The following is a 115343-nucleotide window of genomic DNA, read 5'->3' on the forward strand; positions in this document are numbered from 1 at the left end:
CTTCTAATCTTGACTCATCTAATCTGGCAATTACGCTCTTCGTATATGTTCGTAATGAATTAACTTTGAGTTTTTTTTGCTGATTAAATGATAATTTTTATAGTTAAATATCTTTCCCAAAAGAAAAGATATGCAACTTTATTTTTAGCATTCGATCTTAGCAAAAATCCACACAAGTTGTTCTTTAGTTTTGCTTTTAAATAATGCCCTATACTGTCGTCCAGTATTAGGTTACTTACTCTATCGAGTAAGACTAAATAGTGCTAAACCTATATGGTTTATCCTATTTAGCGAGCCGACTATCATATCACAATGAATAGGTTTGTCAAGCTTTTTATCTAATTTGTTTCAACAAGTTAAGAAGTTGATTTGACTAAGTTTGTTAGTCTTTATCTCGTCCTATCCCTTAATGAGGTGCGTATTATAGACGCTTTATTTGGTAAGTCAAGAATTAATTTAAGATGTTTTAAACTAATTTGTCAGGCTCGGTTTTTAGTCAGTAGTGTTCTACTTGTAAATACCCTTCCCTTTCGACTGGGTGGCATTATACGCGCTTTAAGTTGGGGGTCAAGGGGGATCTAAAAAATAATTAATAATTTCTTTATATTTAGCTTATTACACTCATTATATTCTTTTAACCAATTGTTATGACTCACTATTTATATTTACCGTTATACTGCTATGAACAAAGAAGGAGTCTACCTTTTGGTAAACCCCTTTTATTATGAGAAAGTTAACTGTTTTAACTGCTGGCTTTTGCCCTAATCGTAGTAATGATACCTGACAACGCATATATAATACCAATCGCTAAAATACCAACTGGTATATCATATAGCACGATGCTCATAACCAATACACCAACAATAAGAACTACAAATGGGACTTTCTTTTTGTCAAACTCTTTAAAGCTATAGTATTTGATATTACTGACCATCAGCAGGCCACAGATGACCACCCACGCGGCAAACAAGAACATAATAGCAGCATCATATTGTCCAACCCATTCATTATGATCGACAGCAACCATAACAGCAGAGGTTACTAGTATAGCGGCAAGCGGACTTGCTAAACCAACAAAGTACTTCTTATCGACTTCGCCAATCTGTACGTTAAACCGTGCCAAACGAAAGGCACCACAGGCAGTAAAGACAAAAGCACAACCTAGACCAAAGCGTCCTAAAGGCTCCAAGGCAAAGCTATAAATTAAGATAGCTGGGGCAATACCAAAGGCGAGCATATCGGCGAGCGAGTCGTACTGCTCGCCAAAGGGGCTTTGTGCATTAAGCATACGTGCGACTCGGCCATCAGCCCCATCAAGAATGGCCGATAAAAAGATTGCTAAGGATGCTTTGTAAAATTCACCTTGGGTACTGGCTAAAATCGAATAAAAACCAGATAACAGTGACAATGTGGTGATCAGATTGGGCGCTAAATAGACACCGCGGCTGACCACAGGCTTACCTTCTGCAACTTCTGTCTCAATCACCTCAAAAGTTAAGCCATCGTAATTATCATTATCCGCTAAGCGAACATTGAATTCATGTTCATCAATAAAAGGCGGCTGAGTCGCTGCGCTGTCGTTTAGGCTATTGTGAGGTGGCTGCTCGGTCGTCATAATGGTATCCTTATTCGCCAACTAGCCAGCGTACATTGGTTGCACTATCAGGCGTTAAGTTTGGCGCATCAGCTACTTTTAAAGCAGGCTGTAAAAACCGTAATATCTCGCGTGCATGATTGTCAAACTGCCATGGCGGATTAATAACCAGTAGCCCCGTCCCATTGAGGCCGACAGCAACATCGTTTGGATAAATATTTAGCTCACAGACCAGTTGGCGTCTCATTTCAGTACGCTTAAGCTTTTTGTAAAACAGCTCTACCGCTTCGATGTTTTTGATTGGGAACCATAATGCATAAGTGCCTTGTGGCCATTTGTTATAAGCAGCAACCAATAGATTGATAAGGCGCGTAAAGTCCTTGTGTTCTTGCTCGTAAGGAGGGTCCAGAAAAATTAGACCGCGTTTTTCTTTTGGTGGTACAACAGCAGTAATGCCCTCAAATGCATCACGATGATGAATACCGATTGGCAGCTTATGCAATTGATAATTAAGCGCATCGTATTCACTAGCTTTAGCTTCAAAGGCTTCCCCACGAACGCCCGTATCTGGGTTTTTTTCAATATGATGAGCAATCCACCATGGCGAACCAGGGTAGACTTTATTATCATAAGTAGATTTGGCTTGCTTGATGCCTTCCATATAGTCTTTGACAGCTGCTGGTGCTTGTGTCATTTCAGCATCATCAAGCTTTAACAACGCTTTGATGCCGCCTTCAGCTTCTCCAGTTTTGCGCGCTTCTTCACTACTTAGTGAGTACAGACCGCGACCACCGTAAGCATCGAGCGCATAAAAAGGTTTGTTTTTTTGGCTCAACTGATTAAGCAGTTGTACCAATAAAATGTGTTTCACCACATCAGCAAAGTTACCAGCATGGTAGGCGTGTTTATAGTTCATAATCTCAAAAGTTTAAATAAGAAAAATTGCATCTATGGTAGCATAGGAAGCATAAAAGATAATGTGGTTTTGGTAAGCGCTTTTAATAAAAGGGTTTTGAATGCCAGCTAATTGACAATAACGAGGTGAAATGACGAATATTATTAGCAACCTAGATGTGACTGATCTGGTGGTCAAGTATCCGATAGGTCCTGATAATCCGCCATTACTTGCGCCGTCCACTGATATGGCGAGCAACCAGAAGAGCGACAAGTCGCCAACTCAACACGTGCTGCAAATGTCAGATTTTGATGTGCGCTGGGACGATAAGCTGACCGATACGCAGCTCGATAAGTTCGTGGATGATGGTTGGATAGTTATTGATGGCGTATTTGAGCATACAGCATTATTAGCCTTGCAGGCGGAAAGTGGTTTTATCGAGTATCGTGATGCAGAGCTGACTGCGGGTATGCGTATCAGTGATATACGCGGTGATCGCATCCGCTGGATTACTGAGAATTTCTTTGCCGGCTATTTTTATTTGCAAAGCATCAATGCGCTTGGCGTGCTTTTCAATCGTAGTTTGTTCGCTGGTATTCGCCATAGTGAAGCACATTACGCCTGCTATCCAGTGGGCTTTGGCTATCAGTGGCACAGCGACAATCCCGCTGGTCGTGATGAGCGCGTTATCTCGGCGGTGTTTTATCTCAATGATGAATGGGCAGCCAGCGATGGCGGCGCATTAGAAATCATTGATAAACATGATGTCCATCATAATATAATGCCTGTCGCCAACCGACTGGTCATATTTGACAGTGACTTGCAGCATCAAGTGCAAGTCGCCCATCGACAACGTTACTCTATCGCGACGTGGATGCGCCGAGATGGTCTAATACCTTTTGTTAGAGACAATATTTAAAACCTATTAGCAAGTAAAAAAGCGACTGTTTCTATTTTGGCTGCTACTCTTAAAAACTTATCATCTTAATTTGTAATAAAAAGGTTCATTCATGTCTGACTCTACCCATCAACCAAAAACCCACCAGCAACAAACCTTAGACTTAAGCATTGCACTTCTTGAGCGTCCTTCGGTCACTCCAGATGATGATGGCTGCCAAGACATATTGTCAGAGCGTTTATCACAAGCTGGCTTTGATTGCGAGTTTATGTATTTTGGCGATAGAGATAAGACTGGCGAGCACGCGGAAGTCAAAAACCTTTGGGCACGCCGTGGTACAGCCGACCCTGTGATATGTTTTGCTGGTCATACCGATGTCGTACCGACGGGCGACGAGAAAAACTGGACCTATCCGCCATTTACCCCAACCATCGAAAATGGCTATCTCTGGGCGCGTGGTGCCGCTGATATGAAAACCGGAATAGCCGCTTTTACTATCGCTGCTGAGCGTTTCGTTGCCAACCATCCTGAGCATAATGGCTCTATCGCCTTTTTAATTACCTCAGATGAGGAAGGCCCCTCTATCAATGGCACCGTTAAGGTCATAGAAACTCTAGAAGCACGTAATGAAAAAATTACCTATTGTCTCGTTGGTGAGCCATCAAGTACTGATACATTAGGCGATATTATCAAGAACGGACGCCGCGGCTCGTTGGGTGCCGTGCTTACTGTCACCGGCAAGCAAGGTCACGTCGCCTATCCACACCTTGCGTCTAATCCTATTCATGCCGCGACCTCAGCTTTGGCTGAATTAACGGCTACGACATGGGATGCTGGTAACGATTACTTCCCCGCCACCTCTCTACAAATCTCAAATATTAATAGTGGCACGGGCGCAACCAATGTCATCCCTGAAACGCTTGAAGTTATCTTTAATTTCCGCTTTTCAACAGAAACGACTGAAGATGAACTAAAAGCAAAAACCCATGCTATCTTTGATAAGCATTTTGCTGATAGCAAGGCCAGTTATGATATTCATTGGAAATTATCTGGTCAGCCGTTTTTGACCCCTGAAGGTAAACTCGTCTCTGCCTGCCAGCAAGCCATTAAGTCGGTAACGGGTACGCAGGCAACTTTATCGACTTCAGGCGGTACCTCTGACGGACGCTTTATCGCGCCAACGGGTGCACAAGTCGTTGAGCTTGGCGTACGCAATGCCACGATTCATCAGGTTGATGAAAAGGTTGAGGTGGATGATTTGGGAAGATTGGCGCAGATTTATGAGGGGATATTGGAGGAGTTGTTGTTGGGTTGAAAGTTTTTATTAAATATTTGAGGATATGTTGTAATGATACAATTTAACCCTATGACGCTATCCTTTACTGTTGTCATGATTACACTATTAAACGGCTGTAACGCCACATCATACGAACCAGTAAAATCTGAACCTACAGGTACGGTAGTTGGGCAAAAAAAGATTTATATTGATTGGACAAAAATTGATACTAAATCTGATGTTTCTATCGACAATACACCACGAGATGTTGACTACCCAGACCATATTTTTAGGTTAGCAGATGCCGTTAATAGACCTGTTGCCGATATTTATCGTCATGAAATGGTATATGGTTCAACAGAGGTACAACAGTTTGTGAATCAAGTAAAAGCACAACTTGGTGATAGCTATGTTGACATTTATGGTAATGCCGATGGCATGCCGAAATACTTTATCGTCACGCGACAAAATGTAGTCGCTGACAGTTACGAATATGTCATTAAAGAAGGCGAATTGCGTGGCTTTAGCCTACTTATCGAGATATTACCAATAGCGGATAGAAGTCGAGCAGCTATGCTAGATGTTTATGATAGCGCAGAAGATATAGAAAAAATTGATAAAATCATCAAAAAGTACGGTGGCGAGATGCAAGGTATAGGCTTTACGCCTATGGGGTTTAAAATTGTTATCGATACTTATTTTCAGAAACCTCTAACGACTACGCACCATACACAAATAGAAAGTGAATTAAAACAGTTAACAGGTGTGAATGTAGAAGTTAGACAAACGGGCAGGTTGATGTTCTAAATTTATTTATAAAATTATTAGATTGGTGGATTACAATTTAGCTAATCCACCTTTATATTTAAATAATCTACTCAATACCAATATAGAGATCTACTTGCCCATACTCTAAATTGCCACCGATATAGTGCTCGAAATCCACATCAAAAGTACGCGTATGCGCGCAATCTGGGTTATGAAAATATTCCCAAGCGCGCTCCCACGCATTCATGACCGTATTTGGCATTCTACCTTTTTCAGTAAACACCATATATTTGCCAGCAGGAATAATGGCTGTTACGACATCGCTGGCATGAGCTGAGCTAAGGATATTGTCAGCACTAAGAACGTTGCTGTCTTCGTCACTATCCTGCCCTTCTACTGGCTCGCTTTTTACTTTCCAACTGGCCACCACATCAAAAGCGCCGATCAAATCTTCGCTCTCATAGTTACGATAAACGCCGTATATATCCTCACCTTCAGAGAGATGCTCCATATGGTTTTGATAAAAATTTTGCCATAGCCGGCCAAGTTTGGCGGTGTCATGGCTGATTTCTGCGTTATTCGTGGTGCGAGTGCTAATACCTTTGCAAACGATTGCATCAGCTAACTCTGTTACTTGTGAAGTCATATTGTTTCCTAATGAATGAAAAAGATCATAAAAGCATGTCACATAAAGAAATGTTTAATCTGCTTCATCTATCCAATTCATCTGAATCGCTTCCAAGATACCTTCGTTTGACTTTTGTGGATCATCATCAAAGCCTTCAAGCTCAGTCACCCAGCGATGCAAATCAGTAAAGCGTATGTACTGCGGGTCAGTCTCTGGAAATTTTTCATATAGCTCGATGGCGATATCTAAGCTGTCGGTCCATTTTAGTTTTTGTGGGGTCATAATTGTGCCTCTTTATTATTGATGAGTAGGATTAATCTTTATGCAAGCTATAAGCCCTATCCTAACAAACTTCAGCATCTACTGTATAGATAGGCTTGGCTTTAACGACTCTCAGACTTAACTGCCACTTGATGCTTATTCCAACTGGTAATCACCTCGCCCAATTGCTCATCCGCCATATCTAACACCTCAGGCGTACACTTATTGCCGTGTTTATCTTTTAGTAAAAACTTAGTCATACCAACGCCCATTAGCTGACTTTTTACAAAGAAGCGAGTTTCAAAGTAAATATACTTTTTATCCCAGCCGACAAGCACGCTACTCACTGTCATCTTATCTAAGAATTTAATCTCTTTTAGGTAGACCATCTCTTGCATAGCGATAACCCAATTTAAGGGCTTGATAGCTTTTTGATGAACACAAATCATTAGCCAACGGGTGATATTTAGCTCAATAAAGGATAAATAGCGATAATTTGGCAGATGATCGCGAAAGCCCATGTCATGCGGTAATACTCTATAATGACGGACAATTGGGGCTGTCAATATCTCCACACTAAGACGCTCGCTGACTGACTGCTTTTTGAGTTGCTGTTTTAGCAAACTGGCCATAATAAAAAAACGTATCAACATGTTCATAATTGATTCTCTTAACTCTTATTTTGTATAAATAGCAATTGAATATAAATATTGTCTACCTTAACGCAAAAAAGCCACCTCAGTGACTTTTTTATTTACAAACTATATTTAATAATTATGTTTAAAAAACGATTTTAGAGGTTAATGACCTGCGCCGTTAATACTACGTACCATCTCTTCGACCATTTTCTTAGCATCACCAAAGATCATCATGGTTTTATCCATATAGAAGAGACTGTTATCAAGACCTGCATAACCGGTGCTCATTGAACGCTTGATGACCATGACCGTTTGCGCTTTGGTTACTTCCAAAATTGGCATACCAAAGATAGGCGAAGATGGGTCTTCTTTTGCTGATGGGTTTACCACGTCGTTAGCACCAATGACCAAGACCACATCGGTACTGGCAAAGTCGGAGTTAATTTCATCCATCTCTAGGATATCGTCATAAGGCACATCCGCTTCCGCCAATAGTACGTTCATGTGTCCTGGCATACGACCTGCCACTGGATGAATAGCAAAGCGAACATTGACGCCTTCTTCTTTCAATAGCTCGTATAACTCTTTGACCGCATTCTGTGCACGACCTTGCGCCATACCATAACCGGGTACAATCACAACGTTACTGGCATTGGACATGAGGAATCCTGCATCTTCTGCTGAGCCTGACTTGTAGTTCTTTGGTGCGCCGTCATCAGCGCCACTTGCTACTGCTGCAGTGCCTATACCGCCAAATAAGACGTTGATTAATGAGCGATTCATCGCCTTACACATAATGTAAGATAGAATTGCACCCGATGAGCCAACAAGCGAGCCTGCGATAATCAGCATCGAGTTGCCAAGGGTAAAACCAATACCTGCTGCCGCCCAACCTGAAAATGAGTTCAGTAGCGACACAACCACTGGCATGTCACCGCCACCGATAGGTGCAATCCACATCCAGCCAAAGATCACTGCAATCACTGCCATCGCATAAAACGCGGGCAAGGAATCCGTGACAAAATACACCCCACCAAACCCGATCATCGCCATAAATAGCAAGGCTTGGACAGGTTTTACCCAGCCACCAGTGACTGTTTTTGCCCAGCTTTTTGCCGCAAGCTTACCAAAAGCAAAGACCGACGCTGAAAAGGTAATCGCACCGATGAAACAACCGATGAATAACTCTGCACGGGCAACCGCGCCATGTTGCTGCTCAGTATGCAGTACTGTTGCTAAAGCAATCGCGACTGCTGCCAAACCGACAAATGAGTGCATCAAAGCAACCGTTTCTGGCATTTGCGTCATCGCGACTGTTTTTGCTTTCCACATGCCGACGAGTGCACCCAATATCATCGCACCGATAATCAACCACAGCACTGGGCCTTCCGCTAAGAAGAACGTCGTCACAACAGCAATGGCCATCGCTGCCATACCAAAGCGGTTACCGCGAATGGCCGTCTTTGGGCTAGATAAACCTCGAAGGGTTAAAACGAAAAGAATGGCACCGATTAGATAGAACCAATCTGCATTTGCCGCAATCATTGTTGAAAAATCATTCATGCATCGCCTCCATTTTCAGATGTTACCACTGGCGCTTTTTTTGCTTTAGGTTTAAACATCGCGAGCATACGCTCAGTCACGGCAAAACCACCAAAGATATTAATACTGGCTAAAAATACGGCAAAAGCACCAAGCAAACTGGTTGGCGTAAACATCGAGCCGTCGATATGGACGGTCTGTAGCATCGCACCAACGATCACGATACTCGATAAGGCGTTGGTCACCGCCATCAATGGCGTATGTAGCGCTGGGGTCACGCCCCAAACGACGTAATATCCAACAAAGATAGCGAGTACAAATACAGTGAAAATCGCGACAAATGGTGTGCTACTCATGGCTGCACCGGCAGGCGCTGCCGCTAAAATGGTGGCAATCATCTTATCCTCCTAAAAATTTATTCGTGTCTGGCAAATGTATGGCGACCAGCAAGGGCTAGCGTTTGGCCAAGCGCACTTGGTTGTCGTGGGTCATTGCCAGTGCACCCTGAATCTCATCTTCCATATCTAAGTTCAGTGCCAGTTTGTTTGCTGACGCGTCATCTGTAGCAGCTGGTGCAATTAAGGTGGTGATAAAGTTGACAAGGTTATTGGCATACAAGTCTGATGACTGCGCTGCTAGCATCGACGGGATATTGGCCGCGCCAACGATACGTACGCCATTGGCAGTGGTAATGGTTTCATCTGGCAAACTGCCTTCGACGTTGCCCCCTGTTCCAGCAGCCATATCAATCAGCACTGAGCCGGCTTTCATTTTGGCAAGTGTTGCTTGATGTACCAAGCGCGGTGCTTGACGACCCGGAATTTGCGCAGTGGTAATGACGATATCGGCATTACTTAAGGCTTTGTCGACGACTGCGGCTTGGTCTTTGATATACTGCTCTGAAGGTGTCCATGCATAACCACCTGTGGACTTAGCTGTCTCAGCTTCCTCTGCACTCATTGGTACATCCAGCCATTTACCACCGAGTGACTCTACTTGCTCACGAGCGGTCGGACGTAGATCACTGGCTTCAACGACTGCCCCTAAGCGCTTGGCCGTCGCAATCGCTTGTAACCCTGCAACGCCGACGCCCAAGATCACAACTTTGGCGGGCTTGACTGTCCCCGCTGAGGTCATAAACATCGGAAACGGACGTGAATACTCATTGGCGGCTAGCAATACAGCTTTATAACCGGCAAGGTTAGCTTGTGATGACAAGACATCCATATTTTGGGCGCGTGATAAGGTGCGTGGCAATAGCTCCATTGCAAAGGCCGTAACGCCTTTAGCAGCATAAACATCCAGCTGAGTATTACGATAAGGATCGAGCATACCAATGACAATCTGACCAGATTTTAAGCTGTCAGTAGTTATAGAAGGTAAGTCATTGACTGTGGTAATAATTTGAGACTGGGCAATCACCTCGGTGCTGCTGCTGGCAATGTCGGCACCCGCAGCTTGATACAGCTCATCAGCATAGTAGGCTGCCTGCCCTGCACCTGACTGGATGACGACCTCAAACCCAAGCTTACGCAGTTTTTTGACCGCGTCTGGGGTTAGCGCGACACGGCTCTCGCTTGCGATATCTGCACTGATTACACCGATTTTCATACCGTCTCCTTACTCACGTCTAATGACTTTATTTACGTCTTAATGACTGTCCTTAATACCCTTGACGCTCATTTAACAAGCACAGAGGAAAAAAAACAATTGGTCGTTGTTGGTTCAAATTTTTTACTAAATACTATCAATTTAATAAATGATAACTACGTCACCATCATTACTTTTTATTATAGAGACATCATCCGATAACTTTCATTGCCTAATGATGACCCACAAGTAAAATTAAAAGTTAACTATTTATACCATCTAGATAACTTTTATTGTTATATTAAAAATTTTTATTTTTCTATGAAAGCTAACCCCTTGTCAAATATAGCCTGCTGGTCATCTTAACCACTTTTTAAATGTTTACTTTTTTGTCGATAAAGCAGCAAGATCCCTCCAACCATGACGTCAAATCACGTTAAAATTGTATATAAGGTATAATCAGAGCACTTGACACCACGATAGACAGGTCATTGACTTCACACAATAAGGATTAGCCATGTATTTTTTACTCTCTCCCGCCAAGTCTTTAAATGAGACAGACGACATTCCTGTCAACCTAGGCAACTACTATAGCCAGCCTGAGCTGATTGAACACGCGCAGGCGCTGATGAAAATACTAAAGACAAAGGAGCCGGTTGATTTGCAAGCGCTGATGAGTATCTCGGATGATCTGGCGCAGCTCAATGCGGCGCGCAACCAGCAGTGGAGTTGGAGTAAAAATCAGCCGTTTGATGATCGGAATGCCAAACCCGCCGCTTATCTATTTGATGGCGATGTTTATACAGGTCTTGATATGTATGGTATGGACAAGGACACTGCCATCTACGTCAATGAGCATTTGGGTATTTTGTCAGGTCTCTATGGCGTGCTAAAGCCGCTGGATTTAATCCAGCCGTATCGTCTAGAGATGGGCACCAAGCTAAAAAATGAGCGCGGTGATAACCTATATGAGTTTTGGGGCGAGGAAGTCACTAAGGTAATCAATGCGCGACTGGCAGATAGTGAAGACAAAGTATTGATTAACTTAGCGTCTAATGAGTATTTTAAATCGGTAAAAAAGAAGGCATTAAATGCTGAGGTTATCACGCCACGATTTGAAGATGAAAAAAACGGTCGATATAAGATTATTAGCTTTTATGCCAAAAAAGCCCGTGGATTGATGGTGAAATACGCGGCTGATAATAAACTGACCAAGGCTGAACAATTAAAGGAGTTTGACTTAGCGGGATATTATTATGTCGATGAGCTGTCTGATGATAAGACATGGACATTTAGACGAGATGAGGCAAATGCGTAATCATTAGCTAAAATAGAATAAACCTGTATATAAAAACCCCGATAAGCTCTCGCCTATCGGGGTTTTATTTGGGAAACTGGAATAAAAACTTTCATTAAAAAAGCCCTGCTATCTTGCGATAACAGAGCTCTTAATAGTCAAACAGACTTTATGACGTCAATCATACTTCTAGCGAAAAGCGATTTGTCGAGGAAGACGAGCGAAAATAGTACCTATTGTACATTGAGCGCGTCTGACAAAGAGAAATCGCTTTGTAGCAGAAGTAAAATTACATCATGCCGCCCATTCCACCCATACCGCCCATTCCACCAGCACCGCCCATCGCAGCCATGCCGTCATCACTTTGTGGCAGGTCAGTAATCATGACTTCAGTAGTCAACATCAAGCCTGCAACAGAAGCCGCATTCTCTAGCGCTGAGCGTGATACTTTGGCAGGGTCAAGGATACCCATCTCTAGCATATCGCCATACTCGCCACTAGCAGCGTTATAACCATAGTTACCGCTACCGCCTTTCACTTCGTTGACGACCACTGACGCTTCTTCGCCTGAGTTGGTCACGATTTGACGAAGTGGTGCTTCCATCGCGCGACGTAAGATATTGATACCTGCGTTTTGATCGTCGTTGTCGCCAGTTAAGTCAGACAAGGCATTCATCGCACGTACTAATGCAACACCGCCACCAGGGACGACGCCTTCTTCAACCGCAGCGCGAGTGGCATGTAGCGCATCGTCAACGCGGTCTTTTTTCTCTTTCATTTCAGTTTCAGTTGCCGCGCCAACTTTGATAACTGCTACGCCGCCTGCCAGTTTGGCCACACGCTCTTGTAGCTTTTCTTTATCGTAGTCAGAGGTAGACTCTGCGATTTGACGGTTGATAGACTCAACGCGATTATCGATGTCGGCTTTGTTACCAGCGCCATCAACGATCACGGTGTTTTCTTTACCAACAGTGACCTTTTTAGCAGTACCCAATTGCTCTAGGGTTGCTGTCTCAAGGCTCAAGCCAATCTCTTCAGAGATGACTGTACCGCCAGTAAGCGTTGCGATATCCTCTAGCATGGCTTTACGACGATCGCCGAAACCTGGTGCTTTAACGGCACAAGTTTTTAGGCCGCCGCGCATGTTGTTTACAACCAAGGTAGCCAACGCTTCGTTTTCTACGTCTTCAGCGATGATAAGCAATGGTTTGCTTTGCTGCATCACTTGCTCAAGTAGTGGCACGATTTCACGGATGTTGCTGATTTTTTTGTCAACCAATAAGATATATGGGTTTTCAAATTCAGCAGTTAGGCTGTCTTGCTTATTAGCAAAGTATGGGCTGATATAACCACGGTCAAACTGCATACCTTCGACCACTTCTAAGGTATCTTCAAAGCTTGAGCCTTCTTCAACCGTGATAACGCCTTGCTTACCGACTTTTTCCATCGCTTGCGAGATCAGCTCACCGATTTTGGTGTCTGAGTTGGCAGAGATAGAACCTACTTGGGCGATAGCCTTGTGATCGTCAGCTGGCGTAGATAGGTTGTGAATCTCTTTAACTGCTTCGCGTACCGCTTTGTCGATACCGCGCTTTAGATCCATTGGGTTCATGCCAGCAGCGACAGATTTCATGCCTTCTTGCAAGATTGACTGAGCAAGTACGGTCGCAGTCGTCGTACCATCCCCAGCGACATCATTGGTGCGGCTCGCGACTTCACGAACCAACTGTGCGCCCATGTTTTCGAATTTGTTTTCAAGCTCAATCTCTTTGGCAACCGAAACACCATCTTTAGTGATGGTTGGTGCGCCAAATGACTTGTCTATAACCACGTTGCGACCTTTAGGGCCTAGCGTGACTTTTACAGCGTTTGCTAGAACGTTAACACCGTCCATCATTTGCTTACGAGCATCAATGCCGAATTTTACATCTTTTGCCATGTTAATTTACTCCATTATTATAAGTATAAAAATACGAACGAATAAGTCGATATAGTAATGTGCTGAGTGCTTAATATTACCTAAAAGAATTAACCTTCTAGCACACCCAATACATCAGACTCTTTCATAATAAGTAGTTCTTCGCCGTCAACTTTTACCGTTTGACCAGCATATTGACCGAACAAAACTTTGTCGCCAGCTTTTACATCTAATGCGCGAGTTTCGCCGTTGTCACGAACCTGACCATTACCAGTTGCTAGCACTTCACCTTGTGAAGGTTTTTCTTGTGCTGAACCAGGTAACAAAATACCACCAGCAGTTTTTGTTTCTTCTTCTATACGGCGGACGACGATACGGTCATGTAAAGGACGAATGTTCATCGATATGACTCCAAAAGTTGGTTGTTTACGTTAAAGGGTTTATTTGAATGAATGGTCTCAAGACCAGTATCTATAAGAAATGTGACCAAAAAGTGACGTCTTATAGATAAGCGTTGAGCTTGTATCAAAAAGTGGGGGCAATAGAAGGTGGCTTCAAGTGTAAATTCGAAAAATTTACAAGAATGTGAAAGCAGAAATTTTATAAGTTCATGGTGGCGAGTAACCTTACTCACAAAGCGTTACTTGTGACGTCAGCTTAAGGAGTTTTGGCAACATAGGCTATAAGAGCTGAACACTGCTATATATTGATGCCCTTGAAAATGTAACAACATATGACCATTATAAGCGTTGAGAACATAATAATAGTTATAAAAAAGATGACACATCTATCTTCTATCTATTAAGGAAAATCCATGAGTATTTTATCAACAAATAAAAAGTTAGCCGTAACTGATAATCAAAATCTTAGACATAGCAAATCGAAGTTTCTCACCGCCCTAAACACAGGCGCTAGTATCGCTATTATTGGAGCTTTAAGCATGACCGCCCCTACTCTTGCCAACGCAAAAACCATTCAACCATCAAGCGCTGACTATAGCTTTACGGTTGAAGATAAATATAAAGGCACTGCAAATCGCACGTTGAGCAAGTCTGGCAATACTTGGAAGTACAATGTGAAGGCTCGTGTTGCTGGTGTCGCTAGTGCCGCGCAAAATAGTGCGTTCACGATTAATGGTAACAACGTCACCCCAACACAAGCCAGTACCACTTATAAGTTGTTAGGTCTTGGACGTACCCATAAGCTGGATTTTAATCCAAGTAGCAAAAAGGTAACTAGTAACTATAAAGGTAAGACCACGACCATGAATATGGCGCAACAAGCCTTCGATGACCTGAGCTTAGAAGTACAAATTCGCCAAGATTTATTAAATGGTAAGTTCTCTGGTAATTACTACATGGCAAAAAAAGATAAAGTTGAAAAGACGCCATTCAAAAAATCTGGGAATACTAAAATTACCGTACCAGCAGGCACTTTCGATACCGTCAGAGTTGATCGTGTCCATGACGATAATGATCGCTCTACCAGCTTTTGGCTAGCGCCAAGCTTAGATTACTTACCAGTAAAAGTGAGCCAAATTAATGATGGTAAGAAAATGGACTTAGAATTGACTAAGGTTAATTAAGTTCTAGCTTATAGCTTACTTGACGTCAAAAACGTCTCGAAAAAAAAGCGGTACTCTGAATGAGAGTGCTGCTTTTTTATGGCTTTGAATTTATTTGGAAATGTAAAGCTGGCTGCGTAGCTAGCGAGGTTGCTTGACTACATTGTTCATCGAGGGCAGACGTTTCAACAAAATAAATAACCAGACATTGATGGTTAGCAGTAATAGAAAATCGATTAAATAAACGGCTATTTCAGCTGAGCTGCTACCGTAAGCACGAGTAAATAGCACTACGCCACTCGCACCTAAATAAACCAAAGTAAACATACTACCTACCAATAGTGCATAGGGTGAACGACCACGCATTACCCATGGCGTTAAGATGAACGCTGGCACCAGCCACAATGCTTGCCATGCAATACCACCAATAATATCAGGACTGCTTGGATTAAGAGCACTGATAAAAATAGGCAGCCCAAGCAGTCTATACACCAACCAAACAAGCCACGTCAGCATCAAACGCTGACGAATGGGCGCAATAGGTTTGACAGGTTTACTGGCTTTTTTCGCTGCTGGTTTTGCCTGAGTGTTATTATCGGGGCGTTTAGTAGCCATTAGATGCGTCTGCTTCCTAATTCAATAGCATTATGCTGCACTATACAACAGCAGCTTAGCGGGTCCAATTGGCCTGTGCCAATGCGCGGGCACTAATCGCCAAACGCCGACCTTGAGCGATACCTAACTCGCGCTCATCATCAGAGACTGGCTGATCATGCAATGCACCGCTCACGTGACTGGCTCCATAAGGCGTGCCGCCGCGATGAGTACGATTCAGCGCAGGCTCTGCATAAGGTACTCCGACAATCATCATGCCGTGATGCATCAGTGGTAACATCATTGTCAGTAGAGTGGTCTCTTGGCCACCATGCATCGAACCTGTTGCAGTGAATACTGAAGCAGGTTTGTTTTGCAGATTACCTGCCAGCCACAGGGTGACGGTATTGTCCCAAAAGTACTTCATGGGCGCGGCCATATTACCAAAGTGAGTTGGACTACCAAGTGCTAGGCCGCTGCAGTCTTTAAGGTCATCCATTGTACAGTATAAGTCACCCTCATCAGGTATCGCAGGCTTGCTGGATGTGGTCTCAGGCGCGACGGTCGGTACTGTACGGATACGAGCTGTCATGCCAGCGTCTTCAATACCCTGAGCGATCGCATACGCCAATGTCTTAGTTGTACCGTGGCTAGAATAATATAGTACCAAAACATAGGGGTTGGCTTGACTCATGAGCAACACTTCCTTTTAAAATTATTAATGTTATGAGATGCAATAGCTTGTGTCATATAAGCCTTGTGTGTCATATAAGCTTTGCATCAAAAGATTAATATCACTGATAGATGTGCACATTATGCCCGACTCATTCACTGACATGCAAATAAAGACTGCTGTACCTTATAGTTATAGCCATATAACGGGTGCTGTTATGTATTTTGACACAATTAATTGGCAGATGCTGATAGCACATTTTTGTTACACTACTGTCACTCTTATCTTTGCTAAATGGTCAATATGGAAAACTTACTGAAAAAAGTCCCGTTTACCCATCAACGCTGGTTTCAGTTTTCGCGATTTTTGACGCGGCACTTTTTTGAAGACAACTGTCAACAAAAAGCAGCTTCACTTACTTACACTACTATGCTATCGATTGTGCCTATGTTGACCGTATTACTGATGATTTTATCGTCAGTTCCAGCGCTCGCTTCAGTCAGAGCGCAGATTTATGAGGTGATATATAGCAACTTGCTACCGCAATCGAGCATGCAGGTCAGTGAGTATATCAATAGCTTCGCTGAAAAATCGTCTAACTTGACGGCCATAGGGGCAATGATCTTATTTGTCACAACCATTATTACTTTGACGACTATTGAACGAGCTTTTAATCAGATTTGGCGAGTAGACGATCGTTCTGGCGGTATCAAAAGTATGCTGCGCTATTGGACCATTATTACTATGGGACCGTTAGTATTGGGAACCGCATTTATTGCCTCTAGTACGGTACAGAGTTTGAGCTTTTTGAACCGTCAAATAGGTGGTTATGGCATCGACTGGTCGTTTTGGGTACAGATAGTTTCCATCGGAGTAATGGTTGCAGGCTTTATCGGTATGTATTGGTTCATTCCCAAAGCCCGCGTACCTGTAAAAAACGCGGCCATAGCTGGTATATTTGTTGCAATAGCATTTGAGTTACTAAAGCATATCTTTGGTATGGTCATGAGTAACTTTACCAGTTATGAAGCCATATACGGTGCGTTTGCCGCCTTACCTATCTTCTTATTATGGATTTATTTGTCATGGAACTTAATCTTATTAGGCGTTGAGATTAGCTATACTTTAACTATTTTTGAGACTGAGGAAGTCTATCCACGTCATCCGCTGTTGAGCTTGCTTGATATGTTAAACCTAGTCTATATCAATCACCTAAAAGGCGATACCGTGAGCGAGCAGGAGCTACGTAACGTATTAGGTCGTAAGGAGCTGCCTAAATGGTATACCTACATTAATTACTTAAAAGACAGCAAACTCATTACCGTGACTGAAGATGACGAATACGTACTCAAAAAAGATCTTAGCAAACTGACATTATGGGACTTCTACCGCACCCTGCCTTACCCGTTACCTATAAAGGATGAGCTTGATGAGATAAAGAGTGACAGCCAACAGCCCTGGCTTAGTCTACTGATACGTCGCTTTATCAACACTGAAGCCTTTGCACAAGAGCAACTTAACTTACCGTTGTCTGCTATTTTTTCTCATAGTCAGCCGCGCAAAAAAACCTCTGCAAGCAATGAAAAAGAGTCTTTTGGCAAATACGGTAAGCGCAATACACAGCACAATAAACATAGGCGCGAGCAAGACACACCGCATTTTGAAGCAGCAGCCTATGATAAAGACAGTGACGTCATATGTGATAACAATCGCAATGAGATTTTGATTCCAAATGACCCGATTGAAGACGATAAAGACGCAAACAACGACAGTAATAATCACAAAGGCAATATCATTACTGAAGCGGATAATCCAAAAGTAAACAGGTAAATGCTATAACCTTAACTTTAACCTTATCAGACGATATTATAAAATAACCTTCGCTAGAAGATATGAGTCAAATTATATTCCCAACCCTTTGGAGCTTATGGCAGTGACCGAAAACAATAAAAATAACCTGCCCACACGCCTACTGACGACCAGTCTTCACGCACTAAAAAAATTTGCACAGTTATGGTCATTACAGACCTTAACTGACTTACCTGATCGATTAAGGAATCTATGGCAGCAGCTTATTGGTTCTTACTGGTTTATCCCAACCGCTTGCGTATTGACGGGCATACTTTTAGCCCCTTTATTCATCGCTATCGACCAGCAGTTTGATCGTGCAACTGTTAGAGATATTCGGTTTGCCTTTACTGGTGATGACTCTTCTGCAAGAGCTATTATGACGACGATTGCAGGAGCAGTGTTAGGTGTGGCTGGTACTACTTTTTCGATTACTATTGCCGTTCTTTCTATGGCCTCATCACAATTTGGCCCACGTCTCTTACGTAACTTTCTTACAGACACCTCAAACCAGTTTGTACTTGGCGCTTTTATCGGTACATTCAGCTATAGCTTGCTGGTCTTAAAGGCCATTCACAAGCATGACGTCGATTTTGGTGTGCCGCAGCTATCTGTTACTTTTGCTATCGTAATGGCTGTTGTCTGTGCCTTACTTTTGGTCTATTTTGTACAACATATGGTCCATGCTATTCAAGCCTCACGCGTCATTCAAGGGGCAAGTGACGATGCTATTAAAAACATTGATTACTGGTATAGCGACAACTGCAATATTGAGCATCAGCATAACGTCATAAATAGTGACGATATTGAACAATATCATTCTTGGTGTGCCACGCCTATTTACGCACCAACCTCAGGCTATTTACAACAAATCTACTTTGAATCGCTTATTACATTGGCACAAGATTATGGCGGTGTGGTGCAATTACATACCAATCTTGGTGACTTTGTCACTGATAGAAACATCATAGGGCATTTTTATCAGCGCCCAACAGCGCATATTAGCAACCTAAAAAAGACCAAAACCTCTCGGCTTGTAGTATCTCCGCGTGCCCCTGATGGAATTTTTTGGCAGCGCTTTGCTGCCTGCTTGCATTTTGGACGTCAATCCGCGTACACCAACGATATAGCATCAAGCCTAGGACAAGTCACTGAAATCGCGGTGCGGGCACTATCGCCTGGAATTAATGACCCCAAGACAGCTGTCAATTGCGTACAGTCTTTAACCATTTGCTTAAGCCTAATGTTACGTCGACAGCCACCTAGCCCTTATCATTTTTATACGCCACCAAAAGACAAAGATGAGTCTGATATTACGGTTAATCAGCCGCGTATAGCAATACTGGCGCTTATTACCAGAACACCAAAGATATCTGACTTTATCGAAACCTCATTAGGTGAGATACGTCGATACGCTATTGCTGACCTAATGGTATTAAAGGCGCTTTGTCAGGCAGTGACTGACTTAAACTATGCTCGAGTCAATACCGCGCAGCGTCAGACTTTATTACGCGAGCTGACTTTGATTGAACATGCAGGTCAAGCAAATCTAAGTTATGCAGAGCTTGTAGAGGACCTGCTAGCCATGTGTCAACAAGCACGGCAATTTATTCATGATGATGATGCGCAACATCGACACTTCGAGTATATCAGTGAGTTTGATGCCCATATTTATAAGGCCTTACAGACGCAATCAAGGTAAATAAGTAAGCCATAGCTGAATATACACGCATAGATTTTAGGCAATACTAGTACTGTCTATCGGCTCAATACCTGTTATTCTTTCAACAACTTTTATGTTCATTGAGACTGCTTTTATGGCATCTGCAACCAGCCTGACTATACTTGAAATTAGTGCTATCTTTTTGTCAATGACTGCGATATTGGCTTATATCAATCATCGCTTTATTGGTCTACCAACTACGATTGGGGTTATGGTTATCTCCATTGTGTTATCCATGGTAGCGATCTTTTTGGGGTTTTTGGGGTTTGATCAGCTCATTGACTATGAAGTTAGCTTATTAGATCAGTTGGACTTCACCGAAGTCTTGCTAGATGGCATGCTATCTATGCTCTTGTTCGCTGGTGCTTTGCACGTCAATATTGGCGATTTAAAGCGTTATAAGCTTCCCATTGGTGTTCTTGCATGTATTGGCACGCTAGTATCAGCCGTACTGATCGCTACTGCCCTTTACTTTATGCTACCACTCCTTGGTTTTGGACTGCCTTTTATTTGGTGCTTACTATTCGGTGCTTTAATATCGCCTACAGATCCTATTGCAGTTATGGGAATATTAGCATCAGCGGGGGCGCCAAAGAGTATCGAGACTGTCATCGCTGGCGAGTCATTATTCAATGATGGCATCGGTGTCGTCATATTTGTTCTATTGCTCGGCATCTTATCTAGTGGTGATATACCAACGGTTAATTATGTGGCACATACTCTAGCTGTTGAAGCTGGTGGTGGCATTATTTTTGGCTTGGTACTTGGTGCCATTTTGTACTACTTACTCAAAAGTATTGACAGTTACCAAGAAGAAGTACTGTTGACTCTGGCAGGTGTGATAGGCGGTTATGCGTTGGCCAGCCATTGGCATTTGTCCGGGCCACTTGCCATGGTGATGATGGGGCTAATGGTCGGTAACCGTGGTCGCGAGCTTGCGATGAGTGACAAGACTCGTCATTATATTGATCTGTTTTGGGAGCTGATAGATGAGATTTTAAACGCGATTTTATTTGTGCTAATCGGTCTTGAGGTTGTCATCATTGCCTACTCAGGCAACCTATTTATTGCAGGAGGCTTAAGTATCATTATTGCCTTACTTGCCCGTCTTATCGTCGTAGGTATGACTACCAAAACCTTAAGCAGACAGTTACAATTACCTGAGGGTGCATGGAAAGTATTGACTTGGGGCGGATTACGGGGCGGTATTTCAGTGGCCTTGGTCCTACAGCTGCCGACAGGGATGGAGCGCGATATTCTACTAGCCCTCACCTATGCTGTCGTTGTCTTCTCTATATTGGTACAAGGATTGAGCATCGGTAAAGTCGCCAAAATGATTCAGCCTATTGCGCACAAATAGCGATGCATTTAAATAACAAACCTATCAAAACCATACAATTAACGTTATAAAATTATAAAAGTAGTCGACGAGTCATAGTAAATTTGCAACTTTATATCTTACTGCTCGCCTCTTATACCAATCTCTCAACAGCACAGCTGCTCTATAACAAGGTTTGATATCAGACGTTATATCAAACCTTTACGTTTCATATTACGATAGACTACGACGACAATAATAATGTTTAGCAGTAAAATTCCCAGTTTAAACCAATCAAATGGACTCACTATTAGATAGTAAATCTCAATGGGAATAAATATCCCATAACCGATGACACTAAACCAATATGCCCATGTTTTATCTTGCCATAATCCGTAAGCCTCAATAAAACGCAGACTGACGTAAGCAAAAATAAATAGCAAAAAAAGTGGCCAATTTTTATTTGCTTGCTGAGCAATTTGGACGATACTCTCTATTTGCGTGGACAGTAGGTTACCAAAGTGTTGTTGCCATGAATCCGATGCTTGGGCCAGCCAGCGCTCAAGATTGGCATGCCAGAGCCACAATGCAAAAGCCCCTGTCAGCGCGCCCGCCCCTTTGACAATCTCGTATACTGCAACCGCTTTGATCGATTCGCTAGATTCGCTGTTTTTGGTCCCTTTGTTCGACAGACTATCGTCATCATCCAATAACTGATGACTTTCACTTGCTATAGAGGGTCGTGAATTGTCATTATGCTGGGACGAATTAACCAAAGAAAGTCTCCACGACTCGGCCTTGTAGATGCTGATTAAAAAACGGGGTGTTCTTGCCATTCGATAACATAGTGTCTACTGTCACCTGCCATTCAAGATTAGGATCGACCAAGATTGCGCCGCCCAAGCTTTCATATTTGGTACTGATTCCTGCAATTTGCGCCGGGTTAATGCAAATCTTATCTACCAGTTGCTCTACTGTTAGCACCTCATTTCGTACTAATTGACAAGCTAGAGCCATAAAGGTATCGAAATTAGAGATACCAGGTGTACTCTCAGCAAAAGGTGCTTTTTTGGCCGTAGAGTTTAAGGGTTCATGATGACTACAGATAGCATCGATAGTCCCATCTTTGAGGCCACGCAGTAGTGCTTGTTGATCAGTATTACTACGTAATGGCGGTAACACATAAGCTTGGGCGTTAAAACCTTCTAGATTGTCATCTGTCAAATACAGCTGATGCATCGCCACATCACAGGTTACGGGCAGTCCTTTGTCTTTCGCCCAGCGCATCAGCTCTACTGAAGACTTACAGGACAACTGACTAAAATGGGCGGAGATACCCGTCTCTTCTACCATCAATAACTGGGTAGACAGGGCGACGGTCTCAGCGATCCAAGGAATACCTTGCAGACCATGATAAGAAGCAATGTAGCCTTCATGTGCAACCCCATTACCAGACAAATCTGGCTCATCGGGATAAAAAAATACTTTCATACCAAAGGTTGCTGCATACTCTAATGTCCGTAACAATACCAAATCATTATCAAAAGTCCTACGCGCATTAGAAACAGCTATACACCCCCCCTTTTTAAGGCCTGCAATGTTAGATGGACGTATCCCTTCTAGACCTGCTGTTAATGCGCCAAGAATATGCAAATAAATACCACCATCTTCGAGTGCACGCTCACGCAGACCTTTGAGTAGCGAGCCATTCTCCAAGATAGGGTTGGTATCAGGTGGAATCACTACATGCAAAAAACCATTGCCACGGGCAGCTCGACCTTCAGAGGATAATGTCCCATGTTGCTGCTGTCCAGGTTCGCGTAGACGTGCGCACAAGTCTACCAATGGTGGTAGCAACCAAGTCTCACGACCAGTCTCAAGGTTTGTAAGTTTATCAATCGCTTCACTCGATAAAGACTTTTTAAATACGTTAGGAAGTAAATTTATTATCTGCGCATCAGTAGTAATAGGGTCAGTCATGAGCTTGTTACCATATCAGTAATTAAATAAATAGAATCGAATAATCAAACGCCTAAAGCGTACACCACAAAGTATCAGTTGCTAACGTCATTGGTTATGCGTTTTGTGTGTGTCTTGCCGCTTGATGAGCGCGTTGGCCTTCCATGGCGAGTGATAATACTGCCATACGAATCGCTACACCATTACTTACTTGCTCTAAAATAACAGACTGCGGGCCATCAGCCACACTTGAGGCAATTTCAATACCTCGGTTCATCGGACCTGGATGCATGATTAGAGCATCAGGTTTCGCGAGCGCTACCCGTTCAGGCGTAATACCGTAATGTTTGTAATACTCACTTGATGATGCCAGTAGCGGCGAGCCAATACGCTCATTTTGTATTCTTAATCCCATGATGACATCACAGTCTGTGACGCACTCATTCATGTTTTCATAAACATTCACACCGTAGCGCTCAATTCCCTTAGGCAATAGCGTACGTGGCGCGCAGACGCGAATATCTTTGACACCTAAAGTTTGCAGCGCACTAATGTCAGAGCGTGCGACTCTTGAATGCTTGATATCACCGATGATAGCAACTGATAACGCCTCAAAAGGACGCGGTGCGGCGCGATGAATGGTCAGCATATCTAGCATCCCCTGGGTTGGATGCGCATGCCAGCCATCACCGCCATTGATAATAGCGATATCTGGCGTCACCTCAGTCGCCATAAAATGCGCAGCCCCTGACGCAGAATGCCTTACTACAAAGATATCAGCTGTCATTGCCTGCAAATTCCAGAGTGTATCACGTAGACTTTCGCCTTTTTTTGTACTAGAGCGGGCAATGTCAATGTTCAATACATTGGCCCCAAGGCGCTTTTCTGCCACCTCAAAAGTAGTGCGGGTACGGGTCGAAGGCTCGAAAAACAGATTCATGACTGTGCAGCCTTCAAGCTCAGGCCGATTGATCAGCTGACCATTTTCATCAAAGAAAGTTTCAGCTTTAGCAATAATTGCTTGTAGTTGTGATTTATTTAACCCTTCTACACCCAAAAAGTGACGCAAACTTCCATCTTGGTTTAACTGTGGACGACTAAGGGAAGTGTTGAGTCTTTGATGGACAGTATCATGGTCAAATGTGGCGTATTTGGATGGTGATACAGTATTTGTAGATGTATTTTTTTTGGAAGTTGGCATAATGGCAAGTCTTTATTATGGGTTTATATCAAGTCAATCATAACGATTTTTTCGTTCATGACTATGACCATGTGTACAGACACGGGGACATTTTGACACTTATTTGCTACACTTTATCGCAGTAGCCTATGTCATCTTACTCGCTTTCATAAATAACCCACTATCTACGATAATAAGCAGCAAGTCTGACCAAATTATCAATAATAATAGACATAGTGTAGCTGATTTTGCATTCAGGACAAAGATAACGTGCCTGCTATTTGCATATTTACTCATTCAACCAAAGTTTTAGCTGAACACATTCTAAGTCATAAGCTTAATCTAGTGTGTTTCTAAACCTTATGATTTTTTATCTTAGACGACTTCTTCCATTTATTAGGAACTACTATGACGACCTTAGCCCAATATTTAAAAGCACAAAAAACTGACTCTGCCGTAAGCGATGTCATCACCACTGTCACAGAAGTTGGTAAAACTATTTCGCAATTGCTCAGAAAAGGAGCGTTAGCAGATATTTTGGGAGAAGCAGGCAATCAGAACGTCCAAGGTGAAGAACAAAAAAAGCTAGATGTATTGGCCAATGATTTATTATTAGATGCTTTGGCACAAAACAAACACTGTGCAGGCGTGGCGTCAGAAGAGCTAGATGATGCAACGCCTGCCAATGCGGATGGCAACTTACTCGTATTGTTTGATCCGCTTGATGGCTCATCAAACATCGATATCAATATGGCGGTAGGCACGATTTTCTCTATTTTGCCCTACCAACGTCAGGGCCAAACAAGTGAAAATAGCGACTTTTTACAAGCGGGCAACGCACAGCTGGCGGCAGGTTACCTGCTATATGGTACATCAACCATGCTGGCACTGACGGTAGCTGACAACGTAGTGATGTTTAGCTTAGATCCAGATAGTAACGACTACATACTAGTAGAAGACAACGTACAAATCGATGCAGATACCAGTGAGTATGCCATTAATAGCTCAAACTATCGCTATTGGCGTGCTCCTATGCAGCAGTATATTGATGAGCTAGTCGCTGGCGATACAGGGGTACGTGGTCGTAATTTTAATATGCGCTGGGTGGCAGCTATGGTGGGTGACGTGCATCGTATCTTACGCCGCGGTGGGTTATTCACTTATCCTTTTGACACCAAGTATCCAAACAAAGCTGGTAAGTTACGTCTAATGTACGAAGCCAATCCTATGAGCTTACTCATCGAACGCGCAGGCGGCAGTGCGACTGATGCCACCCATCGTATCTTAGATATAGCTCCAACCGACATTCATCAACGCGTCCCTGTCGTCCTTGGTAGTAAAAACGAAGTCGATTATGTCAAAGACTTACACCTCAAACATGACAATAAATAGTACGCTTTATCATTACTTATTTATAATGTAATACTACACACTAAGCATGACCAGTCCAATATTAAAAAGTATTTTGGACTGGGGTGTTTTTGATGTCATTCATTTTACCTTTTTTTAAGCAGTCAATTATGTCAATAGACTCCACCGAGCTGATAACTTCAGATAAAAATCCTTCAGTAAAACTCGTAAAAGCGCTATTATCTCAAGCCCGTCAACGTAAAAAACAAGGACAGACCGTACTTGAAGGTGTGCATCTTATAGATGCTGCTCTACGTAGTGATTATTCATTTGTTCAAATACTCCTAGCACAATCAGCTCACCAGCATCCTGAGGTTCAGCAGGTATTAATGCGCCTACCGACTTACACCAGTGTTTTGACGCTATCAGATACACTTTATGAGAGCATTCGAAGTCTCGGTACAGGTATCGACATCATGGCGGTCATAAACGTACCTGTGCCAAGCTTGACGGTGATAGGCTACGACTGCTTGATTTTAAATGATGTACAAGATAGTGGTAATGTTGGCACGCTACTACGTACCGCCGCCGCAGTTGGTATCGAAACAGTACTCTGTACTAGTGGCACGGCCCAGGCTTGGTCACCCAAGACACTACGAGCAGGAATGGGCGCTCAGTTTGCGCTCACTATTTATGAAGGCTTGAGTGCTCAAGATATTCTAGACTGTGTAAAAGTCCCTTTACTAGCAACCAGCTCACATACTGATACTTTGATTTATGAGCATGATCTTACCGCTCCTACTGCGTGGATCATGGGCCATGAAGGTCAAGGCGTGTGTGATGAGCTGATGCAATGTGCAACTCCTATCGCCTTACCGCAGCCCAATGGTCAAGAGAGCCTCAACGTTGCGATTGCAGGTTCGCTTTGTCTTTATGAGACGCTACGTCAGCGCCGTTATAGTTAAATTTGTATATAGTCAAAATAGAATAGTTATATTAGCTTGGCGTTTAAACATAAAAAATCCCGCTATCAATGATAGCGGGATTTTTTATGGGGTGTCTGTCAAACTTAAACCTTGCTAGTTAGCTCAGGAATTGCTTCAAATAGATCAGCTTCTAAGAAGTAATCAGCAACGCTTGCGATTGGAGATTCTGGGTCATTGTTGATGGCAACAATAACTTTTGAGTCTTTCATACCTGCCAGATGCTGAATAGCACCTGAGATGCCAGCCGCGATATATAAGTCTGGCGCGACAATTTTACCTGTTTGGCCGACCTGCATGTCGTTGGGAACATAACCTGCATCAACCGCAGCACGTGATGCACCAACCGCAGCGCCTAGTTTATCCGCCAGTGGTTCGATGTATTTAGTAAAGTTCTCACCATTTGCTAAGGCGCGACCACCAGACACAACGATTGAGGCTGATGTCAATTCAGGACGATCAGAAGCTGCCATCTCTTCATTAACAAAGCTTGCTTTGCCAGCGTCTTGTACATTGTCGATTGTCTCAACAGTAGCAGAACCGCCTTCGGCAGCTATTGGATCAAAAGCCGTCGTACGTACGGTCAATACTACTTTATCTTCTGTTGTCTTAACAGTAGCAGTCGCATTACCAGCATAGATTGGGCGCTCGAAAGTCTGGGCATCTATGACAGCAGAAACCTCTGACAACATGCTGACATCTAGTAAAGCTGCCGTACGCGGCATAAAGTTTTTACCAGTGGTCGTTGCTGGCGCAACAATATGGCTATAGTCTGCAGCAATATCTGCAACCAATAACGATATGTTTTCTGCCATTTGATGTTCGTAAGCTGCGTTATCTGCTAACAGTACTTTGCTTACGCCTTCAGCTTTTGCTGCTTCATCCGCCGCTGCCTGATTACCACTACCAGCAACCAATACATGAATGTCATCACCGATCTGCTTAGCAGCTGCAATAGTACTTAAAGTTGCCTTTTTTAGACTGGCATTGTCGTGTTCAGCATATACCAAAATTGCCATTTTTTTGTCCTTTATTTATTTGTTCATGTCGTCAGATAGCTTTTCAAATACGGCATTTACAGCACTAACACTCTATAAACGCCTTAGCAAATTCTTAGATTACTTTCGCTTCATTCTTTAGCTTATCGACCAATTCATCAACTGAGGCTACCGTAATACCAGCCTTACGTTCAGCAGGTGGCGTAACTTTAACGATTTCTTGCTTAGACGTCATATCAACACCGAAGTCTGCTGGCGTTTTTTCATCAAGAGGCTTTTTCTTAGCTTTCATGATGTTCGGCAGTTTTGCATAACGTGGTTCGTTTAAACGTAAATCAGTTGTGATCACTGCAGGTAGCGATAACGCAACTGTCTGTAAGCCACCGTCAACTTCACGGGTCACATTTACTTTATCACCTTCGACTTTTACTTCTGAAGCAAATGTACCTTGACCAATACCCATCAAAGCTGCAAGCATCTGACCTGTCTGGTTATTGTCATCATCAATCGCTTGCTTACCCAATAGAATAATATCCGTGCTTTCTTGTTCAGCAATGTTTTTTAGAATTTTAGCGACTTGTAGCGGATACGGTTTGGCATCAGTTTGAACCAAGACACCACGATCAGCACCCAATGCTAACGCTGCACGAATCTGTTCTTGTGACTCTTTTGGTCCGATAGAAGCGACAATAATCTCGTCAATAACGCCAGCTTCTTTTAGGCGCACTGCTTCTTCAACTGCAATCTCATCAAACGGGTTGATAGACATTTTAGTGTTCGATAAATCCACACCAGAATTATCAGCTTTTACACGAACTTTTACGTTGTAATCAATGACACGCTTGACCGCGACTAATGCTTTCATACGTTCCTCGTTTATTAATGTTATGAATTAAAAAATATAAATCAAAAACTATTGATTTATTTGATGCAAAATATTACTTAAATAGTATAACTAAGTTTGTCAACGATTATTCATCGGGCTTGACTTATTGGACCTAACTATCTTGCGTGAGCATCTCGTCAAGGTCAAGACAACGCCGTGAATAATGCGTCATAAATTTGTCACTATTTATATAAAATATGACATATTGCATGATATGTACATGATTTCTTCATTTAAAACTGAATCATTCTTTTTTTGTCGCACTATTAAGCTTTTTCGCTTAAAATTTATTATTACACACTTAACTAAGCATTGTTCAAAGTTTCTTTTTTTACTGACGTTTTAGTAGCGTCAATCAGCAGCTCGCTGTCACGTACATCATTGAACAACGACCAATCTGGTGTCACATTGTTATTTTTAATGACGCTCATATCGCCAGTAGTCTCCATAATTACTACAAAAACCTCTGATTTTGACTTGATGCTATTTCTACGTAGTACTTGTTGGACATCACTGGTACTTAAGTTAGCCTCTTTTAGGTTATCCCAAAAGTATTCACCATGCGCCATTAAAATTATAGGTTGATTATCTATCAGCGCTTTTAAAGGTTTGATTTTTCGTCTTATCATTGAGACAAGACCTTGAATAACGAACAGTGCACCAACTGCACACAGGCCTTGAAGTAGCGAGGGCGTATCAGACAATACTGTTGATGCCAAAATACTACCAATAGCTACAGTCATAGCAAAATCATGACTCGATAGCTTAGAGAAGCTTCGTAGTCCCATAAGACGGGTGAACGTCATCAAGCCAATATAAAACCCTACTGCAGATAAAGAAATACCAAGCACTTGCTGCCAATCGATCGAAAACCAGCTTTCCCATTTCATATTATCACCTTATTACGTATTCTCATTTATGGTTGATCGTCTATTGCTTTTCACTAAGTAGATTAGGTTATTTATAAGACCAATTTTTCAATAAAAAAAGCAACCTGATAAGAGGTTGCTTTTTTTATAAAGTCTAAACAATATTTTTGTTGTTATACAACAAACTAATCTTAGCTTTTATATAATCTTTTAAAATGAAAAGTATTGATCAGACGATCAAACTTGACAGAGATAAGATTAAAGTGCTTCGATTTGCTCAGCTTGTGGTCCTTTCTTACCATCACCTAAGATGAAAGACACTTTTTGACCTTCAGCTAGAGTTTTGAAACCGTTACCTTGGATAGCGCTGTAGTGAGCAAATACGTCTTGTCCACCGTTGTCTTGAGCGATAAAACCAAAACCTTTAGCTTCATTAAACCACTTTACAGTGCCTTCAACTTTATCTGACATAAATTTTCCTAACTCTTTAACTGTTGATGAGACTTGTGTCATCACCGATTAATTGACAAATACTCAGTCGAATTTTAAGCAAATGCTAAGACTAAAACCAGTGTTATATCTTGAAGATATATGACTATTTCCGTCTACAACTCCCTAAGTACAAGTTTAGTATACCAGCTTTTATTGTGATCAGGATGTTAAATTGCGAGTTTTTGTAAAGGTATAGTTATTCATTTAGTAAACTTGTGTAACCGAATATAGCACTTTTAATAATATATTTATGAATCAAATATAGGCAACCAAGGAAGTGCTAAGACAAATAAACATAATCCAAAGAATATTAAAGCAAATGACTGGCTATAAGCGATATATTTAGAAGGTATTACCAAATCCTCAGGAGAGTCTGGAATACCACGAAGTTTAAGCAAGCGTGTTCCATAAACCCAACCAAAAACCGTATAAAGACCATAGGCTGCTGGTACAGTTGTCGCTAATGGCGATAAATCAATCACATATATCATGACTATAGAAACGAAAAACCATGAAGTGTCTAATAGTGAGCTGAATTGAAAAAATAAAGATTTAGGCAGCTTACCATTGCTACGCTTGAGCATCTCGCCTTCTATCCAAATCAGAACGGCAACGACAGCACTGAAAGTAATATATGCGAATTGCGGCGTTAGCCAGTCTGGAAAAGATATTTGCACAGCATATAACCTATAATATAAATAAAAAAAATAAAGAAAAACGATTAAATACCATTATGTCTAAGCTTATTATTTTGTAAGAATTAACTTTTGCATAAGTGGTATATCGGTTGTTTACATTGGGTGATAATTGTAAGTTTTCAAGCGCTATTCTTATTACTTTTAAATTTAATGGGGTATTTCATTATTTTAATACCAGTACCTTTTGTTTACACTCATCAAAATTAGTTATACTAACGATTATATGGCATTAAAAAACCCATGTTATCTCACAATAACATGGGTCTTAATAATAGCTTAGTAGATAATTATTTAGTTTTTGTCTTTATCAATAATTTTATTACCACCAATCCAAGGCATCATACCGCGTAGCTTCGCACCTGTCTTCTCAATCTCATGTTCAGCGTTGTTACGCCGACGGGCTGTCATAGATGGATAGTTTGTAGCACCCTCACTGATAAACATTTTAGCGTATTCACCAGACTGGATACGCTTTAGTGCGTTACGCATGGCTTCGCGTGATTGCTCGTTGATGACCTCTGTACCAGTCACATACTCGCCATATTCTGCATTATTACTGATTGAATAGTTCATATCAGCGATACCGCCCTCATACATGAGGTCGACGATGAGCTTAAGCTCATGTAAGCATTCGAAGTATGCCATTTCTGGCGCGTAACCAGCTTCTGTCAGGGTTTCAAAGCCCATTTTGACCAGTTCAACAGCACCGCCACATAGTACTGCTTGCTCACCGAACAAGTCAGTTTCAGTCTCGTCTTTAAAGGTTGTTTCGATAATACCTGAACGACCGCCACCAACACCAGCAGCATAAGACAATGCCAACTGCTTAGCTTGACCTGACGCATCTTGATAAATAGCGATAAGGTCTGGGATGCCGCCACCTTTAACAAACTCAGAACGTACCGTATGTCCTGGTGCTTTTGGTGCTACCATGATGACATCTAGATCACTGCGCGGCACTACTTGGTTATAATGAATAGCAAAACCATGAGCAAAAGCGAGCGTCGCGCCCTCTTTGATATTTGGCTCAATCACATCATTATAAAGCTGCTTTTGAAACTCATCTGGTGTCAAAATCATAACGACGTCAGCGGCTTTTACTGCCTCTTCTACTTCAGACACTTTTAGGCCCGCGTTTTCAGCTTTTCTCCACGAACCAGAGTTAGCACGGAGACCAACTGTTACATCCACACCAGATTCTTGTAAGTTCAAGGCATGAGCATGCCCTTGTGAGCCATAACCAATAATAGCCACTTTTTTGCCTTGGATGATGGATAGATCACAATCTTTATCATAAAAAACGTTCATAGGTAGAGTCCTTTTCCTCAATTATGGGAAGCCATGGGTAGTAAATACTTATATCGTGTTTATTTTTTAAAATAGTAAACAATATAAACCTAGTAATAAATTTATTTAAAAAAAAATAATATTAAACGCTCAGGGTCTTCTCGCCGCGAGCAATACCAATTACGCCTGAACGTACCACTTCTAGCACACGCTCACGACCGATAGTATCAATAAAGCCATCAAGCTTAGCAGTATCACCAACGATTTGGATAGTATATAGATTAGCATTTACATCGACGATTTGAGCACGGAATATATCAGCACTACGTTTAATTTCTTCACGCACACTGCCAGTGGCGCGAACTTTAATCAACATAAGCTCACGTTCGACGTGTACATTTTCAGATAGATTCAATACTTTAATCACTTCAATCAGTTTATGCAACTGCTTGGTAATTTGCTCAATTTTTTCTGGTGAAGTAATCGTTGTTACTGTCAAGCGTGAAATAGAGGGATCTTCCGTTGGCGCGACGTTTAAGGTCTCAATATTGTAACCACGTTGAGAAAACAAGCCAACCAACCGCGACAACGATCCCGCTTCGTTTTCTATTAATACCGAAATCAGATGTTGTTGCATTAGGTACGCTCCCCTTTTGATAACCACATATCACGCATCGTTTGACCTGCGACTTGCATCGGATATACATGCTCATTACGATCAACGTAGACATCGATGAACACAAGCTTGTCTTTCATTGCCATTGCCTCAGCTAACTGTTCTTCCATTTTTTCAGGGTCAGTGATTTTGATACCAACATGACCATAACTTTCAGCCAACTTAACGAAGTCAGGCAATGAATTCATATACGAATGAGCATGGCGACCCTCATATAGCATATCTTGCCACTGCTTAACCATACCCAACTGAGCGTTATTGAGGTTCAAAATCTTAACTGGTAAATCATACTGCAGACACGTTGACAGCTCTTGAATATTCATCTGAATTGAGCCTTCACCTGTAATACAGACGACATCACGCTCTGGTCTTACAAGCTTCGCTGCCATAGCGTACGGCAAGCCGACACCCATGGTACCAAGGCCACCTGAGTTAAGCCATTGACGCGGCTCGTTATAAGTATAATAAAGTGCAGCAAACATTTGATGCTGACCGACATCACTCGTAATAATTGCATTACCTTCGGTGATTTTGCACAAGGCCTGTACCACGTTTTGCGGCTTGATACCATTTTCAGTATCAGTGTCATAACGTAGCCCATGACGCTTGCGCCACTCGTTAATCTGAGACCACCAATCTAACAATGCATGTTGCTCTAACTCTTTATCTTCCCCAATAATAGATAGCATATCGCTCAGTACAGACTTTACATCACCAACGATAGGAATATGCGCAAAGATAGTTTTTGAGATAGAAGCTGGATCAATATCTATATGGATGATTGTCGCATTTGGACAAAACTTTTTGACATTATTGGTTACGCGATCATCAAAACGTGCCCCAACTGCTAAAATGACATCTGCATGATGCATAGTCATGTTAGCTTCATAAGTACCATGCATGCCAAGCATTCCTAAGAACTGACGATCAGAACCAGGAAAGGTACCAAGACCCATCAAAGTATTAGTAACTGGCAAGTTCAAACGATGAGCAATATCTTTTAACTCTTCATGAGCCTTACTCCAAATAACGCCGCCACCTGCATAAACAACGGGACGCTTCGCTGCTAGTAAAGTCTCAACAGCTCTTTTTATCTGACCGCTATGACCCTTAACAGATGGCTGATAAGATCTTACAAACACATCTTTTGGATATTCGTAGGCATATTTTTCGCTGGGTGCAGTCATGTCTTTAGGCACATCAATGACGACAGGGCCTGGACGACCAGACTGAGCGATGTAGAAAGCTTTTTTGATGATTGAAGGGATTTCGCTGGCATGACGAACTTGAAAGCTATGTTTGACAATCGGACGTGACACCCCGACCATATCAGTTTCTTGAAACGCATCTTCCCCGATCAAACTACTTGGCACCTGACCTGCAATAACAACCATCGGTACTGAGTCCATAAACGCTGTCGCAATAGCAGTCACTGTATTCGTAGCGCCAGGCCCTGATGTCGCCAATACAACACCTGTATTACCAGTTGTTCGCGAATAAGCATCAGCCATGTGTCCTGCTGCTTGCTCATGACGGACTAAGATATGTTCAATATTATCTTGTTGGAACAGTGCATCATATATGTGTAAAACCGCGCCACCTGGATAGCCGAAAATATACTCGACCCCTTCATCAGTTAGCGATTGCACCAACATCTCTGCACCAGATAGCATCACAGGCTGGGTGCTATCCTCAGCAATACGTTGTTGTTTCTCATCGAAATGCTTGGCGGCATTACCCGTTTGAGTATGGCCGGTCATGTTCGGACTTTGCGTGGTTTGCGTCACTGTCATCACCTTATCAATAATATGTGATCACCATGTCGGAGCATAACTGTACGATAAGACAGCAAATTACTCAAACATAGCAATTTATATGGTCAGTTTTTGATAGGAGTTTATCGATGTACATGACAAGATGCTAGTTAAAGCACTTTTAATAGAAGCTTATTATTCATAGGACATGTAGGAATATTAAAACAATCAGATATCCATACTAACGACAATATAGATTGCCTAAATACAAGCGACATACCGATAAGACGGTTACACTCTGTATTACATATAACAGGGTGAATACGCAGTATTTGATTTTTAATATTCAAAAATAATAAGTTTATCTTAGTCATTGTAGACCGATGAGTCCGGAGACAGTAAGTACAGTTAAGAATGAAGACTGTGGCAGTCATTATTCATACTACGCTATGCTACTGTCACAAAGAGCATAAAACTGTAGAGACTGCTGATAAGCAGTAACCAGTAATTATCCTCAAGTGCTACGGCAATATCATAAAAGCCGCTCACTGACCAATCAACTGTTCTTATATTCGGTGGTTTAAGCCCTATTGTCAAGAAAAACTTGTGAAACCTATCCTTAACTATTAGTTATTAAATAATGTACATTTAACATTACTTTTTGTTAGAATCGACATATATTGTATACTCATTGTAATTTATACAATGATACGTTTACGCTTACATATGGATATTTTTATTCATTAAAAGGATTGCTAGCATGGCATACTCATCCATGATTCATACTGTCAATAAACTGTTAGTTGGCATTATTACCACTTGTATATTTGTTCTACCTATGAGTGCAAGTCATGCTATTCAAGTTTACAAATCCATTGGCACGCATGGTGAGGTCAAATATAGTCAACATGCACCGCAAAATGCACGGAATATCGAGGTAATTGAGTTCCGTAGTGATGGTAGAGAAACGAATGCAGGACAAATGGCCGGAAAAACAGAAGCCAACCAGAACAGCAATACCCTAAGCGCTGAAGAACAACGAGTTGCGCAACTTGAGGCGCGTATTAAAGATCAAGAAGCACAGGCAAATGCTCAGCGCTGCCAATCGTTACGTAACAACTTAACCAATTTAAATGTCGGTGGCCGTATCTATGAGATGGATGCAAACGGTAAACGCCAGTATTTAGATGGACGAGAGATTGAACTTAAGCGAGAGCGTGTACAACAAGCGATTGGACAGTATTGTCAAGGTACAGAGACTTAAGTACAGCTAACTTTAGTAATGAGCATATCTCATTACCAAAGCTGTCTTTAACGAAGTTTATATTACTTAGTAAGTTATTTTTTGCATGATATGACGTATGGCTGCTGGCATATCTTGAGCTTGCAAGCCGCGTTGTCCAACCAATAACTGCTCTTTACTTACATGCTTATATGTCGCAGCATCATATGAATTTTGATGAACCAACATATCGCCTGCTAATGCGTGAATCATCACTGCTTGACGCAAGTTACTCTGCTCACTATCTAAGTCTTCTTGCGCCAATAATCCTGCAACTACTCCAGATAATATATCTCCCATACCAGCTGTTGCCATCCCAGCATTACCAGCACCGCAAACATATATGTTCTCTTGCTCTAAAATAAGCGAGCCTGCGCCTTTTAATACCCAATTGCCACCATACCAATTAGCGCATTGTTGTATAGCTGACAATCTGTCGTTTTCTATCTCACTAATCTCTTTATTTAATAATTTGGCTGCTTCACCACTATGTGGCGTTAAACAAACCTTGTACGTCTTACTGTACTCTCGCAGTTCAGTAACAATGTCGTGTTTCTCTATGTGTAGCGCTGCTAAATGATATAGACCGTCGGCATCGATGACTAACGTACTCTTATGCGTCATTACCGCGTGCACGTAACGGATAAATAGTATTTTTGCTTTTTCATCGCGACCAAGCCCTATACCGATCGTAACGACGCTTGCACTTTCAATTAAACGCTCAACGCCCTCTTGATCGTGTAGGTCAATTGTCATCGCATCAGGTAACGAAGTCAATAACGCGCTGTGAAAGGCTTGATGACAGGCAACGGTTATTTTACCAGTCCCAGTTGCCATCGCACTAGAAGCAGTCAGAATTGCGGCACCACCCATACCTTGAGAGCCATCAATACGATTGCCTCCAATCACTAAGACATGACCATAGCTACCTTTATAACTGTTATGACAACGCGGCGTCAGATGCTGGGCATCTTTAAGCAATACTGCAACAGGTTCAATAGATGCATAAGGTAACAACGGTATATCAATTATTTCTCCACTATAATCCATACCATCTTTGGTATGCAGACCAAACTTACGCGCAATCAAACATAAAGTAATATCCGCTTGTATGGCTAATTTCTCAAATACTTGTCCAGTAGAAGCGATTAGACCACTTGGAATATCAACGGCAATGGTTAAAGCGTCAATCTGCTGAGCCGCATTATTAAATGTTACAATTGCTTGTTCATACAAACCTTTTGGCGCACGATCTAAACCAATACCAAATAGTGCATCGATATAGATATCAGCCTGCAAGGCCATATCCAATTGATCATTTTCATTTTGATAACCTTGCATGTCTTCAAAGCGTTGGTAAGGACAGTTCATGCCTAAAGCCTTATGCTGAGCCTTTGTTGCATCATTGACTGTTTCTTGGCTCTTTTGATTGTTATCTGCCCGATTATCCACTTCTACGCCGACTGTTATCACTTGTACTTGCCAGCCCGCTTGCTGTAGATAATGAGCAATCAACCAACCATCTCCGCCATTATTACCTTGCCCTACCCAAATACACACGCTAGGCTGACGAGCCATATAATAATGATGTCTGGCGTAGCGCTTCGTTTGCGCCTTGACTCGTTCATAAAGCGGTATAATACATTGTGCCATTTGCCAAGCAGCTTGTTGCATCAAACCAAAGCTATCATATCCTTGTGCAAACCATGCTTGCTCCATGGTATAAACTTGGTCGCTAGCGTATAAAGCGATAGGCAATGACGAGTACGGGCACTGTGCTGCGGATTGTGTTGATGACTGCATAATATTCCTTTTTCTTATTTTATGAATATATAAACTGCTAGGATATAAATATAACAAAAACATATCTAGTTTTATGTATTAATACTAACAACCCAATATTTCATTTTTATGGTTGCATAGGCAGTAATCTGGCCTATCATAGCTGCTATAACATCATTATTGATGTATAAACTCACAAACTAGTACCCTCTAATATGAACAATAAATCATCAACCAAACAGCATACAATGCATTCCTCTAGTCAGCAAACGAGCGTTAATATTGAAGTTACCAATACTCCTGTATTTGCTACTGCAGTAGAGGTGAAACAATGGATTAAGTCTGAGGCACAAGCTTTAGGATTCGCTGACTGTGGGTTCTTATCCGTCCATCATCCTTTATTTGCTCAGCAGATTGAGCAGCTACAACAGTGGTTAGACAAAGGATATGAAGGGCAATTGCAGTTTATGCACAATAATCATGATTTAAGAGCACATCCTGCTAAGCTCGTTGCAGGCGCACAAACCATCATCAGCGTACGTATGGACTATCTAACCCAGACACCAGTGCCACGCACTGTCACCGATAACGATTACCCTAATCAGGGTATCATTGCACGTTATGCACGAGGCCGAGACTATCATAAGACGATGCGTAGCCGTTTAAAGCAATTGGCACTTAAGATTGAAAACAAGCTCCCTGAATGGCAGCATTTAAACATTGGCGCCGAGTCAGATTTTGTTTTTCGTCCGTTTAGTGATTCTGCTCCTATTTTTGAGCGACCAATAGCAGATGCAGTTGGTCTTGGTTGGACAGGCAAGCATACTTTACTTCTGAATAAATCGGCGGGCTCTTTCTTTGTATTAGGCGAGTTATTTGTCAGCCTTAACTTGCCTGATGACAAGACAGTCAATGCACATTGTGGCAGTTGTAGCGCTTGTATCGACATTTGTCCCACGCAGGCGATCGTCGCTCCTTATAAGCTTAATGCAGCTGCATGCATCTCATACTTGACCATTGAGCACGAAGGGGCAATAGATATAAAGTACCGGCGCGCCATAGGTAATCGAGTATTTGGCTGTGATGACTGTCAGCTTATTTGTCCTTGGAACCGTTACGCCAATCTGACATCGGTAGATGACTTCGCCCCTAGACATAATTTTGATAATATTGGCTTAATTGAGCTGTGGCAGTGGCAAGAGTCTGACTTTTTAGAATATACCAAAGGCAGTCCAATTAGGCGGACAGGATACGTTAATTTTTTGCGAAACATTGCTATCGGATTGGGTAACGCTAATCCTAGTTTAGATGTGATTAACCAATTACAGTCCAAACTAGGATACAACAAAATGCTTGATGAACATATTAATTGGGCAATTACAGAACAGATAGAAAAACTTAGTAATGGTAATAAATAGCATGTTTTATACTATCGAAAAAAGCGTAATAAGATACACATAAGAATCGGACAATAAAAAACGCCTCTTGTGCTAAAAGGCGTTTTATTTGGACCAACTATATTATAATGAGTTCATATATTCTAAGTTATTGTAGTTATAAAAATTATTCTAATTTGTCTCAACTATGGCTTAGGAATGCGTAATACTTGCCCTGGATATATCTTATTTGGATCAGATAACATAGGCTTATTGGCTTCAAATATCTTCATATAGTCACCAGATGAACCATACACCTCTTCGGCAATTTTAGACAAGCTATCGCCAGACTTTACAGTATACATCGTGGACTCAGGCGCATCTTCTTCGATGTCGATATTATCAATAACCTTTGCTACATTCTGCACATTACCAATCGCGATGATGGCTTTTTCACGATCTGCTTGAGTCTTAGCATTACCGCTAATTTCAGCTGTATCGGTTGAACCATTGTATTTAACTTTTAAGTTATCGAGATTAAGATTCTGTTGTTGAATACGGCGCAATAAAATATTGGCAACCGATTGAGCAGAAGGTTCTGTGGTCTTTACTGGTGTATTAGCATCTGCTTTAGTTTCTGATTTTGCATCGTGTTTGTCATCATCACGATTAAAAATCTTATCTCCAATATCTTTTGCAAAACTGAACATACCCATATATATACTCCTTCAAGTCTTATTTGTTAGTTATTTTTTATATTTTAAAATTATGATCGGTGACAGACCAATTTTAGCTGCTACCATCACAATAAGTATAACAAAGTGAAAAAAGTAAAAAAGCTTTAGATAGTAAAAGTATGTTGGATAATGTTACTTCCACATAGATTGTGTTAATGTTAGTGCTATTATAGATTGGACGACATAAATTCTAGCAATGTAAGAAAAAATTTTCATATTATAAACAAACTATGGCATTTAGACCTTCTTCAAAACATAAAAAAACCGCTTATCAATAAAGATAAACGGTTTAGCAAAACTTGCTGTAGTCATATTATAAATAGACTATAAAGCAACAGTGGCTTATAGTTGAGCTTGAACGTAATCGATTGCTTTTTGTACCGTAGTCAATTCTGCTGAATCTTCATCAGGAATAGTAATGCCAAAATCACTTTCAAACGACATAACAAGCTCAACTAAGTCCAGTGAATCCGCACCTAGATCTTCCATGAAAGAAGCGTCATTGCTGATGTCTTCAACATTCATACCCAACTGCTCTGCTACTGCTGATTTTACTCTTAACTCAGTATCATTACTCATATAAACTGCTCCTTTATCTATTAATTTTAAAAACTATCATCTAGCTATTTTTTGAGCTGATAATGTCTGGTCAAATACGGTATTTTATCTCAGAGATAAGACTTTAACACAGTTTGACCCATTTCGATTTATTCAATGTTTTATGAAACCCTTTATAACGCAGGTCTGAAACATAAAAATATGCGTCATTATAACACCATTAAATACAGTTTACACTCGTTCACGCAAGTTTTTATTATACGAGTGTAAACGATATTTTTATCCTACTTATAGCACTACATGTACATGCCACCGTTGACAGGTATAACGGCTCCAGTAATATAACTCGCTTCATCACTAGCCAAGAATAGTGTTGCTGCTGCAATATCTTCTGGCTGCCCCAAACGTCCGATAGGTACAGCATCCAACATAGAATTTAGTAAGCGTTCGTCCAGCTCATCTGTCATATCAGTCTCAATCAGTCCTGGTGCTACACAGTTGATAGTTACTTGACGAGAGCCAATCTCACGTGCCAAAGTACGACTAAATCCTTCTACGCCTGCTTTTGTAGCAGCATAGTTAGACTGTCCAGCATTGCCCATTTTTGCAACCACTGAACTGATATTAATAATACGGCCACGACGAGCTTTCATCATGCCGCGTACTGCCCGTTTACTCATGCGATAAACTGAGGTTAGGTTGGTGTCAACCACACTGTCCCAGTCTTCATCTTTCATACGCATTAATAACCCATCTTGGGTAATACCTGCGTTGTTTACTAATACTTGTACGGCACCATATACACTTTCAATCTCTTCAAACAACTTATCAATTTGTGCCGCATCACGAACATCCAAAACTCGGCCAATACCCCCTGAATCATGCAAATAATCGTCGATAAGAGCAGCACCCTTCTCTGTGGTCGCTGTTCCAATGACAAAATGCCCTTCTTTCGCAAAACGTTTAGCAACTGCCTTACCGATACCGCGACTTGCACCACTAACTAATACAATCGTACGACTCATGATAACACCTCCATCAATTTTTCCATGCGAGCAGGCTTGTCTACTGGATAACTTGTAATTGGCTGCGTTTGTCGCTTAGCGAGATTACTCAGCACGTTACCACTACCGCACTCAATTAATATATTTATTTGTTTGTCTGCCAGCTCTTGCATGGTCTTTGACCACAATACAGGTTCACTAAGCTGTTCTGTTAATGCTTGTTTGATACTTTGGACACTAGTCTCAATACGAGCATGACGGTTTTGGATAACAGGAATGTTGGCTTGATCAAATTTAATAGCAGCCAATTCTTCTGCCAGTGCTTGGCTTGCTGGTGCCATTAATGCACAGTGTGAAGGAACGCTCACTTTTAAAGGAATCGCCTTTTTGCCAGTATTTTGCACCTTATCAATAACAGCCGTTACCCCAGCAGCATTACCAGATATGACAACTTGACCTGGGCTGTTAAAATTAGCAGCACCCACAACAGCGCCATCAACATGTTCAGTCGCTTGCTCACATAACGTTTCAACGCGACTGTCTTCGAGTCCTAATACTGCTGCCATTGCAGTATCAATATCGGCTACTGCCTCTTGCATCAGCTGGCCACGCTTATGTACCAGTTGCACAGCATCGGTTAATGATATAACACCAGCAGCACAAAGTGCACTATATTCACCTAACGAATGGCCTGCTAAATAAAGGGGCTCCTTATCTAGTTTATCTTGCAGGATACGCCATATAGCAATACTGGCTGTTAATAACGCAGGCTGAGTATATTGAGTCTGGTTTAGCTGTTCTTCATCTTGACATATTGCCCATAAGTCTTCACCTAAAGCCTTGCTGGCTTCAGCAAAAGTGTCGTGTACTTGTGGGTATATTTCTGCAAGCTCAGCAGTCATATTGACCGCCTGAGCTCCTTGTCCAGGAAAGATTACTGCAATACGATGGGGTGAGGTTATTACTGTATCAGGTGCAGATGCCATAGCCAATATTCCTTAAGTAATTGAAGATATTCTTAAAATAGACTGAGGATGATTATAAAACAAAATTCTAATGTGTCGCTTATTACAGCGAATTATTACAAACTATACACTGCTCTGCATAATTATTATAGCAAGTCATGAAATCACAGTAATACAAACTGAATAAATCACCAAAAATACTATTGATAAAACCTTGTGACTATTAACCATCGTTATAAGCGCTTGTTAACAGTTATAGACTCATAAATGACACATAATAAAAAACCAAGCTATCTAGCTATCTTACATGCGATAGCGAAATAACTTGGTTTTCATAAGCTCAATATATATTGTTTAATAAAGAATATATTGGATGGCAGTAAATAAATAAAAATACTACCATCACTGTATATCAACTATCAAACAGACAATAATTTAAGCTTCTTGACTAACCTTAAACAGTTGACGACCACGATAAAAACCATCTTTGGTCATATGATGACGACGATGTTTTTCACCAGTAGTCGCATCTACGCTTAGCTCAGCCACGCTCATGTGGTGGTGTGAACGGCGCATGTCACGACGAGAACGGCTTTTACGACTTTTTTGAACAGCCATGATATAGCTCCTATACTTAAAGGGATAAGCTTAAAATTCAGCTTTAATCGATACTGACAGAGGCTATATAATCACAACAACCTAAGTCTTACGCATCATCAAATATTTTACGATATACATCAAACACTAACTAATTATAAAATCTATAGATAATTTGGTTAATCTTTAACTGCATATAGTATGTTGCCAGAATGCAATAAACCGGACATTATACGCATGTTTGGACGAATAATAAAGCATTGACTGCCATTCTTATGTACAAAAAAGATAAAAAACCATTGTCAATAAGAAAACCACCCATACAACTTCATTGTTATGATCAATGTTTTAGACTACTCGCTGTCTTTATATAGCCATTACTATAATTTACCTTTTAACGCTGCTAATGCTGCAAAAGGATTTTCACTCTCTTCTTCTTCAGGTATTTCACCGAACTGCTCAACCACCATTTCACAATCATCATGTTTTGGTGCCAACGGTGTCTTTAATAAGATTTCATCTTCTATTAGTTTTTTGAAAGGCAGCAAACGCTCTGGGGATTGTTCAGTGATGATCTCCTCAAGCAATAGATAATCCTGGTCATCATCAACCAAGCTGGCCTGACTATCATCCTCAAGTAAGGCGATATCATAGTCGTCAGACAAGTCTACCGCAACTGGACGTAGGCAGCGCTGACAAGTTAACCACACCTCTCCAGTTAGGGTAAATCTCAAATGCAAAACATTATTACGACGGTACAATTCAGCGTCAAGCTGTGTCATTGCCTGCTCGTGTTCTGTATTTAATGTACTGACCAGACGATCAAAGATACGTGGATCAACACTTCCTGACCATTCAAAACCAGTGTCAGCCCATTTATCTAAAGAAATATGCTCAGGTATGCTGTTAGATGCAGTTGCTTTGTTGTCAGCGTGAAGTACTGAAGGTTTACTTTCTGGAGTGCATGACATACGCGGCCTCATTCATAAAAACGGTGTATAATATTGTTTGCCATACTAACGGAAAGTGCCCTACTGTGCTAGCGCTAGTATGTTAAGATTTTTTGGTGAATTATCTGTCTGCGATTGTTTTATTTCTCACTTTTTATTCTAAGTCTTATAACTTTTATTCTTTATTGAGCCTATATTTTATTTATGAATTTGCCGAACAATGACTTTCAATTTTCAACCCTACTTTCTCCTATCAAATCAGATGCATTGCGACAACATCTTGAGCAATTATCTGTTTATACCAATGATATATCTACTGATGCATCAATCACGATAAAACAAAACCTGTCTCTATGGAAACAACAGTGGTTTATGTTATCTACAGAACGCGATGAATTTGTAGCTGACGATAACAATGAGGGTTTGGCGCTCTTAGAAGATAGTGAAAAGACCAGTACCAATTGGCTCATAAGGCTGTTTAATACGCTGTTTTCTGACAAGCACGTCATCCTAGCGCGTAGTAATGGAGAACCAGAGTATTTTCCTGCAGTCGGACATGAGCCAGCTAGAATCGAATTTGCGCATGGTTATTTTGCCAGCGCCTTACATGAGATTAGCCATTGGTGCGTGGCTGGTGACGCTCGTAGAGAGTTGCCAGACTTTGGCTACTGGTATGCACCCGATGGTCGATCTGCCGCCCAGCAGCAGGCATTTGAACGTGTAGAAATCAAACCACAAGCATTAGAGTGTCTCTTTACCTTAGCCTGCGGTCGCCATTTTAGAGTATCGCAAGACAATTTGTCTGCCGACTTCGATACCAGCGGCAGTACCTTTGCCCTTGATGTTTATAACCAAGTCGAGAATTACATAGCCAAACCCCATACTCTGCCTCGTGATGCAAAAACGTTATTGCATACTTTGCTCAGCGTTTGTGTAACGGGCTAGACTGCCTTGGCTGACATAAATTTAGGCTTACGACTTACCTATCCTTCGTTAACGATTCTCAACGCTTGGTAACGCCTTGCCACTAAACTTATATCTACCCTAAGCTATACTGATAGGTAAAGCAGCGTATTTATCTATATGTTTATGATTTTAATACTACTGCTTCATTGTTGTTTAGTTCATTAAATATAAAATCTTGATCCAATCAATATTCATATGCATAAAACCAATAACTATAAATAAGGAGTCATCATGCAAGTATTTTATGTTCATCCAGAAAATCCGCAGCCACGTCTCATAGAACAAGCTGCTGAACTACTACGCAAAGATCAACTGATGATCTACCCAACAGATACCAGTTATGCTTTTGGCTGTCGTTTGGGCGCAAAAGACGCACTAGAAAAGCTAAAAATGATACGCGAACTTGATGATAAGCACCAATTTACCCTACTTTGCCGTGACTTAAGCGAAATCGCTAACTATGCTACGGTAGACAATGTTCAATTTAAACAGCTTAAAGCCCATACCCCAGCGCCAATTACTTTTATCTTGAACGCTACCAAAGATGTGCCCAAAAAACTGGCTCATGCTAAGAAAAAAACCATCGGTATTCGAGTGCCCAGTAACCCAATTGCCCAAGCACTTTTAGAAGCAATGGATGAGCCTATTTTAACCAGTTCATTAATACTGCCCAACCGTGATGATATACTTGATGATCCTTTTGAGATTGAAGAATTACTAGGTAATCAAATCGACGGTCTAATTAATGCAGGTGTAAAGACTACTAAGCTGACTACTATTATAGATATGACCAGCAGCCAGCCTGAGATTGTCAGACAGGGTGCTGCCAATGTCGATTCGCTGTTATTGTGATTAGCAAAGAACGTAATATACAAAAAAAGGCTCCAATTTAATTGGAGCCTTTTTTATAAATTATATCGTCAATACAAAATTAGTCGCGATCAACCAATTCTACATAAGCCATTGGCGCGTTGTCACCGTCACGATGACCGCATTTTACAATACGCAAATAACCACCTGGACGAGTTTGGTAACGAGGACCTAACGTGCCAAATAGTTTGCCTACCATAGCTTTGCTACGCATACGGCTAAATGCTAAACGACGATTTGCAACGCTGTCTTCTTTAGCCATAGTGATTAATGGCTCTGCAACGCGACGTAGTTCTTTAGCTTTTGGTAATGTTGTTTTGATCAGTTCATGCTCAAATAATGAGTTGGTCATGTTCTGAAACATTGCCTTACGATGACTGCCGGTACGACCCAGCTTGACTCCACTCTTACGATGGCGCATAGTCAAATATCCTTAAAGTTTAACGGCTACGATAAGAAAAGCGATCATCAACACGTAAATCAGCTGGTGGCCAGTTGTCTAGACGCATCCCAAGCTCTAAATCTTTAGACGCTAGTACGTCTTTGATTTCGGTCAATGATTTCTTACCAAGATTTGGGGTTTTTAATAGTTCAGTCTCTGAACGTTGTACCAAATCACCGATATAGTAAATGTTTTCAGCTTTCAAGCAGTTTGCTGAGCGAACCGTTAGTTCAAGATCATCCACAGGGCGTAAAAGCACTGGATCAACCTCTTCTTTTTCTTTCACAGGCTCAGGCGCTTCTTCAGCTTCTAGGTCAACAAAGATAGAAATCTGTTGTTGTAAAATAGTGGCTGCTTTACGAATTGCTTCTTCTGGATCTATAGTGCCATTGGTTTCAAGCTCAACGATAAGACGATCAAGATCAGTACGCTGCTCAACGCGAGCGTTTTCGACCTGATAAGCAACACGTAGCACAGGACTAAAGCTTGCATCAAGCTTTAAGCGTCCAATTGCTTTAGTATCACCATCTTCACGGCGCTGGTTTGCTGGCTCATATCCACGACCCATTACTACGCGCAAACGCATCTTAAGATGACCACGCTCACTTAATGTACCCAACACCAACTCTGGATTGATGATATCGACATTATGCGGTAACGCGATGTCTGCAGCAGTAATAGTGCCTGGACCTTGTTTATCCAAGGTCAAGAATACTTCATTTTGGTCATGAAGCGTAATTGCTAAGCCTTTTAAGTTCAAAAGCAAGTCAAGCACGTCTTCTTGTAGTCCTTCAAGCGTTGAGTATTCATGGTCAACACCATCAATCTCGGCTTCAATGACTGCAGCACCAGGTAATGAAGATAATAAGATGCGACGTAGAGCATTACCTAAGGTATGCCCAAAGCCGCGTTCTAACGGTTCGAGCGTGACTTTCGCAATCGTTTCATTAACCGTATCCACATTAATGGCGTTCGGCGTTAGAAACTCAGTTGCATTTAGCATCATGATGTCACCTCGATTTATTAAACTGGTTTAATTAACGTTAATTGCCCAACGCCATGATTATGACATTGAGCGATACGTCATTTACTTAGAGTATAGCTCAACGATCAAGCTTTCATTGATTTCAGCAGGTAGATCAATACGATCAGGCGCTTGTTTAAACGTACCCTGTAATTTGCTGTGATCAACATCTAGCCATTCTGGAATACCACGTTGTGACGCCAGTTCAATAGCGTTTTTAATACGTAGTTGTTCGCGAGATTTCTCTTGGATAGCGATGACATCACCATCTTGAAGCTGAATTGATGGAATGTTCACACGAACAAATTCATCACGACCAGCCTTTTTTACCATAACAGTACGGTGACTAACTAGCTGACGTGCTTCAGCGCGAGTTGAGCCAAAGCCCATGCGGTAAACCACATTATCTAGACGGCTCTCAAGCATTGCTAGTAGGTTTTCACCAGTAGCACCACGCTTACGAGCGGCTTCTTTATAGTAATTAGCGAACTGACGCTCTAATACACCATAAATACGTTTAACTTTCTGCTTTTCACGCAGCTGTAAAGCATATTCTGAAGTCTTGTTACGGCTAACACCGTGTTGACCTGGTGGACGTCCAGCTTTCTTTGTTTTTACGTCATATGGTTTAACACCAGACTTAAGGCCTAAGTCTGTACCTTCACGACGTGATAATTTGAGTTTTGGTCCAATATAGCGGGCCATTGTTATGTCTCCTATAAGCTCTTATAATAAAAAGCTTCGTCTTTAATATTAGACGCGGCGCTTTTTCGGCGCACGGCAACCATTGTGTGGGATTGGGGTTACATCAGAGATGCTGTTAACTTTATAACCCAATGCACCTAGTGCTCTTACCGCAGACTCACGACCCGGTCCTGGTCCTTTGACCAAAACATCGATATTCTTAACACCATATTCTTGAGCTGCTTTACCAGCAACTTCAGCTGCAACCTGCGCTGCAAATGGTGTAGATTTACGTGAACCACGGAAGCCTTGTCCACCTGAAGTGGCCCAAGCCAATGCATTACCTTGACGATCGGTAATCGTAACAATGGTGTTATTAAAAGACGCATGGATATGGGCTACGCCCTCCGATACTGAACGACGAGTCACTTTTTTGCGACTACGAGTGTCTTTAGCCATCTTTTAGCTTCCTAAGTTAATTATCTTTTGAGAGGGCGTGTCGGACCCTTACGAGTACGAGCGTTGTTTTTGGTATTCTGACCTCTAACTGGTAAGTTACGACGATGACGAATGCCACGGTAACAACCAAGATCTACCAAACGCTTGATATTCATTGACACTTCACGACGAAGATCACCCTCAGTCGTGTAATTTGCAACTTGTGCACGGATAGCATCCAACTGTGTATCATCTAACTGACTGACTTTAGTAGTAGGGGCAATGCCAACTGCTTCTAGGATTTTCTGAGCAGTGGTACGACCTACACCAAAGATGTAAGTTAGTGAAATAACAGCATGCTTATTATCCGGAATGTTTACGCCGGCAATACGAGCCATTGATTTCTCTCCATTGAAGAAAAATAAGCGTTATTTATCATAAGGCATTATTTTTCAGATTTGTTGCTGTCAATACGAAAGCTTTTATAATTATTATTACTGCTTTGACTTTATACTAAGCCTATTCATTAACGACATTATAAAAGTTTTGCATAAACTACGGCAAGTGGCGGATGATATCGCATCCGCCGTTATAATTCAAGTATTAATTTCGTTTATAGTAAAGCTATATTCACCTAAACTACTACTTATTAACCTTGACGCTGCTTGTGGCGTGGTTCTGCTGTGCAAATAACATGTACACGACCTTTACGGCGCACAACTTTACAGCTACCACAAATCTTTTTAACTGATGCTTGAACTTTCATAGCATACTCCTTGAAATATCACACTACTCTCTAAGATTGAGTAGGCGACTGAATTAACGTCTGATCATGATATTGATGGGTCATCAAATGCGCTTGAATTTGCGATATGAAATCCATTACCACAACCACCATAATCAGTAACGATGTACCGCCAAGATTGAATGGTACTCCAAATGATGATTGGATAACCATTGGCATTAAACAAATAACCGTCATGTATATTGCACCAATAAAAGTCAATCGGTTTAATACATGATCGAGGTAACGCTGAGTTTGCTGTCCTGGGCGAATACCTGGAATATACGCACCACTACGCTTAAGGTTTTCTGCAACTTCACGCGGACTAAATACCAATGCCGTATAGAAATAACAGAAGAAAATAATCATCGCACCAAATAATACAAGATACAGTGGCTGCCCAGGAGACAACACCAACGCCATATTTTGTAGTATTTTCTGAGTAAAAGTAGGATCTGTCGAATGACCGACCCACTGTCCTAAACTTGCTGGAAACAACAATAACGAGCTAGCAAAAATAGCAGGGATAACCCCTGCCATGTTCAGCTTGAGCGGCAAATGTGACTGCTGCTGAGCATAAATTTTACGACCTTGCTGTTGTTTTTGAGCATAGTTCACTGGCACACGGCGCTGAGCTCGCTCAATATAGACAATACCAGCTGTTACCGCGACTCCCAAGACTACAAAAATAAATAGCACAATCAAGTTCATTTGACCTTGATTGACCTGTTCAATAGATTGCGAAATCATACCTGGCGTACCAGCCACAATACTTGCAAAAATCAACATCGAAATACCGTTACCAACACCGCGTTCTGTAATTTGCTCACCTAGCCACATTAAGAACATAGCTCCTGCTACTAACGAAGTAACAGCAGGAATATAAAAGGTAAGGCCAGTAGATAATGTTAAGTTTTGACTGATTAAGCCAGCACACATTCCTAACGACTGTACTAAGGCCAAAGCAAGTGTTCCTTGGCGGGTATACTTGTTTAGCTTGCGTCGTCCTGCTTCACCTTCTTTTTTGAGAGCTTCAAGCGATGGTACTACCGCAGACATCATCTGTACAATAATTGATGCTGAGATATATGGCATAATACCAAGTGCCATGATAGACATACGCTCTAATGCACCGCCTGAAAACATGTTAAACATGCTCAATATGGTATTTTCGTTACGCGAAAACAGATCAGCTAAGTTGACAGGATTAATACCTGGTACTGGAATATGCGACCCTAAACGATAAACAATCAATGCGCCGATTAAAAATAATAAACGTGTCCAAAGCTCATCATATTTACGTATGAAAGCAAATGGATTAAGTGGTATACCAGACGATGACATTGATTGTTTTGACACGTTACTACTCCTCGATGCTACCACCAGCAGCTTCGATTGCTTGCTTAGCGCCTTTAGTTACTTTAATACCTTTAAAAGTATAAGCTTTAGTAACTTCGCCTGATAACATAACACGGGCACGCTTCATATCATGACGGATAAGGTTAGCCGCTTTAAGCGTTTCTAGACTAACTACATCACCTTCAATTTTATTCAATTCAGACAGACGAACTTCAGCAGTCGTCATTGCCATTTTACTGGTAAAACCAAATTTCGGTAGACGACGATATAAAGGCATTTGACCACCTTCAAATCCTGAGCGAATGCTAGAACCTGAACGCGATTTTTGACCTTTTACACCGCGACCGCCAGTCTTACCAAGACCTGAACCGATACCACGACCACGACGTTGGGCAGTTTTCTTTGCGCCAACACCTGGTGATAATTCATTTAATCTAAGTCCCATTACGCTTCCTCCACTTTTACCATGTAGTTGACGCGATTGACCATACCACGGGTTGAAGGAGTATCTTCAACTACCACACTATGATTAATACGGCGTAAACCCAATCCTTTCAAGCTCGCTTTGTGGCTCTTTAGGCGATGGGCACCCGATTTAAATTGAGTGACTTTCATTTTTTTCATCGTAACTCACCTAGTTTAAGTTAACCCAAGATTTCGTCTACAGATTTACCACGTTTCGCTGCCATCTTCTCTGGAGTTGACATATCACGTAAACCGTTAAACGTTGCACGAACAACATTAGCAGTATTGGTAGAACCATAACATTTGGTTAAAACATCTTTGACACCCGCAACTTCTAATACTGCACGCATTGCGCCACCAGCGATTACGCCAGTACCTTCAGATGCAGGCTGCATAAAGACTTTACTTGCACCGTGACGTGCTTTGATCGGATGATATAAAGTTGCCTCATCAAGCTCAACAGTAATCATATTGCGTTTAGCAGCTTCTAGTGCTTTTTGAATAGCGGCTGGCACTTCACGTGCTTTACCACGACCAAAACCAACACGACCATTACCATCACCAACTACAGTTAGTGCAGTGAATGAGAAGATACGACCACCCTTGACTACTTTTGCAACGCGATCAACAGTTACTAAACGTTCTACTAGACCATCGGTCTGTTCATTTTTATCATTTCTCGCCATGATTAAAACTCCAATCCATTTTCGCGAGCTGCTTCAGCTAAAGCTTTCACTCGACCATGATATTTAAAACCACTACGGTCAAAGGCAACTTTAGTAATACCAGCTGCTTTTGCGCGTTCTGCGATCAATTGGCCTACAGACGTCGCTGCATCAGCGTTACCAGTTGCACCTGAGCGCAAGCTGCCATCCAAGGTAGATGCCTGAGCAATCACTTCACCACCGTTAGGAGAGATAATCTGGGCATATATGTGCTTCGGCGTGCGGTTAACCGTTAGACGATGAACGCCCAAAAAACGGATATGCGCGCGGGTTTTTTTAGCTCGACGCAGACGAGCTGCTTTTTTATCAAACATTTCAACTCACCTTATTTTTTCTTAGCTTCTTTACGAACGATACGCTCGTCGCTATAACGAATACCTTTACCTTTGTAAGGCTCTGGTGGGCGGAAACCACGGATATTAGCTGCTGCTTGACCAAGCTGCTGTTTATTGTTTGATTTTAAAACAATCTCAGTTTGCGTTGGAGTCTCAGCTGATACACCTTCAGGTAACGTATACTCTACTGGATGCGAGTAACCAACATTCAGGGTCACTTTACTACCAGTAGCTTGTGCACGATAACCAACACCAATCAACTGAAGACGTTTTTCAAAACCTTCGTTGACGCCTATAACATAGTTGTTAATTAAGGCGCGCATAGTGCCAGTATGCATCATAGCTTCTTTTGAATCGACTGTAGGTGAGAGAATGATATTATCATCTTCCTGTTTCAGCTCGACCAATTCATGCAGGCGTAAAGACATAGTGCCATTTTTGCCTTTAACTTCGACCTGCCGATCGTTCAAAGTAACGCTTACACCACTAGGTAGCGTCACTGGGGCTTTAGCCACACGAGACATAGGAATATTCCTTGAAAAATTAAAACTTATATTAGCGAAAAAACTAACAGGCTAAAAAGCCTGCTAGTTTAGCATAATTGATCCAGTTTAACACCATCCAATTTTTGTAAAATTGTCAGGTACTTAATTTGAATTATCTTTTGTAGATTAATAAAACTAAGTAGGATTCAAATAGGTTTTATCGTTACGTTGTTTTATGCAACAAATGCAACAATTTCACCACCAATACCAGCAGCGCGAGCAGCACGATCACTCATGATGCCTTGACTGGTTGATACGATAGCAACGCCCATACCTTGTTTAACAGTAGGGATAGCGTCTTTGCCGCGATGCTGGCGTAAACCAGGACGACTATAACGCTGAATAGTTTCGATGACAGCGCGGCCTTCGAAATACTTTAATTCAATAGTAAGTGTCGCTTTGTTGTTGTCTTCTTCAGTGACAACAGCACTAGCAACGTAACCTTCGTTAACTAATAAATCAGCAATTGATTTACGTAGTTTTGAGCTTGGCATCGCTACGGATACTTTATTAGCCATTTGTGCGTTACGGATACGGGTTAGCATATCTCCAACGGTATCTTGCATACTCATGTAATTACCCCTTACCAGCTTGCTTTACGAACACCAGGCACATCGCCTTGCATGACTCGCTCACGCAACATATTGCGTGATAAGCCAAACTTACGGAAGTAGCCATGAGGACGACCGGTGATAGCACAACGATTGCGCAGACGTACTGGCGATGAATTACGTGGTAGGGCTTGTAGCTCTAACATTGCATCCATACGCTCTTCGTCACTTGCATTCATATCACTGATGGTTTCTTTTAACTTAATACGCTTTTCTGCATATTTAGCAACCATTTTTTCGCGCTTTAATTCGCGGTTAATCATGCTCTTTTTTGCCATAACGTCTTTACCTTATTTAAATGGGAAGCCGAATGCTTTAAGTAACGCACGACCTTCTTCATCAGTACCAGCTGACGTAGTGATAGTCACATCCATACCACGGATACGATCAATCTTATCAAAGTCTACTTCTGGGAATACGATTTGCTCTTTGATACCCAATGAGTAATTACCACGTCCGTCAAAAGCTTTAGGTGAAAAACCACGGAAATCGCGAATACGAGGAATTGCAATGGCAATCAGACGATCTAAAAATTCGTACATTTGCTCACCGCGTAGCGTTACTTTACAGCCGATCGGCCATTCTTCACGAATTTTAAAGCCAGCTACTGACTTGCGCGCTTTGGTGACAACAGGCTTTTGACCAGCAATCGCGGTCATATCAGATACAGCACCTTCAAGCAATTTCTTGTCTTGAGACGCACCGCCTACACCCATATTAAGTGTGACTTTAGTGATTTTAGGCACTTGCATCACATTGTCTAAACCAAGCTCTTCTTTTATTTGCTGCTTTAGTTTATCGTTATATAAAGATTTTAATCTTGCCATTACCATTACACCCTTAGTGTCTTACGCAGTCGCCACTACTTCACCATTCGAACGATAGACGCGTTGTTTTTTGCCGTCTTCGCCGAATTGATAAGCAATACGGTCTGCTTTTTGGGTTTGCGCATTTAAGATTGCGACATTTGAAATATGCAAAAAAGCTTCTTGCTTAACGATGCCACCTTCAATACCAGTCGCCTGATTTGGCTTCTGATGTTTAGTAACAATGTTAATGCCTTCTACTTTAATACGATCATTTTTTACAGCTTGTACAGTACCTTGTTTGCCTTTATCTTTACCAGCAATCACGATAACTGTATCGCCTTTACGTAATTTTGACATGGATTACCTCACAATACTTCTGGTGCTAGTGATACAATTTTCATAAACTGATCACCACGTAGTTCACGAGTTACCGGTCCAAAAATACGAGTTGCAATCGGTGCCTTGTTTTGGTTGAGCAATACCGCAGCATTGTCATCAAAACGTAGAACTGAACCATCAGGACGACGAACGCCTTTTTTGGTACGTACAACTACTGCATTCATCACGTCGCCTTTTTTAACACGACCACGAGGAATGGCTTCTTTAACCGTTACTTTAATAATGTCGCCAACTGATGCATAACGACGATGAGATCCACCCAGTACTTTAATGCACTGAACTCGCCTTGCACCGCTATTGTCTGCAACTTCCAGCATTGACTCAACCTGAATCATAGCGTTACTCCACACGTATGAGCAAAAAAACCAGTTGCTGCCGCTAGCACAGTATGAGTAGTCGGCATTTTAATGTAAATAGCCGCACCTAACCCTTAATGTGAGTGATATACGACGGGCGCAATCAGCATCCTTAAAAAGGCGGCTATTTTAACAGCTTCTGGCCTTTAATGCAATTTACTTAGATTTTTTCTACTTTTTCAACCACATCAACTAAAGTCCAAGACTTAGTTTTTGAGATTGGACGCGTTTCTTTGATGCGGACAAGGTCGCCTTGTTGGCAAACATTATTCTCATCATGGGCTTTGATTTTCGTAGAACGACGAAGCTGCTTGCCATACAAAGGATGACGAACTAGACGCTCAATCAAAACCGTGATGGACTTATCCATCTTGTCGCTGACAACTCGTCCTGTCAATACGCTAGCATTAGTAGCTGTTTGATTGTTATCGTTCATGAGTCGCCTCGTTGTTTCTCGTTAATCAAAGTCTGAATCTGAGCAATCGTACGACGATTGCCTCTGACTTCATGGGTATTACCCAACTGACCAGTTGCTTTAGCCATACGAATACGGAAAGCATCAAGTTGCTTTTCATCAAGTAACTGGGTCAGTTCTTCTAATGATTTATCACGTAATTCACTGATCTTCATTACATTATCGTCCGCTTAACAATGGTAGTTTTAAAGGGCAGTTTTGCTGCAGCAAGCGTTAAGGCATCGCGAGCAAGCTCTTCTGAGACCCCTTCGATTTCATATAGCACTTTACCAGGCTTGATTTCGCATACCCAATACTCGACAGGACCTTTACCTTTACCCATACGTACTTCTAATGGCTTGTTAGTAATTGGTTTGTCTGGGAATACACGGATCCAAATCTTACCACCACGTTTAATCTTACGAGTAATGGTACGGCGTGCTGCTTCAATTTGACGAGCTGTCATACGACCACGCGTCAATGATTTTAGACCAATTTGTCCGAATGCAACGGTGCTTCCACGATGAGCGAGCCCAGTGTTACGACCTTTGTGCATTTTACGAAACTTGGTACGTTTTGGCTGTAACATAGTTTAACCTCTGTCTGAGTTTCGACGGTTTCCACGGCCACGGCGTTTTGGCGCACGAGGCTTCTCTTCATTGACGGGATTATACACACTGTTCATACCGTCAAGGATCTCTCCGCGGAAAATCCAAACTTTAACACCGATGGTGCCGTAAGTTGTCTCTGCACGAATTGACGCATAGTCAATATCAGCACGGAGTGTATGCAATGGCACACGACCTTCACGGTACCATTCAGTACGAGCAATTTCAGCACCGCCAAGACGGCCAGACAGCTCAACTTTAATACCTTTAGCACCAGAACGCATGCTGTTTTGTACAGCGCGCTTCATCGCACGACGGAACATAACACGGCGCTCAAGCTGGCTACCAATACCGTCTGCTACCAAACGTGCGTCAAGATCAGGCGATGTGATTTCTTCAATGTTGACCTGAGCAGGTACGCCCATAATTTTGGTCAATTCTTTTTGAAGTCTTTCAATATCTTCGCCTTTTTTACCAATCACAATGCCAGGACGCGCAGTAGAGATTGTAATCTTAGCAGCACCAGTAGGACGCTCGATCATGATGTTACTGATCATAGCATTGTCTAGCTTTTTGCGAAGATACTCACGAACTTGGATATCGTTAATCAGGTATTCTGAGTATTGTTTAGGGTTAGCATACCAATTTGCATTATGCTTTTTTACAACACCAAGACGAATTCCGATTGGATGTACTTTTTGACCCATAACTTATTCTCCTACCTTTATAGTAATGTGACAGGTACGCTTACTGATACGATCAGCACGACCTTTGGCACGTGGTAGGATACGCTTTAGCGTAATGCCTTCATCGACGTAAATAGTAGCGACTTTCAGGTCGTCAATATCTAAGCCATGATTGTGTTCGGCATTGGCGATGGCTGAGTTAAGGCATTTCTTAACAAACACAGCGCCTTTTTTATTGCTATACGTTAGGATATCCAAAGCACGCTCAATAGATTTGCCGCGAACTTCATCAGCAACGAGTCTAACTTTTTGTGCCGATATGGCGGCACCGCGTAATTTTGCAGTTACTTCCATGGTAAGCACCTTATCTCTTAGCTTTTTTGTCAATGCCATGACCACGATACGTACGTGTCGGGGCAAATTCACCTAGTTTATGACCAACCATCTGCTCACTTACGATAACCGGTACATGAGTACGGCCGTTATGAACAGATAAGGTTAGGCCAACCATTTGTGGCAGAATCATCGAGCGGCGCGACCAAGTTTTAATGGGTTTGCGTGAGTTGGTGTCAATAGCATTCTCAACTTTGGCAAACAGATGCGCGTCTATGAATGGACCTTTTTTCAATGAACGAGGCATGAGATTCTTCCTTTATTTCTTCTTGGCGCGACGGCGACGGATGATCATATTGTCAGTACGCTTATTATGACGCGTTTTCAGTCCTTTAGACTTCTGACCCCAAGGGCTAGTTGGATGGCGCCCTTTATTACGACCTTCACCACCACCATGTGGGTGATCAACTGGGTTCATCGCAACACCACGAACCGTAGGACGAACACCGCGCCAACGTGAAGCACCAGCTTTACCAAGTGATTTCAGGTTGTTTTCAGTGTTAGAGACTTCACCGATAACTGCACGACAATTAACATGCACACGGCGAGTTTCACCAGAACGCATACGAAGAATCGCATAAATACCATCACGACCTAGTAACTGTACACTTGCACCCGCAGAACGAGCCATCTGTGCACCTTTACCGATTTTAAGCTCGATATTGTGAATCACAGTACCCAATGGGATGTTTTTTAACGGTAGGCAATTACCTGGGCGAATTGGTGAAGTTTCACCTGACATTACTGTATCACCAACTGCTTGTTTTTTAGCAGCGATGATGTAACGACGTTCGCCATCAGCGTATTTAAGTAATGCAATATGTGCAGTACGGTTAGGATCGTATTCGATACGCTCTACAGTAGCTGGAATATTGTCTTTAGTACGCTTAAAGTCAATAATACGATAATGATGCTTATGACCACCGCCAACGTGACGAGTCGTTATGCGACCATTGTTATTACGACCACCTGACTTACTTTTTGATTCGACAAGTGCTGCATAAGGACGACCTTTGTAAAGGTGTGGATGCACCACTTTTTCAACAAAACGACGGCCTGGTGATGTTGGCTTTGCTTTTACGATAGGCATGATTGTAATCCTTATTCGTTGTTCGCTGTTTCACTAGTAGATTCAGTCGCGCTTGCAACTTCTTCACCAGCATCAGCCATTTGTACATCTTGACCAGCTTTTAAGGTAACATAGGCTTTTTTATAGTCGTTACGACGGCCGATACTTTTACCAAAACGCTTTGTCTTACCTTTAACATTCAAAGTGTTCACTTTTGTAACTTCAACACCTTCAAACATCAACTCAACTGCTTTCTTGACTTCAAGCTTAGTAGCGTTAGAGTCAACTTTAAATACCTGTACACCAAGTGAGTCACCAAGCATTTGAGATTTTTCTGAGAAGACAGGCCCTCTTAAGACCTGATAAAGTCTTGCGTTATTCATGCTAGTGCTTCCTCAAATTGTTTCGCAGCTTCAACTGACATGACCACTTTATCAAATGCGATCAAACTCACTGGATCCACTTCAGATGTACCTAGTACATTGACATGTGGAATGTTGCGAGCGGCTAAGTATAAGTTTTCGTCAACTTCTTTAGTAACGATAAGTGCACGAGGTGCATTTAGTTCACTTAACTTTGCAATCAGCTCTTTGGTCTTAGGAGCAGAGATACTTAACTCTTCAACCAATATCAGACGCTCTTGACGTACCAATTCGGCTAAGATGCACTGCATAGCACCGCGATACATTTTGCGGTTAACTTTTTGTGACCAGTCTTGTGGTTTTGCAGCAAATGCACGACCACCAGAACGCCAGATTGGACTACGAATAGAACCTGCACGAGCGCGACCAGTACCTTTTTGGCGCCATGGCTTGATGCCACCGCCAGAAACTTCGGCACGGGTCTTTTGCGCACGTGTACCTTGACGAGCACCTGCAAGATATGCAGTGACGACTTGATGCACTAATGCTTCGTTGAATTCACGACCAAAAGCCGTATCAGAAAGCTCAACCGCCGCACCTGTAACTGTTTTTAAATCCACGTTAATCCCCTTGCTTAGGCTTTGATTGACGGACGTACGATAACGTCGCCACCGGTGGCACCTGGGATAGCACCCTTGATGACAAGTAACCCTTTTTCGGCATCAACCGAAACCACTTCTAGGCCTTGAACGGTGACACGTTTGTTACCCATCTGACCTGGCATCTTTTTGCCTTTGAATACTTTACCTGGTGACTGGTTCTGACCAGTTGAACCAAGGGCACGATGAGATACTGAGTTACCATGAGTGGCATCTTGCATGCTAAAGTTGTGACGCTTTACGCCGCCCTGAAAGCCTTTACCTTTACTCTGTCCTGTGACATCAACCATCTGACCTTGTTCAAACAAGTCAGCTAGGATCTCACCACCAATCTCACGACCTTCAAGATCGCTATCATTGGCACGAAATTCCCAAACACCACGACCAGCTTTAACGCCAGCCTTTGCGAAGTGACCTTTCTGTGCGGCTGTTACGCGGCTGTCACGACGAGTACCTGTGGTGATTTGAATGGCTTGATAGCCATCTACATCAGTATTTTTTAATTGAGTAATGCGGTTTGCACTAACCTCAATCACTGTTACAGGGATAGAGGCACCTGTTTCAGTGAAGATACGGGTCATGCCGCATTTTTTACCGACTAAACCGATCGCCATTTTAGACCTCTTTATATCTTATATTAATGAGTTGGGCGTTTAATATGCATTAACCCAAAGCAATTTGAACGTCAACGCCCGCCGCTAAGTCTAACTTCATTAACGCGTCCACAGTTTTGTCAGTAGGCTGAACAATATCAACCATACGCTTGTGAGTACGAATTTCGTACTGATCACGAGCATCTTTGTTGACGTGTGGCGAGGTTAGAACGTTGAAGCGCTCAATGCGAGTCGGCAACGGTACAGGACCACAAACTTGCGCACCGGTGCGCTTTGCAGTATCGACGATCTCTTGTGCAGATTGATCAATCAAACGATGATCAAAAGACTTAAGACGGATACGGATTCTCTGGTTAGCCATGCCAGCAAGCTCCTAATATGTGCTTTGATCATTCTTGCTTTGCAAGTAAATGAGCAAAAGCCGTTTGGTTAAATATTCACTTAAAGCGGCCTTCTGTTCTTAACCAGAATGAGTTCTTTAGCGGAACTTATAGCGTGCTAAAAGCAAAATAGTTTAAAGCCCCGCCAACCCTCCTATTCGTATAGAGGTCAGCAAAGGCATAATGAAATAGTGCTAGAAACGATGCTCTAGCTGTCATAGCGCCAGCTGTTTTATGGGCTGCGCGTATATAATTCAGTGGTGTGTATTATACAGAGTATTTATCTGATTGCAAGTCTCTTATAAAAACGTCCTTTATGAAAATAACGCTTTTAAATTATGGAAAGCTAAAATAATATTTTAGGTAACACTTAATCTAAAACAATGTCATATTGCTCTTGGGTATATAGATTTTCTACTTCAAATGTAATCACTCTTCCTAGCAAATATTCAAGATCTGCGACGGTATCTGCTTCTGAAGTCAACAGTAAATCAATAACCGCTGCATGAGCCACGACGGTGAATTTCTTCGGTGAGTTATAAGTACGAGCACAGCGCATCATTTCGCGAAATATTTCAAAACAAACGGTTTCAGCCGTTTTGACAAACCCACGCCCTTGACAAGTTGAGCAAGGCTCGCACAGTTGCTGTCCTAAGGATTCACGCGTACGCTTACGTGTCATCTCTACCAGTCCAAGCTCACTAACCTGGGTAATATTAGTCTTGGCATAGTCTTGCGCTAGCTGCTCTTGCAGACTTGTTAACACATCATCTTTATGTTCTTGTTCTAACATATCAATGAAATCTAGTATGATAATACCACCTAGGTTACGCAGACGTAATTGGCGGGCGATGGCATGGGTGGCCTCAAGATTGGTCTTATAGACCGTGTCTTCTAACGAACGACCACCGACGAAGGAGCCGGTATTGACATCAATTGTCGTCATCGCTTCTGTCTGATCGATGATTAAATAGCCGCCCGACTTAAGATCGACACGGCGTTTTAGGGCATCGCGTAGATCGTCTTCGACACGGTGTACATCAAATAATGCTGGCTCGGCAGTATAATGTACAATACGATCATAAATAAAAGGCACAAACTCTTTGGCAAAGTACCGTACTTGCTCATAAACTTGCGCATTATCAATAATGACTTTTTCGGTATCAGCATGCACCAAGTCACGTATGGAGCGCAGCGGTAACGATAACTCTTGATAAATAAGCTCAGAGCTTTGATGATGATTGATCTCTTGGCGGCGCGCGCAAATAGTTCGCCACAACTGGACAAGATAATAAATATCTTCTTCGAGTTTATTTAAAGGTACGCGCTCAGCAGCAGTACGAGCAATCAAACCACCTTTTAAACTGACTGTCTGCATTAAGCTTGTCAGCTCAGCCTTTAAGCGAGTACGTTCATCTTCGCTATCGATACGCTGAGAGATACCAACGTGATCGCTTGATGGCAGATACACAAGATAACGTGATGGTAATGAGATATTGGTCGTTAAGCGGGCGCCTTTACTGCCTAGTTGATCTTTGGTCACTTGTACAAGAATACGCTGGCCTTCGTGCAGGCGATGTTGGATCAGAGTCTTATTGGATACGGGTACGATTTCGGTAGTCTGAGCACTGACAATAGGTGGCGTCATACCCAAACTATCAGCAGGAGTTGCGCTACTATCTGCGGTAACTTCTGCCTCTACAAAAGATTGGTTCTTGCTCCTTGGCGTAGGTTTTGGCTCACGCTGCATATCATTGACATGTAAAAACGCGGTACGTGATTGGCCGATATCAACAAATGCTGCTTGCATACCAGGTAATACGCGTACTACCGTTCCTAGATAGATATTACCAACCAAACCCAATTTATGATGACGCTCTATATAAATCTCACCGAGCACACCGTTATCTAAGACAGCCACGCGGCATTCCATCGGACTGACATTAATTAGCAGCTCTTCAGACATATTTTTTCTCTTATTTATTACTTATGGTACTTATTAATCATAAATGGCTTTACGATAAAAAGCAGTCTTTTAAAATCACAGTCTAACAAATGTCCCATCCCCCTGCCCACTATCCTGCCGTGTCATTATGTGACTGCTTACTTTTTCGTTTATCTCATAAACAGTATTTATATTTGTTTGTGATTGTTTTCTTGGGCTTTAGTTGCCTCCTCAATCAATGCTAGCGTTTGCGCTAATGGCAAGCCTACGACATTGGTATAGCTGCCATTGATACGCGTCACCCACGCAGCCGCTAAACCTTGAATAGCGTAACCACCTGCTTTATCAGCTGGCTCACCACTGTTCCAGTAATCACGCATCATATCTTGTGTTAAAGGAACAAAAGTCACATCTGTAGACTCAATGATTTGCTTTTGCCAGACCACTTTTAATGGTCTGTCATCTAGCTCTTTTTCTTTGCCAGCAAACGACACTAAGGTTGCTTGAACAGCAGTCCATACTTGATGAATGCTATCAGACATTTGCTGCCACATGTGATAAGCATGAGCACGGTCTGTCGGCTTGACAAGAACTGTGTGACCATCTGGCAACACCCCAATGGTATCAGCCGTTAGTATAATAACCGATGTCGCAGATTGATACGATTCAAAAGCCTCATTCTGATAGTTTGTCTTTAATTGTACAATAGCTGCATTAGCCTTAGCGGCAATCATGCGTTGAATATACTTTTTTGGAGACTCATTATCATTGGGAGTCTCATCAATATCAACACTCATGATATTGAGCTTAAGCTTAGCGTCGGTTAGAAGCTTACGACGACGCGGTGAACCAGAAGCCAATATAATATTCATTACTACCCTCTTATTATTGTTAAAACTTTACTAAGCTTGAGCTATAGGCTGACTAAAAATTAACGCGTAAATCCACGCAATATTAACAGTATGAGAGGCCAGCTTAAGATGCTCATTAACAAAGACAACCCTGATTGTGCAACGAATAATCCTTGGGTCATTAGCTGTAACACCCAGAGAGTAAGCTGGAAAACAATCAAGCCTACAGCCGCTAAAAACCAAGCGCTAAGCGTATTCAATTGTTTGATTTGAAGACTACAGACTCTAAGTGCCAATACCATGACGACGGCTGCAAATGCTTGCTGTCCAAGATGCGTGTCCATTAGTAAGTCAGCAATGATGCCAATCGTAAAAGCGGTGAAAATACCAACATAACGTGGCTGAAACAACAACCAAAATATCAGCACCATCATCATGATCATGGGACGTAAGGTTGCCATGCTTGGGCTTAATGGATAGACACTAGGTGATGAGGCAACCACAAAGCTTAATATGATTGCAATAAGTATCTTGCTAGATGAATGCTCAGAATTCGAAAACGCCATGAATGCTTGCCTTAACGATTAATTAGCGACTGGCAGGTATTGGTAATTCGGTGTCAGGATGCGCCACCTTATCTTGCAAGATGAGTACATAAGCATTATCAACAAAATTGGCAGCAGGTGACACCTCGATAATTCTAAAGTTGTCAGCTTGAGTGTCTTTAATGCGAGTAATACGACCAACGCGGTAGCCTGCTGGTATACGGCCGCCCAAACCAGAGGATACTAGCTCGTCACCAATACGTACATCTGAGGTTTTGAACACGTAATTAAGACTCAGTGAGGTTGGGATACCCGCGCCTGTGACGATGGCGCGTTGACCAGTACGCTTGATGGTGACAGCAACTGATTGCTGCTCGTCTGTGATGAGTAATAAGCGACTGGTATTGGGATAGGCATTGATAATTTGACCTAGAATACCGTTTTCATCAATCACCGTTTGCCCAACTTGAACACCGTCTTTGGCGCCTTTATTGAGCACTACGATTTGTTTGAGTAAATTGGTATCTGTGCCAATCACTTGTGCTAAGTTCAGATCAAATAAGTCAGGCTTGGTCGTTGACAAAATACCTTGTAAGCGGGCATTTTGCGCCAAGATATAATCTTGCTGCTGAAGCTTTGCTTTTGCATGAATCAGTTGCGACTTTAACTGTACGTTTTCGCGGCGTAAAGCTTCTTTTGATTGGATGCTACCGCGTGCCCAGTGTTCAGCATAGCTTGGTAATAAAGAAAACTCATAGATAGGCTGCATAGCAGCGTGACTGATACTACGGACAGGTTTAAACAACTCTGGATTTTTACTATCAAACCACATGATGATTAGCGCCACTATTAATACAATAGCAGTCCTACGAAGTGCGAGTGGTTGACGAGCAAAAATACTTGGGATCATAGGGCATCTAATTCGATCGGTACCCGACGCGGGGTATAAAGCCATTATGCGTGAATACTATGGCATATGCTAGTTGTTGATGCGACAAAGGCAGCCATATTGACCGCCTTTGTTTAGTTGTTTATTTTAGCTCAGATTTACCATCTACCAGTAACCAAAATTACTATTTCAAGTAACTATAAAAGCCTTATACAAAAATCATGTTTAAGCTTTTGTTATTAATAAAATCAAGTGCAATACCGCCACCGCGACTGACACAGGTAAGTGGGTCTTCTGCGACAGTCACTGGTAGACCAGTCTCTTTTGAGATAAGTTTGTCCAAATCGCGTAACAGGGCACCACCGCCAGTTAGGACAATACCGCGCTCAGCAATATCTGATGACAATTCAGGTGGGGTTTGTTCAAGTGCTGCTTTTACGGCGCTGACAATACCACTTAGCGGATCACTTAATGCTTTTTGGATCTCTTCTGAGTTAATACTAAACGTCTTAGGGACGCCTTCTGCCATACTACGGCCTCGAACTTCTACCTCTAAATTACTCTCTTCGTTGAGTGCCGAGCCCACTTCTTGCTTGATACGTTCAGCAGTTGTTTCACCAATCACACATCCATGAGTACGGCGTACATGAGTAATAATTGCATCATCAAACATATCACCGCCGATACGAATCGACTCGGCGTACACACAGCCAGATAGCGCAATCACGGCAATCTCAGTGGTACCGCCACCGATATCCACCACCATCGAGCCGCTGGCTTCATGGACAGGCATGCCAGCACCAATAGCTGCAGCCATTGGTTCTTCTAATAATAGTACTTTATTAGCGCCCGCTGATGACACCGCTTCACGAATAGCCTTTCGCTCGACCAGTGTCGACTTACAAGGCACGCAAACCACGACATTGGGCTGTGCCATAAAACGCTTGGCTTTTACTTTGGTAATAAAATGCTTTAGCATCTTTTGGGTGACTTCAAAGTCAGCGATAACCCCGTCTTTTAATGGGCGAATGGCAGTAATGTTGGCAGGTGTGCGACCAAGCATTTGCTTGGCATCAATACCGACAGCCGCGACGGTCGGGTTTTGCGTGCGGTTACTACGTAAAGCGACCACTGTAGGCTCATCGAGCACTACCCCTTTATTAGGAATAAAGATTAAGGTATTCGCAGTACCAAGGTCGATAGCGATATTATTTGATAAAAATCCAAACGGGTTCATTAATATATCCAGCGGCTTACAAATGAGAGGACTGAGACGATGCTTGTCAGTAACGAGTAGATTATAATTAAAGGCTTAGACGAGCAAAAACGTATCTTTGCGACAGATCTTAACCATACAATACTGACTAGAAACTAAAAGTGAGATAAATTATACCGATATAGTCTCAAAAAAAACATCGTTATTTACACTGTAAAGTAAGTATTCTTTAATCAAAAAATAGAATCTGATGGTTAGATATTAGTGGCTTTATAAATAGCACTTATCGCTATATTATACTTTTGCTAAACAATGTGGGGCTACTTTACCGTATTTAGCAAGTTAATTGTTAAGCAATTGAAAATAAATCAATAACTGTATCGTCACTGTGCTACTTGTTTGTGTTTGTGCAGCAATCTAACACCCTACTCTGTAAACTTAAGCCAGATGCTTTATAATAAGCCAACTCTACATACGATCTTATCTTAGTAATCACTTACTCTAACAAAAACTGTCCTTAACTGGAGAAACTATGTCACAGCAACCATCAACGTCCGACAGCAATGTTAGTCGTGAAGAAATCCTAGAAGTTGCCAACCTTGCACGCTTAGGTGTGGATGAAAGTACGGCAAGTAGTTATGCCGACGATATCAGTAAGGTGTTAACTCTTATGGAAACCCTTGGTAATGTCGATACGGAAGGTGTCAAACCACTATCAAATATTCATGAGGCATGCCAAGAGTTGCGCACTGACGTCGCCAAGCATGATATCAATCGTGCGCGCAATCAGTCTGTTGCGCCTGCGGTCGAAGAAGGCCTCTATCTGGTACCCCAAGTGATTGAATAATTGGTTTTATTATTTACGCTTATTTTATCTTATTTTATGCTATTAACATTTTGACGGACGACACCTTATGTCTGAGATTCATCTATTAAGTACCGAGCAGCTAATTACGGGCTTACAAGACAAACAATTTAGCAGCCTTGAGCTGACCGAACATTATCTTAAACGCATTGATGCACTAGATGGCAAGATTAATAGTTTTATCACGCACACTTCTGAGACAGCGCGCGCACAAGCGCAAGCAGCTGACGAGATGCGAGCGCAGGGTGATAAAAGACGTCTGCTGGGTATACCAATGGCTCATAAAGACATCTTTTGTACCCAAGGCGTGCTGACGACTTGTGGCTCAAAAATGCTACACAACTTTGTCTCACCTTATAACGCCACTATCGTCTCAAATATCGACAAAGCGGGTATGATTAGCTTAGGTAAGCTCAATATGGACGAGTTTGCAATGGGCTCAGACAACAGTAGCTCTTACTATGGCACGGTACAAAACCCATGGAATTTGGAGCGCGTCCCTGGTGGCTCATCTGGTGGTAGTGCCGCCGCTGTCGCCGCCGGGTTTGTGCCTGTGGCGACCGGTAGTGATACGGGCGGCTCGATTCGTCAGCCAGCTTCGTTTTGTGGCCTCACTGGCATCAAACCCACCTATGGCCGCGTGTCACGCTTTGGCATGATTGCCTATGCCTCAAGTCTCGACCAAGCCGGTAGCATGGGCAAAAGCGCCAAAGACTGTGCGTATCTATTACAACCTATGATCGGTCATGATCCGCGTGATGCCACCTCTATCAAGCATGATATGCCTGACTACGTGCAAGACCTTAATGACGCAGAAGCAGCTGCTGGTGACAAGCCATTTGAGGGTCTGCGTATCGGCGTCGCTAAAGAATACTTTAGTGAAGGGCTTGATAGCGAGGTCGAACAAGCGGTCCGTGCTGCTCTTAAACAGTATGAAGATTTGGGTGCCACCATCGTAGAGGTGAACATCACTGATCCTGAGATCACGCTTGCGACTTACTATATGCTAGCACCTGCAGAAGCATCATCTAACCTATCGCGCTTCGATGGTGTGCGCTTTGGTTATCGCTGTGAGAACCCAACCGATCTTATCGATCTATATACACGCTCTCGTTCTGAAGGCTTTGGTCCTGAAGTACAACGTCGTATCTTGACCGGCACCTATGCATTGTCTGCTGGTTATTTTGATGCTTATTATACAAAAGCACAAAGAATACGCCGCTTAATCGTAAAAGACTTCGATGAAGCTTTTGCCGATTGTGATGTGATTGCCAGCCCAACCTCACCGACAGCAGCTTACAAACTTAGTGAAGACCTCGACCCTGCATCGATGTACTTAGGTGATGTCTATACCATCGCGGTCAACTTGGCCGGCTTGCCTGCGCTCAGTCAACCAGTTGGTCTGACATCAGATGGCCTACCTATCGGCTTACAATTGATTGGTCAGTATTGGCAAGAAAGCAAGCTGTTATCTACAGCGCATCTTTTCCAGCAGCATACAGATCATCATCTACAGCACTCACTCATCGCAAAGGAGACGGTATAATGAACACAGCAACGACTACTGATAACAATGCCGCTCACCAAGAGATTGTTCGTAAAGAGCTGTTCGTCGATGGCTATGAAGTGGTCATCGGGATTGAGATTCATTGTCAGCTAAATACTGAAAGTAAGATATTCTCAAGCGCACCGACCGACTTTGGTCACGAGCCCAACAGCCAGGCAAGTATCGTCGATTTAGGTCTACCTGGTGTCTTGCCAGTGCTAAATGCTGGTGTGGTTGATCGTGCCTTAAAGTTTGGCATTGGCGTCAATGCTGAGCTGGGTTTATTTAACACCTTTGATCGTAAAAACTACTTTTACCCTGACTTACCTAAAGGCTATCAGATTACCCAGATGGTCAACCCTATCGTTGGTAAAGGTTATATCGATGTCGTGGTGAATGAAGGCGAGGAAAACGAATACCCCAAACGCATGGGTATCACCCGCGCGCATCTAGAAGAAGACGCTGGTAAGTCCGTACATGATGCCGTCGATGGCATGACTGGGGTCGATCTGAACCGTGCGGGTACGCCGCTGATTGAAATCGTCTCTGAGCCTGACATGCGCTCAGCCCATGAGGCGCTTGCCTATATCAAGGCTATTCATCAGCTGGTTACATGGCTTGGTATCTCGGATGCGGTCATGGCAGAAGGCTCATTCCGCTGTGACTGTAACGTCTCTGTACGTAAGCCTGGAAACGAGCTGGGCACACGTACTGAGCTCAAAAACCTAAACTCGTTCCGTTTTATCGAGCGCGCCATCAACCGCGAAATCGAACGTCAAATAGATATCATCGAAGATGGTGGTAAAGTTATCCAAGCGACAATGCTCTATGATCCTGAGCGCGATGAAACTCGCACTATGCGTACCAAAGAGGACGCCAACGACTATCGCTACTTCCCTGACCCTGACCTGCTACCTGTGCGTATTGAGCAGCATACGATTGATGAGATTAAAGCGGCAATGCCTGAGCTACCTGTTGCTCGACGTGCACGTTTTGAAGAAGCGCTCGGTCTGTCAGAGTACGATGCTCGTATCCTAACTGGTAGCCGTCAGCTTGCCGATTATTTTGAAGATGTAGTCGCAGAGATCGGACAGCAAGATGCGAAGATGGCAGCCAACTGGGTCATGGGAGAGCTGCTGGGTGCATTGAATAAAGACGATAAAGACATCGTTGGCTCCCCTATCAGCGCTAAGCAATTGGCTGGCATGCTGGAGCGTATCAAAGACGATACTCTATCTGGCAAATTGGCTAAGAAAGTCTTTAGTGCCTTATATGAGCGCGCGGGCGGCAACGATGATGATGCAGCAGATAAAATCATCGAGGAAAAAGGACTTAAGCAAGAAACTGATACAGGAGCTATCAAGGCCATGGTCGAAGAGGTCATCGCCAACAATCAAGCGATGGTGGAAGAGTATAAAGGCGGCAAGCAAAAAGCCTTTAATGGTCTGGTTGGGCAAGTAATGAAAGCCAGCCGCGGTAGCGCCAACCCGCAGCAAGTCAACCAAATTTTAAAAGAGCTGTTGGGATAGGTGTACTAATTTGCCGCTCATACTGACTATGGATATTCAAATTTTTGGGCAAATGGGTAGCAAGATAAATAGCCCTTGCAATATGCCTAATTTTGCGTAAAATAGTCAGTCACTCGGGGCGTAGCGCAGTCTGGTAGCGCACCACACTGGGGGTGTGGTGGTCGCAGGTTCAAATCCTGCCGTTCCGACCAAACATAATATTAGGGCAGACCGTCATTGACCGTCTGCCTTTTATTTTGGGCGTTTTTTTATTTTCGACTAATACATAAACTTATGTTTTGATTAAGCTTTACATTCCAGACCGTTTAGTTGATATTATAAAGAGTTGCATAAAAAACTGTTTATACTAAGTGAGAAATCATGGACTTATCATCACTACCACAAAACTTACCTGCATGGGTTTATGTGTGTTTTATACTGGGCATAATTGCAATAGCTTACCTTACTGGCAATCATAAAAAAAAATCTAAGTCTTTCAAAAACATTAGTCAAAGTGGAAGTAATAATAAACAACAAATCGGGGATCGAGTAAATAAAAAAAAGGAGGACGACTAATGTCTTTATTCTCACAGACACCTCATGTTTCGGATGTTCAACAGTCTGGCAAAAGCAATTTACAACAAATAGCAACTAGCATTGACAACTCCAAAATTGATAACTCTAGAACTACAAATATATTTACTACACCTGCAAATGAAGCAAGAAAATCATCTATTATTCAAGATATCCTCGAAGATATAATAGATCTTGAAATAGCGTTGGAGGCAACTAAACCCGATACCACCCCTTTCGATATTGAAGGTAAAATAGATCATAATGAAATAACTCTCTACAAAGAATCATATGAATTCTTTATGGGACATAAGTTTATCATAGAAGATAGGTTGAAGACTTTAGAGGATAACGGCAATCACTTAGCATCTAAAAAATTATTTTCAGTAATTAGAAATATTTATCACAAGCACTTGGATCTTAATAATCCTGATACAATTATTAGATTAATGCAAGATGAACTAAAAAGAGATTTGATAACAAATAATATGACAAGTCACGATAATGTTATGTTTGTACCTTCTATCATTTTTTACGTATTCGCAGAGTGCAAAATATTTAAAAAGCCACCATCATGATTTTACTATCTACCAAGAACCCTCAAAACTCTATATATTACCTAGGGTCTATACTGCTAGGGTTAATGATAAAGAACACTGATAATGAATTAGGTGTTTATGACTACTATGAATTATTAAATAATCAGCAACCAACTACGATGAGTAGATTTTTGCTTGTTTTAGATTGGTTATACATGAATGGAAAACTTACTTCAGACAGTGACAAAGGCATACTATTATGTTCCTAATGCATATGACTATTAAAGATAAAGAAGGATTTGTTATTCGTCATGTAAATTTTAAGAAAGGCGTAAATATCATAAAAGGAATGGAGGTAAACACACTTCTAACTGATGAGAAGTCAAGTACTAATAGTATAGGAAAAACAACATTATTACGTTGTATAGATTTTTGCTTATGTGGTGGATGGCAACAGTTTACTTTCGACAAAGAATTCAAAAATAGTAAAAATAATACTGTATTTGATTTTTTCAAACAGACACTACCTACATTCGAGCTAGCTATTGTGAGTAACTTAGATGATGCAGTTTCATCTAAATGGGTACTCAGTCGTTCGTTGTTAGTCAATGCTAGGTCAAAAACAGATAAAAGTTATTTCTCCATCAATAACTCTATTGATGGTAATGAGTTTAGTGAAGAAGAATATAAGTCCAGAATTAAAGAAATACTTTTTGACTTAAAGGCTCCAAAGCCCACTATTAGACAATTAATCCCTAAATTTATAAGAACTTCAGACCATCAAATTTCGAATGTAATAAACTACTTACATCCTTCAACCTCTAACTCCAGTTATGAGCTTCTTCATTTATTCTTATTCGATTTTGAAGATATTCAAGTTGTAAACAGTAAGATACTTAAGGATGACGAGGTCAGACATAAGACTCAAGAGGTAAAATCCCTTAAAGACGTTGTAGGTGTTGGTACAGAAGAAATTAATGATGTAAAGATAAATGAACTTGAAGAGCAAAAAAAGCTGTACAACAGCTATAAAATAGATGAAAGTTACAAACGTGAAGATGACTTGTTGAATGCTAAGCAAGAAGAGCTTAATCATATTAAAGCTGCTATTTCTAATACTAACCTTAATATCGACGTTTGGGAACAAAGGCTTAATGAAGTAGCTGCGAACAGTGACAGGATAGATGCAGAATCAATCAACTATATGTATCAAGAAGCCGGAATTTACAATGTTGAACTACAGAGAGAATATGAAGAAACAATCACTTTTCATCAAAATATGCTAGAAAATGAGATTACATTCATCTCAAACTCTATACAAAAAGCTAGGGAAAGAATCAATGAGTTAGAAACGAGATTTCAATTGGTGTCTAAGGAATATTCTAGCTTACTGAAAGAGTTAGGAGAGCGTGGTTCATTGGCCGATTACACAAAAATTGGTAATAAAATTAACGAATTGACGAAGGATATTGCTGAGAATGAAGCTATTATCAATAAGTATGAGAAGTCACGTAAAGAGCTATCAAACTTAAAAGCAGATCTTGAAAAACTTATTAAGAAAGTTGATGAATTAGCTAGTGGTGACTTTAGAAGAAAGTTAACTGTATTTAATCGATATTTTTTAGAATACTCTAAAGATTTATCTGATAATGGCTATATACTAGCTACCAATTCTGATAAGTACCAGCATATCAATCTAGTTCCGATGCCACAAGATAAAGATAGTAACGTTGGTGATGGTAGAAAGCAATCCCTTGTTATATCTTTTGACTTAGCTTATGTGTCATTCGCTAAAGATCCGTCAGTCAACATAAAGCGTCCTAGCTTTTTTACTCAAGATAAAATAGAAATTGTTGATAATAATATGTTGAATAAGCTGATAGACTTGATCAATAGTACAGAATGTCAGTTTATATTTCCAGTTATCAACGATAAATTAGAGAGTTTGACATATTTTGATGAAGGTAATATTATTTTGTGTTTATCTGAAGATGACAAGTTTTTTGACATTGAAAATTATGGAAGTCGAAAGTTACTATTGGGAAAGAACTTTTTGCTCAAACTTCCTTCCAAAATCAATTTTGAAAAAACTAATTTGTCAGAAGCTGAACTTACAAAGTGCATTCTAGGAGCTGCTTAACTTATAGATATTTTTCTACAAGCCCACTCCGATTAGCTTGTAGATTTCTATATATACCTCATATACTTTCGTTTACCCTTAAATTATTGATTAAAGACTCGTGTAATTGCACTCAGCTTTTCATTAATTTTAAAAGTTTTTGATTTGATGTCAGTGAAGCCAAACGATTCTAAACGCTCGGTATGTTTAGCAAGGTATCGATTGGCGTCATCTAAATTATCAAACACATAAATACCGCCCGCTTCTTGCGTCTCTTCGTTTTCTGTCCATAGCTTATAGACCAGACCTTGCTCGTTTGCGATATCTTCGGCAAGCTCTTGCATAGATTCAAAGAATTTATCGCCAAAAGGTCCACTATAAGGGAAGTCGATTTGCAAAAGGTATTTCATAGTTTAATCCTCATTATTATTTGATAGCTTGTTTCATGATCGACAGAGGCTGTGCTGCCAGATACGTTCAATCTTAACATAGTACGATTGACTATAGACTTTTGCTAAGCGAGCAGTTAGGGTAAATGCACTATAACTTACTTCGGTTTTTTCTATGTCCGAGCCTATTGCTCATTCATTGTCCATACTTACAAATTACGCACCTTGGGAGGCGTACCAGCGACCTTATGTGCGTGATTTGGCTTATGTGCTGGCATGCCCTAACGTATTAACAGGGTGGCTGGATTTTGCGCCTTATCAGAACACACATACAGTCTCGGTACATAGCGCCAGCTTTTGGCAGCAGCAGTTTGTCGCTTATCAGCAGCGTTTAGAAGAGCTTGATACCACCAATGCTTATCAGGAGTTGACGCGCTATCTACTGACACGACCCAGTCCCAATCGTTTGGGTTTTCACTTTGAGGGGTTATTGTCTTTTTGGTTAGCAGATGGTTTTGCACGCCAGTTGCATCCATATGAGACACTCGCTAGTAATGTTCAGCTATTTAATGGCAAGCAAACCTCTGGCGAGCTTGACTTGATTTTGTATAACCATAAAGAGACAGTCACTGAACATTGGGAACTGGCCATTAAGTTTTTTATGGGTTCAGCGCCTTTCGCGCCTGAAAACTGGGTTGGGATTAACTCAAACGACAATCTACAGCGCAAAATGACCCATATGCAGACCAAACAATTCCGTACTATATGGGTAGATACTAAGGATCATGGACAAGTCAAAATTGATAAGCGTTATGGTGTTATAAAAGGACGGTTCTTTTTACCCATCAATACGGCTAATTTTATTTATCCGGATTGGCTTTCACCAAGCTTTCCTATGCATGAATGGTGCGATAAATGGGATAAAGATAATCTGACGACAATTGATATGACGAGCCTTCGACGCGCAAATTATATCGAATGGTTTACAAAACGCAGCTTTTATGACAGCTACGGTGGACATAAAACACAGATAGTTTGGCCGGACGATACGCTACCCAGAACAGGGCTATACTTTGAAGGTGATAAGCCGATAGTCATTTATCCTAAGCGGCGTGATCCTAAAATGGATAACACTTAATCGTTATTAACATATTAATGTAGGCTTTACCTTTTAACTATCAACTCCCAATCATCTAGCTTAATGATAGCCTACCATGAGTAACGTCCATATAAGCTAACCTCACTGCGCTGAGCCTTTTCTGAGTCAAGACTGTCCGTGAGTAGCTTGATGCCGCCATGCTGACTGTCTACTGCAAGCCCCAATGCTTGTGTTTGTGGCTCTATCAAGCCAGTGATAGTGAGTGGATAGAAATCTTCATTGGTTTGATAGCCTGCTGACAACTGATATAAGTCTTGGATATCATTCACTTGACCATGGACACCGAGCTGCCATTGAGGGTTTAGCTGATGTATGAGACTGCCTTCCACGCGCCATGGTAATGTTTGCGTAATGTCATCAGTATCGAGTTGACCTTCGGTCATATCTACAGGTCGTCTACTGGCATCATAATCTAATACATATTGCGTACTAGGCGTGTCTTTCCAATGCATACGTCCCAGAAGATCGTAACCACGTATAGATAACTGCGTACGATCGGTTAATGCGCCTGTTAAATTTATATCTAACGAATAACCATATCCCGTTGGCTTTTTAGGATACCAATTGAGGTTCTCTTCTCCAAGTGCTGGCTCATCGTAATAGTAATCTACATAAGTCTTTGTTCTATTTAGACGATCTATATTTCTAACTGTTTCGCCATCAAGATATGCTTGCGATGTAATACTGCCCCTAGCTTCACCGTCAAGCAAATGCAAACCTTTCCAAATGTTGGCATAAGTGGTTAGCTGCCAATTAGACGTTAGTTGCTGAGCAAACCCTACGTTTGCGCCAATACGTTCATTATGCTGGGCGTCTAACTCTATAGCATAAGTCTGATTTTGGTTGGGGAGTTGCTTGTTTTGATACTGCCAATACAAGTCTGCAGTTTCTTGATTAAAGGTCATCATATAGTCATAACGCCACGCCAAACCATAGCTTATCGGACTGTCAGCTGGACGCACATTAAGTGACGCGCGCCCCTGTGCGTAGGCATGGGTGCCAGACTCTAATGGCGCATCCCAATCTTTGATAAAAGCTGCAATAGGCTGCGCTGGACTATGAGCACTTGCCATCACTGTCCAATCAATTTGTGTGTCTGGCTTCTTAGAAGCTATCAATGGCGTAGATACTAAAGATGGCGTTAGGTTTTTCTCTAAAATAAAGTCATCACCAGTAAGTTGATAAGTCACTGACGGCTCTTGCGCGATAGCAGAGATTGAAATACCTGTACTTATAATAACCAATATATTGCGTGTGATAGTGACCATTTGATAGTGTACCTGAAAAGACTTGATAGATTGAGGTGAAAGAAAACTCTGTATAAATGGCATATGGATGGCTGGGCGCAGAAAGAGCACAATATTCTTCCATAAATTAAAAGGCACAAAAAAGAGACAGGGCTAGCTGTCTCTTTTTATCCATGATCAATATCTCAAATACATATCATCACTGGCCTAGAGGAATAAAGCTGTTGTCTTTAAATTTGGCGCTTACTGTACCGTTGTTCTGTAATAGCTCACCAAAGACTTTACCATTGACCTTGATATCAGCAAATTTACCAGTTTTGGGGTCTTGTATGATGAATTTATTATCGACATCAAATTTTAGCTTAATGGCGGCATTATTTTGGGTAATATCAAGTTGTGTACACTTGCAACTGATATTATATTGAGTGTCCAAGATGGTTTTACCTGTCACGTACAGACTTTTACCGTCTACGCTTGCTTTCAAACCTTGCAGTTCTACCACATCACGCGCTGTACGTTTTAGGTTCGCTTGAATATCTAAAGGTATAATCGCAGTCGAAGTCGCAGTCTCTTTTGTCACGTTACCCTTAAGAGACATGACAATCTCTACTCCAACGAACTTACCAGCAGCCTCTTCAATATTACCTTCTTGGGTTACTTTGATGACGTTTTTGATATCGGTTTCATTAGCAACCGCGTTTAGCGAAATGGCGACATCTGTTGCAGGCTTTTCTTTGAGTAATTCACCCGTCAGCTTAATAGCGGTTGGCAAAGTTCTAACCACTAAGGTGCCATCAGCAAGCTTACGACTCATATCTAAAAACCCTAGTTCGACGTCACGGGCTTCAATGATACTATCGTTGGCTTTAAGTTTTACATTATCCAGTTTTATGACCGCTTTTTCTAAAGTAATGCCGGCTCTATTGACATCATTTATATCAAACTCATCATTAACCAAGACTTTATCACTGAAACGCGCGTTAACCGTTGCACCCTGTGAAGTTGAGCTCAAAACGACAGCATCCGCTTTTGAACCAATGTCAAGACGATTGAAACCATAACGACCTGTAAAATTATCAGTACTGGTATTAGAAGCCAATGAGTTTTCAAATTTATCGTAGGTTATCTTAAAAGAATCTTTGGTGACTGTTGTATCTATATCATTGGTTAGCGGATTATAGTTATAATCAAAACGTTCACTATTCACAAGCGTAGTGCCAGATAGTTTGAATTTACCATTGGCATCAAGCGTTGCAAGAAAATCATCGCTTGGCTGTAGCTTATCATTATAGAATCTGTCCCAATAAAAATCGCTCTCCAATCCTTTATCTATTACTTCTTGCAGATCACCATTATCCCTTAAATAAGCTACATCTGCTGCATCCAGTTTTGCTATTGAATTCTCTTTCATGTACCCCTGTAAACCTTCAGCGATCTCAAAGGTTAGGTTGACTCGGGCTTGCTGTTGTTCGGTCAAAATCTCGCTAGCGCCTTCATAAGCATCTTCGATTGCTTTGTTATCTAAAATAAACTGCTTTGCAGTATTGATGATGCTTTTAGCTTGCTCAAGCTCAGACAGTTTATTGTTTACAGGAGGCTTAGAAGGTACAGCTGAACCATTATTGTTAGAAGCCGCCGTGCTAGTATTGTCACTATCGCTACCGCACCCTGCTAATACTAAAGTGCTGGCAAATGCTAGCGCAGTCAGTTGAAAAAACTTCATAAAATAATCCTTTATTGATAAGACCTAGTTGAGGAAATAACAGTAGATGTGATTTGAATAGGTGGTTGTTCGACCTAACACTAAAAAAAACTTTAGTCAAAACTTATGTTCACTAATCAATAAAAGGATAATATATTTATTTACTGCTCGAGTCCATACAATAATCCGTTATATTGTAAAAGACATTCAAACGTTGGCATAGAAATTTACAGGTTTTATAATAAAAAGAAGCCAGATACAAGCAGTACCTGACTCTGATGAACCGACAGTCAATGAATTAGCAATAGCATTACGGTTCATAAGTTTCAATAACCTGCATCAGCTCATATCTCAGTATATCGACACTTGGTAGGCGCTCAGCATGGAATCTTACAATCGGGATCCCTGCGCTTGCTAGCGCTTTGTCCTTTTTGTCATCAGCCTTTTGTCTTGATTTACTAGTGTGTGTCCAGTCGTCAAGCTCAATGGCGACCAATGTCGTCTGCGCATCGATATCAGTAATAACATAATCGACACTTTGACGGCAGATACGATTGAACCAAAAGCTACGCTCAGAAGCTTCTTCACTATCAGCATTGATAATACGAGAAAGTTGAACTTGTACAAATATATGATATTCAGGCAGTGCGTTTTTGAGTTTTTGAAAAAATATGACTTCAGTATCTGTCATGATAGGCATCGGTGCAAACGGCCAAATAGCCAGGTCGTCACCGCGTACAGGAGCTGGACTGGGTTCGGTATTTTTATTAGCTTGATGCCTTAATAATAGCTTTGGTAAGACAATGAACCCCAAAAAACCGACAGCCAACACTAAAAACACAATGCCAAACGACATAATCACACCTTATAGAGTTTTAAAGCGATTAACTTTAGAATCCTCTAAATAGTCAATCGCAACGTAGCAACCATTATTGGCTAATACGTTTTACAGAAAAAAGTAAATGAACCATAAGTAGGGCTTATATTATCTAAGCACTACTATTTGAACTAATAATTATCTACAATTTACAAACCAAAAAACACGACAGCAAATGTCGTGTTTTAACTAATATACAATCAAAAATGTCATCAAGATCTAATATGTTAACTGACTCTTATATACAATAAAACCCTCAGACCACTTAACGCCAATACAGCACCCAAGCCCCTGAGGTATCAACTTGAGGATCTGTGTTAATCTTGTCTTTTAATGCCAGTGCCGCAACTTTTCCACGCTCAGGACCGACGATGACGCGTACACCGCGACTGGTCACACTGGTTTTGACTTTATAGCCGGCGGATTTAAACTTTTCGGCCACATCGTCAGCTGAAGACTGATTGCTTGCCAAAGCCACTTGTACACCAAAGCTACCTTTTGCATCAGTTTCTCTAACTTCTTTACGAGCATCACGTAGTTTTTGTTGGACTTCACGTCTAGCATCAGCAGACTTTTTGGCAGCGGCAGCTTCACGCTCTAAGCGCTCAATCTGCTTACGTGATGGAATAGTTAGCTCTTGTCCGACTTGTAATGAAGTGGATGAGGATATATCGTTGGCTTGAGCCAAGGCTTTAACTGGCACATTATATTGGCGAGCCAGTTTGATTAAACCATCACCTCTTTTAACAGTATAGTCTGCAGGAGCTGTCGGAGGCGCTGTTTTAGCAGCTTGTTCTTCAGCCTGCTTCTGCTGTTTGGCTGCTGCTTGTTCTTCTGCCTTTTTCTTAGCATCAGCTTCTTTCTTAGCTTCTGCTTCTTTTTTAGCTTTAGCCTGAGCTTCAGCTCGCTCTTTTGCTTCAGTTAACTTTTTATTATCTGCTAATTTTTTTGCTTCGGCCTGCTGAGCAGCTTTTTTGGCTTCTTCTTTCTCAGCCGCTTGAGCTTTCTGTTTTTCGTCATTGGTTGTGTTTGTTGTGGCATCAGTACGCGCTTGCACAGTTGGTGTTGTAACTGTTGAGCTATTTTCTACTTCTGTATCCTCACCCTCTGCTGGCATAGAGTTGGCAACATACTGCTGGTTTTCTGCACGAGATTTCGCCAGTGCCTTTGCTTCTGCACTCTCCTGCTCTGCCAAAAACTGCTGGGCACGCTTCTCTTGTTCTGCGACACGGGCCGCACGTTCTTTTTGCTTTTGTGCCAAGATACGTTTTTCAGTTTCGATATCTGTGGTTAATGGTTCTACAGTTGTTTTTTCAGTTGATGATTTTTCGACGATAGCAGCGGGCGTTGCTGGCTTATCATTAGTACCGATCTGTTGCACCATGGCGTATAGCATGACGCTACCGCCTATAATCATCCCGATGCCCAATAAGGCTTGTCTCGAAAAATTCATCCGTTTACGTCTCTTAGTTGGTAGTAAGGTTGATTGCTAGGCATGACCAATCTATATCGCCATCTCATCGCAAAAGTTATGCCGTTTTTGTAAAACGCTTTGATTATAAAACATATTTTTCACGCTGTCTGCTATCACACATATGTTAATGCGATGTTTGAGTAATTTTTGGACGACAATCAGCTCTCGGGGATCATAAGCATTCGTTGACATCAAGAGCAGTAAGCGCCTCACCAATGGTATGAAAAGAACCACTGGCGACGAGCAAGTCTTGTGGCTCACTGTTTTTGACTATTGCTTGCGTAGCCTGCTGTAGATCAGTACAAACATGTATAGCAGCATCTTTTACGTATACAGCTAGTGCTGTTTGCAGCTCATCAATACTTGCCGCGCGAGGATGATCAATCTCTGCAATATACCAATCTGTGATTGGCAAACCAGAATCGGTTAAGCGCTGTGCAACCATAGCAATATCTTTGTCACCGAGCATAGAGAATAATATCTTAATAGTCGCAATTGATGTGTTTGGTTGGCGACTAACATGCTCTTGCCATAAGGGTAATAGCTGCGCCAATAAAAACTCAACCCCTTGCTCGTTGTGCGCCACATCAAACAGCCAATGACGCGCAGCTATCTTTCGATAATCAAACCGTCCTGCTAGTTTGACAGTACGTAAGGCTTGCGCAATACCCTCTGCATCGACTGCTAATGGACTGGCCAACACTGCAGATAGCGCATTGGCAGCGTTTGTAAGGGATAGTGCAGGACGTGGCAGCTCCAGCGTAACAGCAGCATTACTGTATTGCCAAGTCTGTGTATCTACTACGCGATAGCTAAAGTCTTGCTCTGCTTGATAAAAGGTAGCATTGTGGCTTTTAATAAGGCGCTGCACACTATCTGGCATGGTAGCAGCACCATAAACGAGAGTAATGTCATCACGTAAAATACCCGCTTTTTCGCTACCAATAACCTCAATATTATCACCTAACCAATCCACATGGTCGATACCAACATTAGTAATAACGGCCATATCTGGATCAATAATATTAACTACATCTAAGCGCCCACCTAATCCTACTTCCAACACCCATACATCACAGTCTGCTTCAGCGAATATCAATAACGCAGCAAGTGTCGTCATCTCAAAAAATGACAACGTTAAATCGCATGCAAGCCGTGCATTCTCTACCTTACTAAAAGCATCGATTAATGTCTCATCGCTGACCATCTCGCCATTAATGCGCACACGCTCATTAAAAACGCTTAAATGCGGTGATTGATACAATGCAGTCTTGTAGCCTCCCGCTTGACACATCTGGGCAATTACTGCTGTCGTCGAGCCTTTACCATTGGTACCTGCTACAGTAAATACGTACGCATCATCTTTGGCCGATTGTACTAAACCCAAACTCTCAGCCACAGGCAGCACTCGCGTAAGCCCCATGTCTATCGCTGATACATGTATCTGCTGCATATAATCTAACCATTCAGTTAAACTCGATTGGCTGGTAGGACTATCAGTATTAACCGTATTAGCTATAGATGCAGACATAAACAGAACCTATTAAAAACTCGAACTAAAAAAGAGAAAACAAAATTAAAAGTAGTGTATAACAACCTACTAAAAAACCAAACCTAAAAACCAAAAATAGCACTTATCGTTAAATAACGACAAATGCTATTAGAAATATTCTAACCTCGTTGCACTAAAATCATGCCCATACTAAAGCCAGTAACCGTAACAAGTTAGGTCATTTAGCTGGACGATAATAAATTAAGCATCAACGTTTGGCTGGTGGCTCAACTTCGCCAATAAACGATAAATCGTATCAATCATCTGATGACGATGTACCACTTCATCAACCACGCCATGCTCTAACAAAAACTCCGCACGCTGGAACGGCTCTTCTAACGTCTCGCGCACCGTTTGCTCGATCACACGCTTACCTGCAAAACCAATCATCGCTTTTGGCTCTGCCAGATGAATATCGCCGAGCATGGCAAGAGAGGCCGTTACCCCGCCATAAACTGGATTGGTCAGTACCACGATATAAGGAACGCCAGCAATTCTTAGGCGTTCAACAGCGGCGGCAGTACGTGCCATCTGCATTAAAGACAGCAAACCCTCTTGCATGCGCGCGCCACCTGAAGCTGCAAAACATACCAAAGGCTGTTTGTCTTTAAGTGCTTTTTCAGCCGCCTGTACAAACCGGTCACCAACGACCGACCCCATAGAACCACCCATAAAACGAAAATCAAAAGCACAGGCAACCACATCAAGGTTGCGTAACTTACCATACAAAACGATTAAGGCTTCTGTCTCGCCAGTTTTAGTCTTGGCCTCAGTCATGCGCTGGGGGTATGGTTTGCTATCTACAAACCCAAGAGGGTCTTTGGCGCTAAATTCTTGTCCAAGCTCTCCATCTACTTGATCCAAAAACCATTGTAGACGTTCACGCGCAGTCATTGGTAGATGATGATCACAGTGCGGGCAGACATAACAGTTAAAAATCAGTGCCGTATTGGTAATCATTGAATGACAGTTAGTACATTCTGTAGACGGCTCGGTTTCAACTGCAGTCAGCGTTGCGGTTAGTTGCTGCTTGATACCCGGTACTGAGCGATTAAACCATGATTGACCGGCTTGAGAATTATCCGTAGCAGGGCTGACATCATCACTTTGAGTTTCGGGTTTTTTTATAGTATCAGTCATATTATTCGCCATTGTTGAAGGCTTATCGGCAAGCTTGCTCATTTACTTGTCCTTAAGAGTTTGATTGTTGTCTAGTCTAAGAAGCAAATACAGTCATAACATGAGCCGTTATGACTAACACGGTAGCTTATTCGGATTACTATTATCTATATCATGATAAACAATAAGCTGAATAAATCGAGTAATTGTAACAAATTATACATCATGTTAGTTTACACACGTAAACTAAATATAGCAAAGTGATTTACTAGTCTCTTTATCACTGCTTAGGTATTTAGACTGTCTAACGCACCGCGTAGCTCGTCCATCTTGTCCATAATTTTTTGCTGAGCTGTCGTCACAGCGGTGGCATCATTGGCATCGATATCAGCGAAGTTCTGCACCAGTGCACTACCTACAATAATACCATCTGCATGGGCTCCAATCGCCTTAGCAGAAGCACCATCACGGATACCAAAGCCGACACATACCGGCAAATCCGTTTCCGCTTTAATCGCTTGCACTTGGGTCGCAACATCATCAGTATCAAGCGTCGCTGAGCCCGTCACGCCTTTAAGCGACACGTAATAAATATAACCGCCGCAATGAGTTAATACTTGCTCACGGCGCTCAGGCAAAGTAGTTGGCGATAACAAAAAAATCTCATTCATCGCGTGCTCAGTCAAGTGCTGGGTAAAGCTCCCCGCCTCTGCGGGCGGTAAATCTACCATCAAAATACCATCGACGCCTGATTGCTCGCATAAGGTGACAAAACTATCATAACCGATGATCTCGACAGGGTTCAGATAACCCATCAGGATAATTGGCGTTTGTGTGTCTTGCTTGCGAAACTCTGCAACCATATTTAGCGCGTCACGTGTACTGGTACCTGCTGCTAATGCACGCTCGCCAGCTAAAGCCACGGTTGGACCATCGGCCATTGGATCAGAAAACGGCAAACCCACTTCGATCATATCCGCGCCATGCTTAACTAAGTCATGTAGTAAGCCGACAAAGTTGCTAGGATTGGGGTCGCCTGCCATCACATAAGGAATCAGGGCTTTTTTGTTTTGTGATTTTAAAGTCTCAAAAGTGCTTTCAATACGGGTCATAAAGGTCTCTTATTATTGTCAAGTTATTACAAAATAGAGGCTATGTTAGCCTCATCTAATCATATTACAACTCAATCCCTTCTGCCTTCATGACCGAATGCAGGTCTTTATCGCCGCGACCTGACATATTGACGATAATGCTTTGCTCGGGGGTCATGGTTTTAGCCAGCTTAAGCGCGTAGGCGACCGCATGCGCAGACTCTAAAGCCGGGATAATGCCTTCTTTACGTGTGGTTTCATGGAAGCCTTCTAACGATTCTTTATCGGTACAACCCACATATTCAACACGTTTCATATCTTTTAAGAAACTATGCTCAGGACCAACACCAGGATAATCAAGACCTGCCGAGATAGAGTGCGTCTCTTGAATTTGGCCTTCATCGTCTGCCATTAGATACGTACGGTTGCCATGTAGTACACCGATACGACCAGCAGCCAATGGCGCTGAATGGCGACCAGACTCAATGCCGTCACCTGTCGCTTCCACGCCATACATCTTGACATCAGTATCGTTTAAGAAATCAAAAAACAGGCCAATCGCGTTCGAGCCACCGCCAACGCAAGCAACCAAGGCATCTGGTAATTTACCCGTTCTTTCTAAATGTTGAATACGCGCTTCTTTACCGATAATCGCTTGAAAATCACGTACCAGTAACGGATATGGATGCGGGCCTGCAACGGTGCCGATGATGTAATAAGTGGTGTCGACATTGGTGACCCAGTCGCGCATGGCTTCATTCATCGCGTCTTTTAGGGTGCGTGAGCCTGAGGACACCGGCACTACAGTCGCACCCAGCAAACGCATACGATAAACGTTCATCTTTTGGCGCTCGACATCATCTGCACCCATATAGACGATACACTCTAGCCCTAGGCGCGCAGCAATCGTTGCCGTCGCGACGCCATGCTGTCCTGCGCCCGTTTCAGCGATAATGCGCTTCTTACCACACATTTTAGCAAGCAGTGCCTGACCGATAGTATTATTCACTTTATGCGCGCCAGTATGATTTAAGTCTTCACGCTTAAAGTAAATTTGCGCGCCGCCGATCTCATCACTTAAACGCTTGGCATGATATAGTGGTGTTGGGCGACCGACATAATTGACTAAGTCATTGTGATACTCTTCCCAAAATGCTGGGTCAGCTTTGACTTTGGTATACAAGGTTTCAAGCTCTTCTAATGCAGCCATCAGCGTTTCAGAGACAAAACGTCCGCCATGGACGCCAAAATGTCCGCGTGCATCAGGGTATTGGTTAAAGTCTTGAACATTCTCAGGATTAATGAAGGTATTGATAGATTTTGCAGCGTCAGATAAATCTTTGTTTATGGCATGACTCATGATAATTCCTACGATAAGTGGTGTCTTTTAATATAAGTATGGGTGATATAAGGATTGAGACAATTACTAAACTTATGAAAATGAAGCTTAATTAGAAAGTCGGAATAACGAGTAAATAAGAATAAATATAGCGATTATCTTAGATCACGTCAGTGACCGTCTCGTTTTGCCATCGGTCACGCTTGACAGCTTTCATGAAGGCACGCATTTTAGCGGCGTCTTTTTTGCCTTTATCAACTTCAATCCCGCCGCTAACATCGACGCCATAAATAGGCAAATCACGAGTCGCAGCGACATTTTCAATATCTAGTCCGCCCGCTAAGATAATCGGCAGTGAGCTATTATGCGGAATAAGGCTCCAGTCAAAGCGCGCGCCCGTACCGCCATATTTATGCCGATGATAAGCATCAAGTAAAATACTACTCGCCCCTACTGCTGCAAAGCTATCAATACGTGCGCTCACACTATCTAGCGTGTCTTGCTCAGCATTGATACGCAACGCTTTCATCCAGCGTTTATTGACAGCACTTGCCAGCAGCTGGCACTGCTCAGGCGTTTCATCACCGTGGAATTGAATGATATCAAAAGCGACGTTATTTGCCAGTTCAATCAGCTCATCATGAGCCATATTGACTACCAATGCTACGACACTGACAAAGGCCGGCACAGCAGCGCTCAACGTTTGCGCTTGTATCAACGTCACAGCGCGCGGACTTGGTGGATAAAACACCAAACCAATTGCATCAACACCCAACTTCACAGCAGTATCGATATCACTAAGCTGGGTAAACCCACAAAACTTCACGTGCATTTTATAACCTTTTTTATGACCTCAATAAAAACTTGAGTAGATGCTATGTATCAAAGACTGTAAGCGAAAACTGCTATAAATCTAATAAACAGTGATATTACGCTAAATTTCCATCATAAGAAATGATGATAATTTGTTAAACGATGGGCAAATCAATTGCATCAAAAAACTTATCCTAGCATACTTTTATTCATAGTTTTGTTTATGATTGCGATTGATTGGTATAAGGATAATTGAATGTCTAAGACTGCGTCTGCTAATAACGACAACGATGATAATATGGATGTGAATATGCCGCACTATCTAATGTGGTTTCGCCGAGATTTACGACTGCATGACAATACAGCGCTGGCAGCACTTTGTGAACAAGCTAACGCAGACAATGCGCAAGTCAGCGCTATATTCTTCCTCACCCCTGAACAGTGGCAAGCGCACGATACCTCGCTTGCCCAAGTTGATCATATTGCGCGTACTTTACCGATAATCGCCCAAGATTTGCAAACGCAATTGAATATTACCTTAACAGTGCAAGTCTGCTCCAATTTTGCTGATTGCGTAAATACGCTTAGCGCATTGTGTAAGGACAATGATATCAGCTGCATCATGGCCAATCATGAGTATGAAGGCAATGAGATTGAGCGCGATGCGCAGCTCACTAAGCAGCTGGCGAAGGACGATATCGAGTTTGTTCGCTGGCATGATCAGTGTATCTTGCCACCACAAAGCATCACCACCAATGATGGTGACAGCATGTATCAAGTATTTACCCCATTTTATAAAAAATGGCGACATACTTTGGACGTGAGCAGCATCCAATTACATGAAGCCACCGCCATAAATAAGAATAAAACCAAACTAAAATTATCAAAAGACAGCGCGTCTACTATCGAAGACATCGAAACATTAAGTAAAGAGGTAGTCAATATTTACCAAAAAACACGGCAAAAGGCTGACTTATCACCGCATATTGACATGGACGCTCAGTTAGAAAAAGCGCGTACAGCCTACCCTGCTGGCGAAGATGCCGCTTGCCAACGTTTAAAAGCGTTTATCGCTGATGATATCGATAGCTACGATATCGGCCGCGATGTCCCCAGTCTACAAGCAACCAGTCAATTATCCGCCTACCTCACTATTGGAGCGATCAGTCCCAGGCTTTGCTACCTGCAAGCAAGCCTAGCGCAAGAAAAGCTACACGGTAACGATGGCGATAACGAAGATATCAATCGCTGGATAAGCGAGCTGGCGTGGCGAGATTTTTATCGTCATGTGCTAGTGGACAAACCAGCACTTATTCGACACGAAGCTTATAAGGAAGAGACAGATACCAAGATTAATTGGTCATATGATAAGGATGGTTTTGAGACGTGGTGTACTGGCAAGACAGGCGTGCCATTGGTCGATGCGGCGATGCGCTGCCTGAATGCGACAGGCTTTATGCACAATCGTCTGCGTATGGTCACCGCGATGTTTTTAACCAAAGACTTACTGATTGATTGGCGCTTAGGTGAGCGTTATTTTATGCAGCAGCTGATAGACGGTGACTTTGCTTCCAACAACGGCGGCTGGCAGTGGAGCGCCTCAACAGGCACCGACTCAGCACCCTACTTTCGTATTATGAACCCCTTTAGCCAAGGCAAAACGCATGACAAAGACGGCGTGTTTATCAAAACCTGGTTACCTGAGCTAAAAGACATTCCTACCAGCATCTTGCATAGTGAGGACAAAATGCGTAAAGAACTGGCAAAAGACGGTAATTTTGCTGATATTGACTACCCAGTGCCTATGGTCGAACATAAAGCCGTGCGCCAGCTTGCAATTGCTGAATTCAAAAAAGAATAACAACGTTTTAGATATAGAGTATGTTGCTGACATATAGTCAGTTCGAAATAAAGACGTTAAACCAATATTGCCGTGCTACTGAGATATATTTTACTTGCTTGCTGTGTCTACGCTGACAGAGGCTACGCAAAATATATCTCAGCAGCACTGTCTTTTTTAACTTTCATCGTTTGCCGTGCAACATTTAACCTTTGTTTTAATTACTCGTTACTGCTGGCATCTGACACGCCCCTGCTCCTTGCGTAGTAACAGTCACCACTGCGCCAGTCATCGCAAACAGCTGCTGCAATTGCGTTTTTGCGTTTTGTAGCGCCATATTCATCACATCACCTCGGCACGCGCGTTCAAGGACTTCTTTTTTTGCCATTATCTGTGCTTGTTCAAGTATCTTAGGATCAACCTGCATTAAACCAAAAGCGCCTGTTTGCCAGTCATAAATCTCCAAATCATCTAAATATACTGAAAATATCTCTGATGGCGGTAAGGTAATATTAATCTGCGGCATCATTAAGACTGATGTATTAGCATCGTTTGCCTTTGCTTCATCTACATCAGTATCAGATTGTTCAGCCTGTACAACTTGTACCATCTCAGGTGTCAAAGCGCTCAAATTGATGCCCGCATCTACTCGACCACGAGCGATAAACAAACCTTTTTGCTCATCTTGCCAAAGCTTCATCCAGCTGCCTTGTCGCTCACTGGTAATCACTGTATCCACGCTAAAAGCCACCGTCTGCAACCGATTCAACTGTTGAATCTGTGTCACTACCCCTTCACGAGTGATGGTTTCAATCGGTTCTTCTACAGTCCGGTCATTGATAGTATAAATAGCAAAAGCCAAGGCCATAAAACTGATAATTAACAATATCCATGTCGCAATTCCAGTAGGCTGTTTTGGTTTAGGGCGCTTACTCATATTGTCGCGAGCATTATTAGGTGTACGATTATTAGAGGTTGTCATATGCGCTACCTTTTATATTATTAACGGCACTCAAAAGACGTTATTTACAAATGCTAAATTAAGCACGGCTCTATAGCATAAATGACGCTTTTCAAAATGACTTCAAGTATTAGCTACTAATCTTCTACACAATTGCTTAGTCCACAATTTTACAAACCCAACCGCTTTTAGACTTACTATAACTCTCACTATCGATGAATACTAAAACCATCAGATATTTGCTTTATTTTTTGTTCTATTTTGAAGTTTGTACAGCGTTCTCTTGCAAAAAACAAAAAGTCATTGCGTATAAGGCAAACTTTACCTAACATAGTCTGATTGCATCGATAAAATGTCAACGTATATAGGTTACCTGACATTAGCTTACTGTTAGCTGGTTTTTGAACAAAAAGCTTGACTATAAATTGTTAATTCATACACTGTCACGTCGATCATATCATTAGTTATATCAGGTTATATATAAAGGCAAGCTTGTAGCGATTATTTAATGCTCAGCGCCTTATTTATTATTTATTTTATCGTTGATAAGGTTCCGCTTTATTTATGAAAGCCAGTCAATTCTTGTTCGCCACTCTAAAAGAAACCCCAAGTGATGCCGATATCGCCTCAAGCCAATTGATGGTGCGTGCCGGTCTTATTCGTAAAATTGCTTCTGGATTATATATCTGGTTGCCGATGGGGCTGCGCATTTTACAAAAGGTTGAACGTATCGTCCGTGAAGAAATGCAAAATATTGGGGCTCAAGAGGTTCTTATGCCCATGACCCAGCCAGCTGAGTTATGGGAAACTACTGGTCGCTTCGACGACTATGGACCAGAGCTATTACGTTTTAAAGACCGTCATGATCGTGATTTTGTATTGGGTCCTACTCATGAAGAGGTCATTACCAACCTTGCTCAAGGTGAACTGCGCAGTTACAAACAGCTGCCAATCACATTTTTTCAGATCCAAGGCAAGTTTCGTGATGAGATTCGTCCCCGCTTTGGCGTGATGCGCGCGCGTGAATTTACGATGAAAGATGCGTATTCATTTCATGTCGACCAAGCATCACTCGCCAAGACCTACCGTGATATGTTCCATGCTTATACGCGTATCTTTACTCGTTTGGGTTTAGACTTTCGTGCGGTACAAGCAGATACTGGTTCTATCGGTGGTTTTGCCTCTCATGAGTTTCATGTACTAGCTGATAGCGGCGAAGATGATATTGCATTTTCAGACTCCTCTGATTATGCAGCCAATATAGAACTGGCAGAATCTGTCAATACAGCTGAGCGTCAACCACCCAAAATGCAGCGTGAGGACGTGCTAACAGAAGGAATGACCACTTGTAAAATGGTGGCTGAGCACTTAGATATTCCTTTAGCAACGACAGTCAAAACCTTGATTGTACATGGTCATACAGAAGACGATGAGCCTCAGCTAATCGCAATTGTATTACGCGGTGATCATCAGCTAAATACCATTAAAGCTGAAAAAATCGAAGAAGCTAACGTACCGCTGACAATGGCTTCTGATGAAGAGCTAAAAGCTGCTGGTCTACACAAAGGCTATATCGGGGTTGATTTAGACATGCCCGTGTTTGTCGATCGTTCGGCTGCATCGTTGTCAGATTTTGTGACTGGTGCTAATGAGGTGAACAAACATACCATCGGTATGAACTGGGCACGTGATGCTCGTATCACACGCATCGTCGATATACGCAACGTACAAGAGGGCGACCCTTCTCCAGACGGCAAAGGCACCTTAAAGATTAAGCGCGGTATTGAAGTCGGTCATATTTTCCAGTTAGGTGACAAATACTCCCAAGCGATGAATGCCACCGTATCTGGCGAAGATGGTAAACCAGTTACCTTGATGATGGGTTGCTATGGTATTGGCGTCAGCCGAATCATCGCCGCTGCTATCGAGCAAAATAACGACGAAAATGGCATCATGTGGCCAAAAACGCCATCAGTTGATGACTCGATTGCACCTTTTGAGGTTGCTATCATTCCGATGAAGTCAAAAGAAGAAACTGTCATGCAAACAGCAACGGCTCTGTATGACGAATTAAAGGCGCAAGGCATTAATGTGTTACTTGATGACCGCAACGAGCGTCCAGGGGTCAAATTCGCTGATCTTGAATTGATTGGTATCCCGCATCGTATCGTGGTCTCTGACCGTAACTTGGCTGAAGGTAAGTTTGAGTACGTCAATCGCCGTGAGACAGAAAAGCAAATGCTCAGTCGTGAAGAAGTTATTGCAAAAGTAAGTAGCAAGTAGCTTTTGTGATAAAAAACGTACTAAAAAAGCGCCTATTTCATCAAGTGAAATAGGCGCTTTTTTATTTTATAGTAGGTCGGCTACATAATCTAAATTATACGAAACCAACCCTATCAATTACTGACGAATCAAACGGCTTGGTTTAGGTAATAAACCTATGTCACTGACGCGGCAAGGATTGATATCGATACCACCGCGGCGCGTATACCAAGCTCTAACCATCAATGCGCTTGGCTTATAATACTCGCTCAAATCAGCGAATATCTGTTCGACACATTGCTCATGGAAGCCATTGTGCTGACGGAAGCTCAATATATAACGCAGCATATTAGCGTCATTGAAAGGCTTAGCAGTCGTCATTGAAACCGCCAACGTGCCCCAATCTGGCTGATTGGTCACCGGACAGTTACTACGCAGTAGATTGGAATAAAAGGTATACGGCTGAGTACCATCACTTACCACGCTTTCACTGCTCGCTTCTACTTCGTTTTCACTTAGCAATGACGCATCAGGATGTTCAATTAATGCAACTTTGTCCGTGTTGCCTGCTAGTGCCTCATCAATACAGACGCCCTCAGGCCGAGAAATCAACAAACCTGTCGTTTTATCGTCCAAACCATGCTCTAAGCCAAACAACTCAACCTGCACCTTAGCTTGCACGCAGGCTGATAAATCTTTAGCAATCAGCGCTTGCACATCATCCCAGCTGGCAAATTCGGTAAAGTTAATGCTGTTTAGGTACAATTTAAGCGATTTTGATTCGACAATGAATGGCGAGCTGGCAGGAAGACCAAAGCGGGCAATAGCAACTTGGGAGATGCCTTGGGTGTTGAGCCAAGACATCTCAAAAGCATGCCACCAATCCACACCGACTGCCAACTTATCATCATGCCAGCCAATCGCATCACGGCCCATACGACGAGCAATAGGATATAGCGTCTCTGGACTATACTTGGTGGGGTAGTCGGTAGTTTGCTCACCCAAGATACCGTGAATACTCATTTAATTTCCTAATATTAAACCGTTAAAAACTTATTTCTAGTATGTCAGTTTCTAATACGCCAATGTGCCAACGTGTCAAAAAACTGGCCAGTAATGACGCTAACTTTTAGATAATAAGGATTACAAGCGCACGCGTGAACCATTACTTAGTAAGCGATAAGCAATAGTATAAAATATCGCACAGAATACAAAAATAGCGGCCATCGAATACCAGACATTCACATCAGAATATCCCAAAATACCGTAGCGGAACGAGTTCACCATATAGACAATGGGATTTAATAACGAAACGTTTTGCCAAAACGGTGACAAATTTTCCATCGAATAAAATACCCCACCAAGATAAGTAAGCGGTGTCAGTACAAAGCTTGGAATGATAGAGATGTCATCAAACGAGCGCGCAAATACAGCATTGATAAAGCCCCCAAGAGAAAACAAGATAGATGTACCCAGTACCGTAAATACCGTGACAAATAAATGCTCAATACCGAGGTCGGTAAAAAATAGCGCTACTATTGAGACAATAATCCCGATTGCCAATCCGCGAAAGATACCTCCGCTAATATAACCCATCAAAATAGCATGCTTAGACACTGGTGAAACGAGTAGCTCTTCGATACTGGCCGTAAATTTGGCACTAAAAAAGCTTGAGACAACATTAGAGTAGCTGTTGGTAATAATCGACATCATAATTAGGCCAGGGACGATAAACTGCATGTATGGCACGCCGCCCATCTCCCCCACACGTGAGCCGATCATCTTACCAAAAATGACAAAATATAGACTCATCGTAATAACTGGCGGCAGCAATGTTTGGGGCCAAATACGCAAAATACGGCGCACCTCTTTTAACCAAATGGTACGAAAAGAGATCCACTTTTTGTTCCATGACATTGTTCTATTATGATCTAAGGCTCCTTGACTCATAATCCTGCCTCCTTCATGCTATCTGCACTTTGAATATTTTTGTCAACTAAGCGCATGAATAACTCTTCTAAGCGATTGGCTTTAGTACGCATACTAGCGACAGTGACGCCTTGGTCGGACAATTGACGAAAGACACTGTTTAATGACTCACCTTCGGTCAGCGTAACTTCAAGTGTCTGGTTGTCAGGTTGTGTTACACCTGTTACCTCAGTTAATTTTAATTCACGCGTAAGGGGCGTATCTAAATCAAACACAAAGGTTTCAACTGACAACTGCGCTAGTAAGTTTTTCATTTCTGTATTAATACGAATTTCACCATGATCTAAGATTGCAATACGCTTACACAACTGCTCAGCTTCTTCGAGATAATGCGTGGTCAAAATGATGGTCGTGTTTTCTTCAACATTGATCTGCTGCATAAACTCCCACATAGAGCGGCGCAGCTCAATATCCACCCCAGCGGTCGGCTCATCAAGAATCAACAGTTTTGGTTTATGAATCAAGGCGCGTGCAATCATCAAACGACGTTTCATACCACCTGATAGCTCACGTGACTTATTGTCGCGCTTATCCCATAAGCCAAGAGCCGTCAGCAATCGTTTTGCCCGTGGTCGCGCTTCTTTAGCTGGAATACCAAAGTAACCAGCTTGAGTAATCAAAATGTCTTGTACTTTTTCAAACTGGTTAAAATTGAACTCTTGCGGTACTACGCCAAGATACTGTTTGGCAACTGAAGGATTGGTCAACAGATCCGTACCAAAAATATTGACGCTACCAGTTGTAGGTTTAAATAATGAGCTAATAATGCCAATCATTGTTGACTTGCCAGCCCCATTTGGGCCAAGCAAAGCAAAAAATCCACCTTGTGGCACCGTTAGGCTGACATCTTTTAGCGCCGAAAACCCATTATCATAGGTTTTGGATAGATTTTGGATAGAAAGCGCTGGTACCTCAGACATGAATACCTCTTTATAAATTTATAAAATAAATGTTGTAATGCCTTGATGTGAGGTTGCTATAGACAGATTTCAACTATCGCAATATATAACAACACTATTGATTTCATCAATCACCAATCATAAAAAAACGTCTATCTCAGTCAACGAAATAGACGTTTTATGGTCGTATACAACACGTGTCAGAACAGTAGTTTCAGAGCTACTCTCTATAGCGTAACTTTATCTTTTCAGACTAGCTTGCTTCATCAATCATATAATCTACAGCGTTTTGGACTTCTTCATCAGGAATGTTAGCACCGCCTTTTGCTGGCATAGCATTAAAACCATTAATAGCATGCGTATACAACGTGTCTGAACCTTTCGCTATACGTGGTCCCCAAGCACCTGCATCACCCAGCATAGGTGAACCAAGCAATCCTGAAGCATGGCAAGTTTGACATACTGCATTATATACTGCTTTGCCGTCACGAGGGCCATCACCTGCTGCTGGGCCAGCGGCACGCGCTGTCACATCACAAACTTCATCATCTTCAAAACAGACTTTAGCAACCGGTTGAATACGAGCTATCAGATTAGGATATAGGGCAATAAGCTTTTGCACTTGCGGTGTATCCTCAGGAATCGGCTCTTCATTAGTTACCGGAGCCGCTTGCGCTGTTTCTTCTGTTGCCGCTTCTTCTGTCGTAGCGTCAGCAGGCAGAGCACCATCGACAGGAGCAGTATCGCTTGTCGTATCAGCGGCAGCTTTTGGTTCATCGCCTAGTTGTTGAGGAACATCTTCAACCACTTCTTGTGCTTCTGTTACATCAGATATGGTTACAGGTGTATCTGCAATATCTTCGGCTTGGCTCACTGCGATACTAGCGATTCCTAGAATGGCAGCTGCCGATAACATAACTACTTTTCTCATTCGTCACGTTCTCTTATTTACGTATACAAGCGCTAACACGACTTGGACTTTCTGTCTATCTTCCTCTGACAGTATCTAGTTATCAACAGCAAACAGCCATCCCAGATGCAAGCGTACTTGTAATCGGTGATTATGAATATGAATTTTCCCTAACATTATAAGGGAAAAGGTATGTAAATTGCCATGCCTGTTTACTGACTATCTGAGTATTTATCAAATAATCCTAAGAGCTTGTTTCATTTATTGGCTTTGTCGCTTTTATTTGTTAGACTAAGCGGTCTTTATTTTTCGACGACTTATAACTTATACTGCAAGTCTGGTTTTTACACCCAATGAGTTGATTCACTTTACATAGCAGTTCACTCATCTTATGCGCTCGTAGCTCAGTTGGATAGAGTATCGGTTTCCGAAGCCGAGGGTCGTGGGTTCGATTCCCGCCGAGCGCACCAATCATTGTAACCAATCTATTATTTCAAAGTATATCTCACTGAGCCAACTTATCTATTTTGGTTTAGCTGTAATGCTATGTCTGGCATTTCCAAAACTTTCTTATCAAATACCTGTTTACTCTAAACTTACCCTTCTCTTTTATCACTCCTAAACTTTTCTTTTGAGCAAGCTACTTTATGGCAAAAATACGCCTTTTTGCTTTCTTCGCTTAATCTTTACAAAAAAACTACTTTTATTAGAAATAATACTTACATTTTAAAAGCAACCTAAGTATTATTGCTTATTAGGTATTTATGTAACTATATGTAATTAAATGAATATATAGCAATATTCTAGTAACCAAATATAGATTCAAGTACAGAATATTTTTGGCTCGTTAATTGCATGTTTAAGATAGGTTTAAACGAGCCAGCGGTTTATAACTTTTAATATAGTATGAGTTAAGTCTAGGAGACGTAATGAGTGTATTTTATATGGCAGCATTATCAGTAGGGTCTGTATTCTGGGGAATGGTTGTTGTTTGGCTGATGGCAACGCGGTAAGTAGCTGGCTTGTTGAGCTCAACATATTTCTTGCAAGTCAGTACCAAGCTGGGCTCGACTCGGTACTCGATGATAATTGATAATAGGCACCTCTCCTAAGCGGCGCTCACCAGCTGCGATACTATTATCTATGGTAATCATTGCAATCTTTTTATTCTCTTTGGTAATTAGCAAATGCTTAGCTCTTCTGCTGGTACTATAGTTAGGAAAGTGTTTTTTAATTAAAATAGCTGTCTTTTGTAAGCTATCATTTGTTAATGGCTTCTTACCCGCTGAGGCGTGTGCTCCACTTTTGGGATTGACTTTATTACTACGTAAATGTGCTATCAGCCATAGTACTGTAATGACTGCTAGCAATATGACAAGCCACCAAATTCCGTCTATCATAGAAAAGTATATCCATTATTAGCAAGGGTTAAGTCATGGTAGCAGAATTATCGCCAAAACTAATAGCAGAAGTACATCGGGCTGCTGAGTTATTAGCGGTTCGACCACAGATCTGTATTCTAACAGGTGCAGGTGTATCAGCAGAAAGTGGCATTCCAACTTTTCGTGATAAGCAAACTGGTCTCTGGGAACATTATCGGGCAGAGGATTTGGCAAGCCCCACTGCCTTTGCTCGGGATCCACATTTGGTATGGTCATGGTATCAATGGCGCAGGCAAATGGTCCATGACAAAAAACCTAATCCTGCTCACTATGCGCTTGCCAAGTGGCAACAAGACGCTAAAAACCACAAACAGCGCTTTACATTGGTCACACAAAACGTCGATGATTTACATGAACAAGCAGGCAGTAGAGTCACCCATCTACATGGTCATCTGTGGCGTAATCGTTGTCATGACTGTGGTACGCCCTACCAGAGTGAAACAGAAGCTTCAAATAGTAATAAAAAATCTATTGAGTTTGATGACAGCCTAATATCTTGCCAACAGTGTGATGGTTATATCAGACCTGATATTGTCTGGTTTGGTGAAGCGCTACCCGTACAAGCGTGGCAAACAGCTGAGAATGCTGCCGCCAGTTGCGATGTGTTCATCAGCATTGGTACATCAAGCTTAGTATACCCTGCAGCGGGTCTGGCACAATTAGCCCAGCAAAATGGCGCAAAAGTCATCGAGATAAACCCCAATCCAACCCCTAATACTATCGTCGATATTACCCTAGCTGCAAACGCTGGCGTAGTACTGCCTTTATTGATGCAAAAAATGGCTCCGCTAACTTAATCACTGTATAAAAGACAACGCCTGTACTTACCGACAAGACAAAGATGCAAAAGACAAAGACGCAAAGTATTAATAACAACTACATGCTCTATAAGTGATTAAGTCTCTAATAGCTCCTAACCAGTTACTGCAATGCGCGCTCCACTTTAGCCAAGTATGCTTTTTTTAGGTCATCATCTATAAATGATGATCTAAAAGAGTTTTTTACCAAAGTGACAATATCGTTTTCTGTTAGTGGCAAGTTTTCGTGCAGGTTGATGAAGTTTTGGTTGATATAGCCTTTAAAGTAGGCTGGATCATCTGAATTGACGCTCACATTCAGGCCATAATCCAAAAGCTCTTTTATATTATGCGCTTTATAGTCTTCAAATACCTTTAGTTCAATATTTGAGTTTGGGCAAACCGTAAGCGGTATTTGCTCTTCTTTTAGCCGCTGCATAAGCGCATCACTATGGATTGACTGTACGCCGTGGTCTATTCTATCGATACCCAATAAGTCTAAGGCTTCATTAATATAAGAAAAGTCGCCTTCTTCGCCTGCATGAGCGACCAATCTAAACCCTTCCTCTTTTGCCTTTTTAAATACCTCTGTAAATTTCGATGGTGGGTTGCCAAGCTCCGAAGAGTCAAGACCAACGCCGATAATATCGTCCTTAAATGCCATTGCCTCCTCTAACGTATCAAAAGCATCTTGCTGTGACAAATGACGTAAAAAACACATGATAATTCCAGAAGTAATACCGTATCTTTCTTTGGCATCAGCCAGCGCTTCTTTTATACCAGTGATTACAGTTTCAAAAGCGATGCCTCTTACCGTATGCGTCTGAGGGTCAAAGAATATCTCAGTATGAATAACATTGTCTTCAACACATTTTAAGATATATTCCCAAGTCAAATCATAGAAGTCGTCTTTTGTAATAAGTACATTAGCACCAGCGTAATAGATATCCAAAAAGGTCTGTAGATTGGTAAAATTATAAGCGTTACGTACGTCTTCTATATCTTTATAGGGAATATCTATGTTGTTTTTTTTGGCCAGTCTAAACATAAGCTCAGGCTCTAACGAACCCTCGATATGTAAATGCAGCTCAGCTTTTGGTAATTTTTTTATCAGATCAATCATAATATACCCTTATCTTTAACTACCTATCTATAATTTTGTAGAATCTACTTTAAAAAGACTACCGTATCAGACAGCTCATTACCTGCTGGGTCATGCTCTAAGTGGTAATACTGACGCAGTAGTTGTCCTATCTCATCTAATAAATCAGTCAAGCTTTCTTCTGATTTTTTGTTAGCAATACCAGTCACCGCTTTGTCACACATTGCACGCCATACTGTAGGACTGACATGAGCGCTAATACCACGATCTGCGACAATCTCTAGCTTATGCTCACAGATGTTGACATAAACCAAGACCCCCGTGTTTTCCTCAGTATCCCATACGCGGTATTCGCTAAACAAATCAATAGCACGCTCGCGGCAGTTAGTACTATAAGCTTCTGGGATAGGCAGATGGTTTTCTATAACCAAAAAAACCTCACCGCGATGACCTTGCTCTGCTTCTGTCACCTTTGCTGTCAGGCGGGCCTTAACCTCTGCTGTTAGCCATTTGCTATTTAGCATCGGAACAAACAAGACTTGACGCCACCAGCGAGCAAAACTTGCCTCTGATGAAGGTAAGTTGTTTTGTGCCATAATTTTTCCTCAAGTAGGCGATTGCTCATTGTCATCTAATACATTATCAAACAAATTATAAAAGCAACGTTCTTAATATTTAATTCTACAGATCGATTTTTATGATGGTTGGTCTACCAAGATCCACCAGCACCGCCACCACCAAAGCCGCCACCGCCGCCGCCGAAGCCGCCACCACCAAAGCCACCACCACTGCCACCGCCAAGTCCAGGTAAGAAAATCAAACCGCCGCCGCCGCGTCCACCACGACCACCGCCGCCTGAACCCCTAGCGATTAAGAACATCCAGATAAATATGGCCATAATAACAGTCATAAAGAATCCGCCGCCCAAGGCTAAAGAACCAGCGAAGAAACCACCAGCCGTTAAGATAGAGCCAAATACTCGTCCAAAAATACTAGTGATAAACTTACCAAAAATCATCGCCATGATAAACAAAAAGACAGGAGTTGACGGCTCATCTGAACCTTGCTGAGCGTTACGTTCTGCAGCTTGAGCGTCAGCGCGAGCCAGCACGTCAGGATCAGCATTTAGTCGAGCCTCAAGCGCACTAACACCTGCTAACAATCCAGACCCATAGTTATTTTGTTTAAATAGCGGCGTAATATCCTCACGGATAATACGATTGACCGCTGCATCCGGCAACACGCCTTCTAACCCATAACCAGTTAGGATATACATATCACGATCATTGACTGCTACCACAATCAATAAACCGTCATCCGTGTCCTCTTCTCCAAGCTCCCACTTATTGGCAACCTGTAGAGCATAATCAAATATAGGTAAGCCATTTGTGCTAGGTACGATGACGACTGCTGCTTGAGCTAGACCTTGCTGGTAAATATTCCTAAGCTGAGTCTCTAAACGCTGTTTCTCTTGTGGGTTTAGAATATTTGCTTGATCGACGACCGGTTGGTTTAATATGAGTTTATCAGCATCAACACTAGCCGCATCAGATTGTATAGGTGGCTGGGCAGTGCTCTGAGACGGTGCTACCGCTTCATCACTGGCGGCATTTGGATTGATAGCATCATTGCCAAGTATGGCACCTCCAACAGCGTCGTTGCCAAGTACCGCGTCATTGATAGCTTCATTCGCCTCGCCAGCTTTAGCAATCGCCACTAGGTCCTCAACGCTACGGTTTTGCATCTGCGTATTGGTAGCATTCTCAGTTGTTGCAGCATTAGCATCCTCTGACGCAGCATACAACAACGTCGTACTGCTTGCGCTGAGTATTAATAGTAATGCCGAGACGATTGCTTTTGAATTCTTCATCTAATCTATACCACCTTTAGTGACATGCTTGCTGAACGAAATTATGACTTACTATAAATAGGCATGTACTATTTTTTCACACCTTTAACCGCTTTATTTTAACCATAAAAAGCCAATCTTATTGAGCAGTAGCTTCATCATCACCAAAGTCGACAGTAGGAGCGGTTGAGATCTCGTCTTCATTAGCAACGGTAAAGTTCGGCTTGGTATCCATACCGAACACTTTGGCGGTGATATTAGTTGGGAACTGACGTACCGTGGTGTTATAGCCTTGGACTTCTTGAATATAACGATTACGGGCTACGGTAATACGGTTTTCAGTACCTTCTAGCTGTGCTTGCAGGTCTTGAAACAAAGCATCGGATTTGAGCTCAGGATAACGTTCGGATACCGCCATCAGACGTGACAATGCTCCCCCCATCTGAGCTTGGGCTTCAGCATAACGTTCCATCGCTTGTGGGTCATTAAGCACTTCTGGCGTTATATTGATGCTACCTGCACGCGAACGCGCTTCTGCGACTTGAGTGAAAACCTCTTGCTCTTGATCTGCATATTGTTGTACAACTTTTACCAAGTTTGGCACCAAGTCCGAACGGCGCTGATACTGGTTGACTACTTCTGACCAAGCCGCTGTGACTTGCTCATCTTGTGATTGTAAATTGTTATAACCACAGCCTGTTAAGCCAACGGTTGATGTCGCCAATACTGCTGATAACAACATAGGTTTTACAATAGATTTACGCGTCATAACTGATTCTCCCAATAATGATAATTAACCATTTAGCCATTTATACTAAATAATAAGTTGTAATGTGACCAATAAACGATTGTCTTTAATTATGCTGCTAATAATGGCGATATAGTCGCTCTTTTACAATTCATCGTTACTAAAACACAACCGCAAAAGAGTCCAACTGACTTTCTTGTTTTGCAATAAATCACTATTTTACTCTGGCCTAGTCGATCTCTAGATATCAATAACAGTTTATAGCAGATTATTAAAAGCTTATAAAATACATATATTGCACTATCTAACAATGAATTCGATAGCTCTATACCAATTAAGTAAACAATTATTGAATGATATAAACACGGACAATTCAAAAAAAAATCTAGTAATTATAAAGAAATTGTGGCAAATTGCAGTTACTTAACCGTATGGTTTGCATACATTCGGTAGTGGAGTTGTTATTTATTTGATATTAGTCCAGGAAAAATGACAAATATCGTCTTTATCCTAATGACAAATATTATAGATGGTGAATTAATTATTTAATGTTATTGTTTGAAATTTATAAAAATATCTAACGATAACATGAAGTTAAGGTTCATACACTATGAGTTTGCAGGCTAGCAACGAATAAAGACAACGTAAACGGTTAAATACCATCAGGATGTTGATGCGTGTTTAATGATAATAATTACTTGTTTTATCCGCTGGTCTATTCTTTATCTACCTATTTTTACTGCGTTATGTCATCATAATATTGCGACAACCAGAAAGGCAAAAGGACTTGCGACCGCAGCTAAGATTGTATTAATACAAATTGTGTTAATTGATAAGCCAAGCGGATAAATACAGACATTTACAATCCATCCTAAATAGTTAAAAAGGTATTAGGCTTCACTTTAGTAAAATGCTTAGTATCCTTTATCGCTACTTTCAGGACGTTTGAGGAAGACATAATATGGAAGGTTTAGTCAATTTAGTAAACGGAATTATTTGGAGCCCCGCTCTGATCTACCTGTGTTTAGGCGCAGGTCTGTTTTATTCTATTATGACGCGCTTTGTACAAGTGCGTTTGTTCGGTGAAATGGTAAAACTACTGTTTACAGGTAAATCTAGTGAGCAGGGTATTTCATCGTTTCAGGCGTTAGCCGTCTCACTCGCAGGACGCGTGGGTATGGGTAACATCGCAGGTGTTGCTGCTGCCATCGGCTTTGGTGGTCCAGGCGCCGTATTTTGGATGTGGATTGTGGCGTTCTTAGGGGCATCTACTGCCTACGTTGAGTCTACACTTGCACAGATTTATAAAGAAAAGGACGTGGTTACTGGCGAGTATCGCGGTGGCCCTGCGTATTACTTTGAACGCGCACTTGGCCAAAAATGGTACGGGATCCTTTTTGCAATCTCCTCTATCTTAGCTTGCGGTATGTTCTTACCGGGTGTACAAGCAAACGGCGTTATCAGTGCATTTGCACAGGTAATGGGTGAAGGCACTATGATGAATATCGGGAGCCTAGAAGTTGGCTCTATGCGTCTGGTTGCGTTAGTCATCATCTTAGTAGTACTAGGTATTATCATTTTTGGTGGTATTAAGCGTATTGCAACCTTTACTGAGTTTGCAGTTCCTTTCATGGCACTAGGTTATATTGTCCTAGCTTTGATTATCATGTTTACAAACTTTGATATGATTCCTCAAGTTTTTGGTATGATCGTTGGTGACGCCTTTACTGCTCAAGCAGGTTTTGGTGCGGCAATCGGTTGGGGTGTTAAACGTGGTATTTACTCAAACGAAGCGGGTCAAGGTACAGGTCCTCATGCGGCAGCGGCTGCTGAAGTTGAGCATCCATCACAGCAAGGTTTGGTACAGGCATTCTCAGTCTATGTCGATACCATTCTAGTCTGTTCTGCTACAGCCTTTATGATTCTAACGATGGGTACTTATAACATCCAAGGTACGCTACCTGATGGTCAGTTCATCGTTCAAAACGTAGCAGCGACCACTGAAATTAACGCGCCTGCCTTCACGCAAATGGCGATGGAATCAGTATACGGCTCATTCGGTGATACTTTCATCGCTGTTGCAGTGTTCTTCTTCGCCTTTACTACTATTTTGGCTTACTACTATATTGCTGAAGTAAACGTGGCTTATTTGACACGCTTTATCGGTCGCGGTGCGAATAGAACGGGCTTATTCTTAGTTAAAGTACTCATCATGGCGATGGTTGCTTATGGTGGTCTAAACTCAGCTGGTTATATTTGGGCTATCGGTGATATCGGTGTTGGTCTGATGGCATGGCTTAATATCGTTGGTATTCTTGTTATCTTTATCGTTGCACGTCCAACACTTACCATGCTCAAAGACTATGAAGCCCAGCGTAAAGCTGGTGTTAAACGCTATAGCTTTGATCCTGCAAAATACGGTATTAAGAATGCGCCATATTGGGAAGCACGTCATTTACAAGAGCAAGAAAGAATGGCACAAAGCCCACTACACAAAGAGCATAAATAACGCTTTTTGAAGTAGCTAGCATGTATTAGTGTCACATAAAATTAAAAAGCTTGAGACTATGGTCTCAAGCTTTTTTTATACCCTGCGTTACACGTTATCTTTTGATATCAGATGCCCTTATCTACAACACGTGCAGACAGTTTTTTAATCCAATAAAAAACCCAGCACGTTTGACTGGGCTTGGTCTTAAAATTATGCATGTATTAAGTCAACTGGTTTTAGTAAGGTCCTATTATTTAGGCATCAATACGGTATCAATCACATGTACCACACCATTGGTTGCCATCATATCTGGCTGAGTAATATTAGATGTGTTGCCGCTTGCATCTGTGATGACATTGGCTTCACTGATAGAAAACGCCTGACCATTTACCGTTTCGATATCTGTACCGTAAGGGATATCGGTAGATCTTACTATCATACTTGGAATAACATGATATGACAGTACATTGGTCAACATGTCTTTATCAGCCAATAGCTCTTCTTTTGTGACGTCAAGCTTCGTTAATGCATCAGCAAATGCAGCGTCCGTAGGTGCAAATACAGTGAACTCACTGCCTGAATCCATAAGAGTTTGATCCAGACCAGACGCTTCTAGTGCTGCTGTCAAAATAGTCAAATCGTTGTTTTCAGAAGCAAGTTCGGCGATATTCTGCGTGGCAGTGGTCTCTTCTGCCATTACTTCAGGTTCCGCAATAACTTCCGGCTCTTCCATTGGTTCAGTTTCGACCATTGGCTCAGTTTCAACCATCGGTTCAGTAGTTGCTTCAGCCTCGGTAGGCTCAGTAACCGTTTCTGCGTCATTACAAGCTACCAAAGATACCGCTGATGTAGCAATTGCTAGAGATAATAAAGTCTTTTTTAACATGGGTCTATCCTTATAAAGATTGATCAAGTAGCTTCTTACTGATCACTATACAAACTCATTCAAAGCATGAAGTAAGAAGTACCATATATGTCTCGTTTATTGTGGTAACAGTACTTTATCGATAACGTGTACAACACCATTGGTAGCAGCGATATCTGTTTGTAAGATATTAGCAGTACGACCACTCTCATCCATCAATTTACCTTCAGGCGTTATCATCAATGTGTCTTTGCTAAGCATCATAACGTTGCCTGGCTGCACATCCTTAGCGTATACAGGTGCTGGACCATTGATTACGTGGTAGCCTAAAATCTTAGTTAAAGCTGGTTTGTTCGCAAAAAGCTGCTCTTTACTCATACCAGTCTCTTGCAGAGCTTCAGCAAAAGCTGCATTGGTTGGCGCAAGAATAGTAAAATTTGCATCAGGATTAGATAATGGTCCTGCTATACCCGCAGCTTGTACCGCTTCAACAAGCGTTGAAAATTCAGCATTGCTTTGAGCAACTTGTACCACATTCATCTTAGCTGTGGTTTCGCTTTGAACAGGTGCTTTTTGAGCTTGTGTAGACACCTGTTTTGCTTGCGTTGACGTCTTTTCAGCTGGCATCATATTATTACAAGCGCTTAAGCCTGCGATTGATACAGCCAATGTGCCGATAGTAGCAAGTTTGGTAAGTTTCATATTCATATCCTTGATTTTGATGTATATTCTAGGTGCAAATTTAAAAGGTGAATGGTGCTTTTGTTAAGGCAAAATTCCAAAAAATTAACTTATATGTGGTGACCTACTACCTATACAAACACAGTATCTATGTAATTACCTATGTAATGACACTACTTAAAAAGTCAAAAACAGCGCTTACAGGATATAAATACAATGTGCATATACAATATTTAACCATCATTACTTGAGAACTTATAAGCCATACTTACGAGCAATCGAGCCTTACCACGTCAAACTAACATGATCAGTAAAGTTAACTATTTGCATTTGCGCTATTTTTTGTCACCGCCTTGTAAGTTTTGTCTGCTTTCTAACACGAATTATTTTTTGTATTTGTAAGAGAAATTTTACTATGGTTCATGACAATTACGATAAGAATATATTCATATATAAGAATATAAAGTGACCTCAGAGTACAATTCTATTACGATATCAACTGATATGATTATCAACTCTATCTGTGTCCCTGATAGTTAAAACCGAATAAAAACATACCAATAAGCGCTGTATTTTTCATGCTAGAATATTGCAGATTTGTGCCTTCTAATGACGCTATGACTTTCTCTTTTCTAATCACAGTATTGACAATATAAGCAGTATACCTATGACTCAACAGACGACTTCACAGACTCATGTCCCAGCCACTAATTCACCACAAGCGGCGGACGATTTTGTCCTAACGCCGCCTGCGCTCTTTCCTTTTAAAGAACAGCAACTAACCGCTCGTGCCCGTATTACCGAGCAAATGAAGTCGCGTATTTTGATGTTAGATGGTGCGATGGGGACACAGATTCAGACTTATAAGCTCGAGGAAGCTGACTATCGCGGTGAGCGCTTCGCTGATATTGAGCAAGACGTACGTGGCAATAATGATCTGCTGGTACTCACGCAGCCGCAGATGATACGCGACATCCATCACGATCATCTTGCAGCAGGCGCTGATATTATCGAGACCAATAGCTTTAACGGTACGCGGCTCTCGATGTCTGACTACGATATGGAGTATCTGGTACCAGAATTAAATATTACTGCAGCTCAAATAGCACGGGCGGCGGCTGACGAATTTACCGCAAAAAACCCTGACAAACCGCGCTTTGTCGCAGGGGTCATCGGGCCCACTTCACGCACCTGTTCGCTATCGCCTGATGTCAATGACCCTGCTTTTCGTAACATTACCTTTGATGAGCTGGTGCTTAACTACCGTGAGGCGACGCTGGCATTGATAGAAGGCGGCGTCGATATCATCTTGATTGAGACCATCTTTGACACCCTAAATGCCAAAGCGGCGATATTTGCCATCACTGGCGTATTTGATGATATCGGTTTTGAGCTGCCGATTATGATATCAGGCACCATCACCGATGCTTCAGGTCGCACGCTATCGGGGCAAACGGCAGAGGCGTTTTATAACTCTATTCGTCACGCCAAGCCGTTATCTGTTGGCTTTAACTGTGCGCTTGGCGCTGATGCGCTGCGCCCGCATATTCAGACGCTCTCGAACATCGCTGACACTTATGTCTCCGCGCATCCAAATGCGGGCTTGCCCAATGAGTTTGGGGAATATGATGAAACTGCTAAAGAAACCGCAGCTCTGCTTGAAGGTTTTGCCAAAGCGGGCATCTTAAACATCGTGGGCGGCTGCTGTGGTACGACACCTGAGCATATCCGCCACATTGCGGATATGGTGGCAAACTTTCCGCCGCGCCAGATTCCTGAGATTGCACCAGCCTGCCGCCTATCGGGACTTGAGCCGTTTACTATCACCGCCGACAGTCTGTTTGTCAACGTCGGTGAGCGTACCAACGTCACCGGTTCCAAGAAATTTTTGCGTTTGATCAAAACCGAAGCCTATACCGAAGCGCTCGATGTCGCACGCGATCAAGTCGAGGGCGGCGCACAAATCGTCGACATCAATATGGATGAGGGCATGCTCGACTCCAAGCAGGCGATGATTCATTTTGTCAACCTGGTCTCAGGTGAGCCAGATATCAGCCGTGTGCCTTTAATGATGGACTCCTCAAAATGGGAGATCATCGAAGAGGGGCTTAAACGTATTCAGGGCAAATCGGTCGTCAACTCCATCTCCTTAAAAGAAGGCTACGATGAGTTTGTTAAGCATGCCAAGCTCTGTATGCGCTATGGCGCCGCTGTCATCGTTATGGCCTTTGATGAAGATGGGCAAGCGGACACTTATGAGCGCAAAATCCAGATCTGTCAGCGCAGCTATGACGTACTGGTCAACGAAGTCGGCTTCCCATCTGAAGACATTATCTTTGACCCCAATATCTTTGCGGTCGCAACTGGTATCACCGAGCACAACAATTACGGCGCGGACTTTATTAACGCGACGAAATGGATAACCGAAAATCTGCCCAATGCCATGGTGTCAGGTGGCGTCTCCAACGTCTCATTTAGCTTCCGTGGTAACCCGATTCGTGAAGCGATTAACTCGGTATTTCTTTATCATGCGATCAAAAACGGCTTGACCATGGGTATCGTCAATCCGTCGATGCTTGAAGTCTATGACGACATCCCTGTCGAGGCGCGCGAGGCGATCGAGGATGTCATGCTTAATCGCAATCAAGGCGAGACAGGTCAGGATGCTACCGAACGCCTGATGACTATCGCTGAGAGCTATCAAGATGGCGGCAAGAAAAAAGACAGCACCGTCGATATGAGCTGGCGTGAGGGCACGGTAGAAGAGCGCATCGCCCATGCACTGGTCAAAGGCATCACCACCTTTATCGAAGCCGATACCAAAGAAGCATGGGAGAAATACCCCAAACCGCTTGACGTTATCGAAGGGCCACTGATGGATGGCATGAACATCGTCGGTGACTTATTTGGCTCGGGTAAAATGTTTTTACCGCAAGTGGTCAAGTCGGCACGCGTCATGAAACAATCGGTCGCTTGGCTGAACCCGTATATCGAAGCAGAAAAGGTCGAGGGCGAAGTCAAAGGTAAGATCCTGATGGCAACCGTCAAGGGGGATGTACATGACATCGGCAAAAACATCGTCGGCGTGGTACTTGGCTGTAATGGCTATGACATCCTTGATCTTGGCGTGATGGTGCCGTGCGAAAAAATCCTCGATACCGCTATTAGCGAGAAAGTCGATATCATCGGCTTATCAGGACTGATTACCCCTAGCCTTGATGAGATGGTCTATGTCGCCAAACAGATGCAAGAGCGCGGCATAACGTTGCCACTGATGATCGGCGGTGCCACCACCTCCAAGGCGCATACGGCGGTAAAAGTCGAACCGCAGTATCAAAACGATGCGGTCATCTATGTCTCGGACGCCTCACGCTCGGTCGGCGTGGTCACCAAACTGCTCTCTAAGGAAAATCGTCAAGGTCTTATCGATGAGACCCGCGAAGAGTATATCAAGGTACGCGAGCGTCTGGCCAAGCGTCAGCCCAAAGCGGCCAAGATATCTTATGCGGATGCTATCAAGCTTGGCTTTGACTATGACTGGGACAACTATGTGCCGCCTGCGCCCAGTAAACTTGGCCAAGTGATACTTGATGATTATCCGATCGCAACCTTGCTGCCTTATATCGACTGGACGCCGTTCTTTATCTCTTGGGGACTGACAGGCAAATACCCTAAAATCTTGCAAGATGAGGTCGTTGGTGAAGCGGCGCGCGATCTGTTTGACAATGCCAATGACTTAATGCAAAAAATGATCGATGAGAAGTTAGTCGTCGCTAAAGGGGTGTTTAAAATCATGCCAGCCAAGCGCACTGGCGCAGATACCGTCACCGTTTATGATAGCGTGCCTGAAGATGGAGGACAGCCAACGCATACCTTTGAGCACTTGCGTCAACAGTCGGACAAAGCCAGCGGTAAGCCAAACTTTAGCTTGGCGGACTTTATCTCACCAACAGACACGCACACCGATCATATCGGCGGCTTTACCGTCTCCATCGTTGGTACAGAAGACCTCGCTGAAAAGTACAAAGCAGCAGGCGATGATTATAACGCCATCATGGTACAGGCGCTATCTGACCGCTTGGCCGAAGCCTTCGCTGAGCACTTGCATGAGCTGATTCGTAAAGACTACTGGGGCTATCAGGCTGATGAGACTCTAACCAATGATGAGCTAATCAAAGAAAAATACGTCGGCATCCGCCCAGCGCCTGGCTACCCTGCCTGCCCTGAGCATACGGAGAAAGGCAAATTGTTTGATTGGCTGGGTACAGTGGACGCTATCGGCACAACGCTAACTGAGAGCTACGCGATGTGGCCGGCGTCTTCGGTCAGTGGCTTCTATTACTCGCATCCTGATAGTGAGTACTTTAACGTCGGAAAGATTGGGCGTGATCAGTTGGAGGATTATGCCAAACGTAAAGATTGGGATATCAAGACTGCTGAGAAGTGGTTAAATCCGAATTTGGCTTAGGGATGCTCATAGGTAGGGTTAGCTATTGTAGCTAATCCTGCTATCCGCTTATATCTTGCACGTCCACTGGCACGGTGACTAATTACTAGCCGTGTTCCTGTTGCCTCGATAACCCGTCTAGCAAAGTCACCGCAAGCCATTGGTCGCACAAGTATATCCGCTACTATCAGGGCTAGCGGTCGCATCGTGTTCTTGCTACTATTCATCGTAATCAAAACTTTACTACTTTTTGTATCAATTATTCAATACTGGTGATACTCCTACGGAACAACTACTAAATGATAGATAAAAGCAATTTCAAAGAGGTACTTAGATTTTTAGACTTTGAAGAGAGCGGCGATATTTTTATCCATCGCTATGCTAATAGCGCTTACCTAAAAATTGACTTCAACAAAAAAGAGTTGATTTACCCAGAAGATGAAGGGCTGACTGTTAATGAGCGGCAAACTTGTAACTTTTCGCAAAATGAAAACTTTGTTGTCTTCGAATGTGTGCATCGTTTATTAGCTCAAGGGTATAAACCTGAACATATTGAGCTTGAACCAAAATGGCAAGTAGGTCACGGTGCCAGCGGTGGACGCGCCGATGTTCTAATTAAAGATAATCAAGGTGACACTTTACTAATTATCGAATGTAAAACAGCTGGCAATGAGTTTAGTAAGGCATGGAATCGAACGCTTCAAGATGGCGGTCAGCTCTTTAGCTATGTGAAGCAAACGAGTACCACTCAATTTATTTGTCTGTATGCCTCTAACTGGGTTGATGACCAAGTCAAACCTGATTACTACCTCATCTCACTTAACGATAATGAAAGCTTGATTCATGAGCTTAGTGAATTAAGCGACGAGCCAGTATTAACCTATGCCGATAGCAAATTACGTAATGTTGAGGACATCGTAGCAACGTGGAAAGAAACTTATCAAAGCGATTATACAACGCGCGGTTTGTTTGAACCTGATATTCAGCCCTATTTTATAGGTAAGAAAAACTATTCGTTAGATGACTTAGTTACCATCAGTAGTAGCGACATTCAAGGTAAATACAATGAGTTTGCAACTATCATGCGTCAGCATAATGTCTCAGGTCGAGAAAACGCCTTTGATAAATTGGTGAATTTGTTTCTTTGCAAAATCGTTGATGAGACTAACAATCCGCAAGACCTAAAATTTCACTGGAAAGGTATCAGCTACGACAGCCCTTTTGATTTGCAAGACCGCCTGCAAGCGCTATATCAGCAAGGTATGAAATAGTTTTTGGATGAAGACGTCACTTACGTGCGTGATGATGAAGTTGAGACTGCTTTTCGGTTTTATAAAAATGATCCTGTAGAAACACAAAAAGCGATTAAGGCAATGTTTCGTCGTCTAAAATTTTTTACTAATAACGACTTTGCTTTTATTGATGTCCATAACGAAAGACTATTTCAGCAAAACTCAGCAGTACTGCTTAAAATTGTCAAAATGCTACAAGATATTCGCCTAAAAACCAACGAAGAAAATCAGTTCTTAGGTGATATGTTCGAAGGCTTCCTTGACCAAGGTGTTAAGCAGTCCGAAGGGCAGTTTTTTACGCCGATGCCGATTGTGAAGTTTATTATGAACGCGCTACCTTTGGATAATCTGATTGCAATCTCAGATGATATTCCCAAAGTTATTGATTATGCTTGCGGCGCGGGGCATTTCTTAAACGAGTATGCCACCTCGATAAGACCTACTATCGAGAACGACCCTGATAAAAGCTTAGCAGAATATTATGACCATATTACTGGGATTGAAAAAGAGTATCGGCTGTCAAAAGTGGCTAAAGTTTCCGCCTTTATGTATGGACAAGATGATATCAATATCATTTATGCAGACGCTTTAGGTAGTAATGAGAATATCAAAAACAATAGTTATTCGGTACTAGTCGCCAATCCACCTTATAGCGTTAAAGGATTTTTGGATACCCTAAAGCCTAGCGAGCGCAGACAGTACGAGCTACTCAATTATATCGATGAGAAAAGCTATACTGTGAACAACAGTATCGAAACCTTCTTTATTGAGCGTGCCAAGCAACTGCTAAAAACAGATGGTGTGGCGGCGATTATTGTGCCCTCCTCTATTCTGACTAAAGGTAAAGCCAGTAGCACCTCTACCTCTAAAAACATCTATGTCGCGACCCGTGAAATCTTATTAAAACACTTCGATATCGTAGCGATAGCCGAATTTGGTAGCGGTACTTTCGGCAAAACGGGCACGAATACAGTGACGCTATTTTTGCGCCGTAAAACCACGGATGCGCCTGTCGAAGCTGACCACTATGCAGAACGCGTCAATCGCTGGTTTAACCCTGTGCAAGCAAGTGTATCCAATAATGATGCGGTAGATATCAGTGAGGTTTTTGCGGACAGTCACTTCATCAATGACTACTGCGCCCATCTTGAGCTGGACGCTGATGACTACAAAACGCTACTGGCTGGTAATCCAAATCAGGCACTATTAGATAGCGAGTATTTTAACAGTTATATCAAAGAGTTTGATAAATGGTCGGAGATTAAAAACCTCAAAAAACGCAAATCATTTAAAGCGCTCTCTAAGGATGAGCAGAAGGCTGAATTAAACAGACGCTTAGTTGATTATCTAAAAGCGGCTGAACAAGACAAAGTCTATTATTTTGTGCTTGCCAGTCTCAATCCTCAGCCTGTGCTTATCATCAAAAGTCCAAGCAAGACCAAAGAGATGAAAGTGTTTTTGGGCTATGAGTGGAGCAGTGCCAAGGGTAATGAAGGCATTAAATATCTAGGTAGTGTAAAAGTAGAGGATGTTGAAGCCGTCGATGAAGACAGTGGTGAGGTGGCGCTTGAGGAAGAAGATAAGCGAGTATTAAGCAATCTGTATAATTTGGATAATATCCATACGCCACTGTATAACCCAAAAGACAAACACGATGCTAATAAGATTAATCACTTAATAAATCAAAACTTCCAACAGGAACAATTTTTGATTCCAGAAGAACTAGAGCCATTTGTCACTAAAGCACGATTGGTTGATATGCTGGACTTTTCAGTGATTGATTTTAATAAAGCAATTAGTTTAACGCCGAAAGTTGATTTTACTATCAACACAAAGTGGGATTTGTTGCCATTAGGCTCAATTACTGAAGTCGTTAGTGGTGGAACGCCCGATACGAACACTCAAGAATATTGGGACGATGGTGATATATGCTGGGCCACTATTGTTGATACAAAGCAAAAATATATTCACGACACTGCAAGAAAGATAACTCAATTAGGTTTGGAAAATAGTAGTGCTAAATTACTTCCTATAGATACGGTCATATTTTCTAGCCGAGCTACCATAGGTGAAGTAGCCATTAATAAAGTGCCTTTAGCAACCAATCAAGGTTTCAAAAATTTTATTTGCAATGAAGATAAAATCACTTATCAATACCTTTACTACCTTTTAGTATCTCTTAAAGAGGTATTTGAGATGATGATTCCTTCAGGTACAAAGTACAAAGAAATAAATACTACCGATATTCGTAGTTTTAGAATACCTGTTCCTCCACTTGATATACAAAGAGAGATTGCATCTGCTTGTCAGAAAGTTGATGATAAAGTTAAAAAGGCTCAAAATCAAACTGTAGAGTTTACGAATGAAATTAATAAGCTTATCTCTGAATCAGCTCACTATACTAACAGCCAAAAAACTAAAATAGGTTCAGTTCTAGATTTAAAAGCGGGTAAGTTTGTCCCAGCCTCTGATATAGCCGATGATTATCACGAGTCGCTATATCCCTGCTACGGTGGTAATGGCTTACGAGGATATACTAAAACATTTACTCACGAAGGCGATTACTGCCTTATAGGTAGACAAGGTGCGTTATGCGGTAATATTACCCGAGTATTAGGTAAGTTTCACGCTACTGAACACGCCGTTGTGGTTACTCCTCTTATAGATATGAATGACACTTGGTTGTACTATAAGCTAGTTAGTCTAGACCTAAATCAATACGCTACAGGTGTTGCACAACCTGGATTATCTGTCAAAAACCTAAATAACTTACCTATCACAATTATTCCTATAGAAGAGCAAAGTAAAGTGGCGAAAGAGATACAAATTCTAGAGTCTAAACTTAACGAAGCTCAAGCTATCATTGATACAAGCAGTGATAAAAAACACGTAATTATTGAAAGTTATTTGTAGGTTGGTGTCGAGGCACGAGACCCAACAATTTTTAAATCAAGAATGTTGGGGGTCGCAAGCTCCGCCCAACCTACCCAAACTGAACAACGACCAATATTTGTAAGAATGAGATGTTGCCGCTAGTCCTGATTGCAGCGGTTATCCTTGTCTGCTTACTGGGATGCGGGGGCTGGCTAGAGGGGGTCGCTCGAATGTTGGAACGCCTCTAGCCTTAGCCACCGCCCCGGTGAGTAGGCAAGATATGAGCGAAAAGCAGGATTAGCTACCTACTATTTTTTAAGTTTTAAATAAGCTACAATCGCTCTAACAGTACCGCCTCCTCTATCTTCCTCCTCTGGCAACATTAGGTTAGAAAACGTGGCGGTCTTCTTTTGTCTTGATTTTGCTTAGGTCGCGTAGGGTTAGTCACTTAACATTTAAATTTAGCATGGTTTAAAATGGTGGGTTACGCCTTGTCTGCATTCTCTACGAGAATTTGACGAGTCTAACGCCACCCTACTTCAATCATGAACTCAAGTCGCGCGGCGTCGCCTCGCCCCAATAGTAATAACCCACGATATTGACGCTCTGAGTGAATCCTTGCTGACCCGTTACCTCAAACCCCGCCTGCGCGATCAGCTGTTCTATATCTCTATCAAGATGACAGCCACCCGCTACCGGCTTCCATGCTGGAGTGATGAGCTGTTGCATTTTGCCTACCCATTTGGGCTGCGGCGCTAAACCGTGCTCGGCATAATAGAGGGTGCCAGTCGGTTTTAGCACGCGTCTCATTTCAGTTAGCGCTTGGATAGGATTAGGGATAGAGCATAGCGTAAACGTCATGACCACACTGTCCACGCTGTTGTCTTCAAGTGGTAAGATCTCGGCTGACAGCGGCTCTGAGATAAAGTCGATGCCTGCGCTAGCAAAGCGCTCCCTTGCCAATGGATGCAGGTGCGGGTCAACACCTATCACTTGTTTGACGGTTTGAGGGTTGTAAAACTCAGCATTGAGCCCACTGCCAACCCCGACTTCTAGCACTATGCCATGGGCTTTTGGGACGACCAGCGCTCTTTGCTCACTTACAATCTTTAATGCACAGACTTTGTCGATTAGTACTGGTAAGACTTTATTATCATAGATGCTTTTGAGATTGCTGATTTTGGAGGTCGGCTTTGATTTCATGATGACTCCTTTATAATTAAAATATGGACATCTTTGTATTCTACTCACTCTTTTTACTTCGCCGACACCGTTCCGAACAATAAACCACATTATCCCAGTCTTTCTCCCACTTTTTGCGCCATGTAAAAGGACGCTGGCAGACGGGGCATATCTTTTGCGGCAGATTAACCTTTTTGTGTGCCATAGTCCTTTTCTCTAAAGTTAACAAGGAATGATTACTGACTCCAAATAGGTGAGCGTACAACCCCGCCTGTCTTACTGCTAATGGCGTAGCTTGTCCGACCCGCTAGCGAATGTATGACTATGCTGCCGCCACTTTGTCCGTCCACTCGTGAGGTCCGCGTGGGATAAACAGTATATTGTCCAGAGGGTGAAAAACGTGCTGGCTCGTCTATACCCGTCTCTGCAAGTTTGACAGTCTTTCCTGTTGCTAGCGACATAATCGCTGCTTGACGATCGTTTAGGTACGCTAAGTGTTTGCCATCACGGCTGAGCTGCGGACTGGCAGCATAATCTTTTTTAGTGATTTGAGTGGCGTTACGAGTCGCAAAGTCGTAGCGATATATTCTTGGTCGTCCAGCGTTTTTCTTATCACTGGTATAGACAAAGCTTTGCCCGTCACTTGCATAGCTTGGCTGCACCTCTGTGCTAGGCAGTGTGGTGAGCTGTTTGGTTTTACCGCTATTTAGATGCATCTCATAGATATCTGCATCACCACCAACGGTTGAGCTATAAAGTAGCTTTTGGCCATCCGGCGAGAATGACGGAGACAGGTTACTACCCTCAGTATCTACTACCAAATTGTGCGTCTGGCTACTGACATCATAAATGTAGATTCTTGGGTTTTGACGCGGTGCTTGTTTACTATAAGCCAATAACTGACCATCGGTTGACCATGCTGGCGCATATATGTAGCCGCTTAGCTCATCGATGAGCTGTCTATCGCTACCATCAGGACGAATGCTATACAAACTAGAAACTTTTGTAGACCCTGCGCCTTGCTCTTCTACATAAGCGATACGTCCTGCACGATCTAGCGCAGGCATATTGTCAGTTAGTGGATTGATAATGGTACTACTCATAGAGGGAGGCACACTTTTATCTGTTGGCAAACTACTACACGCCGTCAAAAAAACACCCAGTATGGCACTCGTCGTGATATTAAAAGCGGTGTGTAGACTAATAGTATGCACATTAATAGTAGAAAGGAGTTTTTTATATAGATGTCTGGGGAGGTTGGAAGTAAGCATAAAAGTGTACTCGGTTAAGTTCTGGCTAGAAGCAATAAATCAAATGTCAAAAAACGCATTTAATTGGCTAGCATGTCATTTATCTTTTATTAAAAATACCCATTGATGAGATAAGAAGACAATAGGTAAAATAATTAGGACACATAATCAAGTCATAAAAAAACGCCTCACTACATTACATAGTGAGGCGCTCTATAGTTAGCAACTATCTGTCTTTTTTCTATAGTAATAACAATAATTTATACAAACCATGTCAAACCACTTTATGTACTTAGTTATTACTTATTTAGCGATGGCTTTAAAATGAGCAACTTGGTTTGCATTGCGAATAGTCAAGATAGGTACATTGTTTACGTTATTATTGATGCTATATTTGCCTTGTACCGTCGCCATCGTTGCCGTATCAAAGCTCGCTTGTGGCTCAGGACATGCCATCATAGTGGCTAGGACATTGTTTAGTACCACATTACCATTTACGACACTATATTCAGCGCCCATGTTATTACAGGTATTCATAAAAGTAACGCGATCGCTACCATTGGATTCAGAGAAGCTAAGTGTTAACGGTTTAGATGGGTTATAAAATAGCTGAGAGACTTGTTCACCATTGCTACGTTTGGCCTCAACGAGCTGCCAGT

General features: G+C 42.1%; 117 protein-coding genes and 2 tRNA genes (1 of these 119 running past the window's edge). 30 read left to right on the forward strand and 89 right to left on the reverse strand.

Annotated elements, in window-relative coordinates; genetic code table 11:
- Nucleotides 1-742: 742 nt before the first annotated feature.
- Together pssA and BTV98_RS11785 are read right to left on the reverse strand one after the other, a co-directional pair.
- Nucleotides 743-1615, reverse strand: coding sequence for a CDP-diacylglycerol--serine O-phosphatidyltransferase (gene pssA / locus BTV98_RS11780; RefSeq protein WP_227511704.1), 873 nt, complete (start codon nt 1613-1615; stop codon nt 743-745).
- A gap of 10 nt (nt 1616-1625) precedes the next feature.
- A complete protein-coding gene (locus tag BTV98_RS11785) occupies nt 1626-2510 on the reverse strand; it encodes a 23S rRNA (adenine(2030)-N(6))-methyltransferase RlmJ (RefSeq protein ID WP_058368313.1) in 885 nt (294 codons plus the stop codon).
- Between the two features lie 130 nt (nt 2511-2640).
- Here BTV98_RS11785 and BTV98_RS11790 point away from each other — a divergent pair, with 130 nt between their 5' ends.
- The 3 genes from BTV98_RS11790 (at nt 2641) to BTV98_RS11800 (ending at nt 5470) form a co-directional block, all read left to right on the forward strand.
- Nucleotides 2641-3408 (forward strand): 2OG-Fe(II) oxygenase, encoded by a 768-nt coding sequence (locus BTV98_RS11790; protein ID WP_075103671.1) that lies wholly within the window; start codon nt 2641-2643, stop codon nt 3406-3408.
- Between the two features lie 91 nt (nt 3409-3499).
- A complete protein-coding gene (gene dapE / locus BTV98_RS11795; protein WP_058368311.1) occupies nt 3500-4702 on the forward strand; it encodes a succinyl-diaminopimelate desuccinylase in 1203 nt (400 codons plus the stop codon).
- 33 nt (nt 4703-4735) lie between these two features.
- Nucleotides 4736-5470, forward strand: a complete 735-nt coding sequence (locus BTV98_RS11800; protein ID WP_075103672.1) for a hypothetical protein — start codon at nt 4736-4738, stop codon at nt 5468-5470.
- Nucleotides 5471-5537: 67 nt separating this feature from the next.
- Here the strand turns inward: BTV98_RS11800 and BTV98_RS11805 are convergent, their stop codons facing one another.
- From BTV98_RS11805 to BTV98_RS11830, 6 genes are all read right to left on the reverse strand, one after another.
- Nucleotides 5538-6077, reverse strand: coding sequence for a GyrI-like domain-containing protein (locus tag BTV98_RS11805; RefSeq protein ID WP_075103673.1), 540 nt, complete (start codon nt 6075-6077; stop codon nt 5538-5540).
- A 54-nt stretch (nt 6078-6131) separates the two neighbouring features.
- Nucleotides 6132-6341 carry a Fe-S cluster assembly protein IscX gene (gene iscX / locus BTV98_RS11810; RefSeq protein WP_021812734.1) on the reverse strand — a complete coding sequence of 70 codons (210 nt, stop codon included), beginning with the start codon at nt 6339-6341 and terminating at the stop codon, nt 6132-6134.
- Nucleotides 6342-6442: 101 nt separating this feature from the next.
- Nucleotides 6443-6979: an acyl-CoA thioesterase gene (locus BTV98_RS11815; protein ID WP_075103674.1), complete on the reverse strand. Its 537-nt coding sequence runs from the start codon at nt 6977-6979 to the stop codon at nt 6443-6445.
- Nucleotides 6980-7120: 141 nt separating this feature from the next.
- Nucleotides 7121-8503: an NAD(P)(+) transhydrogenase (Re/Si-specific) subunit beta gene (locus tag BTV98_RS11820; protein WP_178379382.1), complete on the reverse strand. Its 1383-nt coding sequence runs from the start codon at nt 8501-8503 to the stop codon at nt 7121-7123.
- 14 nt (nt 8504-8517) lie between these two features.
- Nucleotides 8518-8856, reverse strand: a complete 339-nt coding sequence (locus BTV98_RS11825) for a proton-translocating transhydrogenase family protein (protein WP_218612989.1) — start codon at nt 8854-8856, stop codon at nt 8518-8520.
- A gap of 97 nt (nt 8857-8953) precedes the next feature.
- A complete protein-coding gene (locus BTV98_RS11830; RefSeq protein WP_075103677.1) occupies nt 8954-10111 on the reverse strand; it encodes an NAD(P) transhydrogenase subunit alpha in 1158 nt (385 codons plus the stop codon).
- A 496-nt stretch (nt 10112-10607) separates the two neighbouring features.
- Between BTV98_RS11830 and yaaA the strand changes: the two genes are divergently transcribed.
- Entirely contained in the window at nt 10608-11408 is an 801-nt protein-coding gene (gene yaaA, locus BTV98_RS11835; RefSeq protein WP_075103678.1) for a peroxide stress protein YaaA, read from the forward strand.
- A 268-nt stretch (nt 11409-11676) separates the two neighbouring features.
- On the opposite strand, the gene groL is transcribed toward yaaA, so the two are convergent.
- Together groL and BTV98_RS11845 are read right to left on the reverse strand one after the other, a co-directional pair.
- On the reverse strand, nt 11677-13326 hold the full coding sequence (gene groL, locus BTV98_RS11840) for a chaperonin GroEL (protein WP_058368307.1): 1650 nt from the start codon (nt 13324-13326) through the stop codon (nt 11677-11679).
- Nucleotides 13327-13415: 89 nt separating this feature from the next.
- Nucleotides 13416-13706 (reverse strand): co-chaperone GroES, encoded by a 291-nt coding sequence (locus BTV98_RS11845; RefSeq protein ID WP_075103679.1) that lies wholly within the window; start codon nt 13704-13706, stop codon nt 13416-13418.
- Between the two features lie 413 nt (nt 13707-14119).
- On the opposite strand from BTV98_RS11845, the gene BTV98_RS11850 reads away from it, so the two are divergent.
- Nucleotides 14120-14890 (forward strand): DUF3108 domain-containing protein, encoded by a 771-nt coding sequence (locus BTV98_RS11850; RefSeq protein ID WP_058368306.1) that lies wholly within the window; start codon nt 14120-14122, stop codon nt 14888-14890.
- A 120-nt stretch (nt 14891-15010) separates the two neighbouring features.
- Here the strand turns inward: BTV98_RS11850 and BTV98_RS11855 are convergent, their stop codons facing one another.
- Together BTV98_RS11855 and wrbA are read right to left on the reverse strand one after the other, a co-directional pair.
- Nucleotides 15011-15484, reverse strand: coding sequence for a hypothetical protein (locus BTV98_RS11855; RefSeq protein ID WP_058368305.1), 474 nt, complete (start codon nt 15482-15484; stop codon nt 15011-15013).
- 55 nt (nt 15485-15539) lie between these two features.
- Nucleotides 15540-16157: an NAD(P)H:quinone oxidoreductase gene (gene wrbA / locus BTV98_RS11860; protein WP_058368304.1), complete on the reverse strand. Its 618-nt coding sequence runs from the start codon at nt 16155-16157 to the stop codon at nt 15540-15542.
- A gap of 282 nt (nt 16158-16439) precedes the next feature.
- Between wrbA and BTV98_RS11865 the strand changes: the two genes are divergently transcribed.
- From BTV98_RS11865 to BTV98_RS11875, 3 genes are all read left to right on the forward strand, one after another.
- Entirely contained in the window at nt 16440-17966 is a 1527-nt protein-coding gene (locus BTV98_RS11865; protein WP_075103680.1) for a YihY/virulence factor BrkB family protein, read from the forward strand.
- A gap of 97 nt (nt 17967-18063) precedes the next feature.
- Nucleotides 18064-19686, forward strand: coding sequence for a DUF2254 domain-containing protein (locus BTV98_RS11870; RefSeq protein ID WP_058368302.1), 1623 nt, complete (start codon nt 18064-18066; stop codon nt 19684-19686).
- Nucleotides 19687-19801: 115 nt separating this feature from the next.
- Nucleotides 19802-21067: a sodium:proton antiporter gene (locus tag BTV98_RS11875; RefSeq protein ID WP_058368310.1), complete on the forward strand. Its 1266-nt coding sequence runs from the start codon at nt 19802-19804 to the stop codon at nt 21065-21067.
- A 167-nt stretch (nt 21068-21234) separates the two neighbouring features.
- On the opposite strand, the gene BTV98_RS11880 is transcribed toward BTV98_RS11875, so the two are convergent.
- The 3 genes from BTV98_RS11880 to BTV98_RS11890 form a co-directional block, all read right to left on the reverse strand.
- Nucleotides 21235-21801: a DUF2127 domain-containing protein gene (locus BTV98_RS11880; protein WP_058368301.1), complete on the reverse strand. Its 567-nt coding sequence runs from the start codon at nt 21799-21801 to the stop codon at nt 21235-21237.
- A complete protein-coding gene (locus BTV98_RS11885) occupies nt 21794-22975 on the reverse strand; it encodes a dihydroorotase (protein WP_058368309.1) in 1182 nt (393 codons plus the stop codon). The genes BTV98_RS11880 and BTV98_RS11885 overlap by 8 nt, the downstream gene beginning before the upstream one ends.
- Nucleotides 22976-23099: 124 nt before the next feature.
- Nucleotides 23100-24185 carry an aspartate carbamoyltransferase catalytic subunit gene (locus BTV98_RS11890; RefSeq protein WP_058368300.1) on the reverse strand — a complete coding sequence of 362 codons (1086 nt, stop codon included), beginning with the start codon at nt 24183-24185 and terminating at the stop codon, nt 23100-23102.
- A 387-nt stretch (nt 24186-24572) separates the two neighbouring features.
- Here BTV98_RS11890 and BTV98_RS11895 point away from each other — a divergent pair, with 387 nt between their 5' ends.
- Nucleotides 24573-25556 (forward strand): class 1 fructose-bisphosphatase, encoded by a 984-nt coding sequence (locus tag BTV98_RS11895; RefSeq protein WP_058368299.1) that lies wholly within the window; start codon nt 24573-24575, stop codon nt 25554-25556.
- Between the two features lie 128 nt (nt 25557-25684).
- Nucleotides 25685-26479 (forward strand): RNA methyltransferase, encoded by a 795-nt coding sequence (locus BTV98_RS11900; protein ID WP_058368298.1) that lies wholly within the window; start codon nt 25685-25687, stop codon nt 26477-26479.
- Between the two features lie 104 nt (nt 26480-26583).
- Here the strand turns inward: BTV98_RS11900 and BTV98_RS11905 are convergent, their stop codons facing one another.
- The 8 genes from BTV98_RS11905 to BTV98_RS11940 form a co-directional block, all read right to left on the reverse strand.
- Nucleotides 26584-27516, reverse strand: coding sequence for an electron transfer flavoprotein subunit alpha/FixB family protein (locus BTV98_RS11905; protein ID WP_075103681.1), 933 nt, complete (start codon nt 27514-27516; stop codon nt 26584-26586).
- Nucleotides 27517-27610: 94 nt separating this feature from the next.
- On the reverse strand, nt 27611-28360 hold the full coding sequence (locus BTV98_RS11910; RefSeq protein WP_075103682.1) for an electron transfer flavoprotein subunit beta/FixA family protein: 750 nt from the start codon (nt 28358-28360) through the stop codon (nt 27611-27613).
- Between the two features lie 326 nt (nt 28361-28686).
- On the reverse strand, nt 28687-29271 hold the full coding sequence (locus BTV98_RS11915) for a DUF421 domain-containing protein (protein WP_075103683.1): 585 nt from the start codon (nt 29269-29271) through the stop codon (nt 28687-28689).
- A gap of 237 nt (nt 29272-29508) precedes the next feature.
- Nucleotides 29509-29721 (reverse strand): cold-shock protein, encoded by a 213-nt coding sequence (locus tag BTV98_RS11920; protein ID WP_058368296.1) that lies wholly within the window; start codon nt 29719-29721, stop codon nt 29509-29511.
- 269 nt (nt 29722-29990) lie between these two features.
- A complete protein-coding gene (locus tag BTV98_RS11925) occupies nt 29991-30419 on the reverse strand; it encodes a hypothetical protein (RefSeq protein WP_058368295.1) in 429 nt (142 codons plus the stop codon).
- A gap of 312 nt (nt 30420-30731) precedes the next feature.
- Nucleotides 30732-31748: a ketol-acid reductoisomerase gene (gene ilvC, locus BTV98_RS11930; protein ID WP_058368294.1), complete on the reverse strand. Its 1017-nt coding sequence runs from the start codon at nt 31746-31748 to the stop codon at nt 30732-30734.
- Nucleotides 31749-31869: 121 nt separating this feature from the next.
- Nucleotides 31870-32364 carry an acetolactate synthase small subunit gene (ilvN, locus tag BTV98_RS11935; RefSeq protein WP_058368293.1) on the reverse strand — a complete coding sequence of 165 codons (495 nt, stop codon included), beginning with the start codon at nt 32362-32364 and terminating at the stop codon, nt 31870-31872.
- Nucleotides 32364-34076, reverse strand: coding sequence for an acetolactate synthase 3 large subunit (locus BTV98_RS11940; RefSeq protein ID WP_058368297.1), 1713 nt, complete (start codon nt 34074-34076; stop codon nt 32364-32366). Before BTV98_RS11940 ends, ilvN begins: the two co-directional genes overlap by 1 nt.
- Nucleotides 34077-34917: 841 nt before the next feature.
- Between BTV98_RS11940 and BTV98_RS11945 the strand changes: the two genes are divergently transcribed.
- The gene (locus BTV98_RS11945; protein ID WP_058368292.1) at nt 34918-35421 is read left to right on the forward strand and encodes a DUF4124 domain-containing protein; all 504 of its coding nucleotides are present in this window, start codon (nt 34918-34920) and stop codon (nt 35419-35421) included.
- 66 nt (nt 35422-35487) lie between these two features.
- Here the strand turns inward: BTV98_RS11945 and BTV98_RS11950 are convergent, their stop codons facing one another.
- The gene (locus BTV98_RS11950; protein ID WP_058368291.1) at nt 35488-37242 is read right to left on the reverse strand and encodes an NAD(P)H-hydrate dehydratase; all 1755 of its coding nucleotides are present in this window, start codon (nt 37240-37242) and stop codon (nt 35488-35490) included.
- A gap of 194 nt (nt 37243-37436) precedes the next feature.
- On the opposite strand from BTV98_RS11950, the gene queG reads away from it, so the two are divergent.
- Complete coding sequence (gene queG / locus BTV98_RS11955; protein ID WP_058368290.1) at nt 37437-38639, forward strand: tRNA epoxyqueuosine(34) reductase QueG; 1203 nt, start codon at nt 37437-37439, stop codon at nt 38637-38639.
- A gap of 164 nt (nt 38640-38803) precedes the next feature.
- Here the strand turns inward: queG and lysM are convergent, their stop codons facing one another.
- The 6 genes from lysM to BTV98_RS11985 all read right to left on the reverse strand — a co-directional run bounded on the left by lysM (nt 38804) and on the right by BTV98_RS11985 (nt 43429).
- Nucleotides 38804-39313: a peptidoglycan-binding protein LysM gene (gene lysM, locus BTV98_RS11960; RefSeq protein ID WP_058368289.1), complete on the reverse strand. Its 510-nt coding sequence runs from the start codon at nt 39311-39313 to the stop codon at nt 38804-38806.
- A 363-nt stretch (nt 39314-39676) separates the two neighbouring features.
- A complete protein-coding gene (acpP, locus tag BTV98_RS11965) occupies nt 39677-39913 on the reverse strand; it encodes an acyl carrier protein (RefSeq protein ID WP_058368288.1) in 237 nt (78 codons plus the stop codon).
- Between the two features lie 275 nt (nt 39914-40188).
- Nucleotides 40189-40917, reverse strand: coding sequence for a 3-oxoacyl-ACP reductase FabG (gene fabG, locus BTV98_RS11970; RefSeq protein ID WP_058368287.1), 729 nt, complete (start codon nt 40915-40917; stop codon nt 40189-40191).
- Entirely contained in the window at nt 40914-41882 is a 969-nt protein-coding gene (fabD, locus tag BTV98_RS11975) for an ACP S-malonyltransferase (RefSeq protein ID WP_058368286.1), read from the reverse strand. Before fabD ends, fabG begins: the two co-directional genes overlap by 4 nt.
- A gap of 414 nt (nt 41883-42296) precedes the next feature.
- Complete coding sequence (gene rpmF, locus BTV98_RS11980) at nt 42297-42479, reverse strand: 50S ribosomal protein L32 (RefSeq protein ID WP_058368285.1); 183 nt, start codon at nt 42477-42479, stop codon at nt 42297-42299.
- A gap of 359 nt (nt 42480-42838) precedes the next feature.
- Nucleotides 42839-43429 (reverse strand): DUF177 domain-containing protein, encoded by a 591-nt coding sequence (locus BTV98_RS11985; protein ID WP_058368284.1) that lies wholly within the window; start codon nt 43427-43429, stop codon nt 42839-42841.
- Between the two features lie 183 nt (nt 43430-43612).
- Between BTV98_RS11985 and BTV98_RS11990 the strand changes: the two genes are divergently transcribed.
- Together BTV98_RS11990 and BTV98_RS11995 are read left to right on the forward strand one after the other, a co-directional pair.
- Complete coding sequence (locus BTV98_RS11990; RefSeq protein ID WP_058368283.1) at nt 43613-44353, forward strand: elongation factor P hydroxylase; 741 nt, start codon at nt 43613-43615, stop codon at nt 44351-44353.
- A 252-nt stretch (nt 44354-44605) separates the two neighbouring features.
- Nucleotides 44606-45226, forward strand: coding sequence for an L-threonylcarbamoyladenylate synthase (locus tag BTV98_RS11995; RefSeq protein WP_058368282.1), 621 nt, complete (start codon nt 44606-44608; stop codon nt 45224-45226).
- A gap of 79 nt (nt 45227-45305) precedes the next feature.
- On the opposite strand, the gene rplQ is transcribed toward BTV98_RS11995, so the two are convergent.
- From rplQ to BTV98_RS12160, 33 genes are all read right to left on the reverse strand, one after another.
- Nucleotides 45306-45665 carry a 50S ribosomal protein L17 gene (gene rplQ / locus BTV98_RS12000; protein WP_010196736.1) on the reverse strand — a complete coding sequence of 120 codons (360 nt, stop codon included), beginning with the start codon at nt 45663-45665 and terminating at the stop codon, nt 45306-45308.
- A gap of 19 nt (nt 45666-45684) precedes the next feature.
- A complete protein-coding gene (rpoA, locus tag BTV98_RS12005) occupies nt 45685-46692 on the reverse strand; it encodes a DNA-directed RNA polymerase subunit alpha (RefSeq protein ID WP_058368281.1) in 1008 nt (335 codons plus the stop codon).
- Between the two features lie 81 nt (nt 46693-46773).
- Nucleotides 46774-47415 (reverse strand): 30S ribosomal protein S4, encoded by a 642-nt coding sequence (rpsD, locus tag BTV98_RS12010; protein ID WP_058368280.1) that lies wholly within the window; start codon nt 47413-47415, stop codon nt 46774-46776.
- Between the two features lie 48 nt (nt 47416-47463).
- A complete protein-coding gene (gene rpsK / locus BTV98_RS12015) occupies nt 47464-47853 on the reverse strand; it encodes a 30S ribosomal protein S11 (protein WP_058368279.1) in 390 nt (129 codons plus the stop codon).
- Nucleotides 47854-47873: 20 nt separating this feature from the next.
- Nucleotides 47874-48230: a 30S ribosomal protein S13 gene (rpsM, locus tag BTV98_RS12020; protein WP_058368278.1), complete on the reverse strand. Its 357-nt coding sequence runs from the start codon at nt 48228-48230 to the stop codon at nt 47874-47876.
- 251 nt (nt 48231-48481) lie between these two features.
- The gene (gene rpmJ, locus BTV98_RS12025; RefSeq protein ID WP_011279805.1) at nt 48482-48598 is read right to left on the reverse strand and encodes a 50S ribosomal protein L36; all 117 of its coding nucleotides are present in this window, start codon (nt 48596-48598) and stop codon (nt 48482-48484) included.
- Nucleotides 48599-48628: 30 nt separating this feature from the next.
- Entirely contained in the window at nt 48629-49960 is a 1332-nt protein-coding gene (gene secY, locus BTV98_RS12030; protein ID WP_178379383.1) for a preprotein translocase subunit SecY, read from the reverse strand.
- A 19-nt stretch (nt 49961-49979) separates the two neighbouring features.
- The gene (gene rplO / locus BTV98_RS12035; protein ID WP_058368276.1) at nt 49980-50420 is read right to left on the reverse strand and encodes a 50S ribosomal protein L15; all 441 of its coding nucleotides are present in this window, start codon (nt 50418-50420) and stop codon (nt 49980-49982) included.
- Nucleotides 50420-50599: a 50S ribosomal protein L30 gene (gene rpmD / locus BTV98_RS12040; protein WP_058368275.1), complete on the reverse strand. Its 180-nt coding sequence runs from the start codon at nt 50597-50599 to the stop codon at nt 50420-50422. The genes rplO and rpmD overlap by 1 nt, the downstream gene beginning before the upstream one ends.
- 20 nt (nt 50600-50619) lie before the next feature.
- Complete coding sequence (gene rpsE, locus BTV98_RS12045; RefSeq protein ID WP_058368274.1) at nt 50620-51126, reverse strand: 30S ribosomal protein S5; 507 nt, start codon at nt 51124-51126, stop codon at nt 50620-50622.
- A 2-nt stretch (nt 51127-51128) separates the two neighbouring features.
- On the reverse strand, nt 51129-51479 hold the full coding sequence (gene rplR, locus BTV98_RS12050; RefSeq protein WP_058368273.1) for a 50S ribosomal protein L18: 351 nt from the start codon (nt 51477-51479) through the stop codon (nt 51129-51131).
- 11 nt (nt 51480-51490) lie between these two features.
- Nucleotides 51491-52024, reverse strand: a complete 534-nt coding sequence (gene rplF, locus BTV98_RS12055) for a 50S ribosomal protein L6 (protein ID WP_058368272.1) — start codon at nt 52022-52024, stop codon at nt 51491-51493.
- A gap of 194 nt (nt 52025-52218) precedes the next feature.
- Nucleotides 52219-52617 carry a 30S ribosomal protein S8 gene (gene rpsH / locus BTV98_RS12060; protein WP_058368271.1) on the reverse strand — a complete coding sequence of 133 codons (399 nt, stop codon included), beginning with the start codon at nt 52615-52617 and terminating at the stop codon, nt 52219-52221.
- Nucleotides 52618-52628: 11 nt separating this feature from the next.
- Nucleotides 52629-52934 (reverse strand): 30S ribosomal protein S14, encoded by a 306-nt coding sequence (rpsN, locus tag BTV98_RS12065; RefSeq protein WP_058368270.1) that lies wholly within the window; start codon nt 52932-52934, stop codon nt 52629-52631.
- Nucleotides 52935-52946: 12 nt separating this feature from the next.
- On the reverse strand, nt 52947-53483 hold the full coding sequence (gene rplE / locus BTV98_RS12070; protein WP_058368269.1) for a 50S ribosomal protein L5: 537 nt from the start codon (nt 53481-53483) through the stop codon (nt 52947-52949).
- 21 nt (nt 53484-53504) lie between these two features.
- Entirely contained in the window at nt 53505-53822 is a 318-nt protein-coding gene (gene rplX, locus BTV98_RS12075) for a 50S ribosomal protein L24 (protein WP_058368268.1), read from the reverse strand.
- An 8-nt stretch (nt 53823-53830) separates the two neighbouring features.
- Entirely contained in the window at nt 53831-54199 is a 369-nt protein-coding gene (rplN, locus tag BTV98_RS12080) for a 50S ribosomal protein L14 (protein ID WP_010196702.1), read from the reverse strand.
- Between the two features lie 181 nt (nt 54200-54380).
- The gene (gene rpsQ, locus BTV98_RS12085) at nt 54381-54656 is read right to left on the reverse strand and encodes a 30S ribosomal protein S17 (protein WP_058368267.1); all 276 of its coding nucleotides are present in this window, start codon (nt 54654-54656) and stop codon (nt 54381-54383) included.
- Nucleotides 54653-54850 carry a 50S ribosomal protein L29 gene (rpmC, locus tag BTV98_RS12090; RefSeq protein WP_010196696.1) on the reverse strand — a complete coding sequence of 66 codons (198 nt, stop codon included), beginning with the start codon at nt 54848-54850 and terminating at the stop codon, nt 54653-54655. Before rpmC ends, rpsQ begins: the two co-directional genes overlap by 4 nt.
- Nucleotides 54850-55263, reverse strand: coding sequence for a 50S ribosomal protein L16 (gene rplP, locus BTV98_RS12095; protein ID WP_025644399.1), 414 nt, complete (start codon nt 55261-55263; stop codon nt 54850-54852). The genes rpmC and rplP overlap by 1 nt, the downstream gene beginning before the upstream one ends.
- A gap of 3 nt (nt 55264-55266) precedes the next feature.
- Nucleotides 55267-55989 carry a 30S ribosomal protein S3 gene (gene rpsC / locus BTV98_RS12100; RefSeq protein WP_058368266.1) on the reverse strand — a complete coding sequence of 241 codons (723 nt, stop codon included), beginning with the start codon at nt 55987-55989 and terminating at the stop codon, nt 55267-55269.
- Between the two features lie 3 nt (nt 55990-55992).
- A complete protein-coding gene (gene rplV, locus BTV98_RS12105; RefSeq protein ID WP_021813373.1) occupies nt 55993-56322 on the reverse strand; it encodes a 50S ribosomal protein L22 in 330 nt (109 codons plus the stop codon).
- Between the two features lie 10 nt (nt 56323-56332).
- Complete coding sequence (gene rpsS, locus BTV98_RS12110) at nt 56333-56608, reverse strand: 30S ribosomal protein S19 (RefSeq protein WP_058368265.1); 276 nt, start codon at nt 56606-56608, stop codon at nt 56333-56335.
- A gap of 12 nt (nt 56609-56620) precedes the next feature.
- On the reverse strand, nt 56621-57451 hold the full coding sequence (gene rplB, locus BTV98_RS12115; protein ID WP_058368264.1) for a 50S ribosomal protein L2: 831 nt from the start codon (nt 57449-57451) through the stop codon (nt 56621-56623).
- Between the two features lie 11 nt (nt 57452-57462).
- Nucleotides 57463-57813: a 50S ribosomal protein L23 gene (gene rplW / locus BTV98_RS12120; protein ID WP_058368263.1), complete on the reverse strand. Its 351-nt coding sequence runs from the start codon at nt 57811-57813 to the stop codon at nt 57463-57465.
- Nucleotides 57810-58412 carry a 50S ribosomal protein L4 gene (gene rplD, locus BTV98_RS12125; protein ID WP_058368262.1) on the reverse strand — a complete coding sequence of 201 codons (603 nt, stop codon included), beginning with the start codon at nt 58410-58412 and terminating at the stop codon, nt 57810-57812. The genes rplW and rplD overlap by 4 nt, the downstream gene beginning before the upstream one ends.
- Before the next feature lie 14 nt (nt 58413-58426).
- Nucleotides 58427-59065 carry a 50S ribosomal protein L3 gene (gene rplC, locus BTV98_RS12130; RefSeq protein WP_058368261.1) on the reverse strand — a complete coding sequence of 213 codons (639 nt, stop codon included), beginning with the start codon at nt 59063-59065 and terminating at the stop codon, nt 58427-58429.
- A gap of 49 nt (nt 59066-59114) precedes the next feature.
- The gene (gene rpsJ / locus BTV98_RS12135; protein WP_010196670.1) at nt 59115-59426 is read right to left on the reverse strand and encodes a 30S ribosomal protein S10; all 312 of its coding nucleotides are present in this window, start codon (nt 59424-59426) and stop codon (nt 59115-59117) included.
- Nucleotides 59427-59815: 389 nt separating this feature from the next.
- Nucleotides 59816-61411, reverse strand: a complete 1596-nt coding sequence (locus BTV98_RS12140) for an Rne/Rng family ribonuclease (RefSeq protein WP_058368260.1) — start codon at nt 61409-61411, stop codon at nt 59816-59818.
- 167 nt (nt 61412-61578) lie between these two features.
- Nucleotides 61579-62262, reverse strand: a complete 684-nt coding sequence (locus BTV98_RS12145) for a nucleoside triphosphate pyrophosphatase (RefSeq protein WP_058368259.1) — start codon at nt 62260-62262, stop codon at nt 61579-61581.
- Nucleotides 62263-62321: 59 nt separating this feature from the next.
- Complete coding sequence (gene mreD, locus BTV98_RS12150) at nt 62322-62807, reverse strand: rod shape-determining protein MreD (RefSeq protein ID WP_075103684.1); 486 nt, start codon at nt 62805-62807, stop codon at nt 62322-62324.
- Between the two features lie 22 nt (nt 62808-62829).
- The gene (mreC, locus tag BTV98_RS12155) at nt 62830-63696 is read right to left on the reverse strand and encodes a rod shape-determining protein MreC (RefSeq protein ID WP_058368257.1); all 867 of its coding nucleotides are present in this window, start codon (nt 63694-63696) and stop codon (nt 62830-62832) included.
- A gap of 187 nt (nt 63697-63883) precedes the next feature.
- A complete protein-coding gene (locus tag BTV98_RS12160; RefSeq protein ID WP_058368256.1) occupies nt 63884-64912 on the reverse strand; it encodes a rod shape-determining protein in 1029 nt (342 codons plus the stop codon).
- A gap of 511 nt (nt 64913-65423) precedes the next feature.
- Between BTV98_RS12160 and gatC the strand changes: the two genes are divergently transcribed.
- The 7 genes from gatC (at nt 65424) to BTV98_RS12200 (ending at nt 72062) form a co-directional block, all read left to right on the forward strand.
- On the forward strand, nt 65424-65738 hold the full coding sequence (gene gatC, locus BTV98_RS12165; protein ID WP_075103685.1) for an Asp-tRNA(Asn)/Glu-tRNA(Gln) amidotransferase subunit GatC: 315 nt from the start codon (nt 65424-65426) through the stop codon (nt 65736-65738).
- Between the two features lie 67 nt (nt 65739-65805).
- Entirely contained in the window at nt 65806-67302 is a 1497-nt protein-coding gene (gene gatA, locus BTV98_RS12170; protein ID WP_058368254.1) for an Asp-tRNA(Asn)/Glu-tRNA(Gln) amidotransferase subunit GatA, read from the forward strand.
- Nucleotides 67302-68831 (forward strand): Asp-tRNA(Asn)/Glu-tRNA(Gln) amidotransferase subunit GatB, encoded by a 1530-nt coding sequence (gatB, locus tag BTV98_RS12175; protein WP_058368253.1) that lies wholly within the window; start codon nt 67302-67304, stop codon nt 68829-68831. The genes gatA and gatB overlap by 1 nt, the downstream gene beginning before the upstream one ends.
- Before the next feature lie 114 nt (nt 68832-68945).
- Nucleotides 68946-69022, forward strand: a tRNA-Pro gene (locus BTV98_RS12180).
- 363 nt (nt 69023-69385) lie between these two features.
- The gene (locus tag BTV98_RS12190) at nt 69386-69961 is read left to right on the forward strand and encodes a hypothetical protein (protein ID WP_075103687.1); all 576 of its coding nucleotides are present in this window, start codon (nt 69386-69388) and stop codon (nt 69959-69961) included.
- A 65-nt stretch (nt 69962-70026) separates the two neighbouring features.
- Nucleotides 70027-70191 carry a hypothetical protein gene (locus BTV98_RS13870; protein ID WP_368664878.1) on the forward strand — a complete coding sequence of 55 codons (165 nt, stop codon included), beginning with the start codon at nt 70027-70029 and terminating at the stop codon, nt 70189-70191.
- Nucleotides 70182-72062, forward strand: coding sequence for an AAA family ATPase (locus tag BTV98_RS12200; RefSeq protein WP_075103689.1), 1881 nt, complete (start codon nt 70182-70184; stop codon nt 72060-72062). Before BTV98_RS13870 ends, BTV98_RS12200 begins: the two co-directional genes overlap by 10 nt.
- 83 nt (nt 72063-72145) lie before the next feature.
- Here BTV98_RS12200 and BTV98_RS12205 read toward each other — a convergent pair whose 3' ends face one another.
- Complete coding sequence (locus tag BTV98_RS12205; RefSeq protein WP_075103690.1) at nt 72146-72451, reverse strand: monooxygenase; 306 nt, start codon at nt 72449-72451, stop codon at nt 72146-72148.
- A gap of 154 nt (nt 72452-72605) precedes the next feature.
- On the opposite strand from BTV98_RS12205, the gene BTV98_RS12210 reads away from it, so the two are divergent.
- Nucleotides 72606-73568: a DUF1853 family protein gene (locus tag BTV98_RS12210; protein ID WP_058368251.1), complete on the forward strand. Its 963-nt coding sequence runs from the start codon at nt 72606-72608 to the stop codon at nt 73566-73568.
- Between the two features lie 71 nt (nt 73569-73639).
- Here BTV98_RS12210 and BTV98_RS12215 read toward each other — a convergent pair whose 3' ends face one another.
- The 9 genes from BTV98_RS12215 to BTV98_RS12255 all read right to left on the reverse strand — a co-directional run bounded on the left by BTV98_RS12215 (nt 73640) and on the right by BTV98_RS12255 (nt 84822).
- On the reverse strand, nt 73640-74857 hold the full coding sequence (locus BTV98_RS12215; RefSeq protein WP_075103691.1) for a hypothetical protein: 1218 nt from the start codon (nt 74855-74857) through the stop codon (nt 73640-73642).
- A gap of 178 nt (nt 74858-75035) precedes the next feature.
- Nucleotides 75036-76559 carry a hypothetical protein gene (locus BTV98_RS12220; protein ID WP_075103692.1) on the reverse strand — a complete coding sequence of 508 codons (1524 nt, stop codon included), beginning with the start codon at nt 76557-76559 and terminating at the stop codon, nt 75036-75038.
- Between the two features lie 289 nt (nt 76560-76848).
- Complete coding sequence (locus BTV98_RS12225; RefSeq protein ID WP_058368248.1) at nt 76849-77394, reverse strand: DUF2726 domain-containing protein; 546 nt, start codon at nt 77392-77394, stop codon at nt 76849-76851.
- Nucleotides 77395-77680: 286 nt separating this feature from the next.
- A complete protein-coding gene (locus BTV98_RS12230; protein WP_075103693.1) occupies nt 77681-78868 on the reverse strand; it encodes a LysM peptidoglycan-binding domain-containing protein in 1188 nt (395 codons plus the stop codon).
- Nucleotides 78869-79061: 193 nt separating this feature from the next.
- Entirely contained in the window at nt 79062-80420 is a 1359-nt protein-coding gene (locus tag BTV98_RS12235; RefSeq protein ID WP_058368244.1) for a folylpolyglutamate synthase/dihydrofolate synthase family protein, read from the reverse strand.
- Between the two features lie 222 nt (nt 80421-80642).
- The gene (accD, locus tag BTV98_RS12240) at nt 80643-81593 is read right to left on the reverse strand and encodes an acetyl-CoA carboxylase, carboxyltransferase subunit beta (protein ID WP_075103709.1); all 951 of its coding nucleotides are present in this window, start codon (nt 81591-81593) and stop codon (nt 80643-80645) included.
- Nucleotides 81594-81847: 254 nt separating this feature from the next.
- Nucleotides 81848-82672 carry a tryptophan synthase subunit alpha gene (gene trpA / locus BTV98_RS12245; protein ID WP_058368243.1) on the reverse strand — a complete coding sequence of 275 codons (825 nt, stop codon included), beginning with the start codon at nt 82670-82672 and terminating at the stop codon, nt 81848-81850.
- Nucleotides 82673-82736: 64 nt separating this feature from the next.
- Nucleotides 82737-84011 (reverse strand): tryptophan synthase subunit beta, encoded by a 1275-nt coding sequence (trpB, locus tag BTV98_RS12250; protein ID WP_227511703.1) that lies wholly within the window; start codon nt 84009-84011, stop codon nt 82737-82739.
- A 139-nt stretch (nt 84012-84150) separates the two neighbouring features.
- Nucleotides 84151-84822, reverse strand: coding sequence for a phosphoribosylanthranilate isomerase (locus tag BTV98_RS12255; RefSeq protein ID WP_058368242.1), 672 nt, complete (start codon nt 84820-84822; stop codon nt 84151-84153).
- Nucleotides 84823-85059: 237 nt separating this feature from the next.
- Here BTV98_RS12255 and BTV98_RS12260 point away from each other — a divergent pair, with 237 nt between their 5' ends.
- Nucleotides 85060-86664 carry a deoxyribodipyrimidine photo-lyase gene (locus BTV98_RS12260; protein WP_058368241.1) on the forward strand — a complete coding sequence of 535 codons (1605 nt, stop codon included), beginning with the start codon at nt 85060-85062 and terminating at the stop codon, nt 86662-86664.
- Between the two features lie 196 nt (nt 86665-86860).
- Here the strand turns inward: BTV98_RS12260 and BTV98_RS12265 are convergent, their stop codons facing one another.
- Nucleotides 86861-87625, reverse strand: a complete 765-nt coding sequence (locus BTV98_RS12265; RefSeq protein ID WP_058368240.1) for a DUF4230 domain-containing protein — start codon at nt 87623-87625, stop codon at nt 86861-86863.
- A 543-nt stretch (nt 87626-88168) separates the two neighbouring features.
- On the opposite strand from BTV98_RS12265, the gene BTV98_RS12270 reads away from it, so the two are divergent.
- A complete protein-coding gene (locus tag BTV98_RS12270; RefSeq protein WP_058368239.1) occupies nt 88169-89887 on the forward strand; it encodes a proline--tRNA ligase in 1719 nt (572 codons plus the stop codon).
- A gap of 117 nt (nt 89888-90004) precedes the next feature.
- Here BTV98_RS12270 and queF read toward each other — a convergent pair whose 3' ends face one another.
- The 4 genes from queF to BTV98_RS12290 all read right to left on the reverse strand — a co-directional run bounded on the left by queF (nt 90005) and on the right by BTV98_RS12290 (nt 93685).
- Nucleotides 90005-90889 (reverse strand): NADPH-dependent 7-cyano-7-deazaguanine reductase QueF, encoded by an 885-nt coding sequence (queF, locus tag BTV98_RS12275; RefSeq protein ID WP_058368237.1) that lies wholly within the window; start codon nt 90887-90889, stop codon nt 90005-90007.
- 120 nt (nt 90890-91009) lie between these two features.
- Entirely contained in the window at nt 91010-91783 is a 774-nt protein-coding gene (locus tag BTV98_RS12280; RefSeq protein WP_058368238.1) for an ABC transporter permease, read from the reverse strand.
- A 29-nt stretch (nt 91784-91812) separates the two neighbouring features.
- A complete protein-coding gene (locus BTV98_RS12285) occupies nt 91813-92775 on the reverse strand; it encodes an ABC transporter ATP-binding protein (protein WP_058368236.1) in 963 nt (320 codons plus the stop codon).
- Between the two features lie 232 nt (nt 92776-93007).
- Nucleotides 93008-93685 (reverse strand): cytochrome c5 family protein, encoded by a 678-nt coding sequence (locus tag BTV98_RS12290; RefSeq protein WP_058368235.1) that lies wholly within the window; start codon nt 93683-93685, stop codon nt 93008-93010.
- A gap of 372 nt (nt 93686-94057) precedes the next feature.
- Here BTV98_RS12290 and BTV98_RS12295 point away from each other — a divergent pair.
- Nucleotides 94058-94134, forward strand: a tRNA-Arg gene (locus tag BTV98_RS12295).
- A gap of 561 nt (nt 94135-94695) precedes the next feature.
- On the opposite strand, the gene BTV98_RS12300 is transcribed toward BTV98_RS12295, so the two are convergent.
- Complete coding sequence (locus BTV98_RS12300) at nt 94696-95064, reverse strand: hypothetical protein (protein WP_058368234.1); 369 nt, start codon at nt 95062-95064, stop codon at nt 94696-94698.
- 35 nt (nt 95065-95099) lie between these two features.
- On the opposite strand from BTV98_RS12300, the gene BTV98_RS12305 reads away from it, so the two are divergent.
- Nucleotides 95100-95903 carry an NAD-dependent deacylase gene (locus BTV98_RS12305; protein WP_058368233.1) on the forward strand — a complete coding sequence of 268 codons (804 nt, stop codon included), beginning with the start codon at nt 95100-95102 and terminating at the stop codon, nt 95901-95903.
- 124 nt (nt 95904-96027) lie between these two features.
- Here the strand turns inward: BTV98_RS12305 and BTV98_RS12310 are convergent, their stop codons facing one another.
- The 4 genes from BTV98_RS12310 to BTV98_RS12325 form a co-directional block, all read right to left on the reverse strand.
- Complete coding sequence (locus BTV98_RS12310; protein WP_075103694.1) at nt 96028-97026, reverse strand: adenosine deaminase; 999 nt, start codon at nt 97024-97026, stop codon at nt 96028-96030.
- Nucleotides 97027-97070: 44 nt separating this feature from the next.
- The gene (locus tag BTV98_RS12315; RefSeq protein ID WP_075103695.1) at nt 97071-97601 is read right to left on the reverse strand and encodes a TPM domain-containing protein; all 531 of its coding nucleotides are present in this window, start codon (nt 97599-97601) and stop codon (nt 97071-97073) included.
- A 113-nt stretch (nt 97602-97714) separates the two neighbouring features.
- Complete coding sequence (locus BTV98_RS12320; protein WP_075103696.1) at nt 97715-98875, reverse strand: YgcG family protein; 1161 nt, start codon at nt 98873-98875, stop codon at nt 97715-97717.
- A 118-nt stretch (nt 98876-98993) separates the two neighbouring features.
- A complete protein-coding gene (locus tag BTV98_RS12325; RefSeq protein ID WP_075103697.1) occupies nt 98994-99623 on the reverse strand; it encodes a LemA family protein in 630 nt (209 codons plus the stop codon).
- 940 nt (nt 99624-100563) lie between these two features.
- Between BTV98_RS12325 and BTV98_RS12330 the strand changes: the two genes are divergently transcribed.
- Nucleotides 100564-102111: a sodium:alanine symporter family protein gene (locus BTV98_RS12330; protein ID WP_075103698.1), complete on the forward strand. Its 1548-nt coding sequence runs from the start codon at nt 100564-100566 to the stop codon at nt 102109-102111.
- A gap of 232 nt (nt 102112-102343) precedes the next feature.
- On the opposite strand, the gene BTV98_RS12335 is transcribed toward BTV98_RS12330, so the two are convergent.
- Entirely contained in the window at nt 102344-102979 is a 636-nt protein-coding gene (locus BTV98_RS12335; RefSeq protein ID WP_058368230.1) for a fasciclin domain-containing protein, read from the reverse strand.
- A gap of 96 nt (nt 102980-103075) precedes the next feature.
- Nucleotides 103076-103660 (reverse strand): fasciclin domain-containing protein, encoded by a 585-nt coding sequence (locus BTV98_RS12340; RefSeq protein ID WP_058368229.1) that lies wholly within the window; start codon nt 103658-103660, stop codon nt 103076-103078.
- Between the two features lie 646 nt (nt 103661-104306).
- Between BTV98_RS12340 and metH the strand changes: the two genes are divergently transcribed.
- From metH to BTV98_RS12350, 3 genes are all read left to right on the forward strand, one after another.
- Nucleotides 104307-108107: a methionine synthase gene (metH, locus tag BTV98_RS12345; RefSeq protein ID WP_075103699.1), complete on the forward strand. Its 3801-nt coding sequence runs from the start codon at nt 104307-104309 to the stop codon at nt 108105-108107.
- 278 nt (nt 108108-108385) lie between these two features.
- Nucleotides 108386-109357, forward strand: coding sequence for a type I restriction enzyme HsdR N-terminal domain-containing protein (locus BTV98_RS13715; RefSeq protein WP_218612978.1), 972 nt, complete (start codon nt 108386-108388; stop codon nt 109355-109357).
- Nucleotides 109358-109360: 3 nt separating this feature from the next.
- Nucleotides 109361-112291, forward strand: a complete 2931-nt coding sequence (locus BTV98_RS12350) for a restriction endonuclease subunit S (RefSeq protein ID WP_218612987.1) — start codon at nt 109361-109363, stop codon at nt 112289-112291.
- 504 nt (nt 112292-112795) lie between these two features.
- On the opposite strand, the gene BTV98_RS12355 is transcribed toward BTV98_RS12350, so the two are convergent.
- From BTV98_RS12355 to BTV98_RS12370, 4 genes are all read right to left on the reverse strand, one after another.
- Nucleotides 112796-113455 carry a class I SAM-dependent methyltransferase gene (locus BTV98_RS12355; RefSeq protein ID WP_075103700.1) on the reverse strand — a complete coding sequence of 220 codons (660 nt, stop codon included), beginning with the start codon at nt 113453-113455 and terminating at the stop codon, nt 112796-112798.
- Nucleotides 113456-113495: 40 nt separating this feature from the next.
- Entirely contained in the window at nt 113496-113639 is a 144-nt protein-coding gene (locus tag BTV98_RS12360; RefSeq protein WP_075103701.1) for a DUF2256 domain-containing protein, read from the reverse strand.
- A 31-nt stretch (nt 113640-113670) separates the two neighbouring features.
- The gene (locus BTV98_RS12365) at nt 113671-114705 is read right to left on the reverse strand and encodes a PD40 domain-containing protein (protein ID WP_058368225.1); all 1035 of its coding nucleotides are present in this window, start codon (nt 114703-114705) and stop codon (nt 113671-113673) included.
- A 282-nt stretch (nt 114706-114987) separates the two neighbouring features.
- Nucleotides 114988-115343: the 3' portion of an META domain-containing protein gene (locus BTV98_RS12370; RefSeq protein ID WP_058368224.1), read on the reverse strand. Its footprint extends 133 nt past the window's final position; 356 of the gene's 489 nt are visible here — the last part of the coding sequence; the start codon falls outside the window, past its right edge; it ends in the stop codon at nt 114988-114990.

The organism is Psychrobacter sp. Cmf 22.2, assembly GCF_001921745.1.
Lineage (GTDB): Bacteria > Pseudomonadota > Gammaproteobacteria > Pseudomonadales > Moraxellaceae > Psychrobacter.

What these genes read in the sequence shown, in the direction of transcription:
- BTV98_RS11995 (WP_058368282.1), top strand. Translation starts at nt 44,606, where the DNA reads ATGCAAGTATTTTATGTTCATCCAGAAAATCCGCAGCCACGTCTCATA.
- BTV98_RS11895 (WP_058368299.1), top strand. Translation starts at nt 24,573, where the DNA reads ATGACGACCTTAGCCCAATATTTAAAAGCACAAAAAACTGACTCTGCC.
- BTV98_RS12290 (WP_058368235.1), bottom strand. Translation starts at nt 93,685, where the DNA reads ATGAGAAAAGTAGTTATGTTATCGGCAGCTGCCATTCTAGGAATCGCT.
- BTV98_RS12210 (WP_058368251.1), top strand. Translation starts at nt 72,606, where the DNA reads ATGTCCGAGCCTATTGCTCATTCATTGTCCATACTTACAAATTACGCA.
- BTV98_RS11990 (WP_058368283.1), top strand. Translation starts at nt 43,613, where the DNA reads ATGAATTTGCCGAACAATGACTTTCAATTTTCAACCCTACTTTCTCCT.
- rplX (WP_058368268.1), bottom strand. Translation starts at nt 53,822, where the DNA reads ATGTCAAAATTACGTAAAGGCGATACAGTTATCGTGATTGCTGGTAAA.
- BTV98_RS11825 (WP_218612989.1), bottom strand. Translation starts at nt 8,856, where the DNA reads ATGAGTAGCACACCATTTGTCGCGATTTTCACTGTATTTGTACTCGCT.
- BTV98_RS12280 (WP_058368238.1), bottom strand. Translation starts at nt 91,783, where the DNA reads ATGTCATGGAACAAAAAGTGGATCTCTTTTCGTACCATTTGGTTAAAA.
- rpsJ (WP_010196670.1), bottom strand. Translation starts at nt 59,426, where the DNA reads ATGGCTAACCAGAGAATCCGTATCCGTCTTAAGTCTTTTGATCATCGT.
- queF (WP_058368237.1), bottom strand. Translation starts at nt 90,889, where the DNA reads ATGAGTATTCACGGTATCTTGGGTGAGCAAACTACCGACTACCCCACC.
- BTV98_RS12260 (WP_058368241.1), top strand. Translation starts at nt 85,060, where the DNA reads ATGTCTAAGACTGCGTCTGCTAATAACGACAACGATGATAATATGGAT.
- BTV98_RS11865 (WP_075103680.1), top strand. Translation starts at nt 16,440, where the DNA reads ATGGAAAACTTACTGAAAAAAGTCCCGTTTACCCATCAACGCTGGTTT.
- rpsK (WP_058368279.1), bottom strand. Translation starts at nt 47,853, where the DNA reads ATGGCTAAAGACACTCGTAGTCGCAAAAAAGTGACTCGTCGTTCAGTA.
- trpB (WP_227511703.1), bottom strand. Translation starts at nt 84,011, where the DNA reads ATGAGTCATGCCATAAACAAAGATTTATCTGACGCTGCAAAATCTATC.
- rpsN (WP_058368270.1), bottom strand. Translation starts at nt 52,934, where the DNA reads ATGGCAAAAAAGAGCATGATTAACCGCGAATTAAAGCGCGAAAAAATG.
- BTV98_RS12230 (WP_075103693.1), bottom strand. Translation starts at nt 78,868, where the DNA reads ATGAATTTTTCGAGACAAGCCTTATTGGGCATCGGGATGATTATAGGC.
- rplW (WP_058368263.1), bottom strand. Translation starts at nt 57,813, where the DNA reads ATGAATAACGCAAGACTTTATCAGGTCTTAAGAGGGCCTGTCTTCTCA.
- accD (WP_075103709.1), bottom strand. Translation starts at nt 81,593, where the DNA reads ATGGCGAATAATATGACTGATACTATAAAAAAACCCGAAACTCAAAGT.
- BTV98_RS11820 (WP_178379382.1), bottom strand. Translation starts at nt 8,503, where the DNA reads ATGATTGCGGCAAATGCAGATTGGTTCTATCTAATCGGTGCCATTCTT.
- rpsE (WP_058368274.1), bottom strand. Translation starts at nt 51,126, where the DNA reads ATGGCGAGAAATGATAAAAATGAACAGACCGATGGTCTAGTAGAACGT.
- rpsM (WP_058368278.1), bottom strand. Translation starts at nt 48,230, where the DNA reads ATGGCTCGTATTGCCGGCGTAAACATTCCGGATAATAAGCATGCTGTT.
- rpsH (WP_058368271.1), bottom strand. Translation starts at nt 52,617, where the DNA reads ATGAGTATGCAAGATACCGTTGGAGATATGCTAACCCGTATCCGTAAC.
- BTV98_RS11950 (WP_058368291.1), bottom strand. Translation starts at nt 37,242, where the DNA reads ATGCAGTCATCAACACAATCCGCAGCACAGTGCCCGTACTCGTCATTG.
- rplP (WP_025644399.1), bottom strand. Translation starts at nt 55,263, where the DNA reads ATGTTACAGCCAAAACGTACCAAGTTTCGTAAAATGCACAAAGGTCGT.
- BTV98_RS11900 (WP_058368298.1), top strand. Translation starts at nt 25,685, where the DNA reads ATGTCAATAGACTCCACCGAGCTGATAACTTCAGATAAAAATCCTTCA.
- BTV98_RS12255 (WP_058368242.1), bottom strand. Translation starts at nt 84,822, where the DNA reads ATGCACGTGAAGTTTTGTGGGTTTACCCAGCTTAGTGATATCGATACT.
- BTV98_RS11915 (WP_075103683.1), bottom strand. Translation starts at nt 29,271, where the DNA reads ATGAAATGGGAAAGCTGGTTTTCGATCGATTGGCAGCAAGTGCTTGGT.
- BTV98_RS11785 (WP_058368313.1), bottom strand. Translation starts at nt 2,510, where the DNA reads ATGAACTATAAACACGCCTACCATGCTGGTAACTTTGCTGATGTGGTG.
- BTV98_RS11790 (WP_075103671.1), top strand. Translation starts at nt 2,641, where the DNA reads ATGACGAATATTATTAGCAACCTAGATGTGACTGATCTGGTGGTCAAG.
- ilvC (WP_058368294.1), bottom strand. Translation starts at nt 31,748, where the DNA reads ATGAACGTTTTTTATGATAAAGATTGTGATCTATCCATCATCCAAGGC.
- wrbA (WP_058368304.1), bottom strand. Translation starts at nt 16,157, where the DNA reads ATGAGTCAAGCCAACCCCTATGTTTTGGTACTATATTATTCTAGCCAC.
- rpmC (WP_010196696.1), bottom strand. Translation starts at nt 54,850, where the DNA reads ATGAAGATCAGTGAATTACGTGATAAATCATTAGAAGAACTGACCCAG.
- gatC (WP_075103685.1), top strand. Translation starts at nt 65,424, where the DNA reads ATGTCACAGCAACCATCAACGTCCGACAGCAATGTTAGTCGTGAAGAA.
- BTV98_RS12310 (WP_075103694.1), bottom strand. Translation starts at nt 97,026, where the DNA reads ATGATTGATCTGATAAAAAAATTACCAAAAGCTGAGCTGCATTTACAT.
- BTV98_RS12140 (WP_058368260.1), bottom strand. Translation starts at nt 61,411, where the DNA reads ATGTCTGAAGAGCTGCTAATTAATGTCAGTCCGATGGAATGCCGCGTG.
- BTV98_RS11815 (WP_075103674.1), bottom strand. Translation starts at nt 6,979, where the DNA reads ATGAACATGTTGATACGTTTTTTTATTATGGCCAGTTTGCTAAAACAG.
- rpsC (WP_058368266.1), bottom strand. Translation starts at nt 55,989, where the DNA reads ATGGGTCAAAAAGTACATCCAATCGGAATTCGTCTTGGTGTTGTAAAA.
- ilvN (WP_058368293.1), bottom strand. Translation starts at nt 32,364, where the DNA reads ATGCAACAACATCTGATTTCGGTATTAATAGAAAACGAAGCGGGATCG.
- BTV98_RS11845 (WP_075103679.1), bottom strand. Translation starts at nt 13,706, where the DNA reads ATGAACATTCGTCCTTTACATGACCGTATCGTCGTCCGCCGTATAGAA.
- BTV98_RS12285 (WP_058368236.1), bottom strand. Translation starts at nt 92,775, where the DNA reads ATGTCTGAGGTACCAGCGCTTTCTATCCAAAATCTATCCAAAACCTAT.
- rplF (WP_058368272.1), bottom strand. Translation starts at nt 52,024, where the DNA reads ATGTCTCGTGTGGCTAAAGCCCCAGTGACGCTACCTAGTGGTGTAAGC.
- BTV98_RS12360 (WP_075103701.1), bottom strand. Translation starts at nt 113,639, where the DNA reads ATGGCACACAAAAAGGTTAATCTGCCGCAAAAGATATGCCCCGTCTGC.
- rpmJ (WP_011279805.1), bottom strand. Translation starts at nt 48,598, where the DNA reads ATGAAAGTTCAAGCATCAGTTAAAAAGATTTGTGGTAGCTGTAAAGTT.
- BTV98_RS11910 (WP_075103682.1), bottom strand. Translation starts at nt 28,360, where the DNA reads ATGAAAGCATTAGTCGCGGTCAAGCGTGTCATTGATTACAACGTAAAA.
- BTV98_RS12325 (WP_075103697.1), bottom strand. Translation starts at nt 99,623, where the DNA reads ATGACGCGTAAATCTATTGTAAAACCTATGTTGTTATCAGCAGTATTG.
- BTV98_RS12270 (WP_058368239.1), top strand. Translation starts at nt 88,169, where the DNA reads ATGAAAGCCAGTCAATTCTTGTTCGCCACTCTAAAAGAAACCCCAAGT.
- BTV98_RS11870 (WP_058368302.1), top strand. Translation starts at nt 18,064, where the DNA reads ATGGCAGTGACCGAAAACAATAAAAATAACCTGCCCACACGCCTACTG.
- BTV98_RS12200 (WP_075103689.1), top strand. Translation starts at nt 70,182, where the DNA reads ATGTTCCTAATGCATATGACTATTAAAGATAAAGAAGGATTTGTTATT.
- BTV98_RS12265 (WP_058368240.1), bottom strand. Translation starts at nt 87,625, where the DNA reads ATGACAACCTCTAATAATCGTACACCTAATAATGCTCGCGACAATATG.
- BTV98_RS11940 (WP_058368297.1), bottom strand. Translation starts at nt 34,076, where the DNA reads ATGCTATCTGGTGCAGAGATGTTGGTGCAATCGCTAACTGATGAAGGG.
- BTV98_RS13870 (WP_368664878.1), top strand. Translation starts at nt 70,027, where the DNA reads ATGATAAAGAACACTGATAATGAATTAGGTGTTTATGACTACTATGAA.
- BTV98_RS12160 (WP_058368256.1), bottom strand. Translation starts at nt 64,912, where the DNA reads ATGAACCCGTTTGGATTTTTATCAAATAATATCGCTATCGACCTTGGT.
- BTV98_RS12215 (WP_075103691.1), bottom strand. Translation starts at nt 74,857, where the DNA reads ATGGTCACTATCACACGCAATATATTGGTTATTATAAGTACAGGTATT.
- fabD (WP_058368286.1), bottom strand. Translation starts at nt 41,882, where the DNA reads ATGGCATCTGCACCTGATACAGTAATAACCTCACCCCATCGTATTGCA.
- BTV98_RS12305 (WP_058368233.1), top strand. Translation starts at nt 95,100, where the DNA reads ATGGTAGCAGAATTATCGCCAAAACTAATAGCAGAAGTACATCGGGCT.
- rplQ (WP_010196736.1), bottom strand. Translation starts at nt 45,665, where the DNA reads ATGCGCCATCGTAAGAGTGGAGTCAAGCTGGGTCGTACCGGCAGTCAT.
- BTV98_RS12225 (WP_058368248.1), bottom strand. Translation starts at nt 77,394, where the DNA reads ATGTCGTTTGGCATTGTGTTTTTAGTGTTGGCTGTCGGTTTTTTGGGG.
- gatA (WP_058368254.1), top strand. Translation starts at nt 65,806, where the DNA reads ATGTCTGAGATTCATCTATTAAGTACCGAGCAGCTAATTACGGGCTTA.
- rpmD (WP_058368275.1), bottom strand. Translation starts at nt 50,599, where the DNA reads ATGAAAAAAATGAAAGTCACTCAATTTAAATCGGGTGCCCATCGCCTA.
- BTV98_RS11855 (WP_058368305.1), bottom strand. Translation starts at nt 15,484, where the DNA reads ATGGCTACTAAACGCCCCGATAATAACACTCAGGCAAAACCAGCAGCG.
- dapE (WP_058368311.1), top strand. Translation starts at nt 3,500, where the DNA reads ATGTCTGACTCTACCCATCAACCAAAAACCCACCAGCAACAAACCTTA.
- fabG (WP_058368287.1), bottom strand. Translation starts at nt 40,917, where the DNA reads ATGAGTCGTACGATTGTATTAGTTAGTGGTGCAAGTCGCGGTATCGGT.
- BTV98_RS12335 (WP_058368230.1), bottom strand. Translation starts at nt 102,979, where the DNA reads ATGTTAAAAAAGACTTTATTATCTCTAGCAATTGCTACATCAGCGGTA.
- BTV98_RS11920 (WP_058368296.1), bottom strand. Translation starts at nt 29,721, where the DNA reads ATGTCAGATAAAGTTGAAGGCACTGTAAAGTGGTTTAATGAAGCTAAA.
- BTV98_RS12315 (WP_075103695.1), bottom strand. Translation starts at nt 97,601, where the DNA reads ATGGCACAAAACAACTTACCTTCATCAGAGGCAAGTTTTGCTCGCTGG.
- BTV98_RS12320 (WP_075103696.1), bottom strand. Translation starts at nt 98,875, where the DNA reads ATGAAGAATTCAAAAGCAATCGTCTCGGCATTACTATTAATACTCAGC.
- BTV98_RS12235 (WP_058368244.1), bottom strand. Translation starts at nt 80,420, where the DNA reads ATGTCTGCATCTATAGCTAATACGGTTAATACTGATAGTCCTACCAGC.
- BTV98_RS11905 (WP_075103681.1), bottom strand. Translation starts at nt 27,516, where the DNA reads ATGGCAATTTTGGTATATGCTGAACACGACAATGCCAGTCTAAAAAAG.
- rplN (WP_010196702.1), bottom strand. Translation starts at nt 54,199, where the DNA reads ATGATTCAGGTTGAGTCAATGCTGGAAGTTGCAGACAATAGCGGTGCA.
- lysM (WP_058368289.1), bottom strand. Translation starts at nt 39,313, where the DNA reads ATGGGTATGTTCAGTTTTGCAAAAGATATTGGAGATAAGATTTTTAAT.
- BTV98_RS12330 (WP_075103698.1), top strand. Translation starts at nt 100,564, where the DNA reads ATGGAAGGTTTAGTCAATTTAGTAAACGGAATTATTTGGAGCCCCGCT.
- rplR (WP_058368273.1), bottom strand. Translation starts at nt 51,479, where the DNA reads ATGTTTGATAAAAAAGCAGCTCGTCTGCGTCGAGCTAAAAAAACCCGC.
- groL (WP_058368307.1), bottom strand. Translation starts at nt 13,326, where the DNA reads ATGGCAAAAGATGTAAAATTCGGCATTGATGCTCGTAAGCAAATGATG.
- mreD (WP_075103684.1), bottom strand. Translation starts at nt 62,807, where the DNA reads ATGGCGTTTTCGAATTCTGAGCATTCATCTAGCAAGATACTTATTGCA.
- BTV98_RS12365 (WP_058368225.1), bottom strand. Translation starts at nt 114,705, where the DNA reads ATGCTTACTTCCAACCTCCCCAGACATCTATATAAAAAACTCCTTTCT.
- BTV98_RS12340 (WP_058368229.1), bottom strand. Translation starts at nt 103,660, where the DNA reads ATGAAACTTACCAAACTTGCTACTATCGGCACATTGGCTGTATCAATC.
- iscX (WP_021812734.1), bottom strand. Translation starts at nt 6,341, where the DNA reads ATGACCCCACAAAAACTAAAATGGACCGACAGCTTAGATATCGCCATC.
- BTV98_RS12220 (WP_075103692.1), bottom strand. Translation starts at nt 76,559, where the DNA reads ATGAAGTTTTTTCAACTGACTGCGCTAGCATTTGCCAGCACTTTAGTA.
- mreC (WP_058368257.1), bottom strand. Translation starts at nt 63,696, where the DNA reads ATGATCCCAAGTATTTTTGCTCGTCAACCACTCGCACTTCGTAGGACT.
- queG (WP_058368290.1), top strand. Translation starts at nt 37,437, where the DNA reads ATGAACAATAAATCATCAACCAAACAGCATACAATGCATTCCTCTAGT.
- yaaA (WP_075103678.1), top strand. Translation starts at nt 10,608, where the DNA reads ATGTATTTTTTACTCTCTCCCGCCAAGTCTTTAAATGAGACAGACGAC.
- rplV (WP_021813373.1), bottom strand. Translation starts at nt 56,322, where the DNA reads ATGGAAGTAACTGCAAAATTACGCGGTGCCGCCATATCGGCACAAAAA.
- BTV98_RS11985 (WP_058368284.1), bottom strand. Translation starts at nt 43,429, where the DNA reads ATGTCATGCACTCCAGAAAGTAAACCTTCAGTACTTCACGCTGACAAC.
- rplO (WP_058368276.1), bottom strand. Translation starts at nt 50,420, where the DNA reads ATGGGACTTAGATTAAATGAATTATCACCAGGTGTTGGCGCAAAGAAA.
- BTV98_RS13715 (WP_218612978.1), top strand. Translation starts at nt 108,386, where the DNA reads ATGATAGATAAAAGCAATTTCAAAGAGGTACTTAGATTTTTAGACTTT.
- BTV98_RS11800 (WP_075103672.1), top strand. Translation starts at nt 4,736, where the DNA reads ATGATACAATTTAACCCTATGACGCTATCCTTTACTGTTGTCATGATT.
- trpA (WP_058368243.1), bottom strand. Translation starts at nt 82,672, where the DNA reads ATGACCCGTATTGAAAGCACTTTTGAGACTTTAAAATCACAAAACAAA.
- rplE (WP_058368269.1), bottom strand. Translation starts at nt 53,483, where the DNA reads ATGGCAAGATTAAAATCTTTATATAACGATAAACTAAAGCAGCAAATA.
- rpmF (WP_058368285.1), bottom strand. Translation starts at nt 42,479, where the DNA reads ATGGCTGTTCAAAAAAGTCGTAAAAGCCGTTCTCGTCGTGACATGCGC.
- metH (WP_075103699.1), top strand. Translation starts at nt 104,307, where the DNA reads ATGACTCAACAGACGACTTCACAGACTCATGTCCCAGCCACTAATTCA.
- rplB (WP_058368264.1), bottom strand. Translation starts at nt 57,451, where the DNA reads ATGCCTATCGTAAAAGCAAAGCCAACATCACCAGGCCGTCGTTTTGTT.
- BTV98_RS11850 (WP_058368306.1), top strand. Translation starts at nt 14,120, where the DNA reads ATGAGTATTTTATCAACAAATAAAAAGTTAGCCGTAACTGATAATCAA.
- rpsD (WP_058368280.1), bottom strand. Translation starts at nt 47,415, where the DNA reads ATGGCCCGCTATATTGGACCAAAACTCAAATTATCACGTCGTGAAGGT.
- BTV98_RS11890 (WP_058368300.1), bottom strand. Translation starts at nt 24,185, where the DNA reads ATGCCAACTTCCAAAAAAAATACATCTACAAATACTGTATCACCATCC.
- BTV98_RS11875 (WP_058368310.1), top strand. Translation starts at nt 19,802, where the DNA reads ATGGCATCTGCAACCAGCCTGACTATACTTGAAATTAGTGCTATCTTT.
- BTV98_RS12190 (WP_075103687.1), top strand. Translation starts at nt 69,386, where the DNA reads ATGTCTTTATTCTCACAGACACCTCATGTTTCGGATGTTCAACAGTCT.
- BTV98_RS11805 (WP_075103673.1), bottom strand. Translation starts at nt 6,077, where the DNA reads ATGACTTCACAAGTAACAGAGTTAGCTGATGCAATCGTTTGCAAAGGT.
- pssA (WP_227511704.1), bottom strand. Translation starts at nt 1,615, where the DNA reads ATGACGACCGAGCAGCCACCTCACAATAGCCTAAACGACAGCGCAGCG.
- secY (WP_178379383.1), bottom strand. Translation starts at nt 49,960, where the DNA reads ATGTCATCGTCTGGTATACCACTTAATCCATTTGCTTTCATACGTAAA.
- BTV98_RS12300 (WP_058368234.1), bottom strand. Translation starts at nt 95,064, where the DNA reads ATGATAGACGGAATTTGGTGGCTTGTCATATTGCTAGCAGTCATTACA.
- gatB (WP_058368253.1), top strand. Translation starts at nt 67,302, where the DNA reads ATGAACACAGCAACGACTACTGATAACAATGCCGCTCACCAAGAGATT.
- BTV98_RS12205 (WP_075103690.1), bottom strand. Translation starts at nt 72,451, where the DNA reads ATGAAATACCTTTTGCAAATCGACTTCCCTTATAGTGGACCTTTTGGC.
- rpsS (WP_058368265.1), bottom strand. Translation starts at nt 56,608, where the DNA reads ATGCCTCGTTCATTGAAAAAAGGTCCATTCATAGACGCGCATCTGTTT.
- rpoA (WP_058368281.1), bottom strand. Translation starts at nt 46,692, where the DNA reads ATGATGCTAAATGCAACTGAGTTTCTAACGCCGAACGCCATTAATGTG.
- BTV98_RS12145 (WP_058368259.1), bottom strand. Translation starts at nt 62,262, where the DNA reads ATGAATATTATATTGGCTTCTGGTTCACCGCGTCGTCGTAAGCTTCTA.
- BTV98_RS11830 (WP_075103677.1), bottom strand. Translation starts at nt 10,111, where the DNA reads ATGAAAATCGGTGTAATCAGTGCAGATATCGCAAGCGAGAGCCGTGTC.
- rpsQ (WP_058368267.1), bottom strand. Translation starts at nt 54,656, where the DNA reads ATGAACGATAACAATCAAACAGCTACTAATGCTAGCGTATTGACAGGA.
- rplC (WP_058368261.1), bottom strand. Translation starts at nt 59,065, where the DNA reads ATGGCGATCGGTTTAGTCGGTAAAAAATGCGGCATGACCCGTATCTTC.
- BTV98_RS12355 (WP_075103700.1), bottom strand. Translation starts at nt 113,455, where the DNA reads ATGAAATCAAAGCCGACCTCCAAAATCAGCAATCTCAAAAGCATCTAT.
- BTV98_RS11945 (WP_058368292.1), top strand. Translation starts at nt 34,918, where the DNA reads ATGGCATACTCATCCATGATTCATACTGTCAATAAACTGTTAGTTGGC.
- acpP (WP_058368288.1), bottom strand. Translation starts at nt 39,913, where the DNA reads ATGAGTAATGATACTGAGTTAAGAGTAAAATCAGCAGTAGCAGAGCAG.